Source organism: Halomonas tibetensis (assembly GCF_042643535.1).
Taxonomy (GTDB): Bacteria; Pseudomonadota; Gammaproteobacteria; order Pseudomonadales; family Halomonadaceae; genus Halomonas; species Halomonas tibetensis.
In genome coordinates this window covers 1-93,412 of the sequence record NZ_JBHRSQ010000016.1, presented here as the reverse complement: position 1 = coordinate 93,412, position 93,412 = coordinate 1, and the positions used below count along the sequence as shown (strand labels likewise).

Genomic DNA, 93,412 nt, shown 5'->3' with positions numbered 1-93,412 from the left:
AACACGCGGCCGCGCAAGACATTGGACTGGCGCACGCCGCTGGAAGTTTACGCCGAGGTGCTCAAGAAATCGGTTAGTGGCCCGAGCACCCTTCAATAGTGTTGCGCTTGGAACTTGAGACCGCCGACCCTCTACATTACTGAACTGGGTGATGCGGCACCCTAAAGGCTTGGCTGACGACTGGCCCATGCCACTCGATCCCGAACGAACACCCTGGGCGAGCATTGCGTGATCTTGCCCAGAAGCCCTTCCCTGGGCCCACCATGCCTAGTGATCATGAAGAGAGCCAGCCGGAGCGAATTGGCCGACTCGTCAATTATTCAAAATGAACCCATGGCGGCTCGAGCGACAGACGACATCGCTGTCTTTCGGTGTAAGCAATCTCTTACACCGCGTAGAACCCGAAGCGTGACACTCGTTACTCCTCTCCTCAGATTCACGGCATGACAAGCCCCGACCAGCCATCGCCCTCCCTGCATGCGAAAAGCCACCGATCATGGATCGGTGGCCTCGGGTATCGCGTCCTGCCGGCGTGGGCCAGCGGGTGCCTTATTAGGCGGACTTGGCAGCCTGGGGCGCCGCTTCCTTGACGGCCTTGGTGGCAGTCTCGGCGGCTTCCTTGATGCCTTCCTGGGCCTTATGGACGTTCTCTTCGGTCAGCTTCTGGCTGTCCTTGGCGAAGTCCTGCTGCAGGGCGACGACCTTATCGGTGTCTGCCTTCAGGCGCTCGGTCATTTCCGTAGCAACCTTCTGCTGGCCTTCCATGTAGCTTTTCAGGCCTTCGGCATCCTTGACTTCCATCAGGCTGCGCAGCTGCGACAGGTTGGAGTCGGTGTAGGCCTTGGCGGCGTCAAGCTGAGCGTTGACCAGCTTCTCGGTGAAGTCGACGGACAGGGCAGCGAAGGCGCGTGCCGGGCCGAACATCATGGTCTCGAACTGCTTGGTGTCGAAGTTAACGTTGCTCATCTGAAGAACCTCCGGGTTCTGAACGAACGGGAGATCCCCGCTCTGATGTTGTGCACACTAACAGGGATTTTTGTGCAGTGCAACATAGCGTCCGGTCGTCGCCTCCCGATACCGACGGGGCAGATCGACGGCCTTCAAGCACCCTGCATCCGCTACCGTGATAACGCCATGGGCAACTTGGCCTTCTCTTTAAGGAGCTCAGACGCCAATCACAGAAGTAGCAAGCGAACTGGCAGCAGATGCACATATCGCATTCTAGTAAACCGGACGGTACCTTGGCGCTATCCGGCCAAAGGGAAGTGACACCATGTCGAGCGAACGGCCCTATCACAAGAATGCCAGATGCTTTTTCGACAGTATCAGTCATAGGTGACTTATGGCAGGACGCTACGAGATCTCCGACCACGGTTGGGACCTGATCGAAGATATCGCGACACCCCGACCATAACCATCAGGACAGTCTGATCTTACCAAGGGTACGGTTGGCCATGCAGGGCGTCGGCCTCACAGCCAGTGGCATCTGAAATGAGAGCAGGCCTGGTCCGATCAGCCTCAGAGCGTGGTAGATTACGCTATCGCTCGCAAACCGACCTCATCACACCATGCCTGCCCCCATTATCACTCGTTCGTTCAAGCTCCTCGTCCTCTCCTTGCTGGTTACCGCCACACAGGCCAGCGCTTCGTTGATCGAACCGGCTGAGCCGCTGACGAGCAGCGTGACCGGATCAGCAGGAAACCACTTCCTGAATGACATCGACACAGGGATCAGCCTGCTGCCCGTCGATGATGACGTCGTCTGGCTTCACATCAGCCTCCAGGACCGCACGGTGTCCGTGGTACGTGGGCGCAATGTCTTCCATGTGATCCCCCACTTCGCCATTGGTATCAATGGCGCCGATAACCTGCGTATTCGCGGCAGCGCCATGACGCCGAAAGGCGAATTCAGAATCGAACGAATCAATCCCAATAGTCAGTACACCACCTTCCTCGGCATCAACTACCCGAACCCAGCGGTGGCCGAGCAGGCACTGGCAACAGGACTCATCACTGAGGAGGAGGCAGAACGGATTCGCCGCTACTACCTGCAACACCGCCTTTCCTATCCCAACACTGCCCTGGGTGGCGATATTGGCATTCATGGCCTTGGGAGCCGCGATCCTTTTCTCAATGAACGTGTCGATTGGACAGAGGGGTGTCTTGCCATCGAGAACGGTCAGATACGCATACTCTCCTCCTTGGTTGGAATCGATACCCCCGTCTTGATCCAATGAGGAAGGGAACGCCGCCATGGAGATGAGCTCAGCTGCTCGGGCCTGACGGATCACTCCGCCGTGGCCTGGATGGCTGCCTGCAGCCGGCCCGCGGTCTCCTCAAGCGCCTCGACAAGGCGCTCCATCACGACGATGCGAGCCTCCAGGTAATCCTGCGCCTCGCTGTCAGTAGCGTGGCGGCTATCCAACTGGGCCTCGCTGACAGCGCTCTTGAGGGCCAAGGCTGTGGTGCGCAGAGTATCGGCGGTGCGGTGAGCCTGGGCGGCGTTCTCGAGTTCAGCATCGGCGCCGTGTCGGAAGAAGATCGGTACCACGCTGTCATCGGCATCGAAGGAGATGGCATCGCGCAGGGCGATCTCCGGTGAAGCGTAGGCGCCAGTACCACTGCCATAGCCGGCGCTGTCGCGAACCAGATGACCCGTATGATCCAGAATGCGCCACTCATACGGATCATCACCGTACACTTCGATACAGCCGGTTTCATGCGGGCGGTCAATGCGGTGTTGAATATTCATCTGAGTGGCCTCCGGGCAAGCGGTGTCTACGCCGGTCATATCGCAGCAAAGCGCTGATGATCAGCTTGACACCAGCATACCCGATGCCAGGGGGCCGCCACATTGACTTGGCACATCTCCTCCAGGTTCTGCCGTTCACACCAGCTTCAGCGGCTCGATATCACGGAAAATGCCGGTCTTGGTCATGTCGCGGCGCAGGGTAAAGGCCTCCATGGAGGCAACAGGGTCCACCTGGTCGAGCCGGTCGAAGTGGATTCTTTCCCACTGATCACGTCTGACCTTGACGCTATAGAGATACTGATCGCGCTGGCCGCCCGTAGCCGGGTCGGGGATCTGGCGATAACCGGAGATACGGGCCTCATCCACGGCCGGCAGGCGGGCGAACACCGCCCCAAGCACCCGAAAAGCGATGCCGTGAACATGGTCGCGGTAGAGTTCGCGTTGGCGGGTAGCGCTTAGCTTGCGCGGGGTGAGTCTAAGCTGCTTGGGCGGCATGCCCCAGTAGCGGTCCGGCATCTCTTCCTCGCACGGCAGGTCGATGTCCACGGCGATGGTGCGTACATCGCTGCCAAGGTCAAAGTTGATCAGTGTCTCCCGGGGCCAGTCGATCTCCTCCAAGCGCTCACTCAGGGTCTGTTCCATGGCATCCGGATCGTCCCACACCCCATCGCTCTCGCGGAGGTGACGAGAAAATTCCGCCGCATCATGCTCTGCTTTACGCCATTCCCAAGCCCGATATTGCTCGTCGAAGTCCGCCCGGCGCTGCCGATTCTCCTCCTCGAGGCGACGCCTGGCAGGCGACCAAATTGCATGTCGCCAGTTGGAAGGCTGAGGCTGGAACGGCGGAGGGGGTGGCTCACCGAAGTCGCGCGTGGCGTAGCCAAGCGATTCAAGCGGCGGTGTTTCCTCGTGCAGACGCCCGAGGCGGTCGAGATCGGCATTGAGCCGCTCGCAGTGGGCACGCAGCTGTTCGCGAATGGAATCCTCGGCATGGCGGCGCAGCACGCGCACCTCGTCGCTGGAAAGCGGCGTACCGTCGGCGTGGAAATAGCTGACCTGCCCGCCCTCTTCGACGGCCAGCTGCACCTCAAAGCTCCCACCCTCGTCAAGCTGTGCCTTCAGCGCCGCCGCATGGCCGGACGCCGCCGCCGACGCACCAGACACCCCCTTTCTGCGCGGGCCACCTCCACCGATAAGCTTGCGGCGGTAGGCAAGCCCCGTGCCGGGAAGACCCGCATGGCCATGCACGCCGCTGGGCCCCATGCTCAAACTGGCGCCGCGTGGGCCCACCGACAGCCCCAGTCCGCGCTTGCTGAGGTTGAGGCGCACCCCGGGCGCCAAACGAATACGGCGCTGAAAACGAAAGGCCATCTCAACTCCCTGTCCTGTAGCCATGACAACTGGATCAATACTATAAGCTGCCAGGCAGGCCTTGAGCACGCCTCGACAGGGAAAGATCACCTTTTATGATCTCGGTCGAACTCGGCCTGGAGCGACTACTCGCCACCCTTCTCAGGAAGCGACGTCCCCACCTCAAGCCTGGCCCGCTCGACGATCTCGGCGGGTAGCTCCTTCTTCACCGCCACCCCCAGCTCCTGGAACTCGCTGGCCTGCTTGATCAAGTTGCCCTTGCCGTTGACCAGCTGCCCCAGCGCCCTGTCGTAGCTGATGCGGGCACCATCCAGTTTCCTGCCCACGTCCTGCATGCTCTCCAGGAAGGAGCCTAGCTTGTGGTAGAAGCGCTCGGCCTTTTTTGCCAGCTCGGCGCTGTGGCGGCTCTGGTTCTCGAAACGCCACAGCTGGCTGACAATATTGAGGCTGGTGAGCAGGGTGGTCGGCGTGGCCACCAGCACGTTACGCTCGATGGCGCGCTGAAAGAGCGTGCTGTCATGGCGCAACGCCTCGATATAGGCCGACTCCACCGGAATGAACATGATCACAACCTCCGGGGAGTTGAGCCCCGGCAGGTCGTAATAGTGCTTGTCGGCCAGCTCCTCGATGCGTGCGCCCACCGCCAGGGCGTGGGACGCCAGCGACTGCCTTCGGGTGAGCTCATCCTCGGCGTTGACGTATTCCAGGTAGGCGACAAGGGACGTCTTGGCATCGATCACCAGGTGACGGCCCTGGGGCAGGTAGACCAGCGCATCCGGGCGGCGCTTGCCCTCCTCGGTGGTGAAGCTCCTCTCGCGCTGGTAGTCCTCGCCCGGACGCAGGCCGGCGCTGTCGAGGACGTTTTCAAGCATCAGCTCGCCCCAGTTGCCCTGCACCTTCTTCTGGCCCTTGAGCGCCTCGGTGAGCTGCGCCGCCTGGTCGGTGATATCCCGGTTAAGCTGCTGAAGGTGCTTGAGCTCGGTGGTCAGGCTCGCCCGCTGAGCCGTCTCCTGGGTGTGCAGGGTCTCCACCTTCTCTCGAAAGCCCTTCATCTCTTCCTGGAAGGGCTTGAGCAGACCCAGCAGATTGCGCTCGGAAAGCGACGAGAAGGCCTTGCCCTTCTGCTCCAGCAATTCGTTGGCCAGGTTCTCGAACTCCACCTTGAGCTGCTGCTTGCTCTCCTCCATCCATTGCAGCTGACGGCCAAAGTTCGCCTCCTTCTCCTCCAGCCGGGTGGTCAGCTCGCCGTGGGTCTGCTTAAGCGCGTAGTAGGCCTCGCGGAAGCGTTCCAGCTCGCGAGTCTGGGCTTTCACATCGTCACGCTGGGTCTCCACTTCCCCCTCCGCCACCTGCAGTGCCACCGTCTGCTCACGCGCGTCAAGCTGCTGGGTGTGGAGGTCGGCACGGGTGGCTTCGAGGGCGAGGCGGATGGCGCTGACGCGGCGCTGCTGGAGGGCGAAGGTGATCATCGCGCCGAGCAGGAAGCTGACCAGGACGGAAAGATAAAGCGTCAACTGAGAGTCTGGAAGCATTCAAGAAAGCCTGTTGAATATGTCAGAAAAGAGATGCGCCGAGGATACTTCACCAGCAGGTTCTTAGCCTCATGGAATAACCGGCGCTATCTCGAATATGCGGTGAGAATCGGATGGTGATAAGGCCGCCGATTGCCTGTGACTATATGAGCCAATAGTGATTCTTATTGACCCTTTTTCGACAGCTCTGCCATGATGTGGGGTGTTATCCACTGGTAAATTCTCTGACAAACGACAAGGAGGTGTGTCCATGCCGCATACCCTGCCCGACCTTAGCTATGCCTACGATGCTCTGGAACCGCATATCGATGCGCTGACCATGGAGATTCACCACTCCCGGCATCACCAGACCTACGTCAACAATCTCAACGCCGCCCTCGAAGGGACCGGCCTCGAGGACGTGCCCGTTGACGAATTGCTGGCTAACCTGGATCGCGTGCCGGCCGACAAGCGCCAGGCAGTCATCAACAACGGCGGCGGCCACTCCAACCACAGCATGTTCTGGCAGATGATGTCGCCCAACGGCGGCGGTGCCCCCAAGGGGCATGTCGGCCAGGCCATCGATAAGGATCTGGGCGGTTTCGACGCCTTCAAGGAAGCCTTCACCAAGGCAGCCCTGGGTCGCTTCGGCAGCGGCTGGGCGTGGCTCTGCGTCACCCCCCAGAAGACCCTGGTGGTGGAAAACTCCCTGAATCAGGACAGCCCTCTCTCCGCTGGAAACACGCCAGTGCTGGGTCTGGACGTGTGGGAGCACGCCTACTACCTGAAGTTCCAGAACAAGCGCCCGGACTACGTGGCAGAGTTCTTCAACGTCATCGACTGGGACGAAGTCGAAAGCCGCTACCAGGCCGCCACAGCCTGATGAGTCGCTGACTCACCCCGCATAGTGCAAAGCCCTTTGTTAACAGGCATCGCCGCACCCCCCGGGTGCGGCGATGTTGTTTATGCCAACAGCTGGGTGCGGGCGCGGGGTGAGAGATGCATGAGTTTTCCTCAGTCTTCCAGGTGCCTGCGGCGCCATTCGTGCAGATGCGCGACCCTGCTCTCGCCCATCAAGCGTGAACTCGGCCGCGAAGAGATCAGGATGACATTCGGGTTGGCTCCGGATCGCATTCTGGGCTAATTTCATGTTGTGACCGTCCGGTTCATTTAACAGACTTTATCAAGAAACACCTAACATCAAGGCATTGTGACGCTTGCTTGATAGTGCTCAAGAAGATTTTCAAGATAGTGCTCAAGCTTCAATTGCCCACGAGACAGGATTCTTCATGCTGCCTGCCATTCGCCCTTTCTCGCTGATCGCTCCCTCGGCTTCCCATGCTCACGGAGCCTGCTGCTGCGGTTCTCCCCTGCTGCAACGTTTCCATGAACGCATGATGGCGGAGATCACACGCCGCCACTTCCTGGGCGGAACGGCGGCCGTGATGGCGCTTTTTGCCGGCCTGCACGCTCCCGAGGAGGTGAGTGCTCAGCCGCGGGGTCAGGACGGCCCGCTGCTGTTAACCAACCTGCGATTGTTCGACGGCAGCGGTGCCCCGCTGCGTGAGGATGTGGCAGTGCGCGTGGAAGACGGCCGTATCCAGGCCATCCTGCCGGCCGACGCCGAGCCCGAAGGAGCGGAAGTGATCGACTGCGGCGGGCGCATGCTGATGCCGGGACTGATCGATGCCCACTGGCATACGACGCTGGCCGCCATCACCCAGGTGGCGGCGATGACCGCCGATGTGGGCTACGTGCACCTGGTGGCGGCCCGCGAGGCAGAGCGCACCCTGATGCGCGGGGTGACCTCGGTTCGCGACGTGGGCGGGCCCTCCTTCGCGCTCAAGCGCGCCATCGACGAGGGTATCGTGGCAGGGCCCAGGATCTTTCCCGCCGGGGCCATGATCTCCCAGACCTCCGGGCACGGCGACTTCCGTATGCGCCACGAGGTACCCCGCGGAGCCACCACGCCGCTAAGCGAGCAGGAACGCCAGGGGGTGGCGGCGATCGCCGACGGCGAGGCCGAGGTGCTAAGGCGTACCCGCGAGCAGCTGATGCTTGGTGCCTCCCAGATCAAGCTGATGGCCGGCGGCGGGGTGGCCTCCACCTATGACCCGCTGGACAGCACCCAGTTTACCGAGCGCGAACTGCGCGCCGCGGTCCAGGCGGCCGAGGACTGGGGCACCTATGTGATGGTGCACGTCTACACGCCGCGTGGCATTCAGCGCGCCCTGCGCTCGGGGGTCCGCTCCATCGAGCACGGCCAGCTGGCCGACGAGGAGAGCGTGCGGATGATGGCCGGAGAGGGCGCCTGGTGGAGCCTGCAGCCCTTCCTGCAGGACGAGGATTCCAACGTCTACCCCGACGCGGCGCGCCGAGAGTCCCAGCGCCAGGTGGCCGAGGGCACGGTGCGCGCCTACGAGATGGCCCAGCGCTTCGACGTCAACACGGCCTGGGGCACCGATATCCTCTTCAGCCCGCAGAACACGCCGAACCAGCTGCGCCACCTGGCCAAGCTCACCCGCTTCTACGACCCCCTGACGGTGCTGGCCATGGCCACCGGCCGCAACGGGGAACTGCTTTCACTCAGTGGCCCGCGCACCCCCTACCCCGGCACGCTGGGACGCATCGAGCCCGGCGCCCTGGCCGATCTGCTGGTGGTCGACGGCGACCCGGCTCTGGGTCTCGACTTCCTGGCTGACCCCGAGCGCAATCTGCGCCTGATCATGAAGGCTGGACGCATCCATAAGGATCGACTGTGAGGCCACCCATCATGGTTAAACGACTGCCGCTTGCCCTGACCATGGCCTTGACTCTGGGTTCAGGGCTTGGGTCACCGGGCCTGGTCTCCCAGGCCAGCGCCGCCAACGATGCCTGGCGCTTCCAGCTCACCCCCTATGCCTGGATGGCCGGCCTGTCGGGTGATGTCCGGCCCCTGCCGCAAGCCCCCACTATCAGCACCTCGCGCTCCTTCAGCGATGTCCTCGACGACCTTGACGGTGCTTTTTTCCTGACCGGCAGCGCTCGACGTGACCGCTGGGTGCTGTTCGGCGACCTGACCTGGGCGTCGCTTAGCCATGAGAGTTCACTGGCACCCGGGATTGCCGGCGAGGGCAAGCTGCGCCAGCGCTCGTTCACGGCAGCGGCAGGCTATCAAGTGGTGAGCGAGTCAAAGCACCGCCTGGACCTGATGGCGGGCGCGCGAGCCTGGCGGATTGAAGCCGAGGTCGCCGTGCCGGCTCTGGGGCTCAGTGCCAGCAAAACCGAACGCTGGGTCGACCCGATTCTTGCCGCGCGGCTGCGTTCGGCCTGGACCCCGGGATGGTCTACGCTGGTGCACGCCGATATCGGCGGTTTCGGAGCCGGCGCCGATACTACCTGGCAACTGGTGGCCACAGGCAACTATCAGGTAAGCGACGCCTTCACGCTGGCGGCGGGATATCGCCACCTGGTGGTAGATCGCAACGAATCGGGGACTCGCATTGACGTGGCGATGAGCGGCCCTCTGCTTGGTGTGACCTGGCGCTTCTAGCACAGCCCACTGCCTCGCTATGCCACAACTTGCGGCTAATCTATCGCCATAATGCCGACACCTCAGCTCTGATCAGACTCGCCTGGTCGATATGATCAGAGTTTAGCGTCTGGTCCGAATGTCGGGTGTCACGTCGATCGCCGATAAGGAGATCAAGGCATCGCGGCCAGCGTCAGGAAGGCACCAAAAATCACCAGGTGGATGCCACCCTGCAGGATCGTCGTGCGACCCATGGCCAGCGAGAGGGTTGCCACGAAGAGTGATAACAGCAGTAGCACAATATGTTCTGGCTCCAGGCCCAATGTCAGCGGTTGACCCATTGCAATAGACAGGATGGCTACCGTAGGAATGGTCAGGCAGATACTGGCCATTGCCGAACCGAGCGCCATGTTGAGACTGCTTTGGATACGGTTGGCGCGTGCGGCACGCAGAGCGGCCATGCCCTCTGGCAGAAGGACCGTCATGGCGATCACCACCCCGACAAGGGCGGCGGGTAGTCCGGCCCGCGAAACCGCATTTTCGACTGAAGGTGCCAGGGTTTCGGCCAGCAGCACCACTGATACCAATGCAATTGGTAGCAGGATGAGCGCGGTTACCATTTTTTGCCGCCCGGGTTTTTGATCCGCGAGGTCCTCCAATCGGGGATCACTGAAATCTCCGCGATGCCGCACCATCTGCACAAACAGGAACAGTGCATAAAGCGCAAACGACACAGTAGCCACAAACACTAATTGCGGCGTGGCGTAAATGGGCCCCGGCACCGCAACCGTGTAATTGGGCAAGACCAGGGAAAGTACGGCGACAGTGGCCAGCACGCCAAGCGCCCCAACGGCGCCCCGTGCAATAAACTCCTGTTCGTGAAAACGCAGCCCTCCCACCAGCAGGCACAGACCGACGATACCGTTCAACACGATCATGATGGCCGCAAAGACCGTATCACGAGCGATTTCGCTGGTTCCCGCCGGCGCCGCAAGCAAAACCGATACGATGAGCGCGACCTCGATGACCGTCACGGCAAGCGCGAGGATAATGGCGCCGTAGGGGTCCCCCAGCTGATGCGCAATCGTTTCGGCGTGATGAACAGCCGCCAGGACCGAGGCAAATAGGAGTATGGTCGCAACTGGCACAAGCAGGCCGGGCACAGACCCCGGCCATAAGACGATTAATGCCGCCGCGACAGCCAGGGAGATAATCGGCACCAGCGCTGACCAAAGTGGAGCGGGGAGGTGTTTCTGTGCTGCAATCATTCAGCTATTACTCCCTTCGAACATTTGCGTATCTCTGAACTGAATGCTCGCGCCGGTTTGTGGCAGGTTTTGAACAGAAAGCTCTGCTCGCTGCAACGCGCCGGGCTATTTCGTGACATTTTCGTGACATTATTCTTCAGTCGTCGACGGACGTGCTATCAATTGACCTTCGCTTCCGCGAAGTTCCAGCATGCCGTCTGTGTCGATATCGAATCCCTCGATGCCGGACAGTACGCGTTTAAACTCTTGCTCCTGAGCCATTATCTCTTCACTGCAGAGCATCATGGTCCCTGCAACGTGCGAGAGTTCCAGACGTTCGCCGGTCAACGTGTAAGGGGAATGAAAGCGATTGCATGAAGAAGATCCTGCCACAATGCCGTCCTCGGGGAGAAACTGGATTGTCATGCTTGGCTCGCTCAGCGGTACGTCGCCATCAAGCATGGTGACCTCCCATGTGTGCTCAGCAAGTAAGTCGCTTGGTTGGCCCCCACACCCATGTAATACGCCTTGCGAACTGGCCAACGTTGCGGAATACGGATGCGGCATGCCGGTCATGCTGTCATTGCACACTTCACTGCGAATGGTAAGCGATACAGCAAGCTCGTCGCCTGCTGCCCGATAGTGCGTCACTGAGGCGCCTCGATGGGCGTTTAATACAGGTGCCGTCCGTGTAGTTTCTCCGTACTCGGTGATCAATGTCAGCTGGTCGCCCTCGATAGATGCAATCCAGGGCGGTTCATTACCGGTTGCACGAACGGGGTCTGTGGGCGTCATGTCGATTGTGCACTCAGGAAGAGTCTCACCTCGCACGGTGACGTCGGCCCGGGCCCCCTTGTTGAAGAGTGATACAGTCGGATCACCCGTTGACTCATAACGCACGCCTGAGGCAGCGGGCACCTGGCGGAGCGCGAAGTCTTCCGCACCAACTTGCATCACAAGGTACTCACCGATCGTATCGAAAACTACCTCAGTACCACCGCAATCCATGGCAGTGCCATGGTCCCTCACATCGAACGAACGGAGTAATAGCTCACCCACATCCACAGGAGTTGATGAGGGGAATACAGTGACAGGCTCACTGGACCGAATGATGCGACCGTCAAGCTCCAGGCCGGCCCTCAACTCGAGTACTGCGGGCGAACCGGTGAACGAATCCACTTCTAGCTCAAAGGGGATCGGAATCTGCCGACCATCGAAGTTTTCCTCCATACTTGCGATCATGCCGAAACCATCAGGCGTAAATGCCTGAAGCTCGACGATGGCGCGAGTTTCCGGCGGCATGGCAATGCGTTCGAGATACATCAGACTTCCCGAGACCCTGATGGGATTGTCTTCAGTGGGTTGCAAAGAATCAGAGGCGCATCCAAGAACCGAAAGTGACACAGCCGTCGTCAATAAGATGGATTTCATAGAGAGGCCTTATTCAGAAGAGGTTTCATGATGGCGTTGCGGCTCGCCAGCTAATCATGCTCATGATCATCTCGCTTAATTTACCGATCTGATGCGGGAAACAAGACGTCGGCGGATTATCTTTTAGTATCGAGGTACTGCTGCTGCAACAGGATTCAAGAGGACTACTTGCAACGAGCCTGTAATCAGGAATAAAGCCTATCCATCGTGACGCCCACGTGCAACGCATCCTCAAGCATTATAGTAAGCTTCCAGTGCGTCCTCTAGATGTGAATGGCCGAGGGCGGCCATACCGGCGTCGATCTGGAAGAGCCGGTCGCTCGGCGCGATGGTGGTCGGACTCGATGCCGGGGCCCTAAACCGCCAGAGGCGGCCTCAAAAGGCCGCCTCTGGTGTCTGCAACACCCCGCCATCCGGGGCGATGCCACTTACTGTGAGGGCATTTGCTGCTGTTGCATCTGCTCCTGCATCTGGCGCATCTGTTCCTGCTGCTGCTGAGCCAAACGTTCCAGCTCGTCGCGCTGCTCCGCGGTCAGGGTGGACTGGATCCGCGCCTGCATCAGGGCGCTTTCGGCAGTCATGTCCCCGGTGAGCTGGCCGAGGCGCTCGGCATCGCGGCGGATGGAAGCTTCATCAAAATCCGGGCCGATCTGGCTCTGAAGCTGCATCTGCACACCCTGAGCTTCTGTCTGCAGTGACTGCAGACGCACCTGGCCCTGGGTAAGAAGCGACACCAACGTCTGCTCCTGGCTGTCGTTCAGGTTAACCATCTCATTGAGCTGAGCTACCTGCTGCTCGGCGCTGGGGACGCCCTGAGGCATTTGCTGGGCAACTACGGGGGCGGCCAGGGCAAAGGTCAGGGCAAGAGCGCTGCTGGTAATCACGACAAGGGGCTTAAAAAAGTGCTTGGAAAAGGGCTTGGCAAATGACATGCAATCTCCTGAAAAATCATGGGAATCAAGCGACACTAGCACGCCACCATCGTGGATGACACCTCGGCCCATCGGCCACGACGTCATCCTGACCGCGTCGTTCCGAGCTAGAATCACAGGCCATTCCCGTGACACCGGTTGAGCCTTCGCGTTCACTACCGGAGGCCGCAAGATAGTGATTCGCCCTTTCGCGCCGGCCGGCTGGCCGGCCATCCGAACCCCTTGGCCGTCACAGGTGATGAAACATCCGTTGTCGATACCACGCCGGGTCAATTGACCAGTGTCCCCGGGCCGGTGCATGCTCGGCAGGCAACGAATCGCAAGACGCTGACTAAAATAAGGAAACCAACAATGAAAGGCTTTGCACGCAGCACGCTGGTTGCCGGTATTTCGCTGGCCATGATGGCCTCCGCCAACGCTTCGGACTTCGCTGACATGGATCCGGTCACCCTGCGTCTGGCCCACGTGGTCAATGAGCAGGACGGCTTTCATATCGCCGCGATGAAGTTCCAGGAACTGGTGCAGGAACGCACCGAAGGCGCGGTCTCCGTGGATCTCTACCCCAACGCCAGCCTCGGCGACGAACGCACCCTGCTCGAGGGCATGCAGATTGGCACCGTTGATATGGGCGTAATCACCAACGGGCCGGTGGCCAACTTCGTCGAGGAGATGGCGGTGTTCGAACTGCCCTTCCTCTTCCCCAGCCCAGAGGCCGCCTATGGCGTGCTCGACGGCCCCATCGGCCAGGAGCTGCTCGACAAGCTTTCCGAGGTCAATCTCAAGGGATTGGCCTACGCCGAGCGCGGGTTTCGCAACCTGACCAACAGTGAGCGCCCGGTAGAAACCCCCGCGGATATGGACGGCCTGCGCATTCGCGTGATGGAGAACCCGGTCTACGTGGACACCTTTCGCGAGCTAGGTGCCAACGCCATTCCCATGGCATGGACCGAAGCGCTCACCGCTATGCAGCAGGGCACCATCGACGGCCAGGAGAATCCGGTCAACGTCATTCATTCGTTCAAGCTTAACGAGACGCAGACCTACATGACCCTGTCTCGACACACCTATGCGCCGGCGATCTTCGTGATGGGCATGCCGATCTGGAACCAGCTGCCCGAACACGCCCAGGAGGTGATGGTGCAGGCCGCCCAGGAAGCCGCCGAGCACGAACGTCGCGTAAACGCCGAGATGGAGGCCGAGCAGCTTGCCGAGCTGCGCGAGTCGGGCATGCAGATCATCGATGATGCCGATCTTGAGGCCTTCCAGGCCGCCGTGGCACCGGTCTATGAGAAGTACGGCGAGCAGTTCGGCGACTACCTGACCCGCATCCGGGAGGCGATAAAATAAGTGAACCTGCTTGCGCGCTACCTGCTGCGCCCTCTGCAGCGGTGTGAGCGCGCCCTCGACGCCGTCATGCAACCCGTGGTCTTTGCGGGCATGGCGGCGCTGATCGGCGTGATCACTCTGCAGATCGTTTCGCGGGTGTTCTTCACGGCGGTGGGCTGGACCGAGGAGGTCGCCCGCTTCCTGCTAGTGTGGATCACTTTCCTCGGTGCCACGCTGGCCTTTCAGCGGGGGCGGCATATCGCCGTGACCTTCGTGGTGGATGCCCTGCCGCAGCGACTGCGCCAGCTGGCGCGCATCGCCGCGGTGCTGGTGGCGCTGGCCTTCATGGTGGCGCTGATCGTGATCGGCTATCGCTATATGCAGGTGCAGAGCTTCCAGAAATCCGCATCGCTTCGGCTATCGATGACCTACGTCTATGCCGTTATTCCGCTCGCCGGCGCGGTCATGGCCTGGTATGCCCTGGTCGACCTGCTGGAACTGTTCATCAAGGGGCCAGCGGCCCATGACTCGGACAGCGCTACCGCCGAGGACCCCCTGCCATGACCGGCATGCTGTTCCTGCTGTTTTTCCTCTTCATGCTGCTGGGGGTGCCCATCGCCCTGGCCATCGGCGCCAGTAATCTGCTGGCGCTCAACGCCCAGGGCGTGCCGCTGATGGTGGTCACCCAGCAGATGTTCCAGGGCATCAACTCCTTCGCCCTGGTGGCCGTGCCGATGTTCATCCTCGCCGGTGACCTCATGGCCCAGGGCAAGGTCAGCGAGAAGCTGGTGAATTTCGCCGATTCCCTGTTCGGCTTTCTCAAGGGCGGGCTGTCGATCGTCTCGGTGGGGGCCGGCATGTTCTTCGCCGCCATTTCCGGCTCAGGCGCCGCCACTACCGCGGCGGTGGGGTCGAGCCTGGTGCCAGAGCTGCGCAAGAAGGGCTATGACCCCGCCTCCGCCGCCAGCCTGATCGCCGCCAGCGGGACCATCGGCGTGGTCATTCCGCCTTCGGTGCCGATGATCATCTACGCGGTGATCGCCCAGCAGTCGGTGTCGACGCTGTTTCTGAACGGCGTGATCCCGGGGCTGATCATGGGCCTGGGGCTCGGCACCATCGCCATCGTCCAAGCCTATCGCCGCAACTATCCGCGAGGCACCGCCCTCTCTCTTGCCACCATCTGGCGCACGTTCAAAAGCGCCAGCTGGGGCCTGATGACCCCGGTAATCATCCTCGGCGGGATCTTCTCCGGGATCTTTACCCCCAGTGAGGCCGCGGTGGTGGCGGTCAACTATGCCCTGATGGTGTCGCTGTTTATTTATCGCGACCTGAGCCTGGCGGACGTCTACCGCATCCTGATCCGCTCGGCGATCACCACCTCGGTGATCATGCTGGTCATCGCTACCTCGGCGGTGCTGAGCTGGACGCTCTCCAGCTGGCAGATACCCGGCGCCATCGCCGAGGCCGTGCTGTCGCTCTCCACCGACCCGCTGGTGATCATGCTGCTGATAGTAGCGGTGATCCTGCTGACCGGGGTATTCATCGAGACGGCCAGCGCCCTGATCATACTGACGCCGGTGCTGCTGCCGCTGGTGATCCAGATCGGCATCGACCCGATCCATTTCGGCATTATCATCGTGATGGGGCTGGCCATCGGCATGATCACCCCGCCGGTAGCGATCAACCTTTACGTGGCCTCCTCGGTCACCCAGCTGCCGCTGGAGCGCATCACCCGCGCCATCGTGCCCTACCTGGTGGGGCTGATCGCCGTGCTCTTGCTGGTAGTCTACGTGCCGATTCTAGCGGGCTGGTCGGGATGATGCCCCCGCATCTTGAATCTTTACCCAGCACTGGCCGGCCAGCAGGCTGGTCTACTCTACCCATTCATCTCCCTATCCCTATCCCTAATCCCTATCATCAAGGAAAGACACGTGAAGAGATCCCGACACGTCCTGCTGCCCATCATCGGCCTGGCCATAGTGATGCTCGCTGGCTGTACAACCTATACGTTTCCAGACGGCAGCCAGGAAACCCTGTGGGGCGTGCCCACCGAGGATGAAACCAAGACCCGCGAGGAACGCCAGGCCGAACCGCTCCGGTACCGGGTGCCCGGCGAGATGCCGGAGTGACGGCGAGACGACGTATCCGCGGCGCGGCGCCCGGAGCCTGACCGCTGGCTCCCGCGGCCGGGCTCCGACTAACCGGATTTATTGATGGCCAGGCCATGCCGCCGTAGCTTGCGCACCACGCTCGGCTGGCTGATGCCGAGTCGATCGGCGATGGCATAGGTGCTGGGCAACCGTTGACACAGATCGTCAAGCACGTCGCGTTCCACTCTGCCGAGATAGTCGGGCAAGCTCTCTCGGTCACCGAGCATAACGGGTAGCGATTCCGACAAATCGCCAGCGATATCTTGCGCCTGTGTTAACCGGTGATCAGAAGGCGAGATCGGGGCGTCAATGAGATCGCCGTCGGATGAAAGCCAGGCCCTCTCGAGCCAATTTTCCAGCTCCCGGACGTTGCCGGGCCAGTCACGGCCCATCAGCTCCGACCAGACGCTGGAGTGCAACAGTTTCTTGCGCCCATAGCGTCGATTGAGCCCTTCCAGGCACTGCTCTACCAGACCCGGAATATCCTCGCGGCGGTCGCGCAGCGGCGGGAGCGTCACGGGTATCACGTTGACACGGTAATAGAGATCCAGCCGGAAGGTCCCTTCTTGAACCCGCTCGGCCAACGCCTGGTTGGTGGCGACCACCAGACGGAAGTCGACCCGGCGAGATCGCGTGTCACCCAGTCGCGTCAAGGTGCCATCCTGGATCACCTTGAGCAGCTTGGTCTGCATGATCATCGGCAGCTCTCCAATCTCGTCCAGGAATAGCGTGCCGCCTTCGGCCTGCTCGAGCAGGCCCGCCTTACCCTGTCGCGTCGCACCGCTGAAAGCACCGGGCTGATAGCCGAACATTTCTGACTCGAACAGGTTGTCGGGAATCGCCCCGCAGTTGACCTCGACAAAGGGCCCTTCCCGGCGACGGCTCCATCGATGAAGCTGGCGCGCGAAGGCCGTCTTGCCCACCCCCGACTCCCCCAACATCAGAACCGTGGCATCCGCCGGCGCCACCCGCTTTAACATTAGCGCCACTTCTCGCATCAGACGGCTTCGCACCTGCAGCGAATCCAGGTCTGCCTCAAGGTCGCCCTCTTCTGACGGACCCGCGTAGCTGCGCTTGAGGTGCTCACTGAAGCGACGCTGCAGCAGGGCATACTCATCCTGCAAAAACTGCAGATCGGTGAGGTCTCTTGACCGGCTGATAATGCGCTCGATCCGGCCATTGACCTCGACCGGATGAGCTTCGGCAATGACTCGGCGGCCAGTCCCCGTCACCTGCATCAGCTGGGCAGGTTGCCCGGTTCGCAGCACCTCGAGACTGATCGATGGCTTGAGGACACCCCGCGCCTCCAGTTCCTGCACCGTGGTGGCCTTGAGTGCCTCCCGCGACATGCCGTAGACGGCAGCCGCACCGGGACTGACATCCAACACCTGACCCATGCCATCGACGATGAAGAAGTGGTCACTGGCGGTCTGAACGATGGTTTCCAGCACCCGGCTGTCGATATGCATGTTGTCGAGCCCATGTCAGTGATTCATTAATGGATCAATGATACACAACTGCATCACCTCACTCACTATCGTGATTCATAAATGAATCACAACGAGCACAATCCTTAGCAAAATCAATAGACTATTAACTGGCACGATTCCTGCTCTATTTTGAGTGATCATCCCGTCACCAGCAGGAGAAACCATGAGCCCGTTCAACCAGCCCCTGGGGGGAAACGAAATGCCACGCTTTGGTGGCCCTGCCACCATGATGCGCCTTCCCACCCAGGAGAGTGCCGCCGGCCTGGATGCCGCCTTCATCGGCGTGCCGCTGGACATCGGTACTTCCAACCGCCCCGGTACGCGCCTTGGGCCCCGGCAGATCCGTGATGAATCACGCATGCTGCGTCCTTACAACATGGCCACCCGTGCCGCGCCCTTCGACAGCCTGCAAGTGGCCGACATTGGCGACGTGCCGATCAACACCTTCCACCTTCCCAAGACGGTGGACATCATCACTGCCTTCTACGATGGGGTCTTACAGCATGGCTGCGTACCGTTGACCCTCGGGGGCGACCATGTCATCACCCTGCCGATCCTAAGAGCCATCGCCAAGAAGCATGGCCCGGTCGGGCTGATCCACATTGACGCCCATGCCGATGTCAACGAACACATGTTCGGAGAACCCATCGCCCACGGCACACCTTTTCGTCGTGCCCAGGAAGAAGGCCTGCTGGCTCAAGGCAAGGTGGTTCAGATCGGCCTGCGTGGCACCGGCTACGCCGCCGAGGATTTCGACTGGTGCCGGCAGCAGGGCTTTCGCGTGGTCACCGCCGAGGAGTGCTGGTATCGCTCGCTCGAGCCGCTGATGGCCGAAGTGCGAGAGCAGATGGGTGACATACCGGTCTACATCTCTTTCGACATCGATAGCCTGGACCCCTCGGTGGCACCGGGCACCGGCACCGTGGAAATGGGGGGTCTGACCGGCAGCCAGGGTCTCGAGATCCTGCGCGGCGCGGCGGGCCTCAACATTGTTGGCGGTGATCTGGTCGAGGTCTCCCCCCCCTACGACACCAGCGGCAACACTGCGCTGATTGGCGCCACCCTGCTCTACGAGATGCTCTGCGTGCTGCCTGGTGTCAAGCGCCGCGACTAGCGCCATCACGACTCTCAACGAGCCTTTGCCGGGGGCTCGACAACGACACAATGCCAATCACAACAATCCATGGGTTACCGTAATGTCCTCTATCGAATCCACCGGCAGTGACGACGCGAACGGCAGCGCCTTTCAGCGCCGTGACCTGTTCAAGTTCTTGATTCCGTCGTTGATCGGAATGAGCCTGTTTCTCGTCCCCTTCAAGGTCGGGGATACCATCAATATCGGCATGGGCCTGATGGCCGACAGCCTGAAAGCCCTGCTTGGCGACGCTCTGCCGGCCATCGCCGTGGTGGTGCTGTGTGTCTCGGTCGCTGCTACGCTGCTGGTCAAGGTCGCCAAACCGAGCTGGGCGAACAAGGGCGTGCTGCACGACATGTTCCATGTCGGCCCCGTCTGGTTCGGTATGCGCATCCTGGGTGCCGCCTTTGCATTGATGACCTTCTTTCAGTTCGGCCCCGAGTTCGTGACCGCCTCCTTTACCGGTGGCGTCATGCTCAATGACCTGGCCCCGGTGCTGCTAACCTTCTTCTTCTTCGCCGCCCTGCTGCTGCCTTTCCTGGTCGAGTTCGGCTTCATGGAGTTCATCGGCAGCCTGGTGCGAAAGCCCTTCCGGGTGATCTTCCGGCTTCCGGGCCGCAGCGCCATCGATGCCACCGCCTCGTGGATGGGGTCCGGCACGGTGGGCGTGCTGATCACCACCCAGCAGTACGAGAAGGGGTTCTATAACCGTCGCGAAGCCTCGGTGATCGCCACCAACTTCTCGATCGTCTCCATCGCCTTCGCCCTGCTGATCACCAGCTTCGTCGACCTGAACCACATGTTCGTCCAGTTCTACGTCACCGTAGTGGTCGCCGGCCTGATCGCCGCCGTCATCGTGCCGAGACTGCCACCGCTGTCGCGTAAACCTGACACCTACTACGAACCGGTAGGCTGCCAGCTGGCAGAAAAACCCACGGAGAACATCGGCCTGTTTCGCTACAGCCTGCTTCAGGCGGTACGGCGCGCCGAGAAAGCACCCGGCCCCCGAGAGATGGTGCGCATCGCACTCTTCAACGTCGCCGACATCTTCCTGGCTCTGCTGCCTCTGGTATTCGCCATCGGCACCGTGGCGCTGATCCTGGCCGAATTCACACCGCTGTTCACCTGGCTCTCCTACCCCATGGTGCCCGTGCTGGAATTCCTGGGCGTTCCCGAAGCCGAGGCTGCCGCGCCGGCAACCCTGGTGGGATTCGCCGACATGTTCCTGCCAGCCGTCCTGGCCACCAACATCGAGAGTGAGCTCACCCGGTTCGTGATCGCCTGCCTGTCTCTGACCCAGCTAATCTACATGTCCGAAATCGGGGCCCTGCTGATGAAGTCGAAGATCCCGCTGAAGTTCTGGGAACTGGGAGCCATCTTCCTGCTGCGCACGGCCATCACCCTGCCAATCATCACCTTCATGGCCCATACGTTCTTCTTCTGAGGCATCACCATGTCAACCCATAGCATGACCTGCGCCGACCTGCTGCTGCACTTGCTGCGCGACACCTACGGCGTTGACAGCGTGTTCGGTATCCCCGGGGTGCATACCGTGGAGCTTTATCGCGGCCTGACCGGAAGCGGCCTACAGCATGTGACGCCACGCCACGAGCAGGGCGCCGGTTTCATGGCCGACGGCTATGCCCGTGCCACCGGCAAGCCCGGCGTCTGCCTGATCATCACCGGCCCGGGCATGACCAACATTGCCACCGCCATGGGTCAGGCGCTGGCCGATTCTATCCCCATGCTGGTGATCTCGAGCGTCAACCGCCGAGATACCCTGGGTCGGGGTCAGGGCCGGCTCCACGAGCTGGCGAATCAGCAACAGCTGATGAGTGGCGTCTCGCGCTTCAGCCATACCCTTCTCGACCCGAGCGCACTGCCCGAGGTACTGGCGCGTGCCTTTGCGGTATTTCACGGCGAACGACCGGGGCCCGTGCACCTCGAGATTCCCATCGACCTGTTCGCCGCTCCCGTCGCGACTCCGGTGCCGAGCCCCCCCCCACGCCTGTTCAGGGCCAGCCCGGATCCGGAGGGGGTGGCACTCGCCGCCGAGTGGTTACGCCAGGCGGAACGACCTCTGGTGTTGCTGGGCGGTGGATGCGCGGATGCCCCCACCTCGGCCAGGCGACTCATCGAACACCTCGATGCCCCCACGGTGACCACCATTAATGCCAAGGGGCTGCTGGGGCGCGACCACTCGCTCGACCTGGGTGCCAATGGCGCCCTGCCCGCCGTGAGGCGGCTGGCAGCCGAAGCCGATGTGATCCTCGCCGTGGGTACCGAGCTCGGTGAAACAGACTACGACGTCGTGTTCGACGACGGTTTCACCCTGAACGGTAAACTGATCCGTATCGACATCGACGCCCAGCAGCTGGTACGCAACCAGTCCCTGGCACTGGGGCTGGTGGGGGACGCCGGGCGCAGCCTGGACTGCCTGCTCGAGCATTTTCCGCACCCCGTCCTCAGAGGGGGTGCCGAACGCACGGCAGAGGTCCTGACCGAGCTGGGCCTTCACCGCGATCCCGCTTTCACCCCCTTCGTACCCCTTTACCGCGTGCTGCGTGAGGCACTGCCAGAGGCAATCCTGGTCGGTGATTCCACCGCCCCGGTCTACGCCGGCAATCACCTGGTGGCTCAGCCCGCTCCCCGGCGCTACTTCAATGCCTCCACCGGCTACGGGACTCTCGGTTACGGGTTGCCGGCGGCACTGGGTGCGCAACTGGGCCGACCCGACCTGCCGGTGGTGGCCCTGGTTGGCGATGGGGGCATCATGTTTACCCTCTCCGAACTGGCCACCGCCGTGGAGGCTCGCCTGCCGGTAGTGATCCTGCTCTGGCACAACGCAGGGTACGAGGAGATCCGCCGTTTCATGGATGCCGAGGGTGTCGAACGGCTCGGCGTGGATATTCAGGCCCCGAACTTTCTCACCGTGGCTGCCGGGTTCGGCTGCCTAGCGACCCATGTCAAAACGCCCGACGACCTTGCCATTGCTCTTCAGCAACGCCCGTTGGATGGCCCCCTGCTGATCGAGATCGACGCCCATCGCTGGTGCGCCGGCTGATAGTCGTGTCGCAGACACACCGTCGAATTCACCTCTTCCTCACATTGGGAAAACAATAATGAGCGACACTTCCTCTCTCGTCGGTCAGGACACCTTGTCCGCCGACAACGTCGAACGCAGCCTCGGCATGCCCGGAACCTTCGCCCTGTGGCTGGGCGCCAACGTGGTAGTCACCACCATCCTGACCGGCATGCTGCTGGTGCCTTCGTTGACCTTTTCGCACGCCATGCTGCTGGTGCTGATCGGTTCGAGCGTCGGCATTATCCCGCTGGTGCTGATCGGCCTGATGGGCCAGCAGACCGGCATGACCACCATGGTGCTGGCCCGCGGCACCTTTGGGCGCCTGGGGGCGATGTTTCCCGCCTGGGTCAACCTGTTTGCGCTGGTCGCCTGGAGCTGGATACAGGCTCTGCTGGCCGGCATGAGCCTGGATTACGCGGTGTCGAGTCTGACCGGCTACTCCAACGTGGCGCTGTTCACGGTGCTCTGCGAGGTGCTGGTGGTGATGATCGCGCTGCGCGGGCACCTGGGCATCGAAAAGGCGGAGAAGCTCGCTGCCGTGCTGATGCTGGCGCTTTCCGGGGTGGTGGTGTTCGCCCTGGCGCGTAATTACGATCTGCCCACGATCACCGAGATGGACGCCACCGGTGCGCTCGGGGCCGGCGTGGCCTTCGATATCATCATCGCCACCGCCTTCTCGTGGATCCCGCTCGCCGCGGACTACAACCGCCACTGCCGCTCGGGCAAGACGGCGGTGATCGGCACCTGGGTCGGCTATGTCACCGCCACCCTGGTCGCCATGGGCCTCGGCGCCACGGTCTCGGCGCTGTCGGTCTCGATCGGTTTCCCGCAGACCTATGATCCCACTCAGCTGCTCAGCAGCTTCGGCTTCGGCCTGCCGGCCGCTCTAGTGATCTTCTTCTCGGTGCTGACCACCAACGTGATGTGCGTCTACAGTGCGACGCTCTCTTACATGAGCGTGCGCACCCGCACCCCCTTCTGGAAGCCAGCCCTGATCATCGGCGTGGTCTCGGTGCTGGGCTCGCTGATTCCGGGCATCCTCGACCAGTTCCAGACCTTCCTGCTGATTATCGGCAGCGTTTTCATCCCGGCTTTCTCGCTGATGATTGTCGACTACTTCCTGGTCGGGCGTGAACGCTACTCGCCTCAGCGGCTGATGGCCGAGGCCAGCCAGCTGCCGGCGATCAATCCGCGAGCGCTCGGATGCTATCTGGTCGGCGCGGTGCTGGCCTACTACTGGAACTGGGTCTCGCCGCTGGCCTTTGGCGCCTCGCTGCCGGTGTTCGTGCTGACCGGGGCGCTCTACTATGCCGTTTGCCAACTGCACTCACGCCAACAGAAGGTCACCGCATGAGCTCGTCATCCGCGCGTCTCGAGCGCATCGCTCCGGATCAGTGGTATCGCACCCAGCGCCTTGCCGACGGCATCACGCTGATCGACGAGCCCTGGATCAAACCCTTCTTTCGCTGCAACCTCTGGCACGTGCGAGGGCGTGAGCGCGACCTGCTGGTTGACTTCGGCCTGGGCGCGGTGCCGCTGCGCCGGCATGTCGCGCTGCTGGCAGAACGAGACGTGGTCGGGGTGGCGAGCCACACCCACTTCGACCATATCGGCGCGGCCAGCGAATTCGACTGCTGCCACGTGCATACCGCCGAGGCCGACATCCTCGCCGCGCCCGACACCACTCGCACCCTGGCCGATGATTTCCTGAACGACGCCATGTTCGAGGCACTGCCCCCGGCCCCCTATGCCCACAGTGGCTATCGCATCCCCGTACCGGCGAGCATCGCGCTGCTCGAGGACGGCGACGTGATCGACCTGGGCGATCGCTGTTTCGAGGTAATTCACACACCGGGCCACTCGCCCGGGGGCATTGCGCTATGGGAGGCGTCGACCCGAACGCTGATATCGGGCGATATCATCTATGACGGCGAGCTGATCGAGGACGCCTACCATAGCGACCTCGACGACTATGCTGCCAGCCTGCAACGGCTCCGCGCTCTGCCGGTGCGAACCGTTCACGGCGGTCACTTCCCGAGCTTCTCGGGCCAGCGCCTTGCCACCCTGATTGATGACTGGCAGCGCGCCCATGACCGCTAGCCCGTCACACCACCGCCAGTGGAGCATCCCATGCAACAGCTGATACGACAGTTCATCGACAACCGCTGGGTCGAGAGCGCCGGCCAGCGCCGCCTGCCGATCATTGACCCCTACCACCAGCGGCAGATCGCCGAGGTCACCGCAGGCGACGCGGCGGACGTCGACGCAGCGGTGGCCGCGGCGCGGCGGGCACAGCCCGGCTGGCAGGCGCTGGGCGGCGCCCGGCGCGGCAACTATCTGACGGCCCTCGCCGAGAGCCTGACGGCGCGGCGTAGCGAGCTCATGGAACTGTCCTCGCGCAACAACGGCAAGGCGCTGGCCGAGGCGGGCATCGATCTCGACGACGCCATCGCCTGCTACCGCTACTACGCGGGGCAGGCCCAGGCCCTGGAGGCGCGCCAGGGACGTGTGGTCGATCACGACATGGAGGGCATTCAGGCGCAGGTTTACGAAGACCCGGCGGGCGTGGTCGGGCTGATCACACCATGGAACTTCCCGCTGGTGACCAGTGCCTGGAAGATCGCCCCCGCGCTGGCGGCGGGCTGCACGATCGTCTTCAAGCCGTCCGAGGTCACGCCCCTGCCGGAGCAGGCCCTGGCCGAGATCGCCGAGGCCATCGCGCTGCCTGCCGGCGTCTTAAACCTCCTGCACGGCGATGGCGAAGGCATTGGCGCGCCGCTGACCGCGCATCCCGGCGTCGACAAGCTCTCGTTTACCGGCAGCAACGCGGTGGGTGAGAAGGTGATGCACGCCGCGGCCGAGGGGGTGCGTAACGTCTCCCTGGAACTGGGCGGCAAGTCGCCGATCCTGGTGCTGGCAGATGCCGAGGTCGCGCAGGCCGCCGACTGGGTGATGGCGGGCATCTTCTTCAACTCGGGGCAGATCTGCTCTGCCACGTCGCGGCTGATCGTGCATGAGACCCTGGCCGAGCCGCTCTATGCGGCGCTTTCCGAGCGCATCGATGCGATTCGCCTGGGCGATCCGCTGGACGACGCCACCGACATGGGGCCGATGACCAGTGCCCGACAGCGGGAGGCCGTCGAGCGCTATCTGACGACAGCCCGCGAGGAAGGCCTTGTGGCGGTGCGTGACGGCCGCCATCGCCAGTTACCGGCGCAGGGCGAGTTCGTGGCGCCCACGCTCTACCGTGACGTGCCGCTCGCCAGCCGCCTGTGGCAGGAGGAGATCTTCGGCCCGGTGCTCTGTGCGCGCAGCGTGGCAAGCGACGAGGAGGCCATCGACCTCGCCAACGCCAGCCTCTTCGGCCTGGCGGCTACCGTGATTGCCGGCGACGTCGCGCGTGCTCGCCGAGTCGGCCGCGCGCTGCGTGCCGGCAGCATCTGGGTCAACAGCGAGCAGCTGGTGCTGCCGCAGGCTGGCTGGGGTGGCTTCGGCATCAGCGGTATCGGCCGTGAGCTTGGCCCCTGGGGCCTTGCCAGCTACCTGGAGGTCAAGCACGTGATCGGGCCATCCCTGGACTAATCAGCCCTTTCGAAACACTACGCTGAGGTTATTCGCGGGCATTTCCACGAGGCATTCAACCGTCAAACCATGGCGCCCGGCCTCAGCGATCACCTCCTCGAGGTCGCGAACGCCCCAGCGTGGGTCGCGGCGCCGGAGGTCGGCATCGAAAACGGCATTGCTGGGTGCGACATGCAACCCGCCACGGCAAAAGGGCCCGTAAAGGTAAAGAACGCCGCCCGGCATCAGGCACTCTTCGGCCAGCGCCATCAGCGTCTCTGTCACCGCCCAGGGCGAGATATGGATCAGGTTGATGGCCACGACAGCCTCAAAGGGGGCCGCCGGCCAGCTATCGAGGTCGGTGACATCGAGCCGGACCGGCTCAGCAAGATTGGGCAGGCTTACCTGCTGGCGCCAGGCGGCGATAGATGCCAGCGCTCGAGGGTGGGGGTCGCTGGGTTGCCAGACCCAACTGGGCATATCGGCGGCGCAGTGCAGGGCGTGCTCGCCGCTGCCGCTGGCCACTTCCAACACGCGCGCGTTATCCGGCAACACCTGGCGCAGCACCTCCAGGATCGGCTGGCGGTTTCGGGCCGCGGCTGGGCTCTGCAGGCGAGAATCGGTCATGGTACTCCTCATGGGCATTGCCACGGCGGCAGGCTATTTCCTGCCCCGGGGCTTGCCGGGAGGACCGCCGGATTTCGCGCGCCCCCCCGAGGGTCGCCCGCCCTTGGCCGGCTTGCCAGCCGCCATGTTCTTGTCTGCCATCTTGCGCTTCGCGGACTTGCCGCTGGCCGTTTTACCACCGGCTGGTTTGCCGCCTGCAGGGGGGCTGCTTTCGCCACGGCGAGGAGGTTTTCGCTGCTGGTTCCCCGTCTTTCCGGCTACCGCTTTCTTTGGCCCCGCCTTGCCGCCCTTGTGCCGGGCCTTGCGACGGCCAGGCGCCCGGGTCTCGGAAGCGGAGTGCTCGGTCATGGCGAGAATGGTCGACACTTCAACCGGCGTCAGGTCCCGCCAGTCACCCGTCGCCAACCCCTTGAGCGACACATTCATGATGCGGATCCGCTCGAGTTTCACCACCTCGTAGCCGAACACCTCGCACATGCGACGAATCTGGCGGTTCAGCCCCTGAACCAGGGTGATATTGAAGACGAACCGGGACTCCATGACCACCGGGCACTTCCGGGTGACCTCGCCGAGGATCGGCACGCCCCCGCCCATGCCGGCGATAAACTCATCGGTGATCGGCTTGTTGACGGTGACCCGATACTCCTTCTCATGCTGGTTGCTCGCCCGCAGAATGCGGTTGACCAGGTCGCCGTTGTTGGTCAGGAAGATCAGCCCCTGGGAATCCTTGTCCAGCCGGCCGATGGGAAAGATGCGTGCACCGTGCCCGACGAAGTCGACGATGTTGGCCTTCTCGGTGGGCTCGGTGGTACTGACAATGCCCACCGGCTTGTTGAGGGCAATAAACACCAGATCCTCTTCATCCAGTGCCAACGGCTCGACGACCTGGCCGTTGACCTTGACCACGCTGCCCGCGAAGACCTGGTCACCCGGCGTGGCGCGCCTGCCATCGATTCGGACGTTTCCCTGCTCGATATAGCGGTCGGCTTCTCGTCTCGAGCACATGCCACTCTCGCTGATGTACTTGTTGATTCGCTTCGAGAGGGTCTGGGCCATGGGACGCGTCCGAGAGAGGGTGATAAGGAGCCGAAATGGCACGGTGCAATGCCGCACAGTGAATGCCGGGCAGTGTAAGGGCTGACACCTCAGGCGGCCAACCGTAGCGGATCACGGGTATCTCGCGGCGCGGCTCCTCTTGAGCTTGCGACCGCTGTGGCAGATGCCCGCATCAGCCAGTTACGGCATGACAATCTCTGTACAGGTAGCGATAGAATGACAGCTCATGTCCAACATCGGATGGTACCCATGATGCCTCTCAACGCCCCCGCCCTGCCCGACCAAGTGACCCTGGAAGCGCTTGCCAAACGTCTCGATCCGGCCTCACCGCCCGCCGTGGAGGTACAGGGGCTGGACATGGGGTACTACCTGGTGCGGCTGCACCACGCCGGCGGCGACAGCCTGCTGGTGGACGAGCACGGCGAGACACGACGCTTCACCGGCACCCAGTGGGTCAGCCGCGCCCTGGCGCCGCTGGGTCTGACCCATGGCATCCTGACCTGGGCCGACGTGACCGACGAGATGGTCGGCCTCCCCGAGTCGCCCCCCGTCGATACCGCCACGCGGCTAGCCCACGGTACCCGACTCGCGTTCATGACCCCGGGTTGACGGATACGTGCAGACGCTTGTTGCCCTGGATCACTGCACTGCAGCATGCTGTATGGTAAGAACATACCTAGCTCAATGCCAACATGCGCGGGAGACGTAGGATGACAGAGTCCGAACACAGCGAGGCCACTGCCTGGCATGCCCTGTCCGGAGATGACTCACTTGAGCGCCTGGACAGCACCCAGGACGGGCTGGACGACCAGGAGGCCGAACGCCGTCTCAGCGAGCATGGCCCCAACCAGCTCCAGCAGGCCGAGTCGCGCCCCTGGTGGAAACGCCTGCTGGAGCAGTTCAACAATATCTTGATGCTGGTGCTGATCGTCGCTGCCATTGCCAGCCTGGGGCTAGGCCACACCCTCGATGCATCAGCCATCTTGGGCGTGGTGCTGATCATCGCGCTAATCGGTTTCTTCCAGGAGGGCAAGGCCGAACAGGCCCTGGAGAGCATCCGTCAGATGCTATCGCCTCAGGCCAATGTGCTGCGCGGCGGCAAGCGTCAGACCATCCCAGCCGAGGAGTTGGTGCCCGGCGATATCGTGCTGGTGGAGAGCGGTGACCGCATCCCGGCCGACCTGCGCCTGCTGGAAGCCCGGCGCTTTCGAACCGAGGAGGCCTCGCTGACCGGGGAGTCCACGCCGGTGGACAAGTCTACCGAGGCGGTAGCGGATGACGCCGACCTGGGCGACCGCATCAGCATGGCCTACGCCAGCACGATCGTGGTCCAGGGCAATGCCCGAGGCCTGGTGGTGGAAACCGGTGCCCATACCCAGATCGGGCGCATTTCGGAAATGCTGCGCGGCGTCGAACAGTTAAAGACGCCGCTTCTGCGTCAGATCGACCGCGCCGGCCAGGTGCTGGCCTTCTTTATCCTTGCCGCCGCGGCACTCACCGGTGTTTTCGGGGTGCTGGTCCACGAGCAGCCGCTGGTCGACATGTTCATGGCCGCCGTGGGCCTGGCAGTCGCCGCCATTCCCGAAGGCCTGCCCGCCATCGTCACCATCGGCCTGGCGCTGGGCGTACAGACCATGGCGAAAAAGAACGCCATTATTCGTCGCCTGCCCGCGGTAGAGACCCTGGGCTCCATCTCCACCATCTTTTCCGACAAGACTGGCACGCTGACCCGCAACGAGATGACCGCCCAGGCGATCTGGCTACCCCGGGGCGAGGTGCACATCGACGGCATCGGCTTTTCCCCGAAGGGAAGCTTCCACCGCGTCAACGACGGCGATGCCGAGGAGGCAGCACTCGATCTTGACGATGACCACGCCCTGCGCCATTTCCTCAAGGTGGGGGTACTGTGCAATGACGCCGAACTGGCCGAAGAGGAGGGCCGCTGGCGAATCCACGGCGATCCGACAGAGGGCGCCCTGGTCGTGGCCGCCGCCAAGGCCGGGTTGACCACGGAAAAGCTGCGCGGTGACCATTCTCGCCATGACGCCATTCCCTTCGAGTCCGAGCGGAAGTACATGGCCACCCTTCATAAGGTGGACAGCGAGCAGCTTCTTCTGGTGAAGGGCGCACCGGACCGCCTGCTGGAGATGTGCCACCGTGTTCGCGATAACGGTGAGGAGCACGAGCTGGACGTCGAGCTCTGGGAAGAGCGCATCCACGACCTCTCCTCACGGGGCCTGAGGGTGCTCGCGCTGGCAGAGAAACGTGTCAACGACGTCCACGAGCTGACCGACGAACATGCCGAGGAGGAGCTGGTGCTGCTGGGGCTGGTGGGGCTGCTCGACCCGCCCAGGGACGAGGCGATCGAGGCGGTCAAGGACTGCCTGGCCGCCGGTATCCGCCCGGTGATGATCACCGGCGATCATGCGGTCACTGCCTTGGCCATCGCCCGAGAGCTGGGCTTCGCCCACACCGAGCGGGCCATCAGCGGTCGCGAGATCGAGGCGATGTCAGACGAAGAGCTCGAGGACACCATCCTCGATGTCGACGTCTTCGCACGGGCCTCGCCGGAACACAAGTTGCGCCTGGTCAAGGCAATGCAGGCCCAGGGCGGGATCTGCGCCATGACCGGCGACGGCGTCAACGACGGCCCGGCGCTGAAACGTGCCGACGTCGGCGTGGCCATGGGAATCCAGGGCACCGAGGCCGCCAAGGAGGCCGCCGAGATGGTGCTGGCCGATGACAACTTCGCCACCATCGTCGGCGCCATTCGCGAGGGTCGCAAGGTCTACGACAACATCCGCAAGACCATCACCTTTATCCTGCCCACCAACGGCGGCCAGGGCCTGGCCATCATGCTTGCCGTACTGGCCGGCACCAACCTGCCGGTCACGCCGCTGCAGGCGCTATGGGTCAACATGGTGGTGGCGGTAACGCTGGGCCTGGCGCTGGCCTTCGAGGACGCCGAGCCCGACATCATGACCCGCCAGCCCCGCGACCCTGACGCCTCGCTACTCGACCTCTTCCTGCTGTGGCGGGTGGTATTTGTCTCGATTCTGCTGCTGCTCGGGGTATTCGGCATGTTGATCTGGCTGCAGGCTCAGGGAGGCAGCATCGAGCTGGCCCGGACCGGTGCGGTCAACATGCTGGTGATGGGCAGCGCCGCCTACCTGATCAACAGCCGCTACCTGCTGCGCAGCACCCTCTCCATGGCAGGCCTGTTCGGCAGCCGCCCGGTATGGGCTTCCATCGGCATCATCGTGGTCCTGCAACTGGGCTGGACCTACCTGCCCTTCATGCAGGTAATCTTCGGCAGCGAGGGCCTGGCACCAAGCCACTGGGGCGTGATCCTGGCCGGCAGTCTGGCCATCTATCTGATCGTCGAGGTCGAGAAACGCGTGCTCAGTGCCCGCGGTGTCAAGAGCCATCCTACCGCCCACCAGGGCGGCCAGGAGCGCACGGAGCAGAAGCCCTCCTGATGGTGGCCCGCCTCGCCAGGCGCCTCGTCCTGCTGACCCTGCTCTGGTGGGTAGTCAGCGGTGGCGGGGGCGCCTGGACCTGGGGGCTGCCCGTGATTCTGGTGACCGCCCTGGCGATGCCGAACAGCAGGGCCGTGCGGCTGAGACCGCTGGCGTTTCTTGCCTTTCTCCCCCTGGCCCTGTGGCTCACCCTGCGCGGCGGCCTGAAGGTGGCGATCATGGCCTGTCGTCCGCGGCTCGATCCCGACACGCGAATCATCAACCATGTCTGGTCCCACCTGCCCGAAGGCCCGGGACGCCTGTTCATGGCCAGCCTGATCAACCTGCTCCCCGGCACCCTGACACTCGGCCTGACCCCCGATACACTGCAGGTTCACGTGCTGCAGATGGACGCCAGTACCCGCCCCGGGCTCGATCGCCTCGAGGCACGTGTCGCCCGACTTTTTTCCCACGACATCTCCCCAGAGGACAAGGAGCCCAGCTGATGTTTCATGCGGCTATCGCCGCGCTGCTGCTGCTCAACGCCGGTGTGGCGCTGTGGCGCCTGCACCGTGGCCCCACCAGCGCCGACCGAATGCTGGCCGCCGAGCTGGTAAGCGTCTCCGCCATCGCCGTGCTGCTGTTGCTCGGTATCGGACTCGCGCAGCCGGCCCTGGTTGATGTGGCGCTGATCTTCGCCCTGCTGGCCGCCGTGGCCACCGCCAACTTCGTCACCCGCACCTGGACGCTGCTCCACGAGGAGAGCGGCAGTCGCGAGGAGGCGGGACGTGACTGAATGGCTGTCTCTTCTGGGTAACGTGCTGATCACCGCCGGCGCGATCTTTTTCATCACCGGCAGCCTCGGCCTGATCCGCTTCTCCGATCTCTATGCCCGTCTGCATGCCCTGACCAAGGCCGACAACCTGGGGCTGGGACTGATCTGCCTGGGGCTGGCCTGTCAGGCGCCGGACCTGGCCGCCGCACTCAAGATCCTGCTGGTGTGGGGACTGATACTGATCGCCACCAGCATCGGCGCCACCCTGATTGCTTCCACCGCCCTAGCCTGTGGCCTGCGGCCTCGCCTGGGTCGGCCCTCGCCACCGGCCGTCACGCGCGAAGACACGAGGCGGCCATGAGTGGGCTGGTGATCGGCTTCGACCTCCTGCTCGTTGCGGGCCTTGCCTGGCTCGCCTGGCAGGCGCTGTTTGACCGCCATCGCTTCTCCGCGGTGGTCCACTTCATGGCCTTCGGGCTGGTGATGGCCCTGGTCTGGGTGCGCCTCGATGCACTGGACATTGCCCTGGCCGAGGCGGCCATCGGGGCCGGGGTCACCGGCGCCCTCCTGCTGGCGGCTCTCGGTCGACTGCCCGCCACTGGTGGGCACTCGCCCGCGTGGCGGGCCACACAGAGGCCGCTGGTGTTGCTTGCCCTGTTCACCGCCCTGCTCGCGACCCTGGCTCTGGCCTGGGTCGCCTGGCAGTTGCCGCGCCCGGGTCTCGCCGTGCCGATAGGCGAGGCCCTGCCTGAGAGCGGCGTGACCCACGCGGTGACCGCGATACTGCTCAACCTGCGCGCCTGGGACACCCTGCTCGAGATCGCGGTCATGCTGACCGGGGTGTTTCTGGTCTGGTCGCTGGGACCGGCGCTCGTCCCCTATGCACCCGCCACGGCCTTGCCGGGCCTGCCGGCACTGACCCGTCTGCTGCACCCGCTGTTTCTGCTGGTCCCGGCTTACCTGCTGTGGCGCGGCAGTCACGCTCCGGGCGGCGCCTTTCCCGCTGGGGCCGTGCTCGGTGCCGGCGGCGTGCTGCTGGTGCTTGCCGGGGCGGTCCCCTGGATGCACGAGCCCCGACGCCAGCCGCTGCTGCGCCTGCTGCTGGCTGCCGGGGTGATACTGTTCCTGGCCGTGGCGCTCGGCGGTCTGCTGCTGACCGGCACCTTCCTGGCCATTCCCGCGAGCATGGCGGGCACCGTGATCCTCGCCGTGGAGACCGCCGCCGCCCTCTCCATCGCCCTGATGCTGATGGCCTTCTATCTCTACGGGGAGCCGGGCCGATGAGCGAGCTCTACCTCCTGCTGGCCGCGGCGCTGGCCGGCATGGCGCTGGTCGGCCTGTTCCGCACCGCCGACCTGCTGCGTCGGGTGCTGGCGCTCAACGTGCTCGCCAGTGCCGTCTTCCTGCTGCTGGTCAGCATGGCGCGTACCGCCGATGGCGTTGATCCGCTGCCCCACGCCATGGTGCTGACCGGCATCGTGGTCGCGGTCAGCACCACCGCCGCGGTGCTCGCACTCGCCGTGCAGTCCCACGAACGACGCCGCGGGGAGGGGCCGTGACGTCGACGGACTGGCTGCTACCGCTGCTCGTCGCCCTGCCCCTGATCCTGGCCATCATCGCCTTCCTGGGCCTGCTCCCGGCGCGCCATCAGGTGGTCATCGCCCTGGGCGGGCTGGTGTCAGGGCTGGGCGGTCTGGGGCTGGTAGGGCTGGGATTCGGGGGCATCATCGCCGAGGCAACGCTGTGGCTGGGGGGCTGGGCGCCACCGGTGGGGATCGCCTGGCGGCTCGATGCACCTGCCGTGTTGCTCATCACCATGGTCGGGCTGCTGATCGGACCGGCCAGTCTGGCTCTGCTGGCGGAGTCGGACGGCCACTACGACCGCTACCTGTGGAGCCTGTGGTGGATGCTGTGGGCGGCACTCAACGCCCTGCTGCTCTCCCGGGATCTCTTCAACCTCTACGTGACCCTGGAGCTGATGTCGCTGGCGGCGGTGGGCCTCGTCAGTCGTTCCCGGGAAGACCCCTACCATGTGGCGGCGCTGCGCTACCTCATGTCCTCGCTGCTGGGTTCACTGCTCTACCTGCTGGGGGTCGCCCTGCTCTACGGCCAGTTCGGGCGGCTGGACCTGGTGCAGTTGGCGGCGGTCATCGAGGACGGCCCGGCCGCGCGCCTTGCCGCCCTGGTGATGACCCTGGGGCTGCTGATCAAGGCGGCCATGGTGCCCCTGCATGCCTGGCTGCCGGCGGCCCACTCCCGCGCCAGGGCCCCGGTCAGCGCCATGCTCTCCGGAGCGGTAGTAGCCGCCGCCGTGATGGTGCTGTGGCGGCTGTGGCTGGGCCCCTTCGCCGAACTCGGCAGCCTGATGCGCCAGGCGCTGGCTATCCTCGGCGCCCTGGCCATGGTGTGGGGCGGCCTCCAGGCCCTGCTGCAGAATCGTATCAAGCTGGTGATCGCCTGGTCGACGCTCTCGCAAGGCGGCTATGCGCTGCTGCTCCCGGCAGTGGCCGACAGCGAGGCATGGCAGGGCATCGGCGCCCGCGGCGCCCTGCTGCTCTTGCTGGCACATGGCCTGGCCAAGGGCGCCCTCTTCCTCGCCGCCGGCAGGCTCCATCATCGCTTCGGTCACGACCGCCTGTCGGGTCTGGCCGGCAGCGCCCATCGCCAGCCGCTGCTCTGGGCGGTCATCGCGCTAGGCGGGCTATCGCTGATGGGGCTTCCGCCCAGCGGCGGCTTCATGGGCAAGTGGTGGCTGCTGCGCGCCGCCCTGGAGGCCAACCAGCCGCTGTTGGCCGCAGCGATGCTGCTGGGCACCCTGCTCACCGCCGCCTGGCTGTGGCGACTCATGTCCATCGCCCTGATACCCGCAGCTGCGCCGACCCACACCCCAACAGCCATTCAGGACGACCGGCGCGAAGCGACCCCGGCGCTGATGCTGGTGATGCTGGCCTGGCTGATAGGCCTGGTGGCGTTGAGCACCGATCCCGGTCTCACGCTGACACTGCCACGCATCGACACTGACCGGCTCGCCTGGCTGCTGCCGGCGCTATTGCTCTGGCCGCTGGCCCTGACCGCCGCCAGGTCAGGAACACTGGCGGGTGAGACCACAGGCTCGCCCCGGGGGATGACCGCGCTGCTCATGCTCACCGCCGCGGCCCACCTGGTCACCCTGACATCAGCCGATCTGTTCACCTTCTATGTGGGAACCGCTTGGCTGGGCCTCGCGGGATGGGGCCTGGTGCGGCTGGACGAACGCCCGGCGGCGCGACGCGCCGCGGCGGGCTATCTCGCCATCATGATGGTCGCCGAAGTGAGCCTGCTGCTGGGGCTGACCCTGGTCTGGCAGGCCTCCAGCTCGCTGGCCTTCCAGGATCTGTCCGCCGCAGAATTGCCGGCCTCCGCGCTGGCGGCCCTGGGGCTGGGCTTCGCCATCAAGGCGGGCGCCATCGGCGTGCACGGCTGGCTTCCGCTGGCCCATCCGGTTGCCCCGCCGATCGCCAGTGCAGTGCTCTCCGGGCTGATGATCAAGGTGGGGGTGCTGGGGGGCCTGCTGCTCATGCCCGGCGCGGAGCCCGGGAGTCGGCTGGGACTGGTGCTGGTCGCCGGGGGACTCGCCGGCGCCCTCTACGGCGCCCTGCGCGGGATTGCCCAGTCCGCCCCCAAGCCGCTGCTGGCCTGGTCAAGCGTCAGCCAGATGGGCCTGGCCACCGCCCTGCTGGGGCTGCACCAACTGGGCAGCCCAGCGGCCCTGCCGGCCCTGCTGGCCCTGGTGGCCGCCCACGCCATGGCCAAGGCGGCACTCTTCCTCGGCGCGGGCATGGCAGAACGCATGACAGCGAGGCGGGGGCTGCTGCTCGGCGCCCTGGGCCTGCCGGCCCTGACCCTGGCCGGGATACCGCCTGGTGCCGGCTTCGCGATAAAGGCGGGGCTGGACACCTCGTTGAATGAGGCAACCCTCGCTACGTGGCCGCTCACCCTGAGCGGCGTGCTGACGAGCCTGTTGATGCTGCGGCTGTTCTGGCTGCTTCATCACACCGGCGCGGCCTCGCGGGGAGGCACTGCTCCCGGCTGGCTGCTGGCGGCGCTGTGGAGCCTCGGCGCACTGGCCGCGCTGCTGCCCTGGGCCTTCGTCGATGCGCCAGGGGGGCTGCTGGCCTCGCCGGGCGAGTGGCTCAAGGGGCTCATGCCGGCGCTGGTGGCCATGGCGCTCGGCGCCGCGCTGCTGGCCGCCATACCACTGCACCGGTGGCTGGCGAAACGGGGCTGGCGACGCCGGATTCGCGCCCGGGCCCGCCGTCTGGCGGTCAGGCGCGAGGCCCGCCGCTGGCGCTGGCGGCTGCGCCGGGCAGATGCCTGGCTGATGCCCTGGCCCGCCTTCGGCGTCTGCCTGGGGCTGACGGCATTTCTGCTGGGCCTCGCCGGGCTGGTATAAGCACGTTCGCCTCGGCTAGCGACGCCGCTTGGTGCGGGCGGTAGCCTCGGCGGTCATCGGGTCTTCGGGCCAGGGATGCTTGGGGTAGCGGCCACGCATTTCCCGGCGCACCTCCGGGTAGCCGTTGGCCCAGAAACTTGCCAGGTCGGCGGTGACCTGCAGCGGCCGGCGTGCCGGCGAGAGCAGGTGCAGCAGTACCGCCTCGCCGCCGTCGGCCACCCGCGGTGAGGCCTGCCAGCCGAAGCACTCCTGCAGCTTCACCGCCAGCACCGGCGGCTTGCCCTCCTGGCAGGGCGCGTAGTCCACCCGGTGGCTGGCGCCGCTGGGTACCGCCAGGCGCAGTGGCGCCAGCGCATCGAGTCGCGAGCGAAGCGGCCAGTCGAGGCCGTCGAGCAGAATGCGCGCCATCGGCAGGCGCTCCACCGCCTCCAGCCGGGTGACGCCGACCAGGTGGGGCCCAAGCCACGCCTCGAGAGTCGCGAGCAGCGCCGTTTCAGACCAGTCGGGCCACGCATCGCCGAGCGTGCGACGCAGCAACGCTACTCTGCCCTGCAGCTGCCTCAGGTCGTCGTCCTGCGGCAGACCGCGCCGGCGAAGCGCCTCGAGCAGTGCCGCCCTGACCGCCTCCGGTGGCAGCTCGGCCAGCGGCTTTCTCTCCAGCACCACGGCCCCCAGGCCGCGCACCTGCTCACCCACCAGCCGGCCCTGCTCGTCGGACCACTCGAGACTGGCCCGCCACCTGGCGCACTCGGAGTAGAGGGCTTCCAGCCGGTCACGCGCCAGCGCCACCGCGCGGAAGATGCGGGCTCCGCTGGCCTGTCCGTCGAGTTCTACTGCGACCAGCAGCTCCGCATGGGCCAGAGAGTGATCCTCGGGGAGGGTCGCCAAGCCCCCGCCAGCCAGGCGAAAGCGGCCCGGGGCCATTCGTTGGGCGACGCGCTCCGGGTAGGCCAGCGCCAGCAGCTCGGCCAGCGGAGCCAGGCTGGTCACCTTGAGGCTAACGCCGGCAAGGCGAGTGAGGCGTTCGGCGTCGCGCTGCCACTGGCGATGCTCACGAGGCGCTGTAATCCGGGCCTGAAGCGCTCGTTCCAGGTCTCGTTCGTCATCGAGGCCACGCCCCTCGAGCAACGCCACCAGGGCGCAGGCCAACGGCTGAGCGTCCAGCGTGTCGGCACGCTCCAGCATCGCTGCCAGGCGCGGGTGGGTGGGCCAACGGGTGGCGGCGCGACCCAGTTCGGTGAGGTGACAGGCCTCGTCCAGCAGGCCCAGGCGCCGCAGCAGGTCGCGCCCGGCAGCCAGGGCGGCGGCGGGCGGCGGGGTGATCCAGGCCAGGCTGTCGGGCTCGGTGATTCCCCAGCGCGCCAGCTCGAAGGCTAGCGGCGCGAGGTCCGCCTGGCGAATTTCCGGCTCGCCGTGCGGTACGAGGGGCTGCTCATCGGCCCATAGCCGAACGCAAAGGCCGGGGCCCTGGCGCCCTGCACGGCCGCGACGCTGGTCGGCGCTGGCGCGATTGACTCGGCGAGTCTCCAGGCGGGTCAGGCCGCTGCGCGGCTGGAATACCGGAACCCGCTCGAGACCCGCGTCCACTACCAGGCGCACGCCATCCACCGTGACGCTGGACTCGGCGATGGCGGTGGAGAGCACCACGCGACGGCGACCGCCCGGATCGGGGCGCAGCGCCCGACGCTGGGCCTCCAGGGGCAGCCGACCGTGCAGTTCCATGACGACAAGCTCTGGCGCGCGGCTCGCAAGCGCTCTGGCCAGCCGACGAATCTCCCCCACTCCGGGCAGGATCACCAGGGCGTCGCCGACCTGTGCGTCCATGGCCTCGAGCAGCGCCCGCACCTGCTGGGCTGCCGTGTCTTCCCGGGTGGAGAGTGCCCGATAGCGTGTCTCGACGGCGAAGGTGCGCCCAGGGCAGTCGATGACCGGTACGTTATCGCCCAGCACTCCAAGCAGGGCGTCTACGTCCAAGGTGGCCGACATCACCAGCAGACGCAGGTCGTCGCGCACCGACTGAGCGTCCAGGGCCAGCGCCAGGCCGAGGTCTCCCTCGAGGCTGCGCTCGTGGAACTCGTCGAAGATTACCCCGGCCACGCCCTCAAGCAAGGGATCGTCCTGGAGCATGCGGGTAAGCACTCCCTGGGTGACCACCTCCAGGCGCGTCGCGGGGCCGACGCGGCTATCGCCGCGCATCCGGTAGCCTACGGTCTCCCCGACCGTTTCCCCCAGGCTATCAGCCATGAAACCGGCGGCCAGCCGCGCCGCTACCCGCCGCGGCTCCAGCAGCAATATCTTTCCCTGCCGAGCCCATGTTGCCTTGAGGAGATCCAGCGGTACCCGGGTGGTCTTGCCGGCGCCGGGCTCGGCCACCAGCAGGACGCGGGGGTGGTCCGCCAGCGCCGCCTGAATGGCGTTCAGGCGCGACTCGATGGGCAGAGCCGCTGTCATCGAACTGTCATGTATATTCATGTAGGCTTTTGGTTCATATACGGTTTGCCAGATATCCGTTGTCCCTTCACTTTCTATCCCATAGGAGTTTCCCATGACGGTCAGGATCGGCATCAATGGCTTTGGCCGCATCGGCCGCCTGGCGCTGCGCGCCGGCTGGACGAACCCGGACCTGGAGTTCGTGAAGATCAACGACCCGGGCGGCGACGCCGCCACCTTCGCCCACCTGCTGCAGTTCGACTCGGTGCACGGCCAATGGACTGGCGGCGGGAATACTATCACGGCGGAAGATGCTGCCCTGACGGTGGCCGGCCAACGCATTGCGTTCACCGCCAACCGTGAGATCGGTGATACCGACTGGTCCGGTTGCGACGTGGTGATCGAGGCCTCTGGAAAGATGAAAACCACCAGGACGCTTCAGGCCTACCTGGACCAGGGGGTCAAGCGCGTGGTGGTCAGCGCCCCGGTGAAAGATGACGACGCGCTCAACCTGGTGATGGGCGTCAATGACCACCTCTTCGACCCGTCCAAGCACCGCATCGTCACCGCGGCGAGCTGCACCACCAACTGCCTGGCGCCAGTGGTGAAGGTCATCCACGAAAAGATCGGTATCCGCCACGGCTCCATGACCACCATCCACGACATCACCAACACCCAGGTGATACTCGATGCTCCCCACAAGGATCTCAGGCGCGCCCGGGCCTGCGGCATGAGCCTGATCCCTACCACCACCGGGTCGGCAAAGGCGATCACCGATATTTTCCCGGAGCTGACCGGCAAGCTGAACGGTCATGCCGTGCGGGTGCCACTGGCCAACGCATCGCTCACCGATGTGGTATTCGAGGTGAAGCGCGAAACCACGGAAGACGAGGTCAACGCGCTGCTCAAGGAAGCCGCCGAGGGAGAGCTCGCCGGCATTCTGGGCTTTGAAGAGCGCCCGCTGGTCTCCATCGACTACCGCACGGATCCGCGCAGCGCTATCGTCGATGCACTTTCCACCATGGTGGTGGCCGGCACCCAGGTGAAACTCTACGTCTGGTACGACAACGAGTATGGCTACGCCTGCCGCACCGCCGAGCTGACCGCCAAGGTCGGCCTGGCGGAATGATCGCCCGTGTCGCCGCCCTGCCCCGGGAGATCCGCCAGTATCTGCTGGTCACTGGCAACTACTGGGCTTTCACCCTGACCGATGGCGCGCTGCGCATGCTGGTGGTGCTCTACTTCTACGGGCTCGGCTACTCGGCTCTGGAAGTGGCGATGCTATTTCTCTTCTACGAGTTCTTCGGGGTGGTGACCAACCTGGTGGGGGGCTGGCTGGGAGCGCGCCTCGGGCTCAACCGCACCATGAACCTGGGGCTTGGTCTGCAGGTGCTGGCCCTTTCCATGCTGCTGGTGCCGGCGGCCTGGCTCTCGGTACCCTGGGTGATGGCGGCCCAAGCGCTTTCGGGCATCGCCAAGGACCTCAACAAGATGAGCGCCAAGAGCGCCATCAAGACGCTCGTGCCGGCCGGCGACGCCGGCCATCAGTCTCTTTACCGCTGGGTGGCACTGCTTACCGGTTCCAAGAACGCCCTCAAGGGCGTCGGCTTCTTTCTCGGGGGCCTGCTGCTGACGCTGATCGGTTTTCAGGGCGCCATCGGGGTCATGGCAGTGATGCTCGTCGGCGTGCTGGCGCTCTCGCTCATGCGCCTGGACGGCGACCTGGGCCGCGCCAAGGCCGCGCCGAAGTTTCGCGAAATGCTCTCCAAGAGCCGGGCCATCAATATCCTCTCGGCGGCGCGAATGTGCCTGTTTGGCGCCCGGGACGTGTGGTTCGTGGTAGCTCTGCCCGTTTTTCTGGCCACCCAGTTCGAGTGGGACAGCTGGCGGGTCGGCGGCTTTCTGGCGCTATGGGTGATCGGCTACGGCGCGGTTCAGGCGTTAGCCCCACGGATCACCGGGCACACCGCGGGTCGCGGCGCCGCCATCGCCTGGGCCGCGGCGCTGGCCGCACTGCCGGCGCTGATCGCCATCGGCCTGGATTGGCAGCCTCACCTGGTGCTGCTGGGTGGGCTGATGCTGTTCGGCGCGGTATTTGCGGTGAATTCCAGCCTGCACAGTTTCTTGATTGTACGCATGGCGCGCTCGGACGGGGTATCGCTCGACGTCGGCTTCTACTACATGGCCAACGCCATGGGGCGCCTGATCGGCACCCTGCTGTCGGGCTGGCTCTATCTCGTCGGCGGGCTAACCGCCACCCTGTGGGTGTCGAGCGCCCTACTCGTCGCCACCGTGCTGATCAGCCTGGCGCTGCCGAAGGAGGCGTGACCCCGCAGCCCTTGAGGATGATCCGGGTCAGAAAGGTGGTGATATGCTCCATATCGGCGTCGCTGAGCGCCTTGCGATCAGTGATGCCGAGCACCTGGGCTTCGAAGTCGGCGTAGTGCTGGGTGGCCGACCAGATCAGGAAGATCAGCCAGACGGGGTCCACCGGGTCCATCAGGCCGCGCTCGGCCCACTGCTCGAAGATGCGCGCGCGAGCCTGGACCCAGTCGCGCAGTTCGCCACGCAAATATTCCTGCAGGAAAGGCGCTCCACCGAGGATCTCGGCGGCAAAGAGTCGGGACCCTTCGGGATGGCGCCGGGACAGCGCCATCTTGCTGCGGATAAAGGCCTCGAGCACTTCGGCGGGGTCGTCCTCCACCGAGATGTCATCCAGCAGCACGTTCCAGCGCGCCATCATACGCTCGAGCAGGCGAACATAGAGCCCGCGCTTGCTGCCCATGTAGTAAAGCACGTTGGACTTAGGCAGGCCTGCCGCCTCGGCGATGGCCTGGACGCTGGCCCCCCGATAGCCATGGGTGGCGAAGACCTTCTCTGCGGCCGCCAGAATCTCTCGTTCGTTTCGCTGGCGGATGACGCCGTTAGCCTCGTCTCTCTCGTGGGGGCGGGGCATATCCGGAGTGCTCGCGCCGTCTGCCATGACCCATATCCCTGTACCGATGATCCTGCATGAAGAGTGCCGCACCGAGGCGATGCATGCAATCGGCGCCGATCCGGCATGGCCAGGCTCACTGCCGTTGACCTTGCAAAGTGGGTGACGGTTGGCCAAGCTGAGAAGCACCCTGACCAACTGGTCAGCAAGGCATGGCGCCAACATGTCGAGCCAACAACAGTGTCGAGCCAACAAAAGAGACAGGGCGATGATCGACTTCATGCTCAACGGGCAGCCGCGCCACTGCGAGGCCTTGCCCGATACCAGCGTGCTCGAGCTGCTGCGCGAGACGCTTGGCCAGACCGGCACCAAGGAAGGCTGCGCCTCCGGTGACTGCGGCGCCTGCACCGTGGCCATCGGCGAGGCCAGCTCCGATGGCCGGGTGCGATACCACAGCGCCAACGCCTGCATCACCCCGGCTCACCAGATTCAGGACCGTCATCTTGTGACCGTGGAGGGGCTGGCCCAGGGCGAGAGGCTGCACCCGGCTCAGGCCGCCATGGTCGACTGCCATGCCAGCCAGTGCGGCTTCTGCACCCCGGGTATCGTGATGTCGCTGTTTACGCTTTACGAAGCGCAGCACGAAAGCATGACAGCCCTCCCGGCACCGCTGACCCCGCAGCGTCTCGAGGCGGCGCTGGGCGGCAACCTCTGCCGCTGCACCGGCTATCGTCCGATCCGCGATGCGGCGCTGACCATGAGCGACTATCCCGAGCAGCGCCCCGGCTGGCTGGACCTGGCCGTGGACGCCACTGTGCCGACGCGGGCGCTCCATGCCGATGACACCTTCCTCCAGCCCACCACCCTGGACGAGCTGATCGAGGCGCGCCGTCAGCACCCCGAGGCACCGATCGTTGCCGGCGGCACCGACCTGTGGCTGGAGGTGACCCAGCGCCTGAAGCGCTTCGAACGCCTGGTGGACGTCACCCGGGTCGCCGAGCTTAACGCCATCGAGGCGACCACCCTCGACGATGGCCGCGCGGGCTGGTGGATCGGCGCCGCCGTCACCTATTCCCGGCTCGAGCCGCTGTTCGCCGAACACTACCCGGCTTTTGCGCACCTGCTGCACCGCCTGGGCTCGGCTCAGGTGCGCAACCGCGGCACCCTGGGAGGCAACATCGCCAACGCCTCGCCCATCGGCGACACCCCGCCGGTGCTGCTGGCGCTGGAATCACGACTGTGGCTGGCCGGGCCCGAAGAAGGTGCTGGAAAGGCTGAGCGGGAGCTGTCCCTCGACGACTTCTTCCTCGACTACAAACAAACCGCCTTGAATCAGGATAAAGAGCGCGAGGGCGAGGTGATCCGCGCCATCTTCCTGCCTCGCCCGGATACCGACAGACACCTCAAGGTCTGGAAGCTGTCCAAACGTCGCGAGGACGATATCTCGGCGGTGCTGGGCGCCTTCAGCTGGCGCCTGGAGAATGGCCTGCTGCGCGACGTGCGCCTGGCCTTCGGCGGCATGGCGGCCATCCCGAAGCGGGCGGCGGCCGCCGAGGCGGTGCTGGAGGGTCAGCCGCCCACGGTGGCGAGCTTCCAGGCGGCACGCGCGGCACTGAAAGAGGATTTCCAGCCGATGAGCGACGTGCGCGGCAGCGCCCACTATCGCGAGCTCAGCGCCGCCAATCTGCTCGAGCGCCTGCGCCTGGTGCTCATGAGGGAAGACCAAGGCCCGGACGCCACCGACTCTCCCCGGGAGGTGATGCTCCATGCGTACGCTCACTAAGCTTTCCCGGGCGCCCGACACCGCACCGGCCAAGGCGCACGCTGCCGCGCCGACCATGACACCCCATACCCGCGCCCATGCCCGCGCCCATGAGAGCGCGGTGAAGCACGTTACCGGCCGCGCCGCCTATATCGACGACCTCAAGGCGCCCGCCGACTGCCTGCACGTGGCGCTCGCCCTCTCGCCGGTGGCCCACGGCCGTCTGACCCACCTCGACATTGATCAAGTGCGCGCCCTGCCCGGCGTGATCGACGCGGTGGGCTTTCATGACGTGCCCGGCCATACCGACATCGGCCCGGTGTTCCCCGGCGACCCGATCTTCGTCGGGGATGAGATCAGCTACGTCGGCCAGGTGCTCTTTGCCATCGCCGCCGAGAGCCACCACGCCGCCCGCAGGGCGGTGAAGGCCGCCCTCGACGCCGGCGTCGTGGAGATCGACGAGCAGCCTGCCAGTCTGGATGCCCCGGCCGCCGCCGAGCGCGGCGAGTTCGTTCGCCCCACCCATGTGCAGCAGCGCGGCGACTGGGAGGCCATGCTGGCTGGCGCGCCGCTGGTGGTCGCGGGCGAGCAGTTCGTCGGTGGCCAGGAGCACTTCTATCTGGAGGGCCAGGCCTGCCTTGTGATGCCCACCGAGGACGAGGGCGTGGTGGTCCACACCTCCAACCAGCACCCCAGCGAGACCCAGAAGCTGGTCGCCGAGGTGCTGGGCATCCCCTTCCATGCGGTGACCGTGGAGGTACGCCGCATGGGCGGCGGCTTCGGCGGCAAGGAGACCCAGGCCTCGCCCTGGGCCTGCATCGCCGCGCTGATCAGTCGGCGCACCGGCCGTGCCGCCCGGCTGCGACTCTCCCGGGGCGACGACATGCACGTCACCGGCAAGCGCCACCCCTTCCACAACCGCTACCGGCTGGGCGTGGACGAGCACGGCGTGATCCAGGGCGGCGAGATCACCGTCATCGGCGACTGCGGCTACTCGCCGGACCTGTCGGACGCCATCGTCGACCGCGCCATGTTCCACGCCGACAACGCCTACTCGCTGGGCGACGCCCGAGTGACCGGGCACCGTGCCCGCACCCACACCGCCTCCAACACGGCGTTCCGCGGTTTCGGCGGGCCCCAGGGCATGATGGTGATCGAGGCGGCCATGGACGACATCGCCCGCCGGATCGGCGAGGATCCGCTGACGGTGCGCAAGCGCAACCTCTACCGCCAGGGTCACGACATCACCCCCCGCGACGTTACACATTATGGCCAGACCGTGGAGCAGATCGGCCTGCTGCATGAGCTGATCGAACGGCTGGAGACGAGCAGCGACTACTGGGCACGGCGTCAGTCGGTAATCGACTTCAATGCCCAGAACCCCATCATCAGGAAGGGGCTGGCCCTGACCCCGGTAAAGTTCGGCATTTCCTTCACCGCCAAGCACCTCAATCAGGCCGGCGCCCTGCTCCACGTCTATACCGACGGTAGCGTGCAGATCAATCACGGCGGCACCGAGATGGGCCAGGGCCTGCACACCAAGATCTGCCAGGTGGTGGCCCGTGAGCTGGCGCTGGATCTCGACGCGGTGCGCATCACCGCCACCCGCACCGACAAGGTACCCAACACCTCGCCCACCGCCGCCTCCAGCGGCGCGGACCTCAACGGCATGGCCGCCCGCGACGCCTGCCTGACGCTCAAGGCGCGGCTGTTCGACTTCGCCGCCGAGCACTTTTATCAAGGTCAGGCGCTAGACCGTGAGGAGATGCGGTTGGAGGCCGGCCACCTGGTGGCAGGAATCGGCGAGAGCGAGCGGCGCATCCCCTGGGGCGAACTGGTGCAGGCGGCCTATCTGGGCCGGGTCTCGCTCTCCGAGAAGGGCTTCTACGCCACCCCGCTGATCCACTACGACCGTGGCACCGGTCAGGGGCGCCCCTTCTACTATTTCGCCTACGGGGCCGCCGTCGCCGAGGTCAGCGTCGACACCCTGAGCGGCGAATACCAAGTGGATCGGGTCGACATCCTTCACGACGTCGGCGATTCCCTGAACCCGGCCATCGACCTCGGCCAGGTGGAGGGCGGCTTCATCCAGGGCATGGGCTGGCTGACCAGCGAGGAGCTCAAATGGAACGAAGCCGGCCGGCTGATCTCCGACGGCCCGGCCACCTACAAGATTCCCACCTACGGCGACCTGCCGGCGATCTTCAACGTCGAACTGATGGAGGGCCACCCCAACTCCATGGCCAGCATTTACCGCTCCAAGGCCGTGGGCGAGCCCCCCTTCATGCTGGGCATCTCGGTGTGGTCCGCGCTGCGAGATGCCCTGGCGAGCCTCTCGGACTATCGCGAGGCGCCGCGGCTCGATACCCCGGCCACCCCCGAGCGGGTACTGCTCGCTGCCGAGGCGCTGCGCGCCCGCCACAGCGACGGGCCGCCGGCTTTTGGAGGGCAGTGACCATGGCCCCTGGCAGCGCATCGCGTCCCGAGAGCTGGCACGCCGCCCTGCATCGCCTGCAGCGTGAGGGACTGCCCCACGCCCTGGCCACCCAGGTGACCAGCGCCGGCTCCACGCCCCGGGAGCCCGGCGCACGCATGGTGATCACCGCCGACGCCGTCTTCGACACCCTGGGCGGCGGCACCTTCGAATACCAGGTGATCGAGGCGGCGAGGGCCCGGCTCGCGGGGGCACAGGGAGATTCCGAGGGCGGTATGAGCCTCGAAGCCTTCTCCCTGGGCGGACGCAGCGGCCAGTGCTGCGGCGGCTTCGTCAACGTGCTGCTCGAGGTCTTCCCCGGCAGTGCCACGACCCTGGCGATCTTCGGCGCGGGCCACGTGGGCACGGAACTCGTGCGCCTGGCCGCCCCGCTGCCCTGGCAGGTGCGGTGGCACGACAGCCGTGAGGCGATCTTCCCGGACTGGGCGGCGAGCCAACCGCGCCTCGAGTGCCGCCACGCGCCCGACCCGGCCGCCGCCGTGAGCGAGCTGCCTACCGGCACTCATGCCCTGGTGCTGACCCACGACCATGCCGAAGACTGCGCCCTGGTGGATGCCCTGTTGACGCGCGGCGATTGCACGTCTGTCGGCCTGATCGGATCCAGGAGTAAGTGGGCCAGCTTCCGCTCGCGACTCGCCGTTGCCGGCCACAGCGACGCGGCACTCGAACAGGTGCGCTGCCCCATCGGCGTGGCGGCGGGACCAGATAGCAATAAAAAAAGGGGAGGCGACAAGACCCCCTATGCCATCGCGCTGGCCACCATCGCCGAGCTGCTGCCCATGATGGAAGGCGCCAAGCGAACGGATCAGCGCGGCCTAGCCCCAGATGACCTGCGCCAGGTGTTGTCATGACAGCGCAAGGCCTCAGCCCCCTATTCGCGCAGCAAGCTGCGCTCCCACAGGGTGAGAGCGAACTTCAGTTCGCGAATGGCGGCTGCTCCTCTCGCGAGGCAATCTGAGCCCCTGCCAACATCGAAAGAGTCCCTAATATCGTGACCAAGACCGACTCGCGCGTGCTACGCGCAGAACTCCTGAGCTTCGACGCCGACCCTGGCGACGGCGATTCCCCCGCCCCGGGCAGCGTTGTCCACTACCCGGACGGCGGCCTATGGATCGAGAACGGTCGCATCAGGGCGATCGACGACTACGCGAACCTGGCCGACGACCTGCCCGCCGGCATCGAGGTGATCGACCATCGCGGCAAGCTGATCACCCCCGGCTTTATCGACAGCCACGTGCACTATGTGCAGCTGGAGATCATGGCCTCCTACGGACGCCAGCTCCTCGACTGGCTCAACGACTACACCTTCCCGGAGGAGATGAAGTTTGCCAACCGCGAGCACGCGAACGCCCTCTCCGAGGTGTTCCTCGACGAGATGCTGCGGGTGGGCACCACCACCGCCCAGGTGTTCTGCTCGAGTCATCCGGTGTCGGTGGACGCCTTCTTCGCGGCCAGTCAGCGGCGTGGCCTGTGCATGCTGGCCGGCAAGGTATTGATGGACCGGCATGCTCCCGAGGGACTCACCGATGACGTCCTGGGCGGTATCCGCGACACCGAGCGGCTGATCGGCGATTGGCACGGAAAGGGACGGCTGGGGTACAGCCTGACCCCGCGCTTCGCGCCCACCTCCACCCGGGCTCAGCTCGACGCCACCGGCGCCATCCTGCGCACGGACCCGAGCCTCTGGCTGCAGACCCACCTGGCCGAGAACACCGGCGAGCTGGACTGGGTATCTGAGCTCTTCCCCGGCAGCCGCGACTATCTCGAGGTCTACGAGCAGTCCGGCCTGGTCGGGCCGCGCAGCACCTTCGCCCACGGTATCCACCTGGACCAGCAGATGCGCGGCAGGTTGGCGGAGCGCGGTGCCAACCTGGCCTTCTGCCCCAGCTCGAACCTGTTCCTGGGCAGCGGGCTCTTCGACCGGCTAGCAGCGAGCGAGGCAGGGCTCAACGTCACCTATGCCAGTGACGTGGGCGGCGGCACCGACCTCTCCGGGCTTGCCACCCTCAAGGCCGCCTATCAGGTGGGCCAGCTGCGCGGCCAGCCGCTCACCGCCTGGCAGGGCTTCTACGGACTGACCCTGGGCAACGCCAGGGCGCTCTCGCTGAGTGAGCGCATCGGCCGGCTGGCCCCGGGCATGGACGCTGACTTCGTGGTGCTCGACCCGACGGCCACCCCGCTGCTGGCCAGACGCTGCGCACGCAGCCAGACCCTGGGTGAGACGCTCTTCGCGCTGATGATGCTGGGCGACGACCGCACGGTGGCCGAAACCTGGGCAGCCGGCCGCTGCCAGCACCGACGAGACGGATAAGACAATGAGGCGAACTAACGGCGATGGATCGCGGCGTCCACGACCCGAAACAGCACCAGGGCCGCCAGCGACAGCAGCATTATCAGGGCCCCCTCCCGGCCAGGGTCTCCTGCCAGGCCAGGGCAGTAGGTGACGGCACCAGGCTAGCTGCGGCTGCGGCTGCGGCCATGCTCAGCGTCGCGCAGCAGACCCATCTTGATAACGCCCCGCCGCTGCTCGAACAGCTCTCGGGGCGTCACCTCGGACGCGTGAATGGCGGGAGAGCGATAGCGCGTCATGGACGGTAACCTCCTCCCCAGAATGGAGAAAACCCTTAGCATCCCGAAAATGCCGATAAGCATCCAGCAATTCAGGCACACCACAACAAAAGCTTGATATGGCTCAAGGGTGGTCGTTTTCCGACGGTTTTGCTGGGTTGATTAGCGGCAAACGAAAAACTACCTTCCTGGCATAAGGTTAAGCACGGATTACCCGCTGCCACTGACCTTGTTCGTTATCATAGAGGGGAACAACCGTGATCAAGAAACGCTTGCTGGGCTCGGCCATCGCTGTGGGTTCGGCGCTGGCTATAACTGTTCCGGCCACAGCCGATGATGGCCTGGGTGATTATCGCGACCGCTTCGAGCCGCTGCCCCATTTCCCGCCGATTCCCGCCGACAACTCCCTGACCCCGGAGAAGGTGGAACTGGGCAACATGCTGTTCTTCGAGCCGCGCATCTCCTCCAGCGGCGTGATCAGCTGTGCCACCTGCCACAACCCGGCGCTAGGCTGGGCGGACCGCATTCCGCGCGCCACCGGCCACGACGGTCAGATCGGCGAACGTAACACGCCCACCGTGCTGAACTCGGGCTTCCTTGGGTCTCAATTCTGGGACGGTCGCGAGCCTGATCTGGAAGGCCAGGCACTCGGTCCTATCGAGGCAGACGTCGAGATGGCTATGGACCTTGAGACGGCCCTGGAGCGCCTCAACGACTTCACGCTCTACCAGACGAAATTTGCCGAGGCCTATCCGGATGACGCCGATCCGATCAACGCCAACAACCTGGCCCATGCCCTGGCCAGCTTCCAGCGCACCCTGAACACCCCCAACTCGCCTTTCGACCGCTACCTGCACGGCGACCAGAACGCCCTGGACCAACAGGAAAAGGATGGCATGGTGGCCTTCGTGGATAACGGCTGCATCGCCTGCCATAGCGGTCCGGCGATGACCGACAGCAATTTTCATCGCATTCAGGTGCCGGGCTCCAGCGATGTGGGCCGATTTGAGGTCACCGGCGACGAAGCGGACATGTACAAGTTTCGCACTCCGACCCTGCGCAACGTGGCCGTCACCTATCCCTACATGAACAACGGCGCCACCGAGACCCTCGAGGAATCCGTCGCCATCATGGGCAAAGAAATGCTGGGGCGTGACTTCGAGGAGCAGACCATCGCGGATATCACCGCCTTCCTGCACACCCTGACCGGCGAAATGCCCGACTTCGACGTGCCGGCTCTGCCGTAACCTTAAACGTCACTTAACGGGCAAGTCTCAGCCGCGCCCCCTGGCCTCGCCAGGGGGCGTTTTGATATTGGGACGGACAGAATTGCGGCGGACAGCATTGGTTTGGACAACGTTGGCATGGGCAGAGACAGCAAGGCCCTGGGCCGCGACTTCAGACGCTATCGGCCAGTTGACGGCGCAGTGCCAGGCGACGTCGTTGGCTGACGAATGCAGCCTCGATAGCGGTGCCGGCGATCTGGATGAAAGTGGCCTCATCCCAGTCGAAGGCGCGCTGGCAGGCCAGGTAGTTATCCAGCACACCGCCGCCGAAGTAGGCAGGATCATCGGAGTTGAGGGTAACCCGCAGGCCGGCCTCCAGCAGCTGCGGTAGCGGATGCTCCTCGATACGCTCCACCACTTTCAGGCGTACGTTGGAAAGCGGGCAGACGGTGAGCACCATGCCCTCGTCGCGTAGACGAGCCACCAGATCAGGGTCCTCCAAGCAGCGCACGCCGTGATCGATGCGGCAGACATCCAGCAGGTCCAGGGCTTCGCGAATATACGCCGCCGGCCCCTCCTCCCCAGCGTGAGCCACTCGGGGGATGCCCAGACGCGCGGCCCGCTCGAACACCTCGACAAACTTCGAGGGAGGATTGCCTCGCTCAGCGCTATCCAGCCCCACGGCGTCAAGCATCTCCCAATAAGGCGCAGCCTCATCCAACAGCGACATCGCCGCGGCGGCATCCTGGTCGCGCAGAAAAGCCATGATCAGCGCCGATGAGAGTCCCAGTTCGCGTTCGGCGTGGCGCCTGGCCAGAGCGAGCCCCTCCATCACGACGGGCAACTCGATGCCGCGCACCTGATGGGCCTGGGGGTCGAAGTGCATCTCCACGTGCACGACGCCCTCGGCGTGGGCTCGACGAAAATAATCCATGGCCAGGTCGTAAAAATCCTCGACGGTGTGCAGCACACTCATCCCCTGGTAGTAGAGATCGAGGAATGACTGCAGGTCGCTGAAATCATAGGCGTCACGGGCCTCCTCTACCGAGGCGAAAGGCAACCTGACTCGATTACGCTCGGCCAGAGCGAACATCAGTTCCGGCTCAAGGGAGCCTTCAATATGCAGGTGCAGCTCAGCCTTGGGCAGGCGCGTGAGAAAATCGCGCATAGGTCTCACTCCGATTCTTTTTCTCCATCCTGATATAAAGCTCGGTTTCACGCAAAATACGCCAGGGTTTTGCACCGAACGGTGCCAACGCGCTGTGGCTCCGATCTGTGACACAAGCCTTTCGCTATCAGGACGACACCAGCCTCCCCTCCACCAGCGTCAGCGCCCGGTCAATGCCCGGTGGTTGAAAGGGCCCACCCTCTAGCTGATGAACCAGATAGAGGACGCTGCGCCCAACAAGCCAGGCATCCAGGCGAGCAGCGAGCAGCGTTGCGGTATCGGCATCCAGGCCGGCGAACGGTTCATCGAGGATCACCAGATCAGGGTCGCGCAGATGCAGACGAGCCAGCGCCAGGCGGCGCGCCTGTCCTCCCGAGAGACGCTGGCCACGCTCGCCCACTCGGGTCGCCAGTCCTTCTGGAAGGCTCTGGGCCCAGTCGTCCAGGTCCACCCAGGCGAGCGCTCTCCACAGTTCATCCCCCTCGGCCTCGGGTGCGGCCAGGCACAGGTTGGCGGCGAGGCTGTCATCCAGCAGATCGATGCGCTGGGTCAGCGCTGCCACCCGATCACGCAGCACCGCCTCGGGCCAGGCAGCCAGCGCCACTCCCCCCAGCCTAAGCGTGCCTGCGTTGGGAGTCAGCTGTCGCAGCAGCAGATCACCCACGCTGGATTTGCCGGCTCCGGAGGCGCCGCACAGCGCCAGCCGCTCACCGGGGGCCAGACGTAAGGTGATGTTGTCGAGGGCCGGCGCCAGACTGCCGAGGTAATTCAGGGTCACCCCCTCAAGCTCAGCAGCCAGCGGGCCGGCGGAACGCTTGGGGCTGTCTTCGACAGCAGTCGGGGTCTTGGCGCGGACCTCGAGCTCATTGAGCCGCTCGGCGGCTCCCCAGGTCGCCCCCAGCCAGGTAAAGGCCACCGGTAGCGCGGCCAGCGCTTCGCTCATGGCGAGCATCGCCAGAGCCATCATCACCATCACCGGCCCAGACAGCTGCCCTGCCGCCCAGACCTGAGCCCCCAGCCACAGTGCCAGCAGCATAGCGAGTCCCACCAGCAGATTGGCCAGGGCATTGCCCAGGGCCACGCCGGCACCCAGCCGACCCTGGCCGCGATAGAGGCGCGCCTCGATGGCGGCCAGCTCACGGCGCAGGCTGGCCTGGCTGCCGTAAGCCTCCAGCTCCGCCATGCCCTGCAACTGCTCCACCAGCCGACCGCGCAGCGCCTCCAGCTCATTCACTTGTTGACGGCTGGCCGCCAGCCCCCATCGCGCCTGCCCCACCGTCAGCCACAGCCAACCGACCAGCAGCAGCGCGCCACTTCCCAGGCCGACCCGCGGAGCGAAGAGCGACAAAAAGGCAGAGAGCCCGAGGATCACCAGCAGCCCCACGCCCGCCGGCGCCAGCAGGCGCAGGTAAAGGCTGTCCAGAGTGTCGATATCGGCGGTCAGGCGATTCAGCCAATCGCTGGCCCGGCGGCGGGACAGGGCCTGGCTATCGAGTCGCGCCAACACCCCGAATAGCCGGGCACGCAGGTCGGCAAGCAGGCGCAGGACGGTATCGTGGTTGTAGAGCCGCTCCAGGTAGCGCGATACGGTGCGCGACACCGCAAAGAAGCGGATCCCACCGCCCGGGACATAGACCTCCAGATTGGCGGCAACGCCGGCCGCCAACAGCAACCCGGTGAGCCCGGTGGCGGTGATGAACCAGCCGGAGAGCGCAAGCAGACCGATGGCCGAGACCAGGGTCAGCGCCAGGAGCCCGGCGCCGGCCACCAGCCGCCCGCGGCGCTGGGCGAGCAGAGCAAGCCAGGGCCGAAGGGCCACCAGCAGCGTTGTGTCAGACCGATGATCAGCCATGTACCACCTCCGTAACGACGCCCGCCTCGATCGCCAGGCGTCGACTGGCCATGGCGATCAGTGCGGGATGGTGGGTGGCAATCACCAGAGTACGGCCCTCCTTCGCCAGAGCCTGTAGCGCCACGATGACCTGGGCCTCGGTCTCGGCATCCAGGCTGGCGGTGGGCTCATCCAGCAACACCATAGGGGCCCGGGACAGGAACACTCTCGCCAGTGCCAGGCGTTGAGCCTGCCCCCCTGATAGCCCGACCCCACGCTCGCCGATGTGGGTCTCCAGTCCCTCGGGCAACCGCTCGATCTGCCCCCCCAGGCCGGCCTTGACCAGCGCCTCCTGCATGGCAGGATCCGAGGCCTCGGGGGCGGCAAGGCGCAGGTTGTCAGCCAGGCTGCCCTGGATCAGCAGAGGGCGCTGATCCATCCAGGCAAAGAAAGTGCCTCCGGCCAAGCGCCGCTCGCCGACTTCGGGGCCGACAAAGCCCGCTAGCAGCTGCAGCAGAGTCGACTTCCCGGAGCCCGATGAGCCGGTCAGCACCACCACCTCGCCAGACATCAGGCGCAGATCCAGTGGCCCCAGCACTCGGCCGCGGCCGGGTTGGGTCACCACGGCCCCCAGAAGCTCCAGCAGCGCATCGGGCGTCTGCGGAGGGCGCGCGTCGGCGCCGCGCACCGGGTCGGGGTCCGACTCCAGGATTGCCAGCAGGCCATCGGCGGCGCCCAGAGCGGCGGCCCTGTCATGATAGTGCTGGGCCAGGATGCGCAGCGGCTGAAAGAATTCCGGTGCCAGCAGCAGCACCAGCAGGCCGCTGAACAGCGTGAGCTCGGAGGAAGGACCATAGGTGATATAGCCGAGCAGACCGAAGCCCACATAGATGGCCACCACGGCGATAGACACCGAGGCAAAGAACTCAAGCACCGCCGAAGAGAGAAAGGCAATGCGCAAGGTGCGCATGCTGCGGCGTCGGTAGTCGTCGGCAGCGGCGTGAACCTCGCCAGTGGCCCCTCCCGCCCGATCAAACAGCTGAAGGGTAGTAATGGCTCGCACTCGGTCGATGAAGTGCCCGGAGAGCCGGGACACCGCTTCGAACTGCTCGCGATTGAGACGCTCGGCGCCCATGCCCACCAATGCCATGAACAGCGGAATCAACGGCGCGGCCAGCACCAGAAAGAGCGCCGCAAGCCAGTCCAGCCATAGCGCCACGGCCAACACCAGCAGGGGAGTCAACACGGATAGCACGAGCTGAGGGCGATAGCGGGCGAAGTAGCCGTCCAGCGCCTCCACCTGCTCCACCAGCTGGCTGGCCAGGGCCGCCGAGTGACGACCGGCGAGCCAGCCCGGCCCAAGTCTCGCCAGATGATCGAGCAGCTCGCCACGCACGCAGGAACGGATGCCCAGGCTGGCCGCCTGACCCAGCCGCTCCTGGCAGTAAAGCGCTCCGGCGCGGACCAGCATCAGGCCGACCATGGCAGCCAAGGCCGGCAGCTGCGACGCTGGGGTAGCCTGCTCCACCAGAAACTGGCTGATCACTCGCGCCAGCAGGCCAAGCTGCCCCAGCGTGGCCAGGGTGGCAACCACCCCGGCGACCACCGCAAGGCCTGTGCGGCGACGCTCCTGGGCGGCAAGCGCATTCAACCAGCGGCGAACGTCGCGTCCGCCGCCAGCGGTTCGAGGAGCGGCCATGGGTTAGTGGTAGCCCTCGCCTACCTTGACCTTGCCGCGAAAGACCCAGTAGCTCCAAGTGGTATAGGCCAGCACGATGGGAATCACGAACAGCATGCCGATCAGCAGAAAGAGCTGCGATTCCGGCGCCGAAGCGGCGTCCCAGATGGTGTAGTTGGGCGGCACGATCACCGGCCACTTGCTCGCCACCAGGCCAAGGTAGGTAAAGATGAAAATACCCAGGGTCGCGATGAAGGGCTGGCCCTCGCTACGCCGACGCACCGCGGTCCACAGCCAGACAGCGCAGGTCAACGCCAGGGCCGGAAGTACCCAGATCAGCTGGATATGGTCGAACCAGCGCGCCCAGACCAGCGGATCCACAAAGGGCGTCCACAGGCTGATGACCGCGAACACCACCAGCACCGCCGCCAGCAACGCCGGGGTAATGCGATAGGCCCATTCCTGAACATACCCCTCGGACTTGAGGATCAGCCAGGTGGCACCCAGCAGCGCATAGCCGGTCATCAGCCCCAGGCCGGTCAGGATGGTGAAGGGGGTCAGCCAATCCAGAGCGCCGCCCACATAAACGAAGTCCTTCACGGCAAAGCCCTGAATATACGAACCTACCACGGCACCCTGGGCGAAGGCCGCCACGCTGGACCCCCAGCAGAAGGCCCGGTTCCACCAGCGGCGGTTGCGCTGCGACTTGAAGCGAAACTCGAAGGCGATGCCGCGGAAGATCAGCCCCGCCAGCATCAGGAAAACCCCGATGTAGAGGGCTGGCAGAAACACCGAGTAGACCAGCGGGAAGGCGCCCAGCAGGCCGGCCCCACCCAGCACCAGCCAGGTCTCGTTTCCGTCCCACACCGGCGCGACCGAGTTCATCATCACATCGCGTGACGCTTCATCCGGAGCGAAGGGGTAGAGAATCCCCAGGCCCAAGTCGAAGCCGTCCATCATCACGTACATGATCACGCCAAAACCGATAATCAGCGCCCAGATCACCGAAAGATCAAACATCTCCATGGTTCAGCTCCTTGCCGGCTCAGCATCGTCGAAGGGGGTATGGGCGGCGGACAGCGGACGCTTGGCACGCTCAACCTCTCCTTTCACCTCGTTCTGCTCATCCTCGGGCAGCATGCCGTGTCGCACGACCCGGGTGAGGTAGAAGATGCCGGCCCAGAAGACAACGGCATAAACCGCGACATAGCCGATCAGCGTAAACAGCGCCATCCCGCCGGTCAGCGACGGCGTCAGGCCCTGAGCGTGGGTCATCATGCCGTAGACCAACCAGGGCGCTCGCCCCGACTCGGTGACTACCCAGCCCGCCAGGACGGCGAAGAACGGCGCAACGATCATGCCGACCAGCGCCTTGAGGAACAACGGCTGATGATACAGACGCTCCTTGCGGCGAAGCAGCAGGCCGGTCAGCGCCACCCCGATCATCAGGAAGCCCAGCCCCACCATGATGCGGAACGACCAGAAGACAATGGCCACCGGAGGCTGCTCCTCCCTGGGCACGTCACTGATGCCGGGTATCACGCCGGCCGGGTCATGCGTGAGAATCATGCTCGCCAGGCTGGGAATGCCCAGCTCGAAGCGGTTGGTCTGGGCCTCCTGGTCGGGAATGGCAAACAGCAGCAGCGGCACATTGCCCCGTGTCTCCCAGTTGCCCTCCATGGCCGCCACCTTGGTGGGCTGGTGCTCGAGGGTGTTCAGCCCATGGAAGTCGCCGATCACCGCCTGTGCGGGTGTGAGCACCAGCAGCAGCCACAGGCACATGGAGAGCGCGCGGCGGTTGGCGTCCACATCCCGCTGGCGCAGCAGGAACCAGGCGCTGACGCCCGCCACCACAAAACCACCGGTAATGAACGACGCCATGCCCATGTGCACGAAGCGATACCAGAAGGAGGGATTGAAGATCGCGGCCAGCCAGGAGGTCACATGAAAGCGCCCGTCGACCAGTTCCACTCCGGCCGGCGTATGCATCCAGCTGTTGGCCGAGAGGATCCAGAACGAGGAAATGAAAGTGCCGATAGCCACCATGATGGCGGCGAACAGATGGACACCCTGGGGCACCTTACCTCGTCCGAAGAGCAGCACACCGAGGAAAGCCGCTTCCAAGAAAAAGGCCGTGACCACCTCGTAGCTCAATATGGGCCCCAGGAAGTTGGCCGAGGCGTAGGAGAAGTTGCTCCAGTTGGTACCGAACTGGAACGACATCACAATGCCCGACACCACGCCCATACCAAATACCACGGCAAACACCTTGGTCCAGAACAGGGCCAGGCGATCCCAGGCGGGGTTGTCGGTCTTGTAGAAAAGACCGTTAAGAAGCGCAATATAAGACGCCAACCCGATCGTGAAGACTGGAAAGATGGCGTGAAAGGAAACCACGAAGGCAAATTGCAATCGTGACAGCAGGAGAGGATCCAGTTCCATGACGCAAACCTCATGACAGCGATGGACTCGGGGTCGTCGCAAGGGATGCGGATGCACGCTCCGGTGCGTGTTGTGCCTTCAGCCAGTCCGCAAGGACACGCCGTGACGCATTCCACCTCGACACTCATGACAGACTCAGCCTAGCAATCAGGACATCAAGCGGCGTTCATAGGAGAGCGCCATAAATAACCTTGGGATCTAAGCTTATTCTGTCGACTTGGTTATCCTACTACTAAAGACTCGCTATCTTGAAAGAAGTTGATCCTCATCTGTGTGTCGTCTTGTCGCAGTCCCCTATTAGCCGCCGCCCCCGCTCAGCACTAGACGCACCAGCCAGGCGGTATAGGTCAGATACATGACGAGCAACACACCGCCTTCCAGGCGGTTGATGCACCCTTCACGGCCTTTCCAGCCCAGGGCAAAGACCGCCAACATCAGGGTCATCGCCGCCATCAGACTCCAGTCGCGCAGGAGCACCTCGGCACCCACCTGAATCGGTTGAATCACTGCGGCGAGACCCACCACCCCGAGGGTATTGAACAAGTTGGAGCCCACCACATTGCCCAGTACCAGGTCGTGCTCGCGACGACGCAGGGCGCTGATCGATGACGCCAGCTCCGGCAGCGAGGTGCCCACGGCCACGACGGTCAGGCCAATGATCAGATCGCTGACGCCGAACCCCTCAGCGATGGCCACTGCCCCCCACACCAGGATCCGCGAACTGATTACCAGCAGCACCAGGCCGATGCCCGTCCAGGCCAGCCCCGCCGCCATGGACATGGGGTGTTCCGCCAGGCTCTGCTCGGTATCAGTGCTGAGTGAGTCGGCACCATCGCGGCGGGCGCGGAAGATACTGGTACCGATAAAGATGGCCAGCAGGGCCAGCAACAGCGTCCCCTCTAGTCTCCCCACCACGCCGCCCCACATCAGCAGCGCCGAGAGCAGTGTGGCACCGCCAAGAATAGGCATTTCACGACGCACCACAGTAGAGTGCACCGCCAGGGGAGAAATCAGCGCCACCAGCCCAAGGATCAGGCCTATGTTGGCGATATTGGAGCCGTAGGCGTTGCCCAGCGCCAGGCCAGGGTTGCCCTGACTCGCTGCCAGGGCCGAGACCACCAATTCTGGCGCCGAGGTGCCAAAGCCAATCACCAGCATACCGATCAGCAACGGCGAAATGCCGAAGCGTGCCGAAGTGGCGGCCGCACCGTCAACGAAGCGCTCGGCGCTCCACACCAGCAGGATCAGGCCCGCCACCACCGCTACCACAGGTAGGATCATCGTATTGCCTCGACTACATTCAGGAGTGCATGTTTCTCTATGGTGCCCAGTGTGCCAACGTGTCACACTTTTATCTGTGATTCGTCTTGCACGGGCGGCAGTGTAGGCCGCACCCACTCTGGGGTGAAGCCCCTCTAACACGACTCGCCAGCAGGAGTGACGTCGACATTGGCCCAGCGCCCCTTCCGCCTTATGAAACACATGCCCTCGCTGCCCACGGAAGCACCGAGGGTGGATCGTTTGCCGCCCGAATCCCGGGGTAGCCGCCGCCTGCGCGCCTGTCAGGAGTGTGACTGGGTGGTCGCCCTTCCCCCGTTGCGCGCCGGCGAACAAGCCGACTGCCCGCGCTGCGGGCACCCCTTGATCAAGCGCCACCTGCGCCCGGCTCAGCGCAGCATGGCGCTGGCGCTGTCCGCGCTGCTGGCGCTGGCCATGGCGCTCTCTTTCCCCTTCATCAGCTTCAGCGTGGGCGGGGTGGGCAACCGCATCGATCTCTCCCAGACCGCCACCACTCTCATCGGTTTCCATCAACCGGTGGTGGCCGGGGCGGTAATCCTGACCATCATCGTGTTACCGGCGCTCTACCTGCTTAGCGTCATCTGGCTGCAGCTTGGCCTGCTGCGCGATGACCCGCTGCCCGCCAGCCACACCATTGCCCGCTCCCTGGCCCATCTCAACCCCTGGATGATGGCCGACGTTTTCATCATTGGCGCCCTGGTCAGCCTGATCAAGATTGCCGGCATGGCCCAGATCGAGCTGGGCGTTTCCTTCTGGGCCTTCTGCGCCTTTGCTGTGCTGCTGCTGTTCACCACCCAATCTATCGACGCCGACTGGATGTGGTTCTCGCTTGCGGGAGAGCCGCGGGCACCCGAGGGCACCCGCACCGGCGAGACCGCCGCCCCTCAGGGCCTGGCAGGCTGTGCCACCTGCGGCCTGATCAATCGCCTCGAGCCGGGGGGGCGGGGACGCTGTCGACGCTGCGGCGAGCGGCTGCGCATCCGCCTGCCCCACAGTCTGCAGCGCACCTGGGCGCTGCTCGCCGCCGCCACGGTGATGTATATTCCCGCCAACGTATACCCGATCATGACCACCATCAGCCTCGGCCACTCGAGCCCCTCGACCATCATCGGGGGCGTGGTGGAACTGGTCCAGATGGGCTCCTGGCCGGTCGCCGCCGTAATCTTCATTGCCAGCGTCATCGTGCCGGTGGGCAAGCTGGTAGCGCTGGCCTGGCTCTGCCTGGTGGTAAGCCGCAGCAGCGAACTCAATGCCGCGGCACGCACCCGGCTCTATCGGGTCACCGAGTTCATCGGTCGCTGGTCGATGATCGATATCTTCGTGGTGGCGATTCTGGTGTCGCTGATCCGCGCAGGCTCGCTGATGTCGATCACTCCCGGACCCGCCGCCCTGGCCTTCGGCGCTATGGTGGTGATCACCATGCTGGCAGCCATGACCTTCGACCCGCGGCTACTGTGGGACGCCCCGTTGCCGCGCCGCAACGCCAGACGCGATCCCCTCGACGCGCAGCAGAATGCCCCAGGCACACCCCAGCATTCACCAGGAATACGCCAGGATCCACAAGGAATAGCGGATGAGTGATTTACCTCGCGGCGAGCCCGCTCCCGAGCAGGATCAGCACAAGGCCAAGCCCTCTCCCCAGGCCCGCTTCTCGCCGATCTGGATAGTACCCATCGTGGCCATCGTGATCGGCATGTGGCTGGTCTATGACAACTATCGCAGCCGCGGCCCTCAGGTGACTCTGGTAATGGCCAACGCCGAGGGCATCGAAGCCGGCAGCACCCTGATCAAGACCCGCAACGTTCAGGTCGGCCGCGTCGAGCGGGTCAACCTTTCCGAGGATCTGGCTACCGCGGTGATCACAGCCCGAATGAGCCCCGACACCGAGGGCATGCTGGTGGAGGACAGTCGTTTCTGGGTGGTCAAGCCGCGAGTGGGCCGGGAGGGGATCAGCGGCCTGGGCACCGTGCTCTCCGGCGCCTTCATCCAGCTCGAGCCGGGCAGCAGCGACGCGGCCTCCCGAGAGTTCCAGGTCAGCGACCAGCCGCCGGTAGCCCCGGCGGGCGCGGCCGGCCTGCGCATCAACCTGATTAGCCAGCTGGGGAACTCTCTGAGGGTCGGCGACCCTGTCACCTATCACGGCTATACCGTGGGCCGCGTAGAGGATGCCACGTTCGATGCCCAGACCCGGCGCATGCAGCATCGCATCTTCATCGAGGCCCCCTACAACACCCTGGTCACCGACAGCACCCGCTTCTGGTCGGCCAGCGGTGTCGACATGCGCCTTGACTCCGAGGGCTTCCGGGTCAATGTCGAATCCTTCGAGGCACTGCTGGGTGGCGGCGTCACCTTTGGAGTGCCCGAGGATCTGCCGCTGGGCGGCCCGGTGGAGCCAGACGTCACCTTCAATCTCTATCCCGACGAAGACAGTGCCCGGCAAGGCACCTTCAACCGCTACCTTGAGTATGTGCTGCTAGTAGACGACTCGGTGCGCGGCCTCTCGCGGGGCGCCCCGGTGGAGTTCCGCGGCGTGCGCATCGGCACCGTGGCGGCGGTGCCCTGGAACTTCAATGCGCCTCAGCCCGAGGGCCGCACGGGCTTCTCCATCCCGGTACTGATTCGCATCGAGCCCCAGCGGCTGGGTATCGAGAATCAGGATGTCGATCTGCCCGAGTGGCGGGATCGCCTCGATCGCCTTTTCACCTCCGGCCTTCGCGCCAGCCTCAAGAGCGGCAACCTACTCACCGGGGCAATGTTCGTCGACCTCAATTTCAACAGCGACTTGGCCAATCAGCACGTGGCGGAAACCTTTGTCGACAAGACGGTCTTCCCCACGGTTTCGGGCGGTTTTGCGCTGATTCAGTCCCAGGTAACCGACCTGCTGGTCAAGCTGAACGACCTGGAGATCGAGCCGCTGCTGGCCGGGCTCGATCGCAACCTGGCGGCCTCGGAGGCAATGCTCGGCGAAGTTCGCGAACTCGCCACCTCCCTGAGCACACTGGTCGAAGATCCCGGCACCCGGGAAGTACCGGCTAACCTTAACGCGACGCTGGACGAGCTGCGCGAGACTCTTCAGGGGCTCTCGCCTGGCTCCAGCGCCTATCAGGAGTTGACTGGCGCAGTGGAGCGTCTGGACCGGCTGATGCGCGATATTCAACCGGTGGCACGCACCCTTTCCGAGAACCCTCGCGCCCTGTTCTTCGACAGTCTGGAAACCCAAGACCCCATGCCCCGAGCCCCGCGGCGCGACTGACGACCAAAAAGAAATAAAGACGGCCTTCAACAAGGAGAGAAGACGATGACGAAGCGATGGAGTCTGGCTGTCCTGGCGGCCCTGACGCTGGCGGCGGTGCTCGCCGGCTGCGCCAGTTCAGGCCCGGCACCGACGCGCTACGCCTTGCCCGAAGCAGTCGGAAGCGCGGCTGGCGTCGAAGCCCAGCACTTGCTGCTGCTCAGCCCACCGCGTCTGGCCCACTACCTGGACGTGGACGGCCTGGTGATGCAGGTGGACGATATCACCCTGGTCGAGGCTCGCGGTCATCAGTGGGCCGAGGCCCTAGGCCGCCAGCTCGAGCGTGGCCTGCGCCTTCGCCTGGCCGCTCGGCTGCCCGATACGCGGGTGATGCTGGATGAGGCCGGCGTGAGCGAACCCGGTGCGCTCTCCTTGCGACTGGAAATCGACCGCTTTCAGGGCCGTCATGACGGCCAGGCCGTGATCGGCGGCCAGTGGCAGCTGCGCGACGACAAGGGAAGCCTGCTGGCCATGGACTCCCTACGAGTGGAGGCCGAGCTCGACGATGACGGCTATCCCGCTCTGGTGCGCGCCCTGGGTCGCGGCTGGGACAGCGCAGCCGATGAGCTCGCTGAAGCATTGCGACGCGCACGCCGGTAAGTTCTGTCGCCCCGATCAATGCTTGGGGCGCGGCCTACAAGGGATCGAGAGGGCCGTCACCGGCTTGGTTATAAGCGAAGTAGCTGCGCTGGCGGCGGCAATCTGGCATAATACGGCAACGCGGCAACCATCTAGTCCCTCCTGCCGCCCCTCTACCCCGAATTTTTTCACGCCCCGACCCGGGACTGGTCACGCGAGTTTGTGTGACACGGCCGTGGCGTTTCTGCGGAGACCGCATGACCTTTTCCGACCTTGGCCTGCGTGCCGAACTCCTTCGTGCTGTTGAAGCACAGGGCTATACCATTCCGACCCCGATCCAGCTGCAGGCAATTCCTGCTGTGCTTGAGGGCGGCGACCTGCTGGCTAGTGCCCAGACCGGCACCGGCAAGACTGCCGGCTTTACCCTTCCGATGCTGCAGCGCCTGGCCGACGGCCCGCGCCCTGGCCGTCGCGAGGTGCGTGCCCTGGTACTCACCCCGACCCGCGAGCTGGCCGCCCAGGTCGGCGAGAGCGTGGCCGACTATGGTCGCCACCTTACCCTGAAGAGCCACGTGATCTTCGGCGGTGTAGGCCAGCAGCCCCAGGTAGACGCGATTCGTAACGGGCTAGACGTCCTCGTCGCCACTCCGGGGCGTTTGCTCGACCTCCAGCAGCAGAAGCACGTTGACCTCACCAAGGTCGAGATTCTGGTGCTGGACGAAGCCGATCGCATGCTCGACATGGGCTTCATCCACGACATCAAGAAGATACTCCGGGTGCTTCCCCCGAAGCGCCAGAACCTGCTCTTCTCGGCGACCTTCTCCGACGAGATCCAGGCCCTGGCCAACAAGCTTCTGGACCGCCCGGCAATGATAGAGGTGGCGCGTCGCAACACCACCGCCGAACTCGTCGACCAGGCGATCTACCGCGTGGATCGCGAGAAGAAGCGCGAGCTGCTCGCCCATCTCATCAGCCAGCACAACTGGCAGCAGGTGCTGGTCTTCACCCGCACCAAGCACGGCGCCAACCGCCTGGCCGAGCAGCTCTCCAAACAAGATATCCCGGCCATGGCGATCCATGGCAACAAGAGCCAGTCGGCGCGCACCAAGGCACTGGCCGCCTTCAAGGGCGGTGACCTGCAGGTGCTGGTGGCCACCGACATCGCCGCCCGTGGCCTGGACATCAATGAGCTGCCCCACGTGGTCAACTTCGAGCTGCCCAACGTTGCCGAGGACTACGTGCATCGCATCGGTCGCACCGGCCGTGCCGGCAGCGAGGGCAAGGCGGTATCGCTGGTCTGCGTCGACGAGCACGGCCTGCTCAAGGGTATCGAGCGGCTGATCAAGCGTGACCTCGAGAAACGCATCGAGCCCGGCTTCGAGCCAGACCCCAACGCCAAGCCCGAGCCCATCGAGAACGGCCGCAATCGTGGTGGCGGTGGTGGTGGCCGCGGCAATGGCAACGGCCAGAGTCGTGGCAACCCCCAGGGCCAGCGTCGCAGCGACGATCAATCCCAGGCACCCCGCCGTCGTCGCGGTGGCGGAGGTGGTGGCGGCCGCAGGCAGGCCTGAAGCCTTTAACACCATGCTGAAGCGACTGCTGGGCAAAACGCCCGTCAACGTCTGGGTGATCAAGCAGGTCGATTCCGACCTGCTTCATCTGTGCGGCCGCGCCACCCTTGAGGCAAGCCCCAGCCGCAAGTCGGTGCTGGCGGCCCTCGATGAGGGTCGCTTCACTGGGGCTGTCAAGATGGCTACCGGCGGCGTGGTGCTCAACGCCAAGCTTTTCCAGGCGCTGGTGCCGGCGGATCAGCTCGAACTGCTTCCCGACGGCCAGGCACGCTGGCGTGAGCGAGACTGGAGCCTATCCCAGGTACCTCAGCGCTGCTGGACATTCCCTGGGCCCCTGATTGCCCAGATCGACCCTACCAGCGCTTCCGGCGCCCTGATCAGTTCCGAGGATGTCACCGCCATTCGCGAGCGGGTAGCGCAGTCTACGCCACAGCGCCCCGGTGAAGTCGTTTTCAGGCCCGAAAATGCCAATGAGGACGACCCCCTGATGGCGGCCAAGGAGGAAACCGCTCCCCAGACGTCACGGCCTAAGACAGGTAGAAAGTGGCGCCGTGACGGTCACTGACACGCCCTCGACCAGCCCTCCCTCAGGAAAACGCACCCTGCTGGTTTTCATCGGCCTGATGGTGCTGGTGGGACTCAACTTGCGCCCCGCCCTGTCAAGCCTGGCTCCAGTTCTGAATCGCATTCAGCAGGATACTGGCCTCTCTCCTCTCTCCATTGGCGCCCTCACCACCCTGCCGGTGCTCTGTCTGGGGCTATTCGCCCCGATGGCACCCTGGCTAGCCAAGCGGTTCGGACCCGAACGGACGCTGGCCGGCGGCCTGGCGCTATTGGCCGGCGGCCTGGCGCTGCGCGGGGTCCCGGCCGTACCCGCACTCTTTCTCGGCACCCTGATGGTCGGCGGCGCCATCGGCGTGGCCGGCACCCTGCTGCCTGCACTGGTCAAGCGCGAGCTGCCCGTCGGCGCCGATCTGATGACCGGCGTCTATACCATGGCGCTGTGCCTGGGTGGTGCCCTGGGCGCGGGACTCAGCATTCCCCTGGCCGACCGGCTGGGCGGATGGCACCTGGGGCTGGCGAGCTGGTCGGCGCTGGCCGCACTCGCCCTGGCGGCCTGGCTGTTGATGGTACCGCGGCGCGACGAGACGACCCTGCCCAGCGCGGGTGGCTCGATGCGCTCGGTGCTCGGCCAGCCTCTGGCCTGGCAGGTGATGCTGTTCATGGGCCTGCAGTCGTCGCTGGCCTATATCGTCTTCGGCTGGCTGCCGACCCTGCTGGTGGAGCGAGGCTACGGCGAAGGAGAGGCCGGATGGATGATGGGCGCTTCGGTGATGGTGCAGCTTCCCGCTGCGCTAGGTGCGCCCTGGCTGGCCCGGATGGGCCGCGATCAGCGACCGGCACTGCTTACCGTTTTGGCGATGATCGCCGCCGGCTTCTGGCTGCTGCTCGTCGGACAGGAGTCCCTGGGCTGGCTCGGCATCGTGCTCCTCGGACTTGGTCAGGGCGGCGGCTTCAGCCTGGCGCTGACGCTGATCGTGCTGCGCACCGGGAACTCCCGGCTGGCGGGCAAGCTCTCCGGCCTGGCCCAGGGCGGCGGCTATACGCTGGCCGCCATGGGTCCGCTGGGCATCGGCGTAATGCTGCAGCTCGATCTCGAGCTCGCCACCATCACCGCCGTGCTGCTGGCGATCTGCGCCTCGGCGGCCACCTTTGCCCTTTTCGCCGGACGTAACCGCCGCTTGGAGATCGACGCCGAGGGACAGCTGGTCACCCGATCATGAGTGCCCGTGCCGCTGCTTCCACCCTGCGCCCCCCGCTGGTGATCTACACAGGCGGCACCCTGGGCATGGTGGCAGATGAACAGGGCCTCATCCCCGGCGGGGATATTGAGGCACGTCTGGCCCGGGCCCTGGACGCCCTTCCCGCGCAGCGCCGGGCGGCCCTGCCGGACATTGAAGTGCTGGCCTTCCCCGACCCCATCGACTCAAGCGCCGCTACCCCTCGGGAGTGGCAGCGTCTGGCAGCTGAGATCGCCCAGCGCTATCGGGACCACCCCGGCGTCGTGGTATTGCACGGCACTGACACCCTGGCCTGGACGGCGTCTAGCCTGGCCTACCAGCTGCAGGGCCTGGACCGCCCGGTGGTGGTGACCGGCGCCATGCAGCCACTGGAGGCCGAAGGCAGCGACGCCGCCGACAACGTCGAGCTGGCGCTGCGTTATGCCGTCAGTCCGGCACTCAAGGAAGTGGCCATCGCCTTCGGCGGCAAGCTGCTGCGCGGGGTGCGGGCCCGCAAATGGCAGTCGCGGGATGCGGATGCCTTCGCCAGTCCTAACTATCCGCTGCTCGGCGAGCGGATCGGCATGGATCCCATCCTCTACCTCAAGCACAGCCTGTCTCGCCAGCAACGCGGCGCCCCTCGCTTCGAACTGCCTGATTACGGTCCGCTGGCGGAGGGTGGTGTGGCCCGCATCGCGCTCTGGCCAGGCATCACGGCACGTCAGGTCGCCGCATGGCTTCAGTACCCGACACTCAAGGGGGCTCTGCTGGAGGTGTGGGGAGGCGGCAACGTCCCGGAAGATCCCGAACTGCTCGGCGTACTCGCCGACGCCAGCGGTCAGGGCAAGCTGCTGGCGGCGATCAGTCAGTGCCCCCATGGCGGCATCGCCATCGGCCACTATGCGGCCGGCCAGGGGCTGCACGCCGCCGGCGTGCTCTCGGCGGATGACATGACCCCGGAGGCGGCACTCACGAAGCTTGTCCATCTGCTGGCTCAGCCACTTGCCGATGACGAGCGCCGGCGGCGCTTCCTCACCCGGCTGGTGGGCGAACGCTGAAAATGATTGTCACCAGCGTTGACGCCGGTCATGCAACCCAAGGCGCAAGCCGCTATGGTGGGGTTTCGTCTAATATCGCTGTGACCCGCTAGGAGAGCCTCCATGGAACATCCCGATCACCCCTTCACCGAACTTTTCGAACAGCTGGGCCTGGCCTCGGACCCGGAAGCAATCAAGCGATTCATCGAACGCAACGGCCCTATACCCGGCGATGTGGCTCTGCCTGACGCCCCCTGCTGGAATGAGGGACAGGCGGAATTTCTGCGCGAGGCGCTTGAAGCAGATGCCGACTGGGCCGAGGTGGTCGACCATCTGAACGCCTCGCTGCGCAAGCCCTAACCGCCGTCCAGGCTAGCCGCTGGCTGCCTGGCCGTTGGCGTCCACGCGGCGCCGCACCCAGGCACCCAGCAGCAATAGCGCGGTGAGTGCCAGCAGAGGCAGAATCACGCTGATGCTCACCGCCTCGTCATTCTCTACCGCCTCCAATGCCCCATAGATCGCACTGGCGTAAACCGCCCACTTCATTCCGAGGCCAATGATGGCCGCCACAATGAAGGTGCCCAGCGGTAGGCGCAGCAAGCCCGCAGCATAGTTGACGACCGAGTGGGGAAAGCCCGGAAGCACACGCAGGGCGCACTGGGTCAGGAAATCGCTGCGCCGTTCCAGGCGGCGCATAATCTTCAGAGTCAGTCCCTTCGGAGGCCAGCGATCTCCTACCCGAGCAGAGATCCAATAAGCGCCGAGTGCACCGACGACGCTACCGACAATCAGCATCGGTGTGGCCGCCAGGGGTGGGTAGAAAGGGGCGATCAACCACAGGCCAATGCTGCCAGGCAGGCCCAGCGCCAGCGTCACTGCCATCACCAAGATGACAGTGATGACCACAACGGGGTGATGGGAGGCCTCTTCGGCCCATTGCTGCAGAGAGGCCAGATCGGGGGAGTGCCAGGTCCACAGGTAGAGGACCATCAGCAGCAGGCCTCCCACTGTCGCTAACCGCCATGGGCGGCGCAGTGAGCTATCGTTGAACATCGAGGGTCTTCCGGCGCGCATTGACACTTATGTTGCCATGCCGGGCGATCCGTACGCCATAGTCAGCCGAAATCGGCCCGGCCTCCTGAGGAGACCGGGCCGATGGAGTGCCGACCGACTGACGATGTCAGTAGAGAATATCGCGAATCACCTCATAGATGATCTCGTTGGCGGTATCGACCAAGATGGCATCGGGGCCCACGCGGCGCCACTCGTAGCCTTCATAGCGGGGCAGCGAGTCCCGCGAGCGCTCATCGAAGCGCTTGGCGATGCCGGGAGGCAGCGGCTTGCCGCGCTCTAGGTTCATGCGAATGCCCGGCGGCAAACCCGCGCGCTCATCCTCCTGAACCCAGTCGCGGCGTTCGCCAAACAGTCGACGCAGTTCGCGCTCGTCCAGACTCGGACCGCTGCGATAGCGGTCGTCACGATGGTCACGATCCCGGTAGGTATCATCACGACGTTCACGGTCCCGATAACTATCTTCACGACGTTCGCGATCCCGATAACTATCTTCACGACGTTCGCGATCCCGGTAACTATCTTCACGACGTTCGCGATCCCGGATGTCCTCCCGGCCTCGGTCGGCATCGCGGCCGGACTGGCCCTGGTGGCGGGCCTCCTGGGACTTCTTCTGCTGACCAGGAGGCATCTTGCGCTCTTCATGTCCCTGCCCCTGACCGCGGCCAGGATTGTCGGCGGGCTGCGCCAGGGTGGGGCCTGCCGCCATCAGCAGCACCAGGCTGGATGAGGCCAGGGCCAGGCGCAGATTGATTGGCTTGCTCATGTGAACCTCCGGTTCCATGGGGGGATACGCATCAGAATAGCCCCCAATGATGCATCCGGCGTGAACACAGTTGTCGCATTACGGCGACACCACTCTCGATCACGATGGCCATGTACCGGTAACGAAGCTACAGGCCCCCTCGCCCTCAGACCTACTTCAGATCGCGCATCAGCAGCGCGAACTCGATGCGCTCCGGCGCAATGGCCTCGCCCGGTACCGGAATACGCACCACGTGGCCGGAGCCAGGGGCCGCACCCACGGATTCACCGCGCTTGTTTTCGATATGCTCGAGCACGAAGCGACGGTTGCCGCCCGGCAGCATCAGCTCCATGCCGTCACCCACCTCGAAGCGGTTCTTGACGTCCACCTCCAGCGCGCCGCGATCCGGGTCGTAGCCGATCACCTCGCCGACGAACTGCTGGTGCACACCCACCGAGTTGCCCTGCTCATAGTTCTGATACTCATCGTGGACATGGCGGCGGTAGAAACCCTCCGTATACCCGCGGTTAGCCAGGTTGTCGAGCTCATCCATCAAGCGCATGTCGAAGGGACGGCCGGCGACGGCGTCATCGATGGCCCGGCGGTAGACCTGGGCGGTGCGTGCCACATAGTAGTGGGACTTGGTGCGCCCCTCGATCTTGAGCGAGGTAATGCCCATCTCGGCGAGCTGCGGCACGTGCTGCACGGCGCGCAGGTCCTTGGAGTTCATGATGTAGGTGCCGTGCTCGTCCTCGAACACCGGCATCAACTCGCCGGGGCGGGTGCGATCCTCGATCAGCGCCGAGAGCTCGTCTTGACCCTCCACGCCGCCGGCGGTAGCCGTGCTTGGTGAAGCGCTATCCACCACTTCGGCACTGCCTCCCCCGGAGGCGATCAGACCACCGCCCTGCTGTCCGCCCTCTCCGGGGGTCCAGATCCCGCTTCCCGCATGGGCACGGGCGGAGTTGGCAGGCACCAGGTCGCCGGTCTCGTCATGGGCCGCGGCCACGGTGTTGTACTTCCAGCGGCAGGCGTTGGTGCAGGTGCCCTGATTGGGGTCGCGATGGTTGAAGTAGCCGGAGAGCAGGCAACGTCCGGAGTAGGCGATGCACAGGGCACCGTGGACAAAGGTCTCGATCTCCAGGTCCGGGCACTCGGCGCGGATCTCGCCGATCTCGGCCAGCGACAGCTCCCGCGAGAGAATGATGCGGCTGATGCCCTGCCGCTGCCAGAACCGGGCCGCGGCCCAGTTGACCACGTTGGACTGCACCGAGAGGTGGATCACCTGATCCGGCCAGCGCTCGCGGACCATCATGATCAGACCCGGATCGGACATGATCAGCGCGTCCGGACCGGCCTCGATCACCGGCTCCATGTCGCGCAGATAGGTCTTCAGCTTGCTGTTGTGGGGTGCAATGTTCGAGGCCACATAGAACTGCTTGCCGCGCTCGTGGGCGTAAGCGATGCCCTTGTGCAGGTTATCGATCTTGAAGTCGTTGTTACGCACGCGCAGCGAATAGCGGGGCTGGCCGGCATAGACCGCATCCGCCCCGTAGGCGAAGGCGTAGCGCATGTTCTTGAACGTTCCCGCTGGGGAGAGCAGTTCCGGGGCTTGCATCTGAAGTCACCGTTGTCAGGACGATGGCCCCCCGGGCGAAGCCGCCCAGGGGGCAAAGGGTTTGGAAGGCGCGAGAGTCTAGCAACTGCCAGGGAATCTGGCCAGAAAGCGACGATTTGCGTACACTGCTCGGCGCCGGACCGGACCCCGGAACGCCGCTGCGACGGCCCGATAAATTCTCCGATCAGAGTTGACCCATGACCCTTTCTGCTTCCCCCACGGCGGCCGCTCGCCGCACCGTGGTGATCTACTCCGGCGGCATGGATTCCTATACCGTGTTGCACCGCGCCCTGCGCGAAGGGCTCGACGTCCACGCCCTCTCCTTCGACTACGGACAGCGCCACGCCCGCGAGCTCGAGGTCGCCGAACGCGTCTGCCGTCAGCTCGGCGTGCCCCACCAGGTGGTGGACATCCGCGCGATCCACGGCCTGATCGACAACTCCGCGCTGACCGATGCCAGCCGTGCTCTGCCCGAGGGTGATTACGGCGAGGAGAACCTCGGCGCCACGGTCGTCCCCAATCGCAACATGATCCTGCTCGCCCTGGCCATCGCCAAGGCGGTGAACATCGGCGCGGGCCGGGTCGACTATGGCGCCCACGGCGGCGACCACGTGCTCTACCCCGATTGCCGCCCCGAATTCGTCGAGGCGATGAACGCCGTGGCCGGTATCGCCAATTTCGAGGCCGTCGAGATCCACGCCCCCTACCTGCATGCCACCAAGACACAGATCCTCGCCGAGGGTCTCGCCATGGGGCTCGACTACATCGATACCTGGACCTGCTACCGGGGCGAGGCGCTTGCCTGCGGACGCTGCGGCAGCTGCCGCGAGCGTCTGGCGGCCTTCGCCGCAAGTGGGGTCAATGATCCCATTGCCTACGCCGAAGGGGTCACCTGATGTACCACGTCAAGGAGGCCTTCTACACCCTGCAGGGTGAGGGCGGCCAGGCGGGCCGCGCCAGCGTGTTCTGCCGGTTCTCGGGCTGCAACCTCTGGTCCGGCCGGGAGGCGGACCGGACCGCCGCGGCCTGCCGCTTCTGCGATACCGACTTCATCGGCACCGATGGCCAGAATGGAGGCCGCTTCGCCGATGCCGCGCTCCTGGCCAACCACCTGGCAACCCTATGGCCCGATCGAGACGGCCCGGGTGCGAGAGCCGGCACCCCCTATGTGGTGTTCACCGGGGGCGAACCGCTGTTGCAGCTCGATGAGCCGCTGATCCAGGCCATGCATGCCCGGGGTTTCGAGGTCGCCGTGGAGACCAATGGCACCCTGCCCGCTCCCGCCGGCATCGACTGGCTGTGTGTCAGCCCCAAGGGTCAGAACGCCCTGGCCATTACCGCAGGGAGCGAGCTGAAGCTGGTCTACCCTCAGACCGATGCGCCGCCCGAACACTTCGCCGGACTGGCGTTCGACCACTATTTCCTGCAGCCCATGGACACCGGTCCCGGTACCGCCGAGCTCCCTGTCGACACTGCGGTCAATCCTGCGGTCAACACCACGGCGGCCAGCGTGGCGTATTGCCTCGCCCACCCACAGTGGCGACTGTCGCTGCAGACCCACAAGATCACGGGGATCGACTGATGACGCTATTCGTCAACCGCCTGACCCAGCTCGACGTCTCCTGGTGGTGTCCCACCCGGGGCCTGGTCGGGGCCAGCTGGCACGTTGACGTCGAGCTCGACGGTGAGCTAGGTGATGACGGCATGCTGTTCGACTTCGGCGATGTAAAGCCCTGGATCAAGCAGCGCCTGGATGCCGGCGTCGATCACACCCTGCTGGTACCCAGTCGCGCTCCGGGGCTGGAGATCCACGATTGCCGCGAGGGGCTCTGCATCAGCACCACCCTGCCCTGGGCCATGGAACTGCGAGTGCCGCGCCAGGCGCTGACCCTGCTGCCCTGGCGGGAGATCAGCGCGGAGCGCCTGGCCGACCATCTGGCGGCGGAGCTGATGCGCCGCCCCCCACCTCGGGTCAGCGACATTCGACTGCGCCTGCGGGAAGAGGAGATCGAGGGGGCGGCCTACACCTACAGCCACGGACTGCGACGCCACGTCGGCAACTGTCAGCGCATCGCCCACGGCCACCGCTCAAGGCTCTATATCTGGCAGCTCGGCAAGCGCGTCCCCGCGTTGGAGCAACGATGGGCCGATTGGCTGGCGGATCGCTACCTGGTCGACGAGGCCGACATCGTCACCGGCGACGAGCCGGCCTGGAAGGCGCTGCTGACGACCCGCTATCGAACGGACCAGGGACAGTTCTTCCTGCGCCTTCCCGAGAAGCGCTGCCATGTGCTGCCGACGCCCACCACGGTGGAGTGGATTGCCGACTGGCTAGCCCAGCAGATCGCTAGCGATACGGGCTGCGAGACCCGGGTTCAGGCCTTCGAGGGCATCGACAAGGGCGCCATCGCCCAGGCCGTGCCATGACAGCTGGAGCCACCTCGCTCAACGGAAAGAGCCCCCTCGAAGACGCCTGCCGTCCGGGGTGCGGGGCCTGCTGTATTGCCCCCTCGATCAGCACGCCAATACCCGGCATGCCCAAAGGCAAGCCGGCCGGGGTTCGCTGCCTTCAGCTGGATCACAACAACCTCTGCCGGCTGTTCGGCGACCCACGTCGGCCGGCCGTATGTGAGCAATTCGGCTTTGATCGGGTGCTGTGCGGGGAACATCGCGAGCAGGCGCTGGAGCGCATTGCCGCGCTAGAGATCGCCACGGGCGGGTAAGTGCCAGCGGAATGCCTTAGGCGATACGTCCCAGTCTTTGAAGTGTCTTGAGCAAGTCGGCCACTTGATCGGCGGGCTGGTGATACTCCCGCATCAGCTCTCGCAAACGATGATCGAAATGATCGGAGTCTGGCATCTCCTCATCCTGAACAGGCATCGCAGGAATCAACGGGGGTTGGTTAAAAGCGTCGAGAGCATCTTCGGGACCATCGAGTTTACGAAGTGCCTGGGCGAAGGCGTCATCGAGTTCACGAAATTGGCGCAGTTTTTCACGCTCGTCCATCGGTTTATGCTGGGTGTGCTGTTTCATTCGTCACCGGTCGTTCGTGAGGGACGGCTCAGAGAAGGAGCATCGGGAGAAACTGGAACTCGCCACGTCGCGCGTCGAGGGCTTCGCGAAATCAGCTGACCGCCATCGGACGCGTGGACGAAACAAGGGGTCGACACGCCAGCGGCGCCCTGAAGGCGCCGCCGGAAAAAGAGCATGAACCCCGAAGGGGGTGAACAATTACTCTTCTACGCGGACCAGCCAGGATTCCACGGTGTCACTGTTGTATTCGTCCTTCCACGCCTTCAACGTCTTGTGGTTGCCACCGCGAGTTTCCACGACTTCACCGGTGTTGGGGTTCTTGTAGATCTTGAGCTTACGCTTGCGCCGCGCACCTGCCGGCGCAGAAGCCGCTTTGGGGGCAGACCCAACGGGTTTCGGATCGAGCAACGCGATTACGTCGGCGGCACTCTTGTCGAACTCCTTCATCAGCGACTCGAGGCGATCCTTGAACTCGAGCTCCGACTGAAGGCGCTTGTCGTTCTGCAGCTTCTCCATGTTGGACTGGAGTTCTTTCAGCTGCTGTTCCATCTGCATGTATTCGTTGATCAGAGACATTATCTGACTTCCTTCTTTTGGGGTGGCTAATGCAACGGGAGCGGCATTATCTGACAGTCGTCATATAATTGGCAATAGTTTGGACGACACCGGGACTCAACGCAACTCAAGGATAACTATCGTGGATCAATAATGGAGTGCATGACACAACTTGCTGAGCCCTGAAAGCCTGAATCTATAGAGCAAAAAACGCGGGAAAGCGGATGGACTTGGCAATTCAGGGGAAACGTTCAGACTGACAGTTCAGACAAACAGCCCAAATCAATAGAGCAAATCAACACGTCACACCCACACGTTTGAGGGGCCAGTTTCTCGNTGATAACTCATCAAGAACCGCTGAGTACTGGGCGTATGGTTTGAATTCGGGGCACCAACAAAAAAACCGCCGCCCCGAGGGGCGGCGGTTCCTGTTCCGTCGGAAAGAAACTTCCCGATCAGTCCTGACCCATCTGCTGCTTGATAAGATCGCCGATGGTCATCGCACCACCGCTCTCTGGAGACTCTTCGCGCAGCTTCTTCAGGTTCTGACGAGTATCGTCCTGATCCTTGGCCTTGACGGACAGGGCGATCTGACGGTTCTTGCGATCGACGCCGATGATACGGGCCTCGACGCTGTCGCCTTCGTTCAGAACGTTACGGGCATCTTCAATGCGGTCGGCGCTGATCTCGGAAGCCTTCAGCACGGCAACAACATCGGTCGCCAGCTCGACCTGGGCCTGCTTGGCATCGACCTCGACCACGCGGCCGGTGACGATGGTGCCCTTGTCGTGGACCGCCAGGTACTCGGCCACCGGATCGGTATCGAGCTGCTTGATACCCAGGGAGATGCGCTCACGCTCCGGATCGATGGAGAGGATGACTGCCTCGGCCTCGTCGCCCTTCTTGAAGCCGCGAACGGCTTCTTCACCGGTATCCGTCCAGGAGATGTCGGACAGGTGAACCAGGCCGTCGATGCCGCCTTCCAGACCGATAAAGATGCCGAAGTCGGTGATCGACTTGATGGTACCGGCAACACGATCGCCCTTGTTGTAGCGGCCGCTGAAGTCTTCCCACGGATTGGTGGTGCACTGCTTGATACCCAGGGAGATACGACGACGCTCCTCGTCGATATCCAGCACCATGACGTCAACATCGTCGCCGACCTGGACAACCTTGGACGGGTGGATGTTCTTGTTGGTCCAGTCCATCTCGGAGACGTGGACCAGGCCCTCGACACCCTCTTCCAGCTCGGCAAAGCAGCCGTAGTCGGTGAGGTTGGTGACGGTGGCGTGAACCTTGGTGCCTTCCGGGTAACGATCCTTGATGTTGACCCAGGGATCTTCGCCCAGCTGCTTCAGACCCAGGGAGACGCGATTGCGCTCGCGATCGAACTTGAGCACCTTGACGCTGATCTCGTCACCCACGGCAACGATCTCGCTCGGGTGCTTGATGCGCTTCCAGGCCATGTCGGTGATGTGCAGCAGGCCGTCAACGCCGCCGAGGTCGACGAAGGCGCCGTAGTCGGTCAGGTTCTTGACGATACCCAGGATCTGCTGGCCTTCCTGCAGGGTGGCGAGCAGGGCCTCACGCTCAGCGCTGTTCTCGGCTTCAAGCACGGCGCGGCGGGAAACAACGACGTTGTTGCGCTTCGGGTCGAGCTTGATGACCTTGAAGTCGAGTTCCTTGTTCTCGAGATGCGTGGTGTCGCGCACCGGACGCACGTCAACCAGGGAACCCGGAAGGAAAGCACGGATGGAGTCGACATCGACGGTGAAACCGCCTTTGACCTTACCGTTGATCACGCCCTTGACGATTTCGTCTTTCTCGAAGGCCGCTTCCAGAATCTTCCACGCTTCGGCGCGCTTGGCCTTTTCACGGGAAAGACGTGTCTCGCCGAAACCGTCCTCGACGGCTTCCAGGGCAACGTGAACTTCGTCGCCGATGGCGATGGACAGCTCGCCATTGTCGTCGCGGAACTGCGACGCGGGGATCTGACCTTCGGACTTCAGGCCGGCATTGACGGTGACCCAGTCACCTTCGATGTCGACAATGGTAGCCACGACGATAGCGCCCGGCTCCATGTTGATGTCCTGGAGGGATTGTTCAAACAAATCAGCAAAGCTTTCGCTCATGGTGTTCCTACGTGATCAACGTTAAGTGCGGTCATGCCGCTTCCTCCGCACCACCAGCGAGTGCGGGCCTTATTTACACAACCCCCGGAGATGTTGGCGCTGGTTCGACCTGGCTCGGCTATCGGAAATCGCTACCGAACCACGTCATCACATGCTGCCGGGGGCGCCGCAAGGGGGTTTCAGATGGCAGACGCCAGACCACGTTCGGTCAGCAGTTCCGTCAGCCGATCCACCACTTCCGGTATCGTCAGGCGCGTGGTGTCAAGCGTGATGGCATCATCTGCCGGCTTGAGCGGGGCCACGCTGCGCTGCATGTCGCGTGCATCGCGTGCCTGAATCTCCTTCAAAAGACTCGATAGACTAGCATTCACCCCGGCTTCCCGCAACTGAAGCTGACGCCGCCGCGCCCTCTCCTCCGCGCTTGCCGTGAGGAAGATCTTGAGTGGGGCATCGGTGAACACCACCGTCCCCATGTCGCGGCCGTCGGCCACCAGGCCCGGCGGCTTGCGGAAGTCACGCTGACGGCTCAGCAGCGAATCGCGTACCGCCGACAGGGCCGCCACTCGGGAGGCGGCATCGCCCACCTGTTCGGTGCGGATGGTGGCGGTGGCATCCTGCCCCTCTAGCAGAATGCGGGTCGTTTCCACGTCAGCGACGAATACCACGTCGAGCGCGGCAGCCACCGAAGCGAGCCCCGGTTCGTCGTCCAGCGCCACACCGTGCTTGCCGGCGGCCAACGCCGTGAGACGGTACAGGGCACCCGAGTCAAGCAGGTGCCAGCCCAGGCGCTCGGCAACGAGGCGGCTGATGGTGCCCTTGCCGGCACCGCCGGGACCATCGATGGCAAGGACCGGTGCGGAAGTCTCGGTCATGCTCATGCGTCCTCCTCGACGGCTTCTTCCTCGAGTTGCAGCCCCACCTTGCGGGCCAGGTCGATGAAGCCGGGAAAGGAAGTGGCCACGTTGGCGCAGTCATCGATGATGATCTCGTCACCGGCGCGCAGCGCGGCGATGGCAAACGACATGGCAATGCGGTGATCGCCCAGGCTGTCGACCCGCCCGCCGCCGTAGTTGTGACCTTCGAAACGGCCTCCCCCCAGGATATCAATGCCGTCCTCGACCAGAGTATGCTCGACGCCGATAGCGGCCAGGCCATTGGCCATGGCCTGCAGGCGGTCGGACTCCTTGACGCGCAGTTCCTCTGCCCCGCGCAGGCGGGTGGTGCCCTCGGCATTTGCCGCGGCAATAAACAATGCCGGGAACTCATCGATGGCCAGCGGCACCTGCTCCACCGGAATATCGATGCCCGTCAAAGGGGCGTGGCGAATATGCAGGTCGGCCACCGGTTCGCCGCCCACCTCGCGCTCATTGGAGAGCGTCAGGTCGGCCCCCATCAGCTGCAGAATGTTGATCACCCCGATGCGGGTCGGATTAATGCCGACATGCTCAAGCACCAGGTCGGCCCCAGGGGTGATCGCCGCGGCCACCAGGAAGAAAGTAGCCGACGAGATATCGGCGGGCACGTCGATGGGCGCGGCAGTCAGCCTGCCACCTCCGGAGAGCCAGCAGGTGTCACCCTCGCGGTGCACTTCGTAGCCAAAGCCCTGGAGCATGCGCTCGGTGTGGTCGCGGGTTGGCGCCGGTTCGCCCACCCGGGTTTCGCCCTCGGCGTAGAGTCCGGCGAACAGCAGGCAGGACTTCACCTGAGCGCTGGCCATGGGCATGTCGTAGGTGATGCCCCTCAACGCCTTGCCTCCGTGAATGCGCAGCGGGGGTCGGCCTCCCTCCACGGTGTCGATCTCGGCGCCCATCAGGCGTAGCGGATCAGCCACCCGCCCCATGGGCCGCTTGGTCAACGAGGCATCGCCGGTGAGTTCGGTGTCGAAGCCCTGGCCGGCCAGCAGCCCGGCGAACAGGCGCATGGCGGTACCGGCGTTACCCACGTAGAGCGGACCACTCGGCGCTTTGAGGCCGTGCATGCCCACCCCGTGAACGGTCACGCGACCCTGATACGGCCCTTCGATGGCCACCCCCATCTCGCGAAATGCCTGAAGGGTGGCCAGGCTGTCCTCCCCCTCAAGGAACCCCTTCACCTCGGTCACGCCCTCGGCGAGCGCGCCGAGCATGATAGAGCGATGGGAAATCGACTTGTCGCCGGGCACGCGAATACGGCCGGTCACGGCGCCACCAGGGGCTACCCGGTAGCGCAGTTTGCCTTGCTGTTGCATCTGATATTCCGCCTGATAACTGGTCTTGTTGAGCAGGGATTCAAAGTAGTGGCGCGCATGGCGGGCGCGATCAAAGGTGGCGAGCATGGCATCGCCGTCACTGCTTTCGATGGCCTGGCGCAGACGCGCCAGGCCGGCCTCGAAGTCATCCAGCGAGGCCAGCACCGCCTCGCGGTTGGCGACGAAGATATCGCGCCACATCACCGGGTCGCTGCCGGCGATACGGGTGAAGTCTCGAAAGCCTCCGGCGGCATAACGAAAGATCTCCATCCGCTCGTCCTGGCGCGCCAGGGTGTCTACCAGAGAGAAGGCCAGCAGGTGCGGCAGATGGCTGGTGCGCGCCAGAACGTGATCGTGGCGCTCCACGTCCATCACCAGCACCTCGGCACCACATGCCTCCCACAGGGTGCGCACCCTGGCCAGGGCCGACGCCTCGGTGTCGGGCTCCGGGGTCAGAATCACCTTGTGGCGCACATAGAGCTCGGGGTTGGCCGCTGCCACCCCGCTCTTTTCCGAGCCGGCGATGGGGTGGCCAAGCACCAGGTTGGGCGGCACTTGGCCGAAAGCCTCGCGGGCGCAGTCGCGAATGGTCGCCTTGGTGCTGCCCACGTCGGTAATGACGACATCGGGTGCGGCTCGCGCCAGGCAGCGGGCCAGTTCGGCCATTACGCTGCGCATGGCCAGCACCGGCACCGCCAGCACGATCAGGCTCGCCCCCTCGATGACCGAGGCCAACTCGGTGGCGCCGCCATCGATCAGGCCCATCTCAACGCCCCGGGTGATCTCGTCACTATCGGGGTCGCAAGCAAGAATGGTGTTCTGAAACCCGGCGGCGCGCAGCGCGGCGGCCAGCGAGCCGCCGATCAGCCCCAGGCCAACGATCAGGATGCGCGACTCCATGCCTCAGAGCACGCCGAACGGGTAGGAGCCCAGCACCTTCACCTCGGCGGCCCTCACACGCACCTCCTCCAGCACAGCGGCGACATGGGGCTCGTCGCAGTGCCCCTTGAAGTCGATGAAGAAGACGTAGTTCCAGACGCCGCTGCGTGAAGGACGTGTCTCCAGGCGAGTCATGTCGATCCGGTGGCGGTGGAAAGGCTCCAGCAGGTCATGAAGTGCGCCTGGCTGGTTGCGCATGGCCACCACAATGGAGGTCTTGTCCTCTCCGGACATGGGCACATCCTGGTTGCCGATGATCAAAAAGCGCGTGGAGTTATCTGGGCGATCCTCGATCTTTTCGGCCAGGCGAGTCAGCCCGTAGAGCTTTGCTGCCATGTCGCCGGCGATGGCGGCACTGTGCCACTCGGTCTTGACCAGGCGTGACGCCTCGGCGTTGGAAGAGACCGGTACCCGCTCTGCATGGGGATAGTGGGCATCGAGCCACTTGCGGCACTGGGCGAAGGATTGCGGGTGAGAGTAGATCCGCGAGACCTTGTCCTGACGGGTGGCCTCGCCCACCAGCAGGTGGTGATGAATACGCAGCACCACCTCGCCGCAGATGCGCAAGCTGGAATCCATGAAGGAGTCCAGGGTGTGATTGATCACGCCCTCGGTGGAATTCTCCACCGGCACCACGCCGTAGTTGACCGCACCCGCCTCGACCTCGCGGAATACCTCATCGATGGCCGCCATGGGCAGGCTGACGGCGCTCTCACCGAAGTGCTTGAGGGCAGCCTGCTGGGTGAACGTCCCCTCGGGCCCCAGGTAGGCGACCTTGATCGGCTGCTCAAGGGCCAGACAGGCGGACATGATCTCGCGAAACAGCCGGGCCACCTCCTCGCTGTCCAGCGGCCCCTTGTTCAACGCCATGATGCGGCGCAGCACCTGGGCCTCTCGTTCGGGCCGGTAGAAGACCGTGGCAGGATCTTCGGCGCTCTTTACCTGAGCGACGTGCTGGGCGCATGCGGCGCGCTCGTTGATCAGGCGCAGAATGTCTGCGTCCAGGTCGTCGATGCGATGTCGCAGCGCATCCAGATCGATGGGGGTATCACTCATGCTTGTCAGCCCCTTCTGTTCTCGAAATCGGCCATGAAGTCCACCAGCGCCTCCACCGCGGCTTCAGGCACGGCGTTGTAGAGGCTGGCACGCATGCCACCCACGCTGCGATGGCCCTGAAGGTTGAGCAGGCCCGCCGCCTCGGCCTCGGCCAGGAACGTCTTGTCCAGGCGCGAGTCGTTCAGCACGAAAGGTACGTTCATCCGCGAGCGGTTGGGAATGGCAATGGGGTTCGAATAAAAGTCGCTGGCATCGATGGCGCCATAGAGCCTGGCTGCCTTGCGGGCGTTGATGGTCTCCATGGCGGCCAGGCCACCGACCTCGTCCTTCAGCCATTCGAACACCAGCCCGGCCAGGTACCAGCTATAGGTCGCCGGCGTGTTGATCATGGAGCCGGCATCCGCCAGGGCCTGGTAGCCGAACAGCGACGGCATGTCGGTGCGGGCGCGATCGAGCAGGTCGTCACGCACGATCACCACCACCAGGCCGGCGGGGCCGATGTTTTTCTGGGCGCCGGCGTAGATCACCCCGAACTGCGAGACATCCAGCGGTCCGGAGAGGATCGACGAGGACATGTCGCAGACCAGCGGCGCCTCGGAGCCATCGGGGCGGCGCGGCCCGCCCTCTTCACTGCCGGGAATATAATCGAATGCCAGGCCGCCGATGGTCTCGTTGGCCGTAAAGTGCAGGTAGGCGGCGTCGTTGGAGAGCACGACCTCCTCCGGGCGCGGCACGGCCAGATGCCCGCCGGCCTCGCTGGACGCCGCCACGTGAACGTCTCCAAAGAGATGGCGAGCTTCGGCAATGGCCTTCTTGCTCCAGATGCCGGTATTGATGACGTTGGCACGCCCGCCCGGGCCGAGCAGGTTGTAGGGCACCGCGGCAAACTGCTGGGTGGCGCCGCCCTGGGTAAACAACACCCGATAGTTGGCCGGGACGGCAAGCAGATCGCGCAGATCAGCCTCGGCCTTCTCGGCGATGGCCATATACGCCGCCGAACGATGGCTCATCTCCATGACCGAGAGGCCACGACCCTGGTAATCCAGCATCTCGTCGCGGGCCCGCTCCAGGACCGGGGTGGGCAGTGCCGCGGGACCGGCGCAGAAATTAAAGTGGCGATGATAGTGGCGATGATGGGGGGACAGACCCCCATTTACGTTACTCCCCATCCGGTTGCTCTCCCTTGTCGTCACCATCGAAATGGGGGTCTGTCCCCGACTCCTCTGCCGACTCCTCTGGCGAAGCATCACCCAGCTCATCGATGCGCACGGTCTTGACCAGCTTCTCGTCGTTGCCCAGGCGGATCAGCATCACGCCCTGGGTGTTGCGCGAGGTGATCGAGACCTCATCGACACGGGTGCGCACCAGGGTGCCGCGGTCCGTGATCAGCATCATCTCGTCGGTGGAATAGACCTGCATGGCGGCGACCAGCGACCCGTTGCGTTCGCTGGTCTGCATGGCAATCACGCCCTGGCCACCGCGGCCGCGCAGCGGAAACTCCTCGAGTCGGCTGCGCTTGCCATAGCCGTTCTCGCTGGCGGTCAGGATGTAGATCTGACCGGCGTTGCCGTTCTCGACGGCGACACCCTCTTCGACATGGGCCTCGCTCTCATTCTCGACGTCGGCCTCGGCATCAATCTGCTGGCTCTGGGGAATGATCAGGCTGATCACCTCGGCATCGCCTAGCAGGCGCATGCCGCGCACGCCACGGGCGGTGCGCCCCATGGCGCGCACGTTGCTCTCCTCGAAACGGATCGCCTTGCCGTTGGACGACAGCAGCATGGCGTGGTCGGCGCCCGTGGTGATGGCAGCGCCGATCAGGCGGTCACCCTCATCAAGATCAATGGCAATTAGGCCCACGCTGCGCGGCCGCGAGAACTGCTCGAGGCTGGTGCGCTTGACGGTACCGCGCGCCGTGGCAAAGAAGATGTAGCTCTCAGGATCGTAGTGACGCACCGGCAGGATGGCGTTGATCGCCTCGCCGTCTTCCAGCGGCAACATATTGACCAGCGGCTTGCCCCGGGAGCCGCGGCTGGCCGCCGGCATCTCGTAGACCTTGAGCCAGTAGACCTTGCCCCGGTTAGAGAACAGCAGCACGGTGTCGTGGGTCGAAGCCACCAGCAGGTGTTCAATGATGTCCTCATCCTTCATGGCGGTGGCGGACTTGCCTCTCCCGCCGCGGCGCTGGGCCTGGTAGTCGGTGAGCGGCTGGGTCTTGGCATAGCCGGAACGCGACACCGTCACCACCATATCCTCTTCCGCGATCAGGTCCTCCATCGAGAGATCGAGATGGCTGGCCTGGATTTCGGTGCGACGCTTGTCGTCGAACTGGTCGCGTATGGCGTTCAGCTCCTCGCGAATCACCTCGAGCAGTCGCTCGCTGGAGGCCAGAATGGCCATCAGCTCGGCGATCTTCTCGAGGATCGAGAGATACTCGTCGAGCAGCTTCTCGGTTTCCAGGCCGGTCAGGCGGTGCAGGCGCAGTTCGAGGATGGCCTGGGCCTGGGCCGGCGAAAGCCGATAGGAGGAGCTCGTGTCGTCGAGTCCGAAGCCCTCTTCTAGCTCTTCTGGCTTGCAGGATGTCGCTCCGGCACGCTCGAGCATGCCGGAGACCTGGCCGGGCGGCCAACTGCGAGCCAGCAGTTTCGCCTTGGCCTCGGCGGCATTCGGCGAGGCCTTGATCAGCTCGATCACCTCGTCGATGTTGGAGATCGCAACGGTGAGACCCTCGAGAATATGGCCGCGCTCGCGAGCCTTCTTAAGCTCAAACAGGGTGCGCCGCGTCACCACCTCGCGGCGGTGACGGATAAAGGCCTCGAGGATCTGCTTGATGTTCATGATCTTCGGCTGGCCGTCCTCGATGGCCACCATATTGATCCCGAAGACCGTCTGCAGCTGAGTCTGGGCGAACAGATTGTTGACCACCACGTCGCCGGACTCACCGCGCTTGGTCTCGATGACCACCCGCAGGCCGTCCTTGTCGGACTCGTCGCGCAGCTCGGCGATGCCCTCGATCTTCTTGTCCTTGACCAGCTCGGCGATCTTCTCGATCAGCCGGGCCTTGTTCACCTGATAGGGCAGCTCGTTGACGATGATGTGGTCGCGACCAGTCTTGTCGTCATGCTCGATGGTGTGGCAACCGCGCACGTAGATGCGCCCGCGACCGGTACGGTAGGCCTCGAGGATGCCGGCGCGGCCATTGATGATGGCCCCGGTGGGGAAGTCCGGCCCCGGAATAAACTCGATCAGGTCATCAACGCTCAGGGTGTAGTCGTCAATCAGCGCCAGACAGGCACTAATGATCTCGCCCATATTGTGAGGCGGGATATTGGTCGCCATGCCCACGGCAATACCCGACGAGCCGTTGATCAGCAGGTTGGGGACCTTGGTGGGCAGCACCTCGGGGATGCGCTCGGTACCGTCGTAGTTGTCGACCCAGTCGACGGTGTCCTTCTCGAGGTCGGCCAGCAGCTCGTGGGCCAGGCGCGACATGCGCACCTCGGTGTAACGCATGGCGGCAGCGCTGTCGCCATCGATGGAACCGAAGTTGCCCTGACCGTCCACCAGCACGTGGCGCATGGAAAAGTGCTGGGCCATGCGTACGATGGTGTCGTAGACAGCGCTGTCACCGTGGGGGTGATACTTACCAATGACATCGCCCACGACACGGGCCGACTTCTTGTACGGCTTGTTCCAGTCGTTGCCGAGCTCGTGCATGGCAAACAGCACTCGCCGGTGAACCGGCTTCAGGCCATCACGCACATCAGGCAGCGCCCGGCCGATGATCACGCTCATCGCGTAATCGAGGTACGACTGCTTGAGCTCGTCCTCGATGTTGACTGGCAGAATCTCTCTGGCGATGTCACCCATGGGTCGTCGAATCCTTTGCACTGCAAGAGGTTGGCCGCCCTCTCCGGCGTTGCCGTGGGCGCCATGATAGCGCCACATCATACCACTGCAGGCAGAGCAAAGGCAGCTGGCTATGCCAGCGTCTGCTCCATCACCAGGGGCGCAAGCTGTTCGCGAATCTCTCCCCCGATGAGCACTGCCTGGTTGGCCGCCACGTCCAGCAGCACGAAAGTCACGGTGGCTGCGCTGACCAGGGCGTCGTCGCGCACCCGGCGTATCTCCTGGCTCATCTTGGCGCTGCGCCCGCCCAGTGCCGAGAGGCGCGTGCGGATTTCCAGGTCATCGCCCGCCACCGCCGCGGCGCGATAGTCGATGTTGAGGTTCACGGCCACGAAGGCCACATCGCCACGGGTCAGGCGACGGGCGAGCTCCGGGTGGTCGTCGAAGTAGCCCCAGCGCCCCTCCTCCAGAAACTCCAGGTAGCGGGCATTGTTGACGTGGCCGTAGCCGTCCAGGTGGTAGCCGCGGACGCGCAGACGGCAACTAGAGATGCGAGAATCCATGATGCTGCTCCTTATTCGGGTGCCGGCGATTCTGGCAATGCCGCGCCACAAATTCAAACAGCTGTTTCAACCCCATGACAATCGGGCTTGTGGCTGGCACCCCTGCCCCCCTTCAGGGATAATGCACCCCCTTTTCACCCCGGGAAATGCTTCATGTGGTTCAAGCACTTGCATCTTTATCGCCTGCACGATGCACCGACGCTGGATGCCGCCGCCCTCGAAGAGGCCCTGGCCGAGCACGCCGCGAGGCCGCTGGGCAGCCAGGATCCTCGCCGTCTGGGCTGGACCGCGCCCGCCGGTCGCGCCGGCACCGCGCGGCTGCACGAGCTCCAGGGCCAGCGACTGATCAGCGCCCTGCGACAGGAGCGACTGCTGCCATCCTCCGTGGTGCGTGAGGAGACCGAGGAGCGAAGCGCCGACGTCGAGGCACGTGAAGGACGCAAGCTGCCCCGGAAGGAAAAACTCGCCATCAAGGAGCAGGTGATCGAGGAGCTGTTGCCCCGTGCCTTCGTGCGTAGCCAGAAGATCGACCTCTGGTGGGACACCCGCCGCGGGCTGATCGGCGTCAACGCCAGTTCCCGCACCCGCGCCGAGGAACTGCTCGACCTGCTGCGCGAGACCCTGGGCAGCCTCAAGGTGACCCCGCTATCCAGTCAGAATCTGCCCATGCGCGCCATGACCCAGTGGCTGGTGGATCCCGCCTCGCGACCCACCGACCTGGTGCTGGGCGACCAGGTAGAGCTCAAGGCCAAGGGCGATGACGGCGTGCTGCGCGCCCGGCAGGTCGACCTCGACAGCGACGAGATCCAGCAGCTTCTGGAAGGCGGCCGCCAGGCCAGCAAGCTGGCGCTCGAGATCGAGGGACGACTAAGCTTCGTATTGCACGACGACTTGGCGCTGAAGTCGCTGCGCTTCGGCGATGCGCTGATCGACGAAGCTAACGCCTCGGACGATGACGACGATGCTCTGGTGCGTCTGGAGACAGACTTCGTGCTCATGGCCGAGGCCCTGGGCACCAATATCGAACGCCTGATTGCCTGGCTCGGCGGCGAGTCGGGCACTGCGACGGGCACTTCGACGGACATTACGAAGAGTGACGTGTGACTTCATGACCGACCAACACCCGGACGCCTTATCCGTCGATCCCTGGGCAGAGATCCGCCCCTACCTCGATCACGAGGTGGCCGAGGTTCTCGCACGCCTGGCCCAGGATCCGGAACTGCTCAGCGCCCTCACCCGCTTTCGGCTACCGCGACTGTCGCGGTTCATGCCACGCCTTTCCAGCACCCTGGCAAGCCTTGCCATTCGCCGCGAGGTTCGCGGCGTCGCTAGCGTGTACGACTTCCAGATGCGCATCGCCAGCTATATGGAACGCATGATCCGCACCTCCACCGACGACTTCCAGGTCAAGGGGCTCAACGCGCTGGATGCCGACACGGCCTATCTGTTCATCGGCAACCACCGAGACATCTCCCTGGACCCGGCATTCGTCAACTACTCACTCTATCTGGCCGGACGCGATACGGTGCGCATCGCCATCGGCGACAATCTGCTCAAGAAGCCCTACGTCACCGACCTCATGCGGCTCAACAAGAGCTTCATCGTGCCGCGCAGCGCCCGTGGCAAGCGCGCCATGCTGGCCGCCTATCTGCAGCTATCGAGCTATATTCGACACTCCATCAACGCCGACAATCATTCCATCTGGATGGCCCAGCGTGAGGGGCGCGCCAAGGATGGCATCGACCGCACCGACCCAGCGATCATCAAGATGATGACCATGGCACGACGTGCCGAACAGCGCGGCGTCGGGATCGGCGAGGCGATCGCCGAACTGCGCCTGGTGCCGGTATCGATCAGCTACGAATATGACCCCTGTGACGTGCAGAAGGCCCGCGAACTCCATGCCCTGCACACCAGCGGCAACTATGAGAAAGAGCAGTTCGAGGACATCCAGTCCATCGTCGCCGGCATTACCGGCCACAAGGGCCGTGTCCAGCTGACCTACGGCACGCCAATATCGGCCGATTTCGACAGCCCCGACGCCGTGGCCACCGAGATTGACCGCCAAGTGCTGGCCGGCTACCACCTCTTCCCCAGCCACTACCTGGCGCTGGAGGCGCTGGGTGACGCCCCCGAGCTGATCGATCACTCGAGCATCCGCGATGCCGACCGCGCCCGTTTCCAGGCGCGTCTGCAGCAGGTGCCCGCGGCGCTGCGCAACGTGTGGCTGGCCCAGTACGCCAACCCGGTGCGCAACAAGGCCGGCCGCATTGCCCCCTGACTGAGAGGACGCCATGGCACACGCCCACGGCCATCGACACCCCCAAGTGCCGCCCGATCAAGGGGCCCAGACCCGCGAGGCCCACAAGGCAACCCTGATCGGCGCGGTCATCGACTTCGTGGTGGGCGTCGCAAAGATGGTCGCCGGGTTCATGGTGGGCTCGGCGGCTCTGGTGGCCGACGGCATCCACTCCTTCTCGGATATCCTCACCGACGTCTTCGTCCTGGCCGCCACACACTTCGGCCGCCAGGCGCCTGACAGCAACCACCCCTACGGCCACGGTCGCATCGAAACCCTGGCCACCCTGTGGCTGGGCAGCGTGCTGATTTTCGTGGCCGGCGGCATCGCCTGGTCCAGCGTGATCCGACTGGTTGCCGGTGAGCCGATTCCCGCCCCGGGTATCTGGGCCATCGGTATCGCGGTGATCGCACTCCTCGCCAAGGAGTGGATTTACCGGTACACCATGCGCGTCGCCAAACGCGTCAACTCGCGGCTGCTGGAGGCCAATGCCTGGCACTCCCGCTCGGATGCGCTCTCCACCGTGGTGGTGCTGATTGGCCTTATCGCGGCCCAGTTCGGCGCCGGCTGGATGGATGCCGTGGCCGCCATCGTCGTGGGTCTGATGGTGGGACAGGTAGGCGGCCGACTGCTGTGGGAGTCGAGCCAGGAGCTGATCGACACTGCGTTACCCGAGCACGATCGAGGCGAGATGCAGGCCCTGGCCGAACGGATTCCAGGCGTACGCGGCGTCCACGACCTGCGCACCCGCACCCTGGGCAGCCAAGCGCTGCTGGACCTGCACATCGTCGTGCCCCCTCGAGTCACCGTCTCCGAGGCCCACGAGATCGGCAACGCCGTGACCCGACGTCTGCGCGAAGCCTTCCCCGTGCTTGCCGACGTGACCTTCCACATCGATCCTCAGGACGACGCCAACGAAACCGAGCACAGCCTGCGCCCCGGCCTGCCGCTGCGCGCCGACGTGGAGGACAGGCTCGACGAGACCTGGCGTGACGTGAACATATGGCACGCGCGAGTCGCCCTGGACCTGCACTACCTGGACGACCGGGTGGACGTCTCGATCTTCGTCAACGCCTTGCCTGAGGGCCAGAGCCTGGACCAGGCCGCCGATGAGCTGCGCGATGCCTGCCGCGACCTGGGCTGGATCGGGCGACTTCGTGTCTGGCTGGGCCCCGGCAAGGGATAAGCCCGCCGGCTCTCTGTATAAAAGAACTCCTCTACCCGGGGAATAGCCTCACAAGGCATTCGCATTAGGCCTCGCCTGCGCCTAGACTTTAGCCAACGCCGATCTATCCGAGCCCCGCCATGCCACCCTCCTCGCCCCGCCGCCTTGTGTCGCCGGGCCGCCGCCGTTTTTTGGCGGGGCTTGGCGCCCTGGTGCTGGCAACCGGGCTGGGGCTGCGTACGGGCCGCGTTGCCGCTAACTTTGACCCATCGCGGCTACGACAGAGCATGCAGCGCCTCTACGGCCAGCAGGGCCTTGCCGTACTGGACGCCTGGTTCGATCTGCTTGAACGCATGCGAAGCGCCCCGCTCCAGAGCCAGCTCCGCGAGGTCAACGACTTCTTCAACCGTCGTGTGCGCTGGGTCGATGACATCGACGTATGGGGCCAAGAGGATTTCTGGGCCACGCCGCTGGAGACCATGGGCCGCGGCCAGGGTGACTGCGAGGACTATTCCATCGCAAAGTACATCACCCTCAAGCAGCTCGGCGTTCCCGGTAGCCAGCTGCGCATGATCTACGTGCGAGCACGCATCGGCCGCAGCCAGATTACCCAGGCCCACATGGTGCTGGGATATTACGAGACGCCGGCGACAGAGCCGCTGATCCTGGACAACCTGGTGCCGTCGATTACGCCTGGCCGCCAGCGCACCGACCTCGACCCGCTGTTCAGTTTCAACAGCCAGGGGCTCTGGGCCGGGGGGGGCACCGAGTCACGGGCCGATCCGCTGGCGAGGCTGTCGCGGTGGCGAAGCGTGATTGATCGCATGCGCGAGCAGGGATTCATCTGATTCGGGCGATGGCCCGTGGGGAGCAAAACAACATGTCGCTTATCAAGCAGCTCTGGTTGACCATCGTGGTACTGCTGTTGTTAGCCTTTGGCGGCAGCCTGTTTATCGGCGTGACCAGCAGCCGCTTTTACATGCAGCAGGAAGTGCAGATCAAGAACGCCGATAATGCGAACGCTCTGGCGTTGACTCTGAGCCAGCTCGACAAGGACCCCGTCACCGTCGGCCTGCTCATCGCCGCCCAGTTCGACACCGGCCACTATCGGCTGATCGAACTGCGCGACCCCGAGGGCGAGGTAATCGATGTGCGCGAGAGCAGCGAGAGGGTAGCAGGCGCTCCCGGCTGGTTCGTCGACCTGGTTCGCTTTGAGGTGCCACCCGGGCGCGCGGTGGTTCAGGATGGCTGGAGCCAATACGGCACCTTGAGCGTTGCCACCCACCATAACTTCGCCTACCAGTCGCTGTGGCGCAGCACCTTGAAGCTCCTTGGCTGGTTCGCCCTGGCCGGTGTGATCAGCCTGGCGTTCGCTGCCTGGGTCGTGCGTACCATTCGCCGCCCGCTGAGTGCCGTCGTCGCCCAGGCGCGTGATATCGGCAACCGCCGCTTCACCACCTCCCCCGAACCGCGGACGCGAGAACTCAGGGATGTCGTTCAGGCCATGAACCAGCTCTCCGGCAGCGTTCACGATATGCTTGGCCTCGAGAGTGAACGAATCGATATGCTCCGGCAGCGCCTGCAGCATGACACCGTCACCGGCGTGCTCAACCGTCAGGCTTTCCTTGGCCAGCTGGATATCATGCGGCAAAGCAGTGGCTCCCGAGCCAGCGGCACCTTTGCGATGGTCCGGCTGGCCAGACTTGGCGTAGTCAGTGAAAGGCTGGGGCATGCCGACACCGACCGCCTTCTCAGAACTCTCGGCCAGGAGCTGGAACAGCTCGGCACGTTGAGGGGAGGGGGTATCGCCGGGCGCCTTGGCGGCGGTGACTTCGCCCTGCTGGTGCCGGGCCACGTCGACCTACAGGGTATCGGCCATGAACTGACTCAGCGACTGGATGCGCTTCAGAAGAAGGAGAAGCGCGTCGCCCTCGGCCTGCCCTCCTCGCTGATCGCTTACTCCCAGGAGGATCAGCCCGCAGCCCTATTGGCCAGCCTTGACGGCGCGCTCGCTACCGCCGAGAACCGCGGTGACCTGGCTCAGCTGATCGCCGAAGGGTCACAGCGTCTGCCGCTCTTCAACAGCCACGCCGACTGGCGAAAGGCCCTGCAGGAGGCGCTGCAGAGTGGCGTGTACCTGGGCCGCTTCCCGGTTCTGGACGCTGAGGGCAAGCTGCTTCACATGGAGTGCCCTTCGCGGCTTCGCCTCAAGGGCGAATGGCGTCCTGCCGGCGTCTTTATGCCGTGGATCTCACGCCTGGAGTTGGATACCGCTCTGGACATGGCCGTGGCTCGAGAAACCATCAAGGAGATATCACGCCATGGCAAGCCATTGGGCATCAATCTCTCGCCCGCCTCGGTGCACAACGCCCGCTTCGTGCTCGACCTGCGCAACCTGATCACTTCCAATCGGGACGCCGCGACCAAACTCTGGCTGGAAGTGCCTGAATCCATGGTGATTCATGATCTGGAGAGTTTCCGTAGCCTCTGCCGCGAGTTGCAGCCCTTCGGCTGCCACCTTGGGGTGGAGCATGTCGGTCGCGAATTCCGCCGCATCTCGGATCTCCAGGATCTGGGACTCAGCTACCTCAAGATCGACGCCTCCCTGGTCAAGTCAGTCGACCGAAGCCCGGAACAGCAGACCATCCTGCGCGGCATGGCGACGCTGTGCCACTCCATCGGCATCCTCGCCATCGCCGAGGGAGTCGACAGCCTCCAGGAGTCCGAACTGCTCTATGAACTGGGGATGGACGGCGTGACTGGCCCCGGTGTTCGTCAACACGACAAGCCCGCATGAAAGCGGGCAATAGCCCCCTTGCGATAGCCAAGCAGGGGGCGCGGTTCTGCGTTTCAATTTCACTCTCTAGACATTGACCAACCGAGTTTCGGGATGATTGATTTTTTTTACTCGATAATCGATTCCGCTGAAATCGATAAACTGATCGAGTGATCTCTCTGTTCCGAGACCCAAACGCCCATTGACTCCCTCGCGTTCAATCAGGTCTGTCAGCCGTTCCTCGGAAACTTTTTTCCGCTCCACCCATTTGACTCTTCTCACCTGCTCGAGGTCACTCCTCCAATGATGGGCATCATGCTTGACCCCGCTCTGCTTGTAGAGATGCAGGAGGGGTATATGATCGTGCCGCGGATGAAAGATATCCCAACCCTTGGTATAGGCTCGCAATGCAAGCCCCTGTTCTTCACCGTGAAAATAGAACCAGGGATCGTAGGGAACCTCATCGACGAAACTGCCGAGCGTGAAGATAAAGCCGCCTGCCAGGTGGAATCCAGTTATATAATCTCCACCCTTCTCATGGAAGACCTTGAACTTGAGCTCGTAGGAGTCAGAGCTGGAGAACCCCTCCTCCTTGGGCCTCAATGCATAGAGGTAACTGCTGGGAACAAGTTTCTCGAAGGGGTTGCCCTCCTCGTCGAACTCGAAGGGCGGAGGGTAGGTGCTGATGATCGGCTTGCAGCTGAGTTTCCCCAACTTTTCCATCTGCTCGAAGAGAAACTTGTCCCAGTCTTTCTTGAACATCGTATGGGAGTCGATCTGGAAATAGAAATCTTCACCATCAAAGAGGGAGCCAATGACGCTTCTCGCCCAGCACACCCCCTTGGAGTGCATCGGATGGATATGCAGATAACGCACCCTGTCACCCCATTGAAAGCGCTCAATCGAACCGTTGATGCTCTCGAATGACTGATCGAAAACCCCGACATTGATATCGAGATCACCGCTCGCCGTGTCAAAGAGGCTCTCCAGGGTGAACAGCAAGTTGCTGTCGCAAAATGAAGCAATACTGACGAAGATAGCGTTTCTTTTTCCCAAGGCCACAGCACTCCTACACTCTAATAACTTCCATTGGTAAAGCTAGATGATCCCGCTCTCTTCATCTTCATTGCCCACCAGACTCAAACCATTGAGACGGCGACGCAGCGACTGACGCTCCATGACCTTCTGCTGCGCAGGCTCGGGCAGCTCGGTGAAACTGATCAACCCCTTGTCCATCAGCACCTCGATCACGTCCTCCAGCACCCGCACGAAGGCCAGATCCGAGGCCTGGAAATGCGCCGCCCCCGGCGAAGACTCCGCCTCCATCAGAAACGATAGCACCTCGGGATTCTCGGCCGACAGGTATTCCTGACACTCCGGCGTTTCCTCTCGACTGACCAGCTCGATGCGGCCATCGTCGTCGCGTTTGATGTACATGGGGCTCACTCCAGCAATTGACACATGGATCTTAGCAAAAAGCCCCGCCCGGCGAACCGGGCGGGGCGTAACCTTTTATCCTAGCGTATTATCATCATTCGATAGAATTGTTGGAAGTATCCAGATCCTCAAAGGACGTAGCACCAGTCGCCGGTACATCAGCCTGCTCCCCGGAATACGACGCATCAGCTTTCGCATGAGAAGACGAACCGTCTCCCTGGAAAAGGTCTTCGTCAGCTTCTTCCGAAAAAACTTCGCTAGCAGTGATGGCGAAGCTAGCATCCTCAGCGATGGTCACACTCCCATCCGTCCAATTCACCTGGGATTGACCGAACACAATCACGTCGCCGTCAGCGTCGGTACGGGCTTCGCTTTCCGAACCGTAGTTGAGCTCAATGCTCTCCACACCCAACTCGCCAAGCGACACCAACTCGCCTGCGTCGGTCTTACCATCCGAGTTGGCATCCTGCCATACTGCAAACTGACTCCAAGCCTCGTCGCCGGGATCAAGCATACCGTTGTTGTTGGTATCAAAGACTTCCCTAACCGCCTCCATGTCAGTTTTGGCAGTCTCGGACCACTCGGTAAAGACGTACTCGCGCGTCTCATCCACGGTGCCGGAGTTATTGGCATCAATGACCAGCAGACCATCGTCGGCGCCGACCCAGGCCGTGTTGACGGACTCACCGGTGGAGTCGTCTGCGAACATCACGCCTGCATCGAGGGAAAGGTATTCGACACCGTCGCCGTCGAGATCGAGAGCGATGGGTGCGGCGTTGGCGTCAGAAGGTTCAATTGTTACATCAATCGAGCCATTCGCGGCATCACCATCTCCATCAATCAAAGTTGTATCGAATGTTAGCGGAATATCGCTTCCAGCCGAGATGATAGAGTAGCCAAAATTACCAATATCGTAGTTGTCACCAGGAATGCTTGCTAAATTCTCTATCTCCAATCGGTTAAACCCATTACTCACACCAACAGTCACCACATCCAGAGTAGTCAAACCGGTAATAGTAAAACCTCCAGATCCATCGTCTATTAAACTGCCAGGATCGACAGACTGACCATTAACGCTGATTGAGTCAATTTGCTCCTGAGTAATGCCGTTAGAATCCCAAAGAGCCGTGGAGTGGTCAGCTTGATTGGTACCAGCAACATCTGTGTTTACTGATGTTGCGGCACGTACCGTAACCGCACCACTACCAGAAACAGTGAAGGAGAATTGTGCCAGTTCGTATCTATCACTATAGTTGTAGAAATCCTGACCTCCCTGCTTACCAATCGTAAGATCTGTAACGAAATCTATAGCTAATATATCACCGTCATTCAATGTTTGGCCGGTTCCAACACCCACAGATCCATCTGATAACGGTGCTGATTGACTTGAATTAACGGTGCTAAAGTTTCCATTTGACTTGCTTGAAAAAAGCAAATCAAAATCGTCGGTGGGCGTATCCGATCTTAGAAATGCTGGATTACCTGAGTTAACACCAGCCAAATTAATTGACGTGATGCCAGAACCATCATCGATAGTTCCAAGCAGATTGAATGTGTAAGTAACATCATCTGGATTTAAGCTAAGTTTAAACACATCACCAGAATTAGTGGAGCCTGTAAGCAGACTTGTACCAAATCCACTTAGAGTTATTGATTCTCCACCAGAGGTAAGTGCCATTTCTGGATTTTCTTCTGTATAGGAAACTCCATTATAGGTAACACCATCGATGGTAATCGACTTCGTACCATCAGCACCCGGCAATGTATTTAGATCACCTGTTATATCTTCGCCCCCAAGATTAGTTATCTGTTTAATATCTGGAGTGTAGTCGAGCGGCACGTCATCCCGCACGCGGGCGTTGAGATCTACGCTGGCGGCATCGCCATCCCCGTCGTAACCGGTGAAGGTGATCGTCGGCAGCGACAGCCAGTTCTCGCCTTCGCCTTCCGCGTGGTTCATCGCTCCGGTGACGGTCAGCGTGTAGTTGCCGCTGGCATCAAAGG

The 93,412-nt window shown here is 64.1% G+C and carries 80 protein-coding genes; 46 read left to right on the top strand and 34 right to left on the bottom strand.

Annotated elements, in window-relative coordinates; translation table 11 throughout:
• Nucleotides 1-552: 552 nt before the first annotated feature.
• Nucleotides 553-966: a phasin family protein gene (locus tag ACFODV_RS12605; RefSeq protein WP_379759972.1), complete on the bottom strand. Its 414-nt coding sequence runs from the start codon at nucleotides 964-966 to the stop codon at nucleotides 553-555.
• Nucleotides 967-1,568: 602 nt separating this feature from the next.
• On the opposite strand from ACFODV_RS12605, the gene ACFODV_RS12600 reads away from it, so the two are divergent.
• A complete protein-coding gene (locus tag ACFODV_RS12600; protein ID WP_379759970.1) occupies nucleotides 1,569-2,237 on the top strand; it encodes a L,D-transpeptidase family protein in 669 nt (222 codons plus the stop codon).
• 50 nt (nucleotides 2,238-2,287) lie between these two features.
• Here the strand turns inward: ACFODV_RS12600 and ACFODV_RS12595 are convergent, their stop codons facing one another.
• The 3 genes from ACFODV_RS12595 to rmuC all read right to left on the bottom strand — a co-directional run bounded on the left by ACFODV_RS12595 (nucleotide 2,288) and on the right by rmuC (nucleotide 5,655).
• On the bottom strand, nucleotides 2,288-2,752 hold the full coding sequence (locus tag ACFODV_RS12595) for a hypothetical protein (RefSeq protein WP_379759968.1): 465 nt from the start codon (nucleotides 2,750-2,752) through the stop codon (nucleotides 2,288-2,290).
• Between the two features lie 135 nt (nucleotides 2,753-2,887).
• Nucleotides 2,888-4,123 (bottom strand): DUF4236 domain-containing protein, encoded by a 1,236-nt coding sequence (locus tag ACFODV_RS12590; protein ID WP_379759967.1) that lies wholly within the window; start codon nucleotides 4,121-4,123, stop codon nucleotides 2,888-2,890.
• 125 nt (nucleotides 4,124-4,248) lie between these two features.
• Entirely contained in the window at nucleotides 4,249-5,655 is a 1,407-nt protein-coding gene (gene rmuC / locus ACFODV_RS12585) for a DNA recombination protein RmuC (RefSeq protein ID WP_379759965.1), read from the bottom strand.
• A 250-nt stretch (nucleotides 5,656-5,905) separates the two neighbouring features.
• Between rmuC and ACFODV_RS12580 the strand changes: the two genes are divergently transcribed.
• From ACFODV_RS12580 to ACFODV_RS12570, 3 genes are all read left to right on the top strand, one after another.
• Nucleotides 5,906-6,517, top strand: coding sequence for a superoxide dismutase (locus ACFODV_RS12580; protein ID WP_379759964.1), 612 nt, complete (start codon nucleotides 5,906-5,908; stop codon nucleotides 6,515-6,517).
• A 406-nt stretch (nucleotides 6,518-6,923) separates the two neighbouring features.
• Nucleotides 6,924-8,396 (top strand): metal-dependent hydrolase family protein, encoded by a 1,473-nt coding sequence (locus ACFODV_RS12575; RefSeq protein WP_379759962.1) that lies wholly within the window; start codon nucleotides 6,924-6,926, stop codon nucleotides 8,394-8,396.
• Nucleotides 8,397-8,407: 11 nt separating this feature from the next.
• A complete protein-coding gene (locus ACFODV_RS12570) occupies nucleotides 8,408-9,166 on the top strand; it encodes a hypothetical protein (RefSeq protein ID WP_379759960.1) in 759 nt (252 codons plus the stop codon).
• 152 nt (nucleotides 9,167-9,318) lie between these two features.
• Here the strand turns inward: ACFODV_RS12570 and ACFODV_RS12565 are convergent, their stop codons facing one another.
• The 3 genes from ACFODV_RS12565 to ACFODV_RS12555 form a co-directional block, all read right to left on the bottom strand.
• Entirely contained in the window at nucleotides 9,319-10,413 is a 1,095-nt protein-coding gene (locus tag ACFODV_RS12565; protein WP_379759958.1) for a calcium:proton antiporter, read from the bottom strand.
• 129 nt (nucleotides 10,414-10,542) lie between these two features.
• Nucleotides 10,543-11,823 carry an META domain-containing protein gene (locus ACFODV_RS12560; RefSeq protein ID WP_379759956.1) on the bottom strand — a complete coding sequence of 427 codons (1,281 nt, stop codon included), beginning with the start codon at nucleotides 11,821-11,823 and terminating at the stop codon, nucleotides 10,543-10,545.
• 428 nt (nucleotides 11,824-12,251) lie between these two features.
• Nucleotides 12,252-12,755: a hypothetical protein gene (locus tag ACFODV_RS12555; RefSeq protein WP_379759954.1), complete on the bottom strand. Its 504-nt coding sequence runs from the start codon at nucleotides 12,753-12,755 to the stop codon at nucleotides 12,252-12,254.
• Between the two features lie 351 nt (nucleotides 12,756-13,106).
• Between ACFODV_RS12555 and ACFODV_RS12550 the strand changes: the two genes are divergently transcribed.
• From ACFODV_RS12550 to ACFODV_RS12535, 4 genes are all read left to right on the top strand, one after another.
• Nucleotides 13,107-14,102, top strand: coding sequence for a TRAP transporter substrate-binding protein (locus tag ACFODV_RS12550; RefSeq protein ID WP_379759952.1), 996 nt, complete (start codon nucleotides 13,107-13,109; stop codon nucleotides 14,100-14,102).
• A 66-nt stretch (nucleotides 14,103-14,168) separates the two neighbouring features.
• Complete coding sequence (locus tag ACFODV_RS12545) at nucleotides 14,169-14,645, top strand: TRAP transporter small permease (protein ID WP_379759979.1); 477 nt, start codon at nucleotides 14,169-14,171, stop codon at nucleotides 14,643-14,645.
• Nucleotides 14,642-15,901, top strand: a complete 1,260-nt coding sequence (locus tag ACFODV_RS12540; RefSeq protein ID WP_379759950.1) for a TRAP transporter large permease — start codon at nucleotides 14,642-14,644, stop codon at nucleotides 15,899-15,901. Before ACFODV_RS12545 ends, ACFODV_RS12540 begins: the two co-directional genes overlap by 4 nt.
• A gap of 111 nt (nucleotides 15,902-16,012) precedes the next feature.
• Nucleotides 16,013-16,210: a hypothetical protein gene (locus ACFODV_RS12535; protein WP_379759948.1), complete on the top strand. Its 198-nt coding sequence runs from the start codon at nucleotides 16,013-16,015 to the stop codon at nucleotides 16,208-16,210.
• Between the two features lie 68 nt (nucleotides 16,211-16,278).
• Here the strand turns inward: ACFODV_RS12535 and ACFODV_RS12530 are convergent, their stop codons facing one another.
• A complete protein-coding gene (locus ACFODV_RS12530; RefSeq protein ID WP_379759946.1) occupies nucleotides 16,279-17,700 on the bottom strand; it encodes a sigma-54 interaction domain-containing protein in 1,422 nt (473 codons plus the stop codon).
• A gap of 184 nt (nucleotides 17,701-17,884) precedes the next feature.
• Between ACFODV_RS12530 and speB the strand changes: the two genes are divergently transcribed.
• The 6 genes from speB to ACFODV_RS12500 all read left to right on the top strand — a co-directional run bounded on the left by speB (nucleotide 17,885) and on the right by ACFODV_RS12500 (nucleotide 25,523).
• Nucleotides 17,885-18,835, top strand: a complete 951-nt coding sequence (gene speB / locus ACFODV_RS12525; RefSeq protein ID WP_379759944.1) for an agmatinase — start codon at nucleotides 17,885-17,887, stop codon at nucleotides 18,833-18,835.
• 82 nt (nucleotides 18,836-18,917) lie between these two features.
• On the top strand, nucleotides 18,918-20,300 hold the full coding sequence (locus ACFODV_RS12520; protein ID WP_379759942.1) for a YjiH family protein: 1,383 nt from the start codon (nucleotides 18,918-18,920) through the stop codon (nucleotides 20,298-20,300).
• A 9-nt stretch (nucleotides 20,301-20,309) separates the two neighbouring features.
• Nucleotides 20,310-21,920 (top strand): 5-guanidino-2-oxopentanoate decarboxylase, encoded by a 1,611-nt coding sequence (locus ACFODV_RS12515; RefSeq protein WP_379759940.1) that lies wholly within the window; start codon nucleotides 20,310-20,312, stop codon nucleotides 21,918-21,920.
• Between the two features lie 58 nt (nucleotides 21,921-21,978).
• Entirely contained in the window at nucleotides 21,979-23,295 is a 1,317-nt protein-coding gene (locus ACFODV_RS12510; RefSeq protein WP_379759938.1) for a purine-cytosine permease family protein, read from the top strand.
• Entirely contained in the window at nucleotides 23,292-24,041 is a 750-nt protein-coding gene (locus ACFODV_RS12505) for an MBL fold metallo-hydrolase (RefSeq protein WP_379759935.1), read from the top strand. The genes ACFODV_RS12510 and ACFODV_RS12505 overlap by 4 nt, the downstream gene beginning before the upstream one ends.
• A 30-nt stretch (nucleotides 24,042-24,071) precedes the next feature.
• A complete protein-coding gene (locus ACFODV_RS12500; RefSeq protein ID WP_379759932.1) occupies nucleotides 24,072-25,523 on the top strand; it encodes an aldehyde dehydrogenase family protein in 1,452 nt (483 codons plus the stop codon).
• Here ACFODV_RS12500 and ACFODV_RS12495 read toward each other — a convergent pair whose 3' ends face one another.
• Together ACFODV_RS12495 and rluF are read right to left on the bottom strand one after the other, a co-directional pair.
• On the bottom strand, nucleotides 25,524-26,129 hold the full coding sequence (locus ACFODV_RS12495) for a DUF938 domain-containing protein (protein ID WP_379759929.1): 606 nt from the start codon (nucleotides 26,127-26,129) through the stop codon (nucleotides 25,524-25,526).
• Between the two features lie 33 nt (nucleotides 26,130-26,162).
• Nucleotides 26,163-27,185 (bottom strand): 23S rRNA pseudouridine(2604) synthase RluF, encoded by a 1,023-nt coding sequence (rluF, locus tag ACFODV_RS12490; protein ID WP_379759926.1) that lies wholly within the window; start codon nucleotides 27,183-27,185, stop codon nucleotides 26,163-26,165.
• Between the two features lie 249 nt (nucleotides 27,186-27,434).
• Between rluF and ACFODV_RS12485 the strand changes: the two genes are divergently transcribed.
• The 8 genes from ACFODV_RS12485 to ACFODV_RS12450 all read left to right on the top strand — a co-directional run bounded on the left by ACFODV_RS12485 (nucleotide 27,435) and on the right by ACFODV_RS12450 (nucleotide 35,850).
• Entirely contained in the window at nucleotides 27,435-27,794 is a 360-nt protein-coding gene (locus ACFODV_RS12485; RefSeq protein ID WP_379759923.1) for a DUF6482 family protein, read from the top strand.
• 101 nt (nucleotides 27,795-27,895) lie between these two features.
• Nucleotides 27,896-30,664: a cation-translocating P-type ATPase gene (locus ACFODV_RS12480; protein WP_379759920.1), complete on the top strand. Its 2,769-nt coding sequence runs from the start codon at nucleotides 27,896-27,898 to the stop codon at nucleotides 30,662-30,664.
• Entirely contained in the window at nucleotides 30,664-31,149 is a 486-nt protein-coding gene (locus ACFODV_RS12475; protein ID WP_379759917.1) for a Na+/H+ antiporter subunit E, read from the top strand. The genes ACFODV_RS12480 and ACFODV_RS12475 overlap by 1 nt, the downstream gene beginning before the upstream one ends.
• Entirely contained in the window at nucleotides 31,149-31,439 is a 291-nt protein-coding gene (locus ACFODV_RS12470; protein ID WP_379759914.1) for a monovalent cation/H+ antiporter complex subunit F, read from the top strand. Before ACFODV_RS12475 ends, ACFODV_RS12470 begins: the two co-directional genes overlap by 1 nt.
• Complete coding sequence (gene mnhG / locus ACFODV_RS12465) at nucleotides 31,432-31,779, top strand: monovalent cation/H(+) antiporter subunit G (protein WP_379759911.1); 348 nt, start codon at nucleotides 31,432-31,434, stop codon at nucleotides 31,777-31,779. The genes ACFODV_RS12470 and mnhG overlap by 8 nt, the downstream gene beginning before the upstream one ends.
• Nucleotides 31,776-32,702, top strand: a complete 927-nt coding sequence (locus tag ACFODV_RS12460; protein WP_379759908.1) for a hydrogenase subunit MbhD domain-containing protein — start codon at nucleotides 31,776-31,778, stop codon at nucleotides 32,700-32,702. Before mnhG ends, ACFODV_RS12460 begins: the two co-directional genes overlap by 4 nt.
• Nucleotides 32,699-32,977 (top strand): NADH-quinone oxidoreductase subunit K, encoded by a 279-nt coding sequence (locus ACFODV_RS12455; RefSeq protein ID WP_379759905.1) that lies wholly within the window; start codon nucleotides 32,699-32,701, stop codon nucleotides 32,975-32,977. Before ACFODV_RS12460 ends, ACFODV_RS12455 begins: the two co-directional genes overlap by 4 nt.
• Nucleotides 32,974-35,850, top strand: coding sequence for a proton-conducting transporter transmembrane domain-containing protein (locus ACFODV_RS12450; protein ID WP_379759902.1), 2,877 nt, complete (start codon nucleotides 32,974-32,976; stop codon nucleotides 35,848-35,850). The genes ACFODV_RS12455 and ACFODV_RS12450 overlap by 4 nt, the downstream gene beginning before the upstream one ends.
• Nucleotides 35,851-35,865: 15 nt before the next feature.
• Here ACFODV_RS12450 and hrpB read toward each other — a convergent pair whose 3' ends face one another.
• On the bottom strand, nucleotides 35,866-38,301 hold the full coding sequence (gene hrpB / locus ACFODV_RS12445) for an ATP-dependent helicase HrpB (protein ID WP_379759899.1): 2,436 nt from the start codon (nucleotides 38,299-38,301) through the stop codon (nucleotides 35,866-35,868).
• Between the two features lie 94 nt (nucleotides 38,302-38,395).
• Between hrpB and ACFODV_RS12440 the strand changes: the two genes are divergently transcribed.
• On the top strand, nucleotides 38,396-39,409 hold the full coding sequence (locus ACFODV_RS12440) for an ArsJ-associated glyceraldehyde-3-phosphate dehydrogenase (protein ID WP_379759896.1): 1,014 nt from the start codon (nucleotides 38,396-38,398) through the stop codon (nucleotides 39,407-39,409).
• The gene (arsJ, locus tag ACFODV_RS12435; protein WP_379759893.1) at nucleotides 39,406-40,608 is read left to right on the top strand and encodes an organoarsenical effux MFS transporter ArsJ; all 1,203 of its coding nucleotides are present in this window, start codon (nucleotides 39,406-39,408) and stop codon (nucleotides 40,606-40,608) included. The genes ACFODV_RS12440 and arsJ overlap by 4 nt, the downstream gene beginning before the upstream one ends.
• Here the strand turns inward: arsJ and ACFODV_RS12430 are convergent.
• Nucleotides 40,580-41,236 (bottom strand): TetR/AcrR family transcriptional regulator, encoded by a 657-nt coding sequence (locus ACFODV_RS12430; protein WP_379759977.1) that lies wholly within the window; start codon nucleotides 41,234-41,236, stop codon nucleotides 40,580-40,582. The genes arsJ and ACFODV_RS12430 overlap by 29 nt on opposite strands.
• Nucleotides 41,237-41,483: 247 nt before the next feature.
• On the opposite strand from ACFODV_RS12430, the gene xdhA reads away from it, so the two are divergent.
• The 4 genes from xdhA to guaD all read left to right on the top strand — a co-directional run bounded on the left by xdhA (nucleotide 41,484) and on the right by guaD (nucleotide 47,782).
• A complete protein-coding gene (xdhA, locus tag ACFODV_RS12425) occupies nucleotides 41,484-42,998 on the top strand; it encodes a xanthine dehydrogenase small subunit (RefSeq protein ID WP_379759890.1) in 1,515 nt (504 codons plus the stop codon).
• Nucleotides 42,982-45,432, top strand: coding sequence for a xanthine dehydrogenase molybdopterin binding subunit (gene xdhB / locus ACFODV_RS12420; RefSeq protein WP_379759887.1), 2,451 nt, complete (start codon nucleotides 42,982-42,984; stop codon nucleotides 45,430-45,432). Before xdhA ends, xdhB begins: the two co-directional genes overlap by 17 nt.
• 2 nt (nucleotides 45,433-45,434) lie before the next feature.
• A complete protein-coding gene (gene xdhC, locus ACFODV_RS12415) occupies nucleotides 45,435-46,322 on the top strand; it encodes a xanthine dehydrogenase accessory protein XdhC (RefSeq protein ID WP_379759885.1) in 888 nt (295 codons plus the stop codon).
• A 140-nt stretch (nucleotides 46,323-46,462) separates the two neighbouring features.
• Nucleotides 46,463-47,782: a guanine deaminase gene (gene guaD / locus ACFODV_RS12410; RefSeq protein WP_379759882.1), complete on the top strand. Its 1,320-nt coding sequence runs from the start codon at nucleotides 46,463-46,465 to the stop codon at nucleotides 47,780-47,782.
• Between the two features lie 143 nt (nucleotides 47,783-47,925).
• Here the strand turns inward: guaD and ACFODV_RS12405 are convergent, their stop codons facing one another.
• A complete protein-coding gene (locus ACFODV_RS12405) occupies nucleotides 47,926-48,060 on the bottom strand; it encodes a hypothetical protein (protein ID WP_379759879.1) in 135 nt (44 codons plus the stop codon).
• Between the two features lie 266 nt (nucleotides 48,061-48,326).
• On the opposite strand from ACFODV_RS12405, the gene ACFODV_RS12400 reads away from it, so the two are divergent.
• Nucleotides 48,327-49,286 carry a cytochrome-c peroxidase gene (locus ACFODV_RS12400; RefSeq protein ID WP_379759976.1) on the top strand — a complete coding sequence of 320 codons (960 nt, stop codon included), beginning with the start codon at nucleotides 48,327-48,329 and terminating at the stop codon, nucleotides 49,284-49,286.
• 151 nt (nucleotides 49,287-49,437) lie between these two features.
• Here ACFODV_RS12400 and ACFODV_RS12395 read toward each other — a convergent pair whose 3' ends face one another.
• The 6 genes from ACFODV_RS12395 to ACFODV_RS12370 all read right to left on the bottom strand — a co-directional run bounded on the left by ACFODV_RS12395 (nucleotide 49,438) and on the right by ACFODV_RS12370 (nucleotide 57,665).
• Nucleotides 49,438-50,433 (bottom strand): adenosine deaminase, encoded by a 996-nt coding sequence (locus ACFODV_RS12395; protein ID WP_379759876.1) that lies wholly within the window; start codon nucleotides 50,431-50,433, stop codon nucleotides 49,438-49,440.
• A gap of 127 nt (nucleotides 50,434-50,560) precedes the next feature.
• Nucleotides 50,561-52,285: a thiol reductant ABC exporter subunit CydC gene (gene cydC, locus ACFODV_RS12390; protein ID WP_379759873.1), complete on the bottom strand. Its 1,725-nt coding sequence runs from the start codon at nucleotides 52,283-52,285 to the stop codon at nucleotides 50,561-50,563.
• Nucleotides 52,278-53,963, bottom strand: a complete 1,686-nt coding sequence (gene cydD, locus ACFODV_RS12385; RefSeq protein ID WP_379759870.1) for a thiol reductant ABC exporter subunit CydD — start codon at nucleotides 53,961-53,963, stop codon at nucleotides 52,278-52,280. The genes cydC and cydD overlap by 8 nt, the downstream gene beginning before the upstream one ends.
• Before the next feature lie 3 nt (nucleotides 53,964-53,966).
• Nucleotides 53,967-54,968, bottom strand: coding sequence for a cytochrome d ubiquinol oxidase subunit II (gene cydB / locus ACFODV_RS12380; protein WP_379759867.1), 1,002 nt, complete (start codon nucleotides 54,966-54,968; stop codon nucleotides 53,967-53,969).
• 3 nt (nucleotides 54,969-54,971) lie between these two features.
• Complete coding sequence (locus ACFODV_RS12375; RefSeq protein WP_379759864.1) at nucleotides 54,972-56,384, bottom strand: cytochrome ubiquinol oxidase subunit I; 1,413 nt, start codon at nucleotides 56,382-56,384, stop codon at nucleotides 54,972-54,974.
• A gap of 297 nt (nucleotides 56,385-56,681) precedes the next feature.
• The gene (locus ACFODV_RS12370; protein WP_379759860.1) at nucleotides 56,682-57,665 is read right to left on the bottom strand and encodes a calcium/sodium antiporter; all 984 of its coding nucleotides are present in this window, start codon (nucleotides 57,663-57,665) and stop codon (nucleotides 56,682-56,684) included.
• A 201-nt stretch (nucleotides 57,666-57,866) separates the two neighbouring features.
• Between ACFODV_RS12370 and ACFODV_RS12365 the strand changes: the two genes are divergently transcribed.
• The 8 genes from ACFODV_RS12365 to ACFODV_RS12330 all read left to right on the top strand — a co-directional run bounded on the left by ACFODV_RS12365 (nucleotide 57,867) and on the right by ACFODV_RS12330 (nucleotide 66,303).
• Nucleotides 57,867-59,264: a PqiA/YebS family transporter subunit gene (locus ACFODV_RS12365; protein WP_379759857.1), complete on the top strand. Its 1,398-nt coding sequence runs from the start codon at nucleotides 57,867-57,869 to the stop codon at nucleotides 59,262-59,264.
• Entirely contained in the window at nucleotides 59,257-60,936 is a 1,680-nt protein-coding gene (gene pqiB / locus ACFODV_RS12360; protein ID WP_379759854.1) for an intermembrane transport protein PqiB, read from the top strand. The genes ACFODV_RS12365 and pqiB overlap by 8 nt, the downstream gene beginning before the upstream one ends.
• 45 nt (nucleotides 60,937-60,981) lie before the next feature.
• Nucleotides 60,982-61,575: a PqiC family protein gene (locus ACFODV_RS12355; protein WP_379759851.1), complete on the top strand. Its 594-nt coding sequence runs from the start codon at nucleotides 60,982-60,984 to the stop codon at nucleotides 61,573-61,575.
• 236 nt (nucleotides 61,576-61,811) lie between these two features.
• Entirely contained in the window at nucleotides 61,812-63,125 is a 1,314-nt protein-coding gene (locus tag ACFODV_RS12350; protein WP_379759848.1) for a DEAD/DEAH box helicase, read from the top strand.
• A gap of 13 nt (nucleotides 63,126-63,138) precedes the next feature.
• A complete protein-coding gene (locus ACFODV_RS12345; RefSeq protein WP_379759845.1) occupies nucleotides 63,139-63,690 on the top strand; it encodes a hypothetical protein in 552 nt (183 codons plus the stop codon).
• Between the two features lie 58 nt (nucleotides 63,691-63,748).
• Entirely contained in the window at nucleotides 63,749-64,909 is a 1,161-nt protein-coding gene (locus ACFODV_RS12340) for an MFS transporter (protein WP_379759974.1), read from the top strand.
• On the top strand, nucleotides 64,906-65,964 hold the full coding sequence (locus tag ACFODV_RS12335; RefSeq protein ID WP_379759842.1) for an asparaginase: 1,059 nt from the start codon (nucleotides 64,906-64,908) through the stop codon (nucleotides 65,962-65,964). Before ACFODV_RS12340 ends, ACFODV_RS12335 begins: the two co-directional genes overlap by 4 nt.
• A gap of 102 nt (nucleotides 65,965-66,066) precedes the next feature.
• Nucleotides 66,067-66,303, top strand: a complete 237-nt coding sequence (locus ACFODV_RS12330; RefSeq protein ID WP_379759839.1) for a DUF2789 domain-containing protein — start codon at nucleotides 66,067-66,069, stop codon at nucleotides 66,301-66,303.
• Between the two features lie 12 nt (nucleotides 66,304-66,315).
• Here ACFODV_RS12330 and ACFODV_RS12325 read toward each other — a convergent pair whose 3' ends face one another.
• The 3 genes from ACFODV_RS12325 to trhP form a co-directional block, all read right to left on the bottom strand.
• Nucleotides 66,316-66,996 (bottom strand): TVP38/TMEM64 family protein, encoded by a 681-nt coding sequence (locus ACFODV_RS12325; RefSeq protein WP_379759836.1) that lies wholly within the window; start codon nucleotides 66,994-66,996, stop codon nucleotides 66,316-66,318.
• 127 nt (nucleotides 66,997-67,123) lie between these two features.
• Nucleotides 67,124-67,780 (bottom strand): anti-virulence regulator CigR family protein, encoded by a 657-nt coding sequence (locus ACFODV_RS12320; protein ID WP_379759834.1) that lies wholly within the window; start codon nucleotides 67,778-67,780, stop codon nucleotides 67,124-67,126.
• A 151-nt stretch (nucleotides 67,781-67,931) separates the two neighbouring features.
• A complete protein-coding gene (gene trhP / locus ACFODV_RS12315) occupies nucleotides 67,932-69,377 on the bottom strand; it encodes a prephenate-dependent tRNA uridine(34) hydroxylase TrhP (protein WP_379759831.1) in 1,446 nt (481 codons plus the stop codon).
• A gap of 197 nt (nucleotides 69,378-69,574) precedes the next feature.
• On the opposite strand from trhP, the gene queC reads away from it, so the two are divergent.
• Genes queC through ACFODV_RS12295 form a run of 4 tightly spaced genes read left to right on the top strand, consistent with a single transcriptional unit; the run spans nucleotide 69,575 to nucleotide 72,100 of the window.
• Entirely contained in the window at nucleotides 69,575-70,273 is a 699-nt protein-coding gene (queC, locus tag ACFODV_RS12310) for a 7-cyano-7-deazaguanine synthase QueC (protein ID WP_379759828.1), read from the top strand.
• On the top strand, nucleotides 70,273-70,959 hold the full coding sequence (queE, locus tag ACFODV_RS12305; RefSeq protein WP_379759825.1) for a 7-carboxy-7-deazaguanine synthase: 687 nt from the start codon (nucleotides 70,273-70,275) through the stop codon (nucleotides 70,957-70,959). The genes queC and queE overlap by 1 nt, the downstream gene beginning before the upstream one ends.
• Nucleotides 70,959-71,804: a 6-pyruvoyl trahydropterin synthase family protein gene (locus tag ACFODV_RS12300; protein ID WP_379759822.1), complete on the top strand. Its 846-nt coding sequence runs from the start codon at nucleotides 70,959-70,961 to the stop codon at nucleotides 71,802-71,804. Before queE ends, ACFODV_RS12300 begins: the two co-directional genes overlap by 1 nt.
• Nucleotides 71,801-72,100: a YkgJ family cysteine cluster protein gene (locus ACFODV_RS12295; protein ID WP_379759819.1), complete on the top strand. Its 300-nt coding sequence runs from the start codon at nucleotides 71,801-71,803 to the stop codon at nucleotides 72,098-72,100. Before ACFODV_RS12300 ends, ACFODV_RS12295 begins: the two co-directional genes overlap by 4 nt.
• Before the next feature lie 16 nt (nucleotides 72,101-72,116).
• Here ACFODV_RS12295 and ACFODV_RS12290 read toward each other — a convergent pair whose 3' ends face one another.
• The 9 genes from ACFODV_RS12290 to ACFODV_RS12250 all read right to left on the bottom strand — a co-directional run bounded on the left by ACFODV_RS12290 (nucleotide 72,117) and on the right by ACFODV_RS12250 (nucleotide 83,731).
• On the bottom strand, nucleotides 72,117-72,410 hold the full coding sequence (locus tag ACFODV_RS12290) for a hypothetical protein (protein ID WP_379759816.1): 294 nt from the start codon (nucleotides 72,408-72,410) through the stop codon (nucleotides 72,117-72,119).
• A gap of 198 nt (nucleotides 72,411-72,608) precedes the next feature.
• The gene (locus ACFODV_RS12285; protein WP_379759813.1) at nucleotides 72,609-72,986 is read right to left on the bottom strand and encodes a histone-like nucleoid-structuring protein, MvaT/MvaU family; all 378 of its coding nucleotides are present in this window, start codon (nucleotides 72,984-72,986) and stop codon (nucleotides 72,609-72,611) included.
• Nucleotides 72,987-73,420: 434 nt separating this feature from the next.
• Nucleotides 73,421-75,097: a 30S ribosomal protein S1 gene (gene rpsA / locus ACFODV_RS12280; RefSeq protein WP_379759810.1), complete on the bottom strand. Its 1,677-nt coding sequence runs from the start codon at nucleotides 75,095-75,097 to the stop codon at nucleotides 73,421-73,423.
• 179 nt (nucleotides 75,098-75,276) lie between these two features.
• Complete coding sequence (gene cmk / locus ACFODV_RS12275; protein ID WP_379759807.1) at nucleotides 75,277-75,969, bottom strand: (d)CMP kinase; 693 nt, start codon at nucleotides 75,967-75,969, stop codon at nucleotides 75,277-75,279.
• 2 nt (nucleotides 75,970-75,971) lie between these two features.
• A complete protein-coding gene (locus ACFODV_RS12270; RefSeq protein ID WP_379759804.1) occupies nucleotides 75,972-78,224 on the bottom strand; it encodes a bifunctional prephenate dehydrogenase/3-phosphoshikimate 1-carboxyvinyltransferase in 2,253 nt (750 codons plus the stop codon).
• Nucleotides 78,225-78,227: 3 nt separating this feature from the next.
• On the bottom strand, nucleotides 78,228-79,319 hold the full coding sequence (gene pheA, locus ACFODV_RS12265; protein WP_379759801.1) for a prephenate dehydratase: 1,092 nt from the start codon (nucleotides 79,317-79,319) through the stop codon (nucleotides 78,228-78,230).
• 5 nt (nucleotides 79,320-79,324) lie between these two features.
• Nucleotides 79,325-80,488: a 3-phosphoserine/phosphohydroxythreonine transaminase gene (serC, locus tag ACFODV_RS12260; RefSeq protein ID WP_379759798.1), complete on the bottom strand. Its 1,164-nt coding sequence runs from the start codon at nucleotides 80,486-80,488 to the stop codon at nucleotides 79,325-79,327.
• On the bottom strand, nucleotides 80,478-83,189 hold the full coding sequence (gene gyrA, locus ACFODV_RS12255; RefSeq protein WP_379759795.1) for a DNA gyrase subunit A: 2,712 nt from the start codon (nucleotides 83,187-83,189) through the stop codon (nucleotides 80,478-80,480). Before gyrA ends, serC begins: the two co-directional genes overlap by 11 nt.
• A 110-nt stretch (nucleotides 83,190-83,299) precedes the next feature.
• Complete coding sequence (locus ACFODV_RS12250; protein WP_379759792.1) at nucleotides 83,300-83,731, bottom strand: acyl-CoA thioesterase; 432 nt, start codon at nucleotides 83,729-83,731, stop codon at nucleotides 83,300-83,302.
• A 153-nt stretch (nucleotides 83,732-83,884) separates the two neighbouring features.
• Between ACFODV_RS12250 and ACFODV_RS12245 the strand changes: the two genes are divergently transcribed.
• The 5 genes from ACFODV_RS12245 to ACFODV_RS12225 all read left to right on the top strand — a co-directional run bounded on the left by ACFODV_RS12245 (nucleotide 83,885) and on the right by ACFODV_RS12225 (nucleotide 89,992).
• Nucleotides 83,885-84,835, top strand: coding sequence for a recombination-associated protein RdgC (locus tag ACFODV_RS12245; RefSeq protein WP_379759789.1), 951 nt, complete (start codon nucleotides 83,885-83,887; stop codon nucleotides 84,833-84,835).
• Nucleotides 84,836-84,839: 4 nt separating this feature from the next.
• Nucleotides 84,840-86,012, top strand: a complete 1,173-nt coding sequence (locus ACFODV_RS12240) for a 1-acyl-sn-glycerol-3-phosphate acyltransferase (RefSeq protein ID WP_379759786.1) — start codon at nucleotides 84,840-84,842, stop codon at nucleotides 86,010-86,012.
• A 13-nt stretch (nucleotides 86,013-86,025) separates the two neighbouring features.
• Complete coding sequence (locus tag ACFODV_RS12235) at nucleotides 86,026-87,216, top strand: cation diffusion facilitator family transporter (protein ID WP_379759783.1); 1,191 nt, start codon at nucleotides 86,026-86,028, stop codon at nucleotides 87,214-87,216.
• A gap of 119 nt (nucleotides 87,217-87,335) precedes the next feature.
• Nucleotides 87,336-88,043, top strand: a complete 708-nt coding sequence (locus tag ACFODV_RS12230) for a transglutaminase-like cysteine peptidase (protein ID WP_379759780.1) — start codon at nucleotides 87,336-87,338, stop codon at nucleotides 88,041-88,043.
• Between the two features lie 32 nt (nucleotides 88,044-88,075).
• Nucleotides 88,076-89,992: an EAL domain-containing protein gene (locus ACFODV_RS12225; RefSeq protein ID WP_379759777.1), complete on the top strand. Its 1,917-nt coding sequence runs from the start codon at nucleotides 88,076-88,078 to the stop codon at nucleotides 89,990-89,992.
• 66 nt (nucleotides 89,993-90,058) lie between these two features.
• Here ACFODV_RS12225 and ACFODV_RS12220 read toward each other — a convergent pair whose 3' ends face one another.
• The 3 genes from ACFODV_RS12220 to ACFODV_RS12210 all read right to left on the bottom strand — a co-directional run.
• The gene (locus tag ACFODV_RS12220; protein ID WP_379759775.1) at nucleotides 90,059-91,027 is read right to left on the bottom strand and encodes a GlcNAc-transferase family protein; all 969 of its coding nucleotides are present in this window, start codon (nucleotides 91,025-91,027) and stop codon (nucleotides 90,059-90,061) included.
• Nucleotides 91,028-91,069: 42 nt separating this feature from the next.
• Nucleotides 91,070-91,408: a tryptophan synthase subunit beta like protein gene (locus ACFODV_RS12215; RefSeq protein WP_379759772.1), complete on the bottom strand. Its 339-nt coding sequence runs from the start codon at nucleotides 91,406-91,408 to the stop codon at nucleotides 91,070-91,072.
• 94 nt (nucleotides 91,409-91,502) lie between these two features.
• Nucleotides 91,503-93,412: hypothetical protein (locus ACFODV_RS12210; RefSeq protein WP_379759769.1), on the bottom strand; the 1,910-nt coding region annotated here is incomplete at its 5' end.

Bases quoted from the DNA above. Each gene is read 5' to 3' on its own strand.
- ACFODV_RS12605 (WP_379759972.1), bottom strand. From the start codon at position 966: ATGAGCAACGTTAACTTCGACACCAAGCAGTTCGAGACCATGATGTTC.
- ACFODV_RS12600 (WP_379759970.1), top strand. From the start codon at position 1,569: ATGCCTGCCCCCATTATCACTCGTTCGTTCAAGCTCCTCGTCCTCTCC.
- ACFODV_RS12595 (WP_379759968.1), bottom strand. From the start codon at position 2,752: ATGAATATTCAACACCGCATTGACCGCCCGCATGAAACCGGCTGTATC.
- ACFODV_RS12590 (WP_379759967.1), bottom strand. From the start codon at position 4,123: ATGGCCTTTCGTTTTCAGCGCCGTATTCGTTTGGCGCCCGGGGTGCGC.
- rmuC (WP_379759965.1), bottom strand. From the start codon at position 5,655: ATGCTTCCAGACTCTCAGTTGACGCTTTATCTTTCCGTCCTGGTCAGC.
- ACFODV_RS12580 (WP_379759964.1), top strand. From the start codon at position 5,906: ATGCCGCATACCCTGCCCGACCTTAGCTATGCCTACGATGCTCTGGAA.
- ACFODV_RS12575 (WP_379759962.1), top strand. From the start codon at position 6,924: ATGCTGCCTGCCATTCGCCCTTTCTCGCTGATCGCTCCCTCGGCTTCC.
- ACFODV_RS12570 (WP_379759960.1), top strand. From the start codon at position 8,408: ATGGTTAAACGACTGCCGCTTGCCCTGACCATGGCCTTGACTCTGGGT.
- ACFODV_RS12565 (WP_379759958.1), bottom strand. From the start codon at position 10,413: ATGATTGCAGCACAGAAACACCTCCCCGCTCCACTTTGGTCAGCGCTG.
- ACFODV_RS12560 (WP_379759956.1), bottom strand. From the start codon at position 11,823: ATGAAATCCATCTTATTGACGACGGCTGTGTCACTTTCGGTTCTTGGA.
- ACFODV_RS12555 (WP_379759954.1), bottom strand. From the start codon at position 12,755: ATGTCATTTGCCAAGCCCTTTTCCAAGCACTTTTTTAAGCCCCTTGTC.
- ACFODV_RS12550 (WP_379759952.1), top strand. From the start codon at position 13,107: ATGAAAGGCTTTGCACGCAGCACGCTGGTTGCCGGTATTTCGCTGGCC.
- ACFODV_RS12545 (WP_379759979.1), top strand. From the start codon at position 14,169: ATGCAACCCGTGGTCTTTGCGGGCATGGCGGCGCTGATCGGCGTGATC.
- ACFODV_RS12540 (WP_379759950.1), top strand. From the start codon at position 14,642: ATGACCGGCATGCTGTTCCTGCTGTTTTTCCTCTTCATGCTGCTGGGG.
- ACFODV_RS12530 (WP_379759946.1), bottom strand. From the start codon at position 17,700: ATGCATATCGACAGCCGGGTGCTGGAAACCATCGTTCAGACCGCCAGT.
- speB (WP_379759944.1), top strand. From the start codon at position 17,885: ATGAGCCCGTTCAACCAGCCCCTGGGGGGAAACGAAATGCCACGCTTT.
- ACFODV_RS12520 (WP_379759942.1), top strand. From the start codon at position 18,918: ATGTCCTCTATCGAATCCACCGGCAGTGACGACGCGAACGGCAGCGCC.
- ACFODV_RS12515 (WP_379759940.1), top strand. From the start codon at position 20,310: ATGTCAACCCATAGCATGACCTGCGCCGACCTGCTGCTGCACTTGCTG.
- ACFODV_RS12510 (WP_379759938.1), top strand. From the start codon at position 21,979: ATGAGCGACACTTCCTCTCTCGTCGGTCAGGACACCTTGTCCGCCGAC.
- ACFODV_RS12505 (WP_379759935.1), top strand. From the start codon at position 23,292: ATGAGCTCGTCATCCGCGCGTCTCGAGCGCATCGCTCCGGATCAGTGG.
- ACFODV_RS12500 (WP_379759932.1), top strand. From the start codon at position 24,072: ATGCAACAGCTGATACGACAGTTCATCGACAACCGCTGGGTCGAGAGC.
- ACFODV_RS12495 (WP_379759929.1), bottom strand. From the start codon at position 26,129: ATGACCGATTCTCGCCTGCAGAGCCCAGCCGCGGCCCGAAACCGCCAG.
- rluF (WP_379759926.1), bottom strand. From the start codon at position 27,185: ATGGCCCAGACCCTCTCGAAGCGAATCAACAAGTACATCAGCGAGAGT.
- ACFODV_RS12485 (WP_379759923.1), top strand. From the start codon at position 27,435: ATGATGCCTCTCAACGCCCCCGCCCTGCCCGACCAAGTGACCCTGGAA.
- ACFODV_RS12480 (WP_379759920.1), top strand. From the start codon at position 27,896: ATGACAGAGTCCGAACACAGCGAGGCCACTGCCTGGCATGCCCTGTCC.
- ACFODV_RS12475 (WP_379759917.1), top strand. From the start codon at position 30,664: ATGGTGGCCCGCCTCGCCAGGCGCCTCGTCCTGCTGACCCTGCTCTGG.
- ACFODV_RS12470 (WP_379759914.1), top strand. From the start codon at position 31,149: ATGTTTCATGCGGCTATCGCCGCGCTGCTGCTGCTCAACGCCGGTGTG.
- ACFODV_RS12460 (WP_379759908.1), top strand. From the start codon at position 31,776: ATGAGTGGGCTGGTGATCGGCTTCGACCTCCTGCTCGTTGCGGGCCTT.
- ACFODV_RS12455 (WP_379759905.1), top strand. From the start codon at position 32,699: ATGAGCGAGCTCTACCTCCTGCTGGCCGCGGCGCTGGCCGGCATGGCG.
- hrpB (WP_379759899.1), bottom strand. From the start codon at position 38,301: ATGACAGCGGCTCTGCCCATCGAGTCGCGCCTGAACGCCATTCAGGCG.
- ACFODV_RS12440 (WP_379759896.1), top strand. From the start codon at position 38,396: ATGACGGTCAGGATCGGCATCAATGGCTTTGGCCGCATCGGCCGCCTG.
- arsJ (WP_379759893.1), top strand. From the start codon at position 39,406: ATGATCGCCCGTGTCGCCGCCCTGCCCCGGGAGATCCGCCAGTATCTG.
- ACFODV_RS12430 (WP_379759977.1), bottom strand. From the start codon at position 41,236: ATGCCCCGCCCCCACGAGAGAGACGAGGCTAACGGCGTCATCCGCCAG.
- xdhA (WP_379759890.1), top strand. From the start codon at position 41,484: ATGATCGACTTCATGCTCAACGGGCAGCCGCGCCACTGCGAGGCCTTG.
- xdhB (WP_379759887.1), top strand. From the start codon at position 42,982: ATGCGTACGCTCACTAAGCTTTCCCGGGCGCCCGACACCGCACCGGCC.
- xdhC (WP_379759885.1), top strand. From the start codon at position 45,435: ATGGCCCCTGGCAGCGCATCGCGTCCCGAGAGCTGGCACGCCGCCCTG.
- ACFODV_RS12405 (WP_379759879.1), bottom strand. From the start codon at position 48,060: ATGACGCGCTATCGCTCTCCCGCCATTCACGCGTCCGAGGTGACGCCC.
- ACFODV_RS12395 (WP_379759876.1), bottom strand. From the start codon at position 50,433: ATGCGCGATTTTCTCACGCGCCTGCCCAAGGCTGAGCTGCACCTGCAT.
- cydC (WP_379759873.1), bottom strand. From the start codon at position 52,285: ATGGCTGATCATCGGTCTGACACAACGCTGCTGGTGGCCCTTCGGCCC.
- cydD (WP_379759870.1), bottom strand. From the start codon at position 53,963: ATGGCCGCTCCTCGAACCGCTGGCGGCGGACGCGACGTTCGCCGCTGG.
- cydB (WP_379759867.1), bottom strand. From the start codon at position 54,968: ATGGAGATGTTTGATCTTTCGGTGATCTGGGCGCTGATTATCGGTTTT.
- ACFODV_RS12375 (WP_379759864.1), bottom strand. From the start codon at position 56,384: ATGGAACTGGATCCTCTCCTGCTGTCACGATTGCAATTTGCCTTCGTG.
- ACFODV_RS12370 (WP_379759860.1), bottom strand. From the start codon at position 57,665: ATGATCCTACCTGTGGTAGCGGTGGTGGCGGGCCTGATCCTGCTGGTG.
- ACFODV_RS12365 (WP_379759857.1), top strand. From the start codon at position 57,867: ATGCCCTCGCTGCCCACGGAAGCACCGAGGGTGGATCGTTTGCCGCCC.
- pqiB (WP_379759854.1), top strand. From the start codon at position 59,257: ATGAGTGATTTACCTCGCGGCGAGCCCGCTCCCGAGCAGGATCAGCAC.
- ACFODV_RS12355 (WP_379759851.1), top strand. From the start codon at position 60,982: ATGACGAAGCGATGGAGTCTGGCTGTCCTGGCGGCCCTGACGCTGGCG.
- ACFODV_RS12350 (WP_379759848.1), top strand. From the start codon at position 61,812: ATGACCTTTTCCGACCTTGGCCTGCGTGCCGAACTCCTTCGTGCTGTT.
- ACFODV_RS12345 (WP_379759845.1), top strand. From the start codon at position 63,139: ATGCTGAAGCGACTGCTGGGCAAAACGCCCGTCAACGTCTGGGTGATC.
- ACFODV_RS12340 (WP_379759974.1), top strand. From the start codon at position 63,749: ATGGTGCTGGTGGGACTCAACTTGCGCCCCGCCCTGTCAAGCCTGGCT.
- ACFODV_RS12335 (WP_379759842.1), top strand. From the start codon at position 64,906: ATGAGTGCCCGTGCCGCTGCTTCCACCCTGCGCCCCCCGCTGGTGATC.
- ACFODV_RS12330 (WP_379759839.1), top strand. From the start codon at position 66,067: ATGGAACATCCCGATCACCCCTTCACCGAACTTTTCGAACAGCTGGGC.
- ACFODV_RS12325 (WP_379759836.1), bottom strand. From the start codon at position 66,996: ATGTTCAACGATAGCTCACTGCGCCGCCCATGGCGGTTAGCGACAGTG.
- ACFODV_RS12320 (WP_379759834.1), bottom strand. From the start codon at position 67,780: ATGAGCAAGCCAATCAATCTGCGCCTGGCCCTGGCCTCATCCAGCCTG.
- trhP (WP_379759831.1), bottom strand. From the start codon at position 69,377: ATGCAAGCCCCGGAACTGCTCTCCCCAGCGGGAACGTTCAAGAACATG.
- queC (WP_379759828.1), top strand. From the start codon at position 69,575: ATGACCCTTTCTGCTTCCCCCACGGCGGCCGCTCGCCGCACCGTGGTG.
- queE (WP_379759825.1), top strand. From the start codon at position 70,273: ATGTACCACGTCAAGGAGGCCTTCTACACCCTGCAGGGTGAGGGCGGC.
- ACFODV_RS12300 (WP_379759822.1), top strand. From the start codon at position 70,959: ATGACGCTATTCGTCAACCGCCTGACCCAGCTCGACGTCTCCTGGTGG.
- ACFODV_RS12295 (WP_379759819.1), top strand. From the start codon at position 71,801: ATGACAGCTGGAGCCACCTCGCTCAACGGAAAGAGCCCCCTCGAAGAC.
- ACFODV_RS12290 (WP_379759816.1), bottom strand. From the start codon at position 72,410: ATGAAACAGCACACCCAGCATAAACCGATGGACGAGCGTGAAAAACTG.
- ACFODV_RS12285 (WP_379759813.1), bottom strand. From the start codon at position 72,986: ATGTCTCTGATCAACGAATACATGCAGATGGAACAGCAGCTGAAAGAA.
- rpsA (WP_379759810.1), bottom strand. From the start codon at position 75,097: ATGAGCGAAAGCTTTGCTGATTTGTTTGAACAATCCCTCCAGGACATC.
- cmk (WP_379759807.1), bottom strand. From the start codon at position 75,969: ATGACCGAGACTTCCGCACCGGTCCTTGCCATCGATGGTCCCGGCGGT.
- ACFODV_RS12270 (WP_379759804.1), bottom strand. From the start codon at position 78,224: ATGGAGTCGCGCATCCTGATCGTTGGCCTGGGGCTGATCGGCGGCTCG.
- pheA (WP_379759801.1), bottom strand. From the start codon at position 79,319: ATGAGTGATACCCCCATCGATCTGGATGCGCTGCGACATCGCATCGAC.
- serC (WP_379759798.1), bottom strand. From the start codon at position 80,488: ATGGGGAGTAACGTAAATGGGGGTCTGTCCCCCCATCATCGCCACTAT.
- gyrA (WP_379759795.1), bottom strand. From the start codon at position 83,189: ATGGGTGACATCGCCAGAGAGATTCTGCCAGTCAACATCGAGGACGAG.
- ACFODV_RS12250 (WP_379759792.1), bottom strand. From the start codon at position 83,731: ATGGATTCTCGCATCTCTAGTTGCCGTCTGCGCGTCCGCGGCTACCAC.
- ACFODV_RS12245 (WP_379759789.1), top strand. From the start codon at position 83,885: ATGTGGTTCAAGCACTTGCATCTTTATCGCCTGCACGATGCACCGACG.
- ACFODV_RS12240 (WP_379759786.1), top strand. From the start codon at position 84,840: ATGACCGACCAACACCCGGACGCCTTATCCGTCGATCCCTGGGCAGAG.
- ACFODV_RS12235 (WP_379759783.1), top strand. From the start codon at position 86,026: ATGGCACACGCCCACGGCCATCGACACCCCCAAGTGCCGCCCGATCAA.
- ACFODV_RS12230 (WP_379759780.1), top strand. From the start codon at position 87,336: ATGCCACCCTCCTCGCCCCGCCGCCTTGTGTCGCCGGGCCGCCGCCGT.
- ACFODV_RS12225 (WP_379759777.1), top strand. From the start codon at position 88,076: ATGTCGCTTATCAAGCAGCTCTGGTTGACCATCGTGGTACTGCTGTTG.
- ACFODV_RS12215 (WP_379759772.1), bottom strand. From the start codon at position 91,408: ATGTACATCAAACGCGACGACGATGGCCGCATCGAGCTGGTCAGTCGA.